The following is a 112,151-nucleotide window of genomic DNA, read 5'->3' as shown; positions in this document are numbered from 1 at the left end:
TGTTTGAAAAACAACCAAAGCTCGCTGCGTGAAGCAGCTCCTACCGCACGGTTTTACAGACTTTTTGTCGGAGGCGGTTCATCCGCCGAGCTCTTACTATAATGTTTGAAATACAACCAAAACTTGCTGCGTGAAGCAGCTCCTACCGCACGGTTTCACAGACCTTTTGTAGGAGGCGGTTTACCCGCCGAGCCTTTGCTTTTTTGAAGAGCAACCAAATCAAGGCTGGCTGCAATCATGCATCTCTTGGCAAGCCCTTTTCGATAATGCGGATGAGCCTGGCTTTTTTGCGCTCATGTTGCGCAGATTTGTGTTTTTGTTGCGCGATGGCCCAGTCAATATGTTCGATGACCATAGGGGGAGTACTTAGCCGCTTTTCTTCTAATGCGGCAATGATGGCCTCGTCATACTCTGCATTGCCTAAACCGACTGCCAAATTTCTTAGCCAACGCTCATGCCCTATGCGACGTATTGGACTACCTTCCGTATTTTTCAAAAAGGTAGCTTCATCCCAGGCGAATAACGTCAGCAACTGTTGATCTTTGAGTTTTTCTCGTGGCAGAAAATCGTTTTCTTCGGTTAGCTGACCATAACGATTCCATGGACATACCAACTGACAGTCATCGCATCCGTAGATCCGGTTACCGATTTTTTCTCTAAACACTTCCGGGATCGCGCCTTGAAGCTCAATGGTGAGATAAGAAATACAGCGTCTAGCATCAACTACATAGGGTTCAACTATGGCTCCAGTTGGGCATAAAGTGAGGCATGCTGTGCAGCGGCCACAGCCTTCTTCTTGGTTTGGTTTATCAATCGGAAGTGGAATATCAACGAAAAGTTCACCCAAGAAAAACCAAGAACCAGCTTGTTTATTGATTAACAAACTATTTTTTCCACGCCAACCCAAGCCAGCCTTTTCGGCTATTTGGCGTTCTAATACTGGGGCTGAGTCTACAAACGGCCTAAATCCGAGTGCACCAACTTCTTTTTCAATCTTTTGACCCAGTTGCTTCAACTTATTACGCATCACTTTGTGATAATCACGACCTAAGGCATAGCGAGAAATATAAGCCGTTGTTTTGTCGCCAAGTGCCCTTGCAAAACTTGCATCTGGAGGAAGGTAATTCATTTTTACTGAAATAATACGTTGGGTGCCAGGCACCAGCTCCGCTGGACGTGCTCGCTTCATACCATGGGCTGCCATATAGGCCATTTCACCATGATAGCCGGCATCTAACCAGCGCTGTAGTTGCGCTTCGTGTTGGCTTAAATCAATGTCGGTTATGCCAACTTCGGCAAAGCCAAGTGATTGGCCCCATTGCTTAATCTGTGCTGCAAGTTCACTATAATTGATATTATCGGTCGTCACGGGAAGAAATAATGGCTATTGAATACACTGACAATTTACCACAATTTGCTTATTCGGCCCAACAGGTACAGCAATATGAGGGCAAAGCAGCTGAGTTATCTGGCACAAACCTCAGTGCATTAATGCAGCGGGCGGGAAGTGCGGCATTTCAATTTATTGAAAATAACCACCCTAAATCTAGCCATATATTGGTCGTTACCGGAAAGGGGAATAATGCCGGGGATGGATTTATTGTTGCTGAGCGATGTCGGCAGGCTGGTTTTATGGTCGTCGTGCTAGTTTTATTTGCTCCTGAAAACCTTACTGGCGATGCTCAACAGGCGTTTTCTCAATATCAAGGCAAACTTGTGCGCTGCCTTGACGATATCGATACGGAGCAGTTTTCGGTGGTGGTAGATGCCGTGTTTGGTACGGGCTTTAGGGGCGTACTTCCTGAGCATGTAAGTCGTTGCTTTGATACGCTCAATGGCTTGCCTTTGGTGAGAATTGCGCTTGATGTACCAAGTGGTGTTAACGCCACAACTGGAGAGGTGGCAGCTTCCACATTGATTGCCACAACTACCGTCACATTTATTGCACTTAAACAAGGGCTACTTACTGGGTCAGCAAAGCGAATGGTTGGAGAGTTGCTACTGGCTGATTTAGGGGTATCAGAGGCTTTTAAGACATTAGTGACGGCAACATCAAGCTTTCTAAATCATCAAACTCTTATGGCGGCAAGACCACAACGTGCTGCCGACAGTTATAAAAACCAGCACGGTCATGTGCTACTTATTGGCGGAAATCGCGGTATGGCGGGAGCCATTCGACTTGCGGCTGAGGCGGCTTTACGCTCAGGCGCTGGCTTGGTGTCTGTGGCAACTCACCCCGACAATACAGTCTGCGTGTTACAAGGGCGTTACGAGTTAATGGTGCATGGCGTTAGTGATGGTGAGGCATTGCTACCATTGCTGAAAAAGGCAACGGTGGTCGTACTAGGACCCGGCCTTGGTCAAGATGATTGGGGGCAAGCCTTGTTTCAGCGGGTCATCAATACGGATATTCCTTTGGTGGTCGACGCTGATGGTCTCAATTGGCTTTCGCGAAATCCCGTCAAGCATGCCAATTGGGTATTAACGCCACATCTTGGTGAAGCAAAGCGGCTACTTCAACACTCAGACGCTGCCTTTAACGAAAGTAATCGCTTTGCTATGGCCACAGAAATTAGCCATCAATATAGCGCTGTGGTGGTATTGAAAGGTCCTGGAAGCTTGATCACTGATGGCGTCCGCACAAATATCAACCGTTCGGGCTCTGCAGCAATGGCTAGTGCTGGGATGGGGGATGTGTTATCTGGTATTATAGGCAGTTTCATCGCGCAAGGGATGGAAGCATTTGCTGCAACAAACCTAGCCGTGTATATTCATGGTTTAGCCGCACAGCGGGCCGCTCATGACGGTGAAAAAGGGATGTTGGCCACAGATTTATTCGAACATATTCGAGGTATTGTAGGGTGACGACAGGTCATATGAAATTCGATTTGGCAGACGAGCCAGCAACAGTTGCTATGGGGAATAAATTAGCCCAAGTTATTCGCGACGGCGCAGTGCTATTTTTACACGGTGATCTCGGGGCTGGCAAAACCACGTTAACGCGTGGCATAGTGCAAAGCTTGGGACATTCAGGTAAGGTAAAAAGTCCAACCTATACCTTAGTTGAACCTTATGAATTAGATGATGTCTCAATATATCATTTTGATTTGTATCGTTTAGGTTCGCCTGAGGAACTTGAATACATGGGGATCCGTGACTACTTTGCAAGTCATGCCATTTGTGTAGTTGAGTGGCCAGAAAAAGGTGAAGGGTTTATTCCAGAGCCAGATATAGACATCACCATGCAATATGCAGGCGAGGGCCGACAAATTGTGCTGGAGGCAAAGTCTAATCGTGGCGAGGCGTTATTAAAACAATTACAAGACTATGCTTAATCTGCCCACAAAAAGTTATATTTTTATTTTTATCTGCATGCTTGTTACTAGCATGCAGAGCCTTGCCCAAAACGCCATAGAAAGCGTTCGTGTTTGGCCCTCTCCAGAGAGCACGCGTATTGTTTTTGATATGAGCGATAAACCAGATTACAGCTATTTTGTGCTGAAAAATCCACTACGTTTGGTGATAGACCTTGAAAACACTAAGCAACAAAAGCGTTTTCCAAGTGTCCCAGATGAACATAGGGTGGTAAATAAAATCCGCCACAGTAAGCCCAAAAATAGTAAGTCTGCACGTATTGTGGTTGAATTAAGCCGCAGTGCAACGCCGAAAATTTTTGCCTTAGCGCCCACAGGCCCCTATAAAAATCGACTGGTGGTTGATTTATATGGCAAGCAAATGAGCGCGTATAGTGACAATAAAACCTCTGTTCCGCGCAAAACACTGGCACAAGATAGAGATATAGTAATCGCCATCGATGCTGGTCATGGTGGTGAAGACCCCGGCTCCATCGGGCCATCAGGGACGTACGAAAAGCTTGTTACTATCCAAATTGCTAAGCGTTTAGCACGCTTGGTAGATAGTCAACCGGGAATGAGTGCTAAGCTAATCCGCACCGGAGACTACTACCTTAAATTAAATACTCGAACTGCAAGAGCTAGAGAACGTAAAGCTGATTTTTTTGTTTCTATCCATGCGGATGCGTTTACTAGCCCGCAACCTAATGGCGCATCAGTTTGGGTGCTATCGCTGCGTAGAGCCAACTCTGAAATAGGTAAGTGGCTAGAAGACAAAGAAAAGCACTCACAGTTGTTAGGGGGAGCTGCGGATCTGATTAAAGACACGGCGAATGAAAAGTACCTAGCCAAAGCACTTCTTGATATGTCGATGGAACACTCGATGAAAACCGGGTTTCAGGTCGCAGAAGAAGTAGTAAAAGAATTGAAAAAAGTCGCTAAAATGCATAAGAGCCGTCCGCAAGCGGCAAACTTTGGTGTACTCAAGTCACCAGATATTCCTTCTATCTTGGTAGAAACGGGTTTTATTTCTAATCCGAAAGAAGAAAAGCTACTTACTTCTCCCCATTATCAAGAGCGTTTAGCTCGTGCGATTTTTAGCTCAATTAAGGGCTACTATGAGAAAAATCCACCGGATAACTCTTTATTTGCGCGGATGCAATCTAACAAGCCTGTGACGCACAAAGTAAAAAGTGGTGAATCTCTTAGCGTACTTGCGAGTCGCTATGGCATTACTGTGCGGGAGCTGAAAAAAGCCAATAACCTAAAAAACAACACCTTGTTTATAGGACAAGTGTTAACGATCCCTAAAGCGTAAACCATGACAATAGAAGTGCTACCAGCTCGGCTGGCCAACCAAATCGCCGCTGGTGAAGTGGTAGAACGTCCCGCTTCAGTGGTAAAGGAGCTGGTGGAAAACAGCATTGATGCAGGGGCGACCCGAATTCAAATTGACATTGAACGTGGCGGCCACAAGTTGATTCGTATTCGTGATAATGGCGGTGGTATTATTAAAGACGAGCTGATGCTTGCGCTTTCTCGCCATGCTACCAGTAAACTCAAAAGTTTGGATGACCTTGAATGCATTGCATCTCTTGGGTTTAGAGGTGAAGCGCTGGCTTCAATAAGCTCGGTTTCTCGACTCACATTGAGCTCCAAACCCAAAGCCCAAGAAACCGCTTGGCAAGCCTTTGCTGAAGGGCGAGATATGGCTGTGCAGATCCAGCCAACAGCGCACCCTGATGGCACAACAATTGAGGTTAAAGACCTATTTTTTAATACTCCAGCACGCAGAAAGTTTTTGCGCACCGAGAAGACCGAATTTAGCCATATTGACGAGCTTGTTAAGCGGATCGCGCTGAGTCGTTTTGATATTGCGATTACCCTTACTCACAATCAAAAAGTGGTCCGTCAGTATCGGCCGCGCACTCTAGAAAAAGGAGTGGAGAGGGTTGCCCAAGTCGGCGGTAAGGTCTTTTCACAGCAAGCCAGCTTTATTGACTCAGGTCATGAAGGGCTCCGGCTGTTTGGTTGGGTATTACCCGCAGGCGTTAGTAACTCGACCCAATATACCTATGTTAACGGTCGTATGATGCGAGATAAATTAATTCTCCATGCTATTCGCCAAGCATTCGATGAATCAATTGGGCATGAAGAACTCCCAGGGTTTGTGATTTATCTCGAGCTCGACCCCAGACAGGTGGATGTGAATGTTCACCCTGCAAAGCATGAGGTGCGCTTCCATCAGGCACGCTTGGTGCATGACTTTATTGTTCAAGCGATTAAACAGGTTGCAACGGAGCAAACGACGTTACCTTGTGAAAACGATAACAGCCCTTCACCGTTACCAAGCTCTGCGCCGCCTTTATTTACGCCGCAAGAGCAAATAGATGACGGCTACCATCAAAGCTATCGCTCAGCCTTACAATCAGTAGAGTCAGCCCCAAGACATGACGAAACAAGCCGATACACTGAAGGTGAAAGCAAAAAATCCAATGCAAGTAGCGGTTACAGCGGCCGTAGCGATGCCACCAGTAGCGGGAAAAAACAGGTAAACGTTAACCAGCTTTATCAAGGCTTGTCACACCAACAGATGCAACACTTTGACAGCGTAGCTGAGCCGTCACTATCAGCCAGTCAGCTAACCGCTCCACCCAGCACTGCCGCTAAATCCAGTTGGATGCTATTGCCACACGGTAAGGTGATGCTAGAACAAGATAAGCAGTTACTCTTTGGTGATTGTAAGCACGGACTTTTACCTTACTGGCAGATGCAGATTGAGCAAGATGGTACGTTGCAAGGCAAAGCGCTATTACTCCCAGTTCGAATTAAGTTGGATAAAAAAGCTTTAGAGGCGCTGCAACAACGGCAAACTTGGCTTGCGATTCTAGGTTTTACTATCGAAATATTCGATACGCATATTTTGGTTAAAAAGCTTCCAGTTTCCTTGTATAGCATTGATGTAGGCGAAATTTCAAAAGCCATGCTAGAGCCGAGTAGCGAAGCTGAGTTGCATACCTGGCTTGAATGGCTAGAGGCAACCACACCCAATACCTATTTTGAGAGTCAGCATTTTGATTTAGTTAAAGAAAAACTGCTTTCCAAGGCATCGTGTTTGGCTCGTATTCATAAACGTGCTGTTATAATCGACGGCCAAAAGTTGGTGAGTTTTCTCAGTTCGCAGTAATTAGTCGGTAAGTAGGTATTAATTACTATGCACAATCAGCTATAATACAAGATTAGTGCAGTTTATTAGTAGGTTAGATGTGAACAAGTTACCTGTCATTACCCTGATGGGGCCGACAGCCGCGGGTAAAACCGCGTTAGCCATTGAGTTATGCAAAACGCTTAATACCGAGATCATCAGTGTAGACTCAGCGTTAGTTTACAAAGGAATGGATATAGGTACTGCTAAACCAAGTGCGCAAGAGCAAGCCATGGCACCACATCACCTTATTGATATTATCGATCCTGCGCAAAGTTACTCGGTGGCAGAGTTTCGCTCCGACGCCATCAGGCTTATTGATGACTTTCATCAACGCGGAAAAGTGCCCGTTTTGGTTGGTGGTACTATGATGTACTTTAAAGGCTTAATTGATGGCCTTTCACCGTTACCAGAAGCTGACGCCGATATAAGGGCGGTACTTGAGCGAGAAGCTGAGCAGTTGGGCTGGCCCGCATTGCATCAGCAATTAAAAACGATAGACCCAGAAGCTGCGGCTAAAATTAGCGAAAATGATTCACAACGAATTAATCGCGCACTGGAAGTCTATCGTATAAGCGGTAAGACAATGACGGAATTACAGCAAAGTAAACAAGGTGCACTACCTTATCAGTTTCATCAGTTTGCGATTGCCCCAAGTGACCGAAAAGTCTTACATGAGCGAATAGAGAAAAGATTTAAAATAATGTTGGACGAAGGCTTTAAAAACGAAGTTTTGGCCTTATATCAACGAAAAGATTTACACCCTGATTTGCCGTCAATTCGCTGTGTCGGATATCGTCAAATGTGGGAGTATTTAGCTGGCGAGTGCGATTATGAAGAAATGGTTTTCAAAGGCGTCGCAGCGACCAGACAACTGGCGAAGCGGCAATTAACTTGGCTGAGGGGGTGGCAAGATGTGACTTGGCTTGACACCGATAGTCAAGAAAACTTGCAACGTGTTCTATCTTCGCTAAGCTAATAGTAGTTGTTAAATCAGCATGTTCTGATTAAATCAACGACCTGACATAATAACACCTAAAACGAAGGATAAGAAAATGGCAAAAGGCCAATCTTTACAAGACCCATTTTTAAATGTCTTGCGTCGTGAGCGCATTCCTGTGTCAATTTTTTTGGTAAATGGTATTAAATTACAAGGTAAGATCCAGTCATTTGACCAGTTTGTGATTTTACTCGAAAACACAGTAAACCAAATGGTTTATAAACATGCTATCTCCACAGTGGTTCCAGCTCGTGCGGTAAACTTCCAAAATGCAACAGGAAGTGATGCGGGCGACCAAAGTGAAGACGGTAATTATTAATTATAATTAGTAGGAGCTTAATGCTTGTTTGACCGTTATGAAGCCGGCGAACAGGCAGTCTTGGTTCATATAGAATTTCCTCACGAAGGCGATCGAGAAGATCTACGTGAATTGGAAATGCTAGTTTCTTCTGCTGGTGTTAGTAGTGTGGCGGTTGTGCAAGGCAGCCGTCAGGCACCACATGCAAAGTTGTTCGTCGGAACGGGTAAAGCTGAAGAAATCGCCGAGATTGTCAAAATCCACAACGCAGATGTCATCATATTTAACCACCAACTCAGTCCCTCACAAGAGCGCAACCTAGAGAGCGTTTGTAAGTGCAGAGTGTTAGATAGGACCACGCTGATCCTAGATATTTTTGCGCAAAGAGCCCGCACCCACGAAGGTAAATTGCAGGTTGAGCTTGCTCAATTGCGGCATATTTCTACGCGCTTAATTCGAGGCTGGACGCACTTAGAAAGGCAAAAAGGGGGGATTGGTTTACGTGGTCCTGGTGAAACCCAGCTAGAAACCGATAGACGATTACTTCGCGAGCGAATTAAGAGTATTCGTAAACGACTGGAGAAAGTAGCGGTTGTACGTGAACAAGGGCGACGAGCTAGAAGTCGAAATGAGATCCCAACCGTTTCTCTAGTTGGCTATACTAACGCTGGAAAGTCGACCCTGTTTAATAAGATCACGGATGCTGATGTCTATGCTGCGGACCAACTGTTTGCTACGTTAGACCCAACGCTTCGAAAAATAGAAATCGATGACGTAGGGCCTGTGATTTTAGCTGATACTGTAGGGTTTATTCGCCATTTACCGCATGATCTGGTTGCGGCATTTAAAGCGACATTAACAGAAACTCGTGAGGCGGATTTACAGCTACACGTGATCGATGTTGCAGATCCAAGAAGAAAAGAAAACATAGAGCAGGTACAATTGGTACTAGAGGAAATCGAAGCCAGTGACATTCCTCAGCTTTTGGTTTACAACAAAATTGATCTAATGGACGATGTAGCGCCTAGAATAGATAGAGACGACGAAGGAAAACCGATCCGAGTTTGGCTAAGTGCACACTCTGGAGCGGGAAATTCACTCTTATTTGACGCGATTAAAGAACTATTAGCTAAAACTATTTTCACCGCTGAGCTTGCGGTTCCCCCTGCGCTTGGCCGGTTGCGAGGGGCTTTATTTGAGCTCAACGCAGTGGATGAAAAAGGCTATGATGAGCAAGGTAATTGGCTTGTTTCGGTAAGAATGCCACAAATCGAATGGGAAAAGCTCAATAAGGAATTCGGGCAAAATCTTGATGATTTGGTCGTTGGTAGTTAAAAATCGTTAATTTCGAGCGTATTTTTATATGAGAGTCGCTCGATTTTTGTTAGATTTAACCTAATTCATTTAAATAACAATGGAGTATAGCTATGGCCTGGAACGAACCGGGTAATAATGGCAATGATAACGATCCGTGGAAGAACCGCGGAGGGCGGGATCAAGGCCCACCTGATCTAGATGAAGTATTCCGTAAATTTGGTAATAAATTCGGCGGTATTTTCGGCGGTAAACCGGGTAACGGTGGCAACGGCGGATTAGGCAGTGCTGGTTTCGTCTTTATATTGATTATTGCAGTCATCGTTTGGGCATTGAGCGGTATTTATACTGTGAAAGAAGCTGAGCGCGGAATTGTATTGCAATTTGGTAAATTCGATCGCATCGCAGAACCAGGCCTACGTTGGAAGGCAACGTTCATTGAGCGGGTTATTCCTGTAGATATTGAAGCTGTACGTTCACTTTCAGCTTCTGGTTTTATGCTGACTGAAGATGAAAATGTGGTGAGCGTAGAGTTTGAAGTTCAGTACCGTGTTATTGACCCAACGCTATACCGCTTTAGCGTGACAGACGCTGACCATAGCTTACAACAAGCGTTAGACAGTGCACTGCGTTACGTTGTGGGTCATTCTCGTATGGACCAAGTGTTGACTACTGGCCGTGAAGTTGTGCGCCAACGTACATGGGACGAGCTAAATAGCATTATTGAACCGTACAACTTAGGTTTGATCGTCACTGACGTTAACTTTAAAGACTCGCGCCCACCTGCTGAAGTTAAAGACGCATTTGATGATGCGATTGCAGCACAGGAAGATGAAGAGCGTTTCATTCGCGAAGCTGAAGCGTATGCAAGAGAAATTGAACCACGTGCGCGTGGTCAAGTAACTCGTATGACGCAAGAGGCTGAGGCATATCGTGAACGCATCATCCTTGAAGCACGAGGTGAAGTAGAGCGCTTTGAAAAGCTATTACCAGAGTACCAAGCTGCGAAAGAAGTGACGCGTAAGCGTTTATACATAGATGCTATGGAGCAGGTTTTAGGTCGTAGTTCAAAAGTGTTGGTTGATGTTGAAGGCGGCAATAACATGTTGTATCTGCCACTGGATAAGATCATGCAGTCACAAGGGAGCTCAACTTCTCCAGTACGCTTGCCAAGCCAAAGCGACATTGAACAGCTTCGCAGAACGATTGAAGGTAATCAGCAGCAAAATAGCTCTGTGAACTCAAGCAATGATAGATTTAATCGTGACAGATTTGGTAACGGGAGATAATGAACATGAAGAATTTTAGTCTCATTCTGTTAGTCACTGCCGTGATCATGTCTTTCTCAGGCATTTTCGTTGTAAACGAAGGCCAAAGAGCGATTGTATTACTATTTAGTAAGGTGCAAAAAGACGCAAATGGCGATGCGATGGTTTACGAACCGGGCCTGCACCTAAAGGTGCCGTTCTTTAGCCAAGTACGCAAGCTAGATGCACGTATCCAGACACTAGATGGTCAGCCAGACCGTTTCGTGACAAGTGAGAAAAAAGACCTTATCGTTGATTCGTATGTGAAATGGCGAGTGAAGGACTTTAGTTCTTACTACTTGCGAGCTCGTGGTGATAAGCAATATGCTGAAACGCTACTTAAGCAAAAGGTTAACAACGGACTTAGAACGAACTTTGGTTCTCGTACAATTAAAGAAATTGTATCTGGTGAGCGTAGCGAATTAATGGAAGAAGCACTAGTGCAAGCTTCTGAAAGCGCGACGGAGTTAGGTATTGAAGTACTTGATGTACGTGTTAAGCAAATCAACCTTCCTAACGAAGTGAGCAGTTCAATCTTCCAGCGTATGCGTGCTGAGCGTCAGGCGGTGGCGAAAGAGCACCGCTCTGAAGGTCAAGAAAAAGCGGAGAAGATCCGTGCAGATATTGACCGTCGCGTAACCGTAATGCTTGCGGATGCCGAGCGTAATGCACGTGCAGTACGTGGTGTTGGTGATGCAACAGCGGCAAATATTTACGCTAAAGCGTATAACAAAGACCCTGAGTTCTTTGGCTTTGTGCGTTCACTTGAAGCATACAAAAATACCTTTAAAGATAAGAATGACGTGATGGTGTTATCACCAGATAGTAAATTCTTTGATTATATGAAGGATGCAAAAGCTCAGTAATAATAATATCAGTTGCTTTTGAAAGCTTGATAAAACCCCGCGGCAGCGGGGTTTTTTATTGCCGCGACTTTATGTCGCAAAGCAAAATGGTAGCAGCGACTTTATGTCGCGAACAAACCATGAATAACAAAAAAAGCGGCCCGTAGGCCGCAGTTAGGAAGTGAACGTCTGTTAAAACACGTATTTTACAGAAAGCTGCAATCTGTCTAAGTCACCTTCAAGGCCGCTTTCCGTTTCGCGAGTGCCCATCTTATATTCTGCGCCAAAAGTCAGTTTTTTAACTGGTGAATAAAGCAGGTTGGCACTGTAACTCATGCTCGACTTTGTTGGGTCGCCAGTAATTGTGAGCAAATCACTTTCATTGTCAGCATTAAAAAATGAATATAAGAATGTAGAGCGGAGTTGATCGCTCCAATTATGCTGGTAGGCAATAAAGCCTGAGGTTGAATCAATTGCATGCAATGAATTGCCATCATAGACGGCCCCATTCGCAACATTTAAACCAATATAACGACCTAACCCCTGACCTTGCGTTAGCATAAACTTTAGATTGTTTTTACCGAAATTAACTCGGCCTGAGGCACTAACACCAAAAGAACTTTCAGACTCATCAGCCCCTGCGACTTTGTAAGTAATTTGACGTGCAAGTGCCGCGACCGCAAGGTGACCCCAATCGGCGTTATGCGTATAACGCGCTGTGAAATCAGGCATGCTAGCGTCATCGGTCACAACTCGGCCACTATCGGCTGTTGTAACCGTACTTTCTGGGTTCTCAATCGAAAACGACCAGTTGCCCGTGGTGTATTTTGCCATCGCTTGTCGAACAAATACGGTGCCTTCTGCCGGGCCAACAAAATCCAATGTTTCAGGTAGCGCACTGACATTCTGGAAGTTTGACCAAGCCTGTCCGAATAAAAAGCCTTTGTAGGTCACAAATGCTTGTCGAATACGCGGTGAGTAAGAGTTACTGACGCGCTCATTTCCCCCAGTTGAAGCAATAAAGTCGAGCTCAATTTTAGTTTTAATGCTACTGCCATCATCAAGCTTAGTATCGGTAGCTAAATTAAAGCGGGATTGGCGCGCATGCATATCAAAAACAGCATCGCTGTCGGTATTCACTCCCACCGGTGTAGTGCCTGGCACATAAAAGTCACGACCAATATTTTGTGCGCCTAAAGCGCCATCAGAAAAGTCACTCCAAATAGCATCAAGCTTGATGTAGCCACCATAATTTACTTTTGTATCGCCAATTTCGGCTGCTGTAGCAGGGAGCGCGCAGAGACTACTGATTGCAACTGCGAGCAGTTTTTTATTTATATTTTTCGTTGTCATATTCCAGTTCCTCAATAGCTGTGCTTTGCAGTTGGCACCAGCTGATATTCATTTAAATCACCACTAACTGTTGTTTAAGGTTGGTTTTTACTCAATTATCTATTGGTCTATTAGACTAAGGTGGCATACCCTTGAACTGCGCTGTTTAACAGGGGGGCGTAGGTTTAATACTTGCTCAATTTGAGGGAGTAAACCTGATACTAACCGCCTCAACATAGATCACTTGATTAAACTCATTGGTATAAATAAAAAGAATTTGAGTTGAAACTTTTACAATTGTGGCTGTTCTACAACTAAGGTCTAATACTTAAACACCCAAGGCTGGGTGATCCTTATGAAAAGCGTGTCTAGCAGACCTAGACCTCTAAATATAATGGAGATGACTATGTCACAGAGCATTTATCCAGTTCCTGAAAAAATCAAGAACGCAGCACTAATCAACGACGAGCAATACCAAGAACTATATCAAAAGTCGATTGATGACCCCGCAGAATTTTGGAAAGAGCACGGTCAACGTTTAGAATGGTTCAAGCCGTATAGCAAAGTTAAAAACACCTCATTCGATAAAGGTCATATCAATATCAAGTGGTATGAAGATGGTGTACTCAACGCCTCTTACAACTGTATCGATAGACACCTTGCCAAACATGCCGACAAAGTTGCGTTAATCTGGGAAGGGGACAACCCAGAGCATTCCGAACACATCACTTACCAACAACTGCACGACGAAGTTGCTAAATTGGCAAATGGCTTAAAGAGTCTAGGAGTACAAAAAGGCGACCGCGTCGCGATTTATATGCCTATGACGCCACAGGCGATTTATGCGATGCAAGCTTGTGCTAGAGTTGGTGCTATCCACTCTGTGGTATTTGGTGGCTTCTCTCCTTCCGCCATTGCAGATCGTATTAAAGACTCCGGTGCCAAAGTGGTCATCACGTCCGATGAAGGCCGTCGTGGTGGTAACAGTGTACCACTAAAGGCAAATGTGGATGAGGCGGTGGCACAAGCCGGCGTGACCACTATTGAGCATGTAGTGGTACACCAATTAACCGGTGGTGAAGTTGAGTGGAATGCCCATGATGTATGGTGGCATGAGCTTGTTGCTGATAAGCCCGCAGAATGTGAACCTGAAATGATGAACGCGGAAGACCCGCTTTTTATTCTCTATACTTCAGGCTCTACCGGTCAGCCGAAAGGCGTGGTTCATACTACCGGTGGTTATCTGGTGTATGCTTCAATGACCCACGAGTATGTATTTGACCTTCAAGAAGATGATATTTACTGGTGTAGTGCCGATGTTGGGTGGATCACAGGCCACAGTTACATTGCATATGGCCCGCTGGTAAATGGTTGTACACAAGTCGTTTTTGAAGGCGTACCAACCTATCCAACGTCTGGGCGTATGGGTGAAATTGTTGATAAACATGGCGTTACTATTTTGTATACCGCGCCTACTGCAATCCGTGCCTTAATGGCAAAAGGTGACGAGCCCACAGCAAGCTCTAAGCGCAATAGCTTACGTATTCTTGGCTCAGTAGGTGAACCTATTAATCCTGAAGCTTGGTCTTGGTACTACGAGCAGATTGGGAATAGCGATTGTCCGATTGTGGATACTTGGTGGCAAACTGAAACGGGCGGCATCATGATCACGCCTTTGCCGGGTGCAACGGCACTTAAGCCGGGCTCAGCTACTCGTCCATTTTTTGGTATTGCTCCAGCACTATTTGATGCTGAAGGCAACACGCTGGCTGGCGCGACCGAAGGTAATCTTGTCATTTTAGACAGTTGGCCGTCACAAGCTCGCACTGTGTATGGAGACCATGAGCGCTTTGAGCAGACCTATTTTTCAGCTTATCCTGGGGTCTATTTTACCGGCGATGGCTGTCGTCGCGATGAAGATGGTTATTACTGGATAACTGGTCGTGTAGATGACGTACTTAACGTTTCTGGTCACCGTCTTGGTACTGCTGAAATTGAAAGCGCGCTGGTTGCACATGAAGCCGTGGCGGAAGCCGCTGTAGTAGGCTATCCGCACGATATTAAAGGCCAAGGTATTTATGTCTATATCACTCCAAATGAAGGGGTAACAGTATCAGACGAGTTGACAAAAGAAGTAAGAAATTGGGTGCGTAAAGAGCTTAGCCCAATTGCGGCTCCTGATATGATCCAGTGGTCACCTGGCTTACCAAAAACACGTTCAGGTAAAATTATGCGTCGTATTTTGCGTAAGATTGCTGCCAACGAATATCAGCAGTTAGGAGACACGTCTACACTTGCCGATCCAAGTGTGGTTGATGAATTAATCGAGAATAGATTGAATCGTTAACTGAATAACTTGAATTGCGACCTAATATAAACATACTATAACGGCTGTTATCTTTACGATAACAGCGATTTTTTAGGAGCATAGCATGTATCAGTTTTTAATCGCGGATGATCATCCTCTATTTCGAGAGGCGCTTAAGGGGGCACTAAAAGCGCAGTTTGAAGGGCTAGAGGTATTCGAATCTGAAAACTTTGACACTACGCTCTCGGTCTTACAACAACAAGAAGAATTAGACTTACTCCTGCTCGATTTACATATGCCGGGCAATGGTGATTTATATGGGCTTATTCGGATCCGAGAGGATCATCCTAGCCTGCCTGTTGTTGTGGTTTCGGGAAGCGAAGATCTTTCTATCATTTCCAAGGTGATGGGATATGGCGCAATGGGATTTATTCCAAAAGCGGCGTCTGTTGAACAAATTACCGAAGCCATAGAGCAAGTACTTGAGGGCGAAATTTGGCTGCCTGAGGGCATGAAAGACAAAGTTGCTTCGCTTGAGGGCGAAGATAAAGCGCTAGCCCAACAAGTCGCTTCATTGACACCGCAGCAATATAAAGTGTTGCAGTACCTACACGAAGGATTATTGAATAAGCAAATCGCTTACGAATTAAATATTTCTGAGGCGACGGTGAAAGCACACATTACTGCTATTTTCAGAAAGCTGGGTGTATATAATCGCACTCAAGCAGTACTAATCGCTTCAAAACTACAACTAGAACCTATAGAAGCAAATGACTAGCGAGTGTTGCCGCTTGCAAGGCATCTGGCTTGCAAGCAGCACGACGCTAGCTTAACTCTTTAAAGGCTTCGCTTAGCCCTTCAATGGTGAGAGGATACATCCGGTTTTGCATTAATTGGTTTATCAGTTCAATAGAATGATAATACGGCCAATAACTTTGTGGCTGGGGGTTAAGCCAGGCTACCTTGCTAAAGTGATTGGTTAAGCGATTCAGCCAAGTTGCGCCAGCCTCTTGATTCCAGTGCTCTACGCTACCACCAGGATAGGTGATTTCATAAGGGCCCATGGTCGCATCTCCGACGAAGATCAGTCGATAGTCAGCGCCGTAGCGATTAATCAGTTGATAGGTGTCGAGTAATTCGCTGTCGCGACGTTGGTTATCTTGCCAAACTTGTTCGTAAACACAATTGTGAAAGTAAAAAAACTCAAGATGCTTAAATTCGCTGTGCGCTGCACTGAACAGTTGCTCACAAAGCTGGATATGGTCATCCATAGAGCCGCCAATATCAAACAGCATCAATACTTTTACTGAGTTATGTCGCTCTGGTGCCATTTTTACATCTAACATACCGCCTTGTCTTGCAGTAGCACGAATGGTCTCATTTAAATCGAGCTGATCGCTTGCTCCACTGCGTGCAAATTTACGCAATTGCTTAAGTGCTAATTTGATATTGCGGCTACTGATGTCGGTATTACTGTCGAGATTGCGATACTGCCGTTTATCCCACACTTTGACCGCTCTACGGTGGCGATTTCCGTCTTGGCCAATGCGGATCCCTTCAGGGTTGTAGCCATAAGCGCCAAAAGGAGAAGTCCCCCCCGTACCAACCCACTTATTACCACCGGCATGGCGTTTTTGTTGTTCTGCCAAGCGCGACTTTAATGTCTCAAGGAGTTTATCGAGTCCACCCATGGCCTTGAGTTTGGCCTTTTCTTCTTCTGAGAGCGATTTTTCAAACTCTTTACGCAGCCAATCAGCGGGCAGTTGTTGCTGCTGTAATTGGGAGAAGAGATCAATAGATTCTATTCCTTCAAAATAATCCGCAAACGCTCGGTCGAATTTATCGAACAAGGTTTCATCTTTGACGAAAATTGTTTTTGCCAAAAAGTAAAAGCTGTCCAGATCGGCAAAGCACACTTCTTTATCAAGTGCCTCTAAACAATCGAGTAATTCGCGCAGACTTGCCTTTATTCCATAACGCCTTAGTGTCAGTACAAAATCGATGAGCATGATCAGCGGCGGCTCATAAAGGCGAGTTTCTCAACCAAAGAAACGTCTTGCTCGTTTTTAAGTAGTGCACCAAACAACGGCATTAGGCCACCTTGGTTAGATTTGTCATGCAGCGCGTCAGGGGAAATATCTTCCGCAAGTAGTAGTTTTAACCAATCGAGTAATTCACTCGTGCTTGGTTTTTTCTTTAAGTTTGGTGTTTCACGTAATTGGAAAAAGCTTTCGAGTGCGCGTTGTACCAAACTCGCTTTAATATGTGGAAAGTGTACATCCACGATCTGCTGCATTTCTTCTTTGGTCGGGAAGTCGATATAGTGGAAAAAGCAACGACGTAAAAATGCGTCTGGGAGTTCTTTTTCATTGTTAGAGGTAATAATTACAATTGGGCGAACTTTGGCTTTTACTTGCTCGTTGGTTTCGTAAACATGAAACTCCATTTTATCAAGTTCTAACAGCAGATCATTAGGAAACTCAATATCTGCTTTATCGATCTCGTCGATTAGTAAAACGGGGCGTTGTTCTGCGGTGAATGCCTGCCACAGCTTACCTTTGATGATGTAATTACCCACATCATTAACGCGCGGATCGCCAAGTTGGCTATCGCGTAAACGCGAAACCGCATCATATTCGTATAGACCTTGCTGTGCTTTCGTGGTCGACTTAATGTGCCATTGAATAAGCTCAGTGTTTAAGCTCTTGGCTAGCTCCTCGGCCAATAAGGTTTTACCTGTACCTGGCTCACCTTTGATTAATAGTGGTTTTTCTAAAACAATGGCCGCATTGACGGCCTGTTGTAGCGCTGAGGTAGCAATATACTGATCAGTACCTTTAAACATAGTTCAACTTCTTGTGGTCAGATGAGATAGGCTCATCTTGCCACAATCAGCTTTTCGCTGCCAACCCTGCTTCTGGTTCGATCAAGCTAAAGCGGGGCACTGATCTACCCTCGACGACCACTTCTTCTAAAAACATCTCTAGGGGGCGAACCCAAAAGCTCATATCGCCATACAAAGTTTGATACACCACTTGCTGCTCTTGTGTTTCACTGTGTGTTGCTAATGCATGCACGCGGTAAAGTTTTCCTTTGTAGTGGCGGTAAATGCCTGGTGTGATATCCACTAATTTCAAGCTCCAAAAATAAAAGCCGTACGAGACGGGCTGAAATGTTATAATCCGTGCCATTAAGACTGAAGGTGTTTAAAGATGAATTATATTGCGCTGGACGATTATAAGAAAGCTTGGGTTTTCAAGCATAAAGATCTTCCAATTGAAGCATCCGACTTGGCGTTGATCAAGCCAATGACAGCGGCTCGCGCTGCGGTACTGTGGAGTACTATGGTCAGTAATGAGAAAGACCATCCCGACTTTTTCGATAAAAATGATTGGGTAGGAAAGGCTGAGTCGTGGCAAGAGGCGCTCAACTGGGAGCAGCCATGGGAAGCGGGTGAAGCGTTTCCTGAGGTGATTGAGCAGTTCCTTGATTGGCAGGACAACACTACGGTTTACTTTTGCCTTTCTCGAGATGATGTGATTGAAACGCGGTTTGACGTGTTTAAACGTTGTTGGCAAAACTTTATGTTTTTAACAGACGGGAGTTTTTTAATAGGCAAAAAACGCAGCTCGGTTGTACAATTTATGGCTGAGGGGCAAGCTAAATTAGGAACCAAACCTTAGGGCTTATTGAACCAACCGCTTTGCTTTGATTTGACACATGGCTAGTGTATAAAGGATGTACACCAGTCTACAAAAGTAGATTGTACTGATAGGAGGCGTTTTGGAGCAGCAGCAAAATACAATCTGGTATGACGAAGCATCGCGCCTGATGTTTGCAGAGCTTGTGAATGTATTTTATGCCAGAGAGTTACCTAAGCTTGCTGAATTATCCGATCATCAACGCCTTCAGCGTTTGTTAAACAGCTTGCCGTATTATGTTGAGCGAGCTGCCACGCACATCATTCAAGGTGAAGTACCACTTGAGTTAGATAGCTTTAATGGGTGTTGGTTAGCAAAACAACGGCCACAACCAAAAAGTGATAAAGCGGCAAACACAGCGTTTTTTACTAACAAGGTTAGTGTGGGTTTAGTGGTTCCGGTGCTTTATGCAGAATTAACAGGCACCACAGTGCGATTAGACAGCGTAGATCAAGTCACCGATGCCGGTAAGCTCCATTGTAATCAATTTGGTTGGTTTAGTGTTAGCGGTGATAGTTTAGCGTCAAGCAACTCGCAATCTATGCAATTGTTAAAGCCAACCAAGGCTTTGATGGTGGCGGCTTGTTGTGGTCATATGTGGCATTATGGCAGAGCAACTGCACCACGCAGGCTGACATTAAGAGAAATGCTATTAGCCAGTGCAATTAATTGGTCACAAGTACAAAAAACAAAGAAGAGTCAGTAACTAGAAAACGGCTCAACAGTAGAAGTTTGGAATAAACGATGCGATTTTTTCAGTTAGCGCTGTTGGTTTTAGCGCTATTTATTCAATATAGACTGTGGTTTGGTCACAATGGCGTGGAGGACTACACGCGGATCAAATCTGTGGTTAAATCGCACCAAGAAACCAATGCCAACCTCAGTAAGCGAAATAAACTATTAAAAGCGGATATCGAAGATCTTAAACTCGGCCTTGAAGGGGTTGAGGAGCGTGCTCGTCACGAACTTGGCATGATTAAGCCGGGCGAAACGTTTATCCGTGTATTACCTAAAGTACCTCATGAAAAAAAACGATAAACTTGCAGTCGTCATCCCCGCAGCTGGGGTTGGCAGTCGTATGCAGGCGCAAATGCCTAAGCAATACATTCCATTATTAGGCAAACCGATTTTAGTCCATACATTGCAAAAGCTAGCCGGACTAGATTGTGTGGACCAGTTTATGGTGGCCGTGTCCAAAGAGGATGGTTACTTTTCTACGCACTTGCTACCGGATAGTCGCTTTAGCCACTGCGAGGGAGGCCAAGAGCGGGCCGACTCAGTGCTGTTGGCTTTACAAGCACTTGCACCAAGTCAACCTGATTGGGTTTTAGTGCATGATGCCGCACGTCCATTAGTGGCACTTGACGATATTCGCCGTTTAATTGAGCAGTGTGTTAATCAGGGACAAGGTGGCATACTGGCAGCAAAAGTCAAAGACACCATCAAACGTGGTGAAGCTCAAGTTCAAGAAACTGTGCCTAGAGCCTCTCTATGGCAGGCATTTACACCACAAATGTTTAAGTATGAAGAGTTACTGACAGCACTTGAACTGGGCTTATCTCAAGGCGCAAATATCACGGATGAAGCCTCTGCGATGGAGCTACAGAATAAGCCGGTGCAACTGATAGCCGCGCGTACTGATAACCTAAAGATCACGACGCCTGAGGATTTGCCTCTCGCTGAGTTTATAATTCAACAACAAGGTAAACAGCATGATTAGAATTGGCCATGGATTTGATGTTCATAAATTTGGTGGAACCGGACCACTGACGATTTGTGGGGAGAAAATTCCTTACGAGCAAGGCTTTATTGCACATTCAGATGGTGACGTTGCTATTCATGCTTTGTGTGACGCTTTGCTAGGTGCATTAGCACTTGGAGATATAGGTAAACACTTTCCAGACACGGCAAGCGAGTTCGAAAACATCGACAGTCGTATTTTACTGCGTCGTGTGATGGAGCAAGTTAACACGCTGGGCTATAAAATTGGCAATGTTGATGTGACGATTGTTGCTCAAGCCCCCAAAATGCGACCGCACATTGATGCAATGCGAAGCAATATAGCCGCTGACTGTGAGGCGCAGCTCGACCAGATTAACGTGAAAGCAACTACCACTGAAAAGCTGGGGTTTGAGGGCCGTAAGGAAGGCATTTCAAGCCATGCTGTGGTACTACTGGTAAAAGCATGAAGACTTTAAATTACCTCTATGGCAAGCCGCTCTCTGACGCCGATTTTAAATCACAACCCGAAGACTTTCGGGTTGAAGAAGTCTTAGACATCCCATTTACTGGTGAAGGTGAGCATGTTTGCCTACAAATTGTTAAGAAAGGTGAAAATACCGCATACGTTGCTAAAAAATTAGCGGAGTTTGCTCAACTCCCACCACGTGAGGTGAGTTATGCGGGTATTAAAGACAGACATGGCGTATGTACACAATGGTTTAGTGTACCTGTACCAATTAAAAAGCCTTTAGATTTTAGTGCATTAAATAGCGATTCTATTTTTGTCATTCAGCAAGTAAGACACAATCGGAAGCTCAAAACAGGGTGTCATAAAGGCAACCGCTTTACCATTACACTGCGTAACGTGACAGCCCCGTTGGATATTTTGTCTCGTATCAACGCGGTACGCCAAGGAGTTCCGAATTATTTTGGTGAACAACGCTTTGGCCATGATGGTCACAATCTTGATATGGCACAGCGGTTGTTTGACGGTGAAAAGATCCGTGATAAAAAGCTCAGGGGACTTGTGCTATCGGCCGCTCGATCGCACTTATTTAACGAAGTGGTGAGTCATCGTGTTGCCGAGCATGGCTTGGCGACTACGTGGCATCGAGAAATATTTTTGCTAAACGGCAGTAATGCTTTTTTTGAATCAGATATTGATTGTGAACTAATAGAACGTTTGTTGGATGGTGATATTCTGCTTTCGGCACCTTTGGTGGGTAAAGGTGAAAAAGGCTTGTTACCGCAAGAGCGAGAGTGGCTGACTCCATTTGCTAAATGGCATGAGGGGCTCGCAGAGTTTGGGATGAAGAACGAGCGTAGAGCACTCAGGTTGATACCACAAGCTCTTAAAGTAAGCATGGCTGATGAAAGTACGATAACGCTTGAATTTAGCTTACCGAAAGGTACTTTTGCAACGGCGTTACTCAGAGAGCTAGTTAATCACCATGACGCTAGCAAAAAGTAACCTAACAGCAATGACCTAGTCATTGCTTAACAAGAATAAAGAGGTGAAAAATGAAGATCCTATTAAGTAATGATGATGGCGTTCACGCTAAAGGCATTGCTATCTTGTATCAAGCTTTATCACAAATTGCAGATGTTACTGTAATTGGCCCAGACCGAAATTGCAGTGGTGCAAGTAACTCTTTGACGCTATTGAATCCTCTTCGAGCAACGACTCTTGAGAATGGATTTATTTCAGTGAATGGCACACCAACAGACTGTGTTCATTTAGGGGTGAGCAAACTAAGTGATGAACTGCCGGACTTGGTGGTTGCTGGCATCAATAATGGCGCTAATCTTGGCGATGATACGCTATATTCAGGTACGGTTGCAGCCGCGACCGAAGGAAGACATTTAGGGCTTCCTGCCATTGCCGTGTCATTATGCTCTAAAAATGAAGCCCACTATGAAACAGCGGCTCACGTTACAGTGGAGATAATTCGAAAGCTAGCTAATCACCCGCTGCCAAAAGACCAAATTATTAATATTAATGTACCGGATATCCCACTGAATGAATTAAAGGGGATGAAGGTAACGCGCCTAGGCGCACGGCATAAAGCGGATACCATGACGGAGCAAATTGACCCATGGGGCAGAAGTGTATATTGGTACGGCACATTAGGGCACGAAAGCGATGCAGGAGAGGGCACCGATTTTCATGCAGTGAATAATGGCTATGCTGCCATTACCCCGTTAAAAGTAGACATGACTGCACACGAAAGTTTAGATGCAGTGGCGAGTTGGTTATCGTAAGAGGCGAATGTGCTGAACAATTATCAGGGCAGTGCCAATGCGCTGGTGGAACTGCTAAAACAGCAAGGCGTAGAAGATGAATTAGTGCTCAAAGCGATTGCTGGCACTCCGAGACATTTGTTCGTCGATGAAGTACTAAAGCATAAATCCTATGAAAATACGGCATTACCTATTGGTCAGGGGCAAACGATATCGCAGCCTTTTATCGTCGCAAAAATGACAGAAGTTTTGCTGCAGGTGGGAGTGAAGGGCAGTGTGCTTGAAGTTGGTACTGGCTCCGGTTATCAAACAGCCATTCTTGCACAAGTGTTTGAGCAGGTGTTTAGTGTCGAACGGATCAAGTCGCTACAGTGGCAAGCCAGAAGAAGACTGCACTTATTAGACTTATACAATGTCACTATGAAGCACGGGGATGGTTGGAAAGGTTGGACTTCAAAAGCCCCATTTGCAGGCATTATTGTGACGGCTGCCGCACAATCGGTTCCTGATGAGTTGTTAGCGCAGTTACAAGATGGCGGCGCGATGGTCATTCCGATAGGGGTCGAGGAGCAAACTTTGACCTTATTTGTTAAACAAGGTGATCAGTATATACGCCATGCACTTGCTCCGGTGCGCTTTGTTCCTTTGGTTGCAGGTGAAGTGGGTTAGGGGCTAACTAGTTCAACGATCTTTATAACAAGCTGTAAAAGACAATGTAGGCGGTTCAGCATGGATGCGAAAAGTAGGATATTACTCAGCAACTTCATAAAATATCTCTATTTTTTCCAGTAAAATATGAAAACTAAGCAAATTTAAGTTAGATTAATATGAAAGTAGTCTTTAGTAGCGCTGGAAAATACCACGAATGAGCAAGCTTAGGGTCATCATATCGGTTTGTTTAAGCGGTTTGCTTGTTGCATGTTCGTCAAATCATACCCCTGCGCCAGTTACTACTTTGTACTCTGGTAAGACCACCTCGACACATAAAATTAATATAAAAGGAAGTCGTTACAAAGTTAAAAAAGGTGATACTTTATTTGCAATTGCATTTAGTGCTAACAAAGATGTCAGAACTCTTGCGAAAATCAATAAAATTAAGCCTCCGTACACGATCTACCCAAATCAGATTATCCACTTACAATATCCCAGAAATAAAAACAAAAAGAACATAAAATACACGAAAGTAAACCACAAGTCTCAGTCTTTAAAACAAAAAAGTAACAAAACCCAGAAAAAAGAGCTTGATAAGCCAAAACAACGAGAGTATGTTCAAAGACAAGCCACACAAAAATCTACTAGTACCAAGGCTTTGTATAATAATAAGGTACTATGGAAATGGCCAGCTGAAGGCAAAGTTACTCGTCGATTTTCTATCAAGGAAAATGGTTATAAGGGGTTAGAAATCTCTAATAAGCCGGGTACTTCAGTGCGGGCTGCTGCTGGCGGTGTAGTTGTGTATGCAGGGAGCGCGTTACGTGGGTATGGCAATTTAATCATTCTGAAACATACAGATGATTATCTAAGCGCATACGCCCACAACGCTAAGTTACTCGTCAGAGAACAGCAAAAAGTTAAAGTTGGGGAAAAAATTGCCGAAATGGGTAGTACAGACGCTGCTAAAACGGCACTGAGGTTTGAAATCCGTTTTAAAGGTCAAGCTGTCAACCCGGCAAAATACTTGCCATAAAGTAATGTGAGTACATCGATTGGTTCGAGTACCCTTACTTTTATTCGCTTGGGGAGAATACTTATGGCTCACACTACAAAATTACCTACGAAATCAACTCCAGAATTAGACAAGTTCGAAGACGATAATATCGACGAACCGAAAGACGAATTGCTAGAAAATCTCGATGATGAAGAAGAAGTTTTTGCCAAAGATGAAGCGGTTAAAAACTTAGATGCCACGCAACTCTATTTAGGTGAAATTGGATTTTCCCCACTGCTTAGCGCAGAAGAAGAAGTGTATTTTGCGCGTAAAGCATTAAGAGGCTGCGAAGCTTCTCGTAAACGGATGATAGAGAGCAACCTGAGATTAGTTGTTAAAATTGCACGACGTTATAATAACCGAGGCCTGGCATTACTCGACTTAATCGAAGAAGGGAATTTAGGCTTGATCCGTGCAGTAGAGAAGTTTGATCCAGAACGTGGTTTTAGATTTTCAACTTACGCAACGTGGTGGATCCGTCAAACCATAGAGCGGGCTATCATGAATCAAACCCGCACGATTCGTTTGCCTATCCACGTCGTGAAAGAACTCAACGTTTATCTGCGTACTGCACGTGAACTGACCCAAAAATTGGATCACGAGCCTACCGCAGAAGAAATTGCTGAATGTCTCGACAAGCCTGTTGAAGAAGTCAGTAAAATGCTGCGTTTGAATGAAAAAATCACTTCGGTTGATACACCCATTGGCGGTGAAAACGACAAGGCCTTGCTCGACATTATTGCCGATGAAAAAGGCGGTGGCCCTGAAACTGAAGTGCAGAGCAATGATATCAACAAACACATTGTTGATTGGCTTGGCGAACTCAATCCAAAACAGCGTGAGGTATTAGCAAGACGTTTTGGTTTACTTGGCTATGAGCCACTACGCTTGAGGATGTTGGTCGTGAAATTGGGCTAACGAGAGAACGTGTAAGGCAAATTCAGGTTGAAGCGCTGAGACGTTTAAAAGATATCTTACAACATGAAGGGCTGAGTACAGACAGCCTGTTTGAGCAACAGTGATACGTTAGTTAGTTAACCTGAGCTTCGGATAATTAATGCCTTTCTAGCAGCCAGTTTTAGCGCTAACGGCGTTGAATTCACTTCCAATAGCCAGCTATTGGTGCGTAAATTCGCCTGGTTATCCCCAAAACTCTCTGGCTAGACAAGAAAATTAGTTAATGTGAACTTAAAAACAATGAGTTAGCTCATTTCTTATCCAAACCTCAGGTTAGTTAATAAAAAAGCCGCGATATGCGGCTTTTTTTGATCTTATGAGCAAGATGGAAAGCGATTACAAGCTTTCAATCTTCGCTTTTTGCTCAAGCAGCTTCGCCTTTGCATCGCTAAACTCAGCTAATTTGGCTTTTTCTTTGGCCAATACCGCTTCAGGTGCGTTACTTACAAACTTTTCGTTTGCTAGCTTCTTCTCAACCTGAGCTAAGCCTTTTTCTGCTTTTTCAAGCTGCTTAGCAATACGTGCAAGTTCTGCTTCAACATCAATTAACCCAGCCATTGGGATCATGATCTCAAGGTCGCCGATAAATGCAGTAGCACAAGCCGGAGCGTCTTCTTTGTTAGCAAGTAAGTCAACCGTCTCTAGCTTGGCAAGTGCACTTAAGAAAGCTTGGTTTTCTTCTAGACGACGTTTGTCGTCATCGCTGGCACCTGTCAGTAGCACGTTCAATGGTTTGCTTGGACTAATGTCCATTTCACCACGAATGTTACGAATAGCAATAATAAATTGCTTCACCCACTCAAGGTCAGCCATTGCTTGTGCATCTACTTGGCTTTCATCAAACTCAGGGAACGCTTCAAGCATAATCGTCTTCGCTTCGACACCAGCAATTGGTGCTACACGTTGCCAGATTGTCTCTGTGATATAAGGCATCAGTGGATGCATTAAGCGCAATAAGCCTTCCAACACAGTGATAAGTGTATGGCGCGTACCGCGTTGCTGAGCCTCATTACCTTTAAATAGAATTGGCTTGGTCAGCTCTAGATACCAGTCACAGAATTGGTTCCAAGTGAACTCATAAATGGTGTTTGCCGCCAGGTCAAAGCGATAGTTATCCAAGTGCTCAGAGAACACCTTAACGGTATTTTGGAATTGGCCTAAAATCCAACGATCAGCAAGAGAGTAGACTTTTTCGTTATCGTTGAAGCCACAGTCTTGTTCTTCTGTGTTCATCAATACATAACGGCTGGCGTTCCAAAGCTTGTTACAGAAATTACGGTAACCTTCAAGGCGGTTCATATCCCAGTTGATATCACGACCCGTTGAAGCCATAGCTGCAAGGGTGAAACGCAACGCATCAGTACCGTGTGCTTCAATGCCATCAGTGAATGTTTTACGGGTATTCTTCTCGATTTTAGCAGCAAGCTGCGGCTGCATCATATTGCCAGTACGTTTAGTCACTAGGCTCTCAAGATCGATACCATCTATCATATCTAGTGGGTCTAACACGTTACCTTTAGACTTGGACATCTTATCGCCATTTTCATCGCGAATAAGACCAGTCACATAAACCGTCTTAAATGGAACTTGTGGCTTGCCATTTTCGTCTTTGATGAAATGCATGGTCATCATGATCATGCGAGCAACCCAGAAGAAGATAATATCAAAGCCAGTAACTAAGGTATCTGAAGGGTGGAACACCTTGAGATCTTCAGTGTTCTCTGGCCAACCTAAGGTTGAGAAAGTCCACAGAGCAGAAGAGAACCAAGTATCTAACACGTCTTCATCTTGTGTTAGTGTTACGCTTGCGTCGAGGTTGTGGTTTTGACGTACTTCGGCTTCGTCGCGGCCAACATACACATTCCCTTCGTTGTCGTACCATGCAGGGATCCTGTGACCCCACCAAAGCTGACGTGAAATACACCAGTCTTGGACATCACGCATCCACGAGAAATACATGTTCTCGTATTGCTTAGGAACAAACTGAATATCACCATCTTCTACGGCTTTTACTGCAGGCTCAGCAAGCGGTGCAACGCGAACATACCATTGATCGGTTAGTAGTGGTTCAATCACCACGCCAGAGCGGTCGCCGTAAGGTACAGTTAGACTGTGGTCATCGATTTTCTCGAGTAGACCAAGTTGCTCAAACTCGTCGACGACTTGCTTACGCGCATCGAAGCGATCAAGGCCGTGGAAACGCTCAGGAATTGGTGCATCCATCGCCTCAAGTGGTTTACCATCAAAAGTAAAACATTCACCCGTATTTAGAACCGCTGCATCTTTGTTGAATACGTTGATCATTGGCAGCTCATGGCGCTTACCAACTTCGTTATCATTAAAGTCATGAGCAGGTGTGATTTTTACGCAGCCTGTGCCTTTTTCCATATCAGCATGTTCATCGGCAACAATAGGAATGCGACGGTTTACGATAGGAAGCAGGATCTCTTTACCAATTAGATCTTGGTAACGTTCATCATCTGGGTTTACCGCGACACCTGTATCACCAAGCATGGTTTCTGGACGAGTGGTTGCAACAATGATGTAGTCTTTGCCATCTTTGGTGGTTACACCATCCGCAAGCGGGTAACGCAAGTTCCACATGTGGCCTTGTTTATCTTTGTTTTCAACTTCCAAATCAGAAATTGCAGTATGTAATTTAGGATCCCAGTTTACGAGGCGTTTGCCACGATAGATAAGATCATCTTGGTACAGGCGAACAAAGACTTCTTTTACCGCTTCAGACAAACCGTCATCCATGGTAAAACGTTCTCTATCCCAATCTACAGAAGCACCAAGACGGCGGAGCTGTTTGGTGATAGTGCCACCGGATTGATTTTTCCATTCCCAGATCTTATTGATGAATTCATCACGGCCCAAGTCATGGCGTGATTTGCCTTCTTCAGCTGCTAGTTTACGCTCAACAACCATCTGAGTTGCAATACCTGCGTGGTCAGTACCTACTTGCCAAAGCGTGTTTTTACCCTTCATACGCTGGTAGCGGATCAACGTGTCCATGATAGTGTCTTGGAACGCGTGGCCCATGTGTAGACTACCTGTGACATTCGGCGGTGGGATCATAATTGAATATGCGTCACCATTGCCTGATGGCTTAAAGTAGCCATTTGACTCCCAGTCTTGATACAAAGACTGCTCAATATCTTGTGGATTGTAGGTTTTATCCATTACACAGAACCCTAAAAATGCTATTTCTCAATGTCTTCAGTGGAAATTGTTGCACCAAGTGCACGAAGGTGCTTAAAGCGCTCCCGCGCGGCTTGCTTGGCACTGGCTTCTACAGGCACAAAATCGATGACCTGTTCAAAGCGACGAATAAAGTCAGGGACGACCCGGGATAAGTTGATTAACACCGAGCGACGAGCGGCAGGAGGCATAGAGCCTATCTCCACCGGTGCGCCGCCTTTAGGGCCTTCGCCTTGTAAGTTGTGGGGCACAAACCTATCTGCGTCAAAACACCACAGGTGCTCATCAAACAGATGAGCATCGTCAGCATTGTCAACGTTGACAAAAATACGGTGTCCAGCTTGATATAAGCTTGCCGCAGTTTGTGCTGCCAGATCAAAATGAGCCGGAACGCTAATCCCCGGCTCATCGTCTTGTTTTAACACGTAAAAGCGCGCTTTGATAGTCATAATAGTAATACCAGTTGCGAGGAGTGTTATGGTCTGCCACATGCTCCACAGCTGCCCAATTTCAGTGTGCTTATCACTGTGATTGAGTCGACTAAGAAAGTGATACCAATTAACTTGATTAAACTAAATTAGTATCAGTATGCGCGGCTTAGTTTAAAACTAAATATGGCGCGACTTAAATGCACATAAATAAGCCTGTATTCTGCCATATAAAGGCACCACCATCAATCAAGATACCGGATAAGCTGAATAAAATATGGCAAGGGATGGAGAGAATTTGCTTGGGAGGTTTAATCGCTTGGTAGCCGCGAGTAGACGCGGGATAGAGTCGCGGGGTAAACCCGCTGCTACGGTTTGGGTTAACCTTGTGTAGCAGCGACTTTATGTCGCGACTTAGGTTATTAAGTCTCGCGACCTCGACGGTTAGTCTTGCTGTGCGTCTGTGATATCAGCACGGTTAAGCAGGTATTGCATTAACATTGGTACTGGGCGGCCTGTTGCACCTTTGTTTTTGCCACTGCGCCAAGCAGTACCTGCGATATCTAAGTGGGCCCAGTTATACTTTTTAGTAAACTTAGACAAGAAGCAAGCAGCTGTAATGGTGCCAGCTGCACGGCCACCTAGATTGGTGAAGTCAGCAAATGGGCTCTCTAGTTGCTCTTGATAGTCATCCCAAAGCGGTAACTGCCATGCTCTGTCGCCACTTTGCTCCGACGCTTTTAACAAATCATGAGCCAGTGGGTTATGATTTGATAATAGCCCTGTGGCATGGCTGCCAAGTGCAACAATACAAGCACCTGTGAGCGTTGCAACATCGACAACTGTCTCAGGCTCGAACGCCTCAACATAAGTAAGCGCGTCACATAACACAAGACGGCCTTCTGCGTCTGTATTAAGCACCTCAACAGTTTGCCCCGACATGGTAGTTAAAATATCACCTGGGCGGTAAGCGTCTCCGCCAGGCATATTTTCACAGCCGGCTAATACGCCAATCACGTTAAGTGGCAGTTGCATTTGTACTACAGCGCGCATTAAACCAAGCACACCCGCAGCACCACCCATATCGTATTTCATCTCATCCATGGCTTCGCCAGGCTTGATTGAAATACCGCCAGAGTCAAAGGTTAGCCCTTTACCAACGAATACAATGGGCGCTTGGCCTTCGTCACCACCATTGTAGTGGATCACCGACATCACCGATTCATTACGGCTTCCACGGCCTACAGCAAGGTAAGAGTGCATACCTAGCTCTTCCATTTCCTGTTCGCCAACGAGGTTAACGGTAACGTTGTCAAAGTTTTCGGCAAGTTGTTGAGCTTGCTCACCTAAATAGCGAGGATTGCAGATGTTTGGTGGCATGTTGGCAACGTCTTTACAAACTTTACTACCGGCAGCAATAGCCAAGCCGTGCTCAATGGCGCTTTCACCAATGGTTAGCTCACGGCGCGTTGGTACGTTGAACACAATCTTACGAAGTGGGCGTCTTGCTTCGCTCTTTTTACTTTTTAATTGATTAAAGGTGTACAAACAATCTTGCGTGGTTTCTACGGCTTGACGAACTTTCCAATAGGTATCGCGACCTTTAACGTGCTGTTCGGTTAAGAAGCATACGGCTTCCATTGAGCCTGTTTCGTTTAAGGTATTGATGGTTTTTGAGATAATTTGTTTATATTGTTTATCGTCTAACTCTCTTTCCTTACCACAGCCAACTAATAAAACACGTTCGCTTAATACGTTTGGTACATGGTGCAGTAGCAACACTTGTCCTGGTTTGCCTTCAAGGTCACCACGTCTGAGTAAGTTTGAGATATAGCCTTCGCTTATTTTATCCAGCTGTTCACCGATTGGTGAGAGACGGCGTGGCTCGTATACACCAACAACAATACATGCGCTGCGCTGTTTCTCTGGACTACCACTTTTAACGCTGAATTCCATTGCGACTCCTGAGTCTTTGTCATGTCTTTTTGAACTTTTGATGCCAACACACTTTCCTACATTAAAGTCATGAATATGCTTTAACCTTAGGTAGGATATTCTGGCGCATTGACATATAATAAAGTGACTAAAATAATCAGTTTACTCAATTTTTCCCACTATTCCAGTGAAACGAGACGTTTTATAGGGACGAACATTGCTTATTTTCCGCTATTTAACGGGTGAAGTACTAAAATCTCAGATTGCGGTTTTTCTCACCTTAATGACAATTTTTTTGTCACAAAAGTTTGTACTCATTCTGAGCTCTGCGTCTGAAGGGAGTATACCGGGTAAGTTAGTGCTTGCTATGCTTGCATTAAAATTGCCACAGCTTGCCGGTTATATTTTACCTCTCAGCCTTTTTCTTGGGATCATTCTGGCCTACAGTCGTATTTATGCTGACAGTGAAATGACCGTGCTCAGGGCTTGCGGCGTAAGTGAATGGTATGTCGTTAGGGTGACGCTCGTCTCTAGTGTTTGTTTTGCCTTACTTGCCGCTTGTGTAAGTATGTACATTGCTCCGTGGGCGAGTGAAAAAGAATATCAGCTGAAAGAGCAGGCCGATGCAGAGTCTGGTCTGTCGACTTTAAGGGCGGGTCGATTTCAGCAAACAGGTAACGAAAAAGCCGTGGTGTTTGTTCATGGGATCAGTGAGCAAGGCAGGGAGCTTGATAAAGTGTTTGTAGCGCAGCTGCCAGAGCAAGACTCAAATCAGGCCGCACGATTAGTTTACGCCCAAAAAGGGGAAGTGATTGAACTAGATAGTGGTGAGCAGCAGCTCCTGCTTCACGAAGGCAAACGCTATGAAACCGACGGGTTTAGTCAAGCCTTGAATCGCACCGAGTTTGGCACTTACCAAGTCCAAATTAAAGAACAAGAAATTGAACATCAGCGCCGAAAGCTTGAAGCGATCCCAAGTTTACAGTTATTAGAAATGGATACGCCAGAATCCAGAGCCCAGTTTCAGCTGAGGTTGTCTGTGCCAATCTCTATTTTACTACTTACTTTACTCGCTGTGCCATTGAGCGTGGTAAATCCAAGACAAGGTAAATTTGCTAAGTTAGTACCAGCCATTACTTTGTACTTAGGTTATTTCATTTTGCTCAATGCCGGTAAATTTTTACTTGCCGAAGAAAAAGTGCCAGCTTCCGTGGGACTTTGGTGGATCCATTTAAGTGTCTTGTTTATCGGCGTTTATTTGATTGCGAAAGGTAGGCCTTTTGGTGTGTGGGTCCGTTCTATATTTATGAAACGGGAGACGGCAGCATGATGAAAACACTCGATTGGTATTTAGGCCGCAGCATCTTGCAAACCACCGGTTTTGCACTATTGGTGTTTGTGGGGATCAATACACTCATTAAATTTATTGAGCAGTTGCGCTCTGTTGGTCGTGGTAGCTATGACCTACTAGGCGCGATGCTTTACACCATTTACAGCATGCCAAGCGATGTCGTGGTGTTTTTCCCAATGGCTGCCTTGATTGGCGGCTTAATTGGTCTTGGAGCATTGGCCTCAAGTAGTGAGCTCATTGTTATGCAGGCGGCGGGATGGTCGCGCTTACAAATTATTATGTCGGTGATGAAAACCGCTGTGGTGCTGGCGCTGTTGATGATGGCGCTAGGAGAATGGGGCGCACCAAAAGCAGAGCAAACAGCAAAAAGGCTCAAAAACGAGGCTATATATGGTGGTGAGGTCTACAGCGCACAGCGTGGGGTTTGGGCTAAAGATGGTAGCAATTTTATTAACATCGGCAATGTAGAAAAAAGCGGCAAACTCAAAGATATCGCCATTTATTACTTTGATGATACGTTAACCCTTGCGAAAATTGTAAGAGCGCAATCGGCGCAGGGGGCTGCTAATGGTTGGCAACTTCAAGACGTCGAAGAGGTACTGATTGGTCAGGAGCAAATTACCACTCATTATTCTAAGTCAATGTTATATGAATCAGAGTTAAGTGAAGATAGATTGGGTGTGGTGTCTGTTGAGCCCGATGCATTGTCTTTTACAGGCCTTTGGTCTTTCTTGGCGTATTTAAAGCAAAATGAACAGGACTCTAGTAGCTACGAGCTAGCGCTGTGGCGCAAGGTGATGCAACCAATGACAATTGGTGTGATGTTGTTAGTGGCCCTTTCATTTATTTTTGGGCCGCTCAGAACGGTAAGTATGGGAGCTCGAATTATTATGGGGGTGGTCACAGGTCTGGCATTTCATTTGAGTAATGAAATTTTTGGTCCCATCGTCATGGTATATCAAGTGCCGCCAGTTGTCGGGGCGCTGATGCCGAGTTTATTGTTTATCGGGTTGGCGATACATCTATTAAAAAAACAAAATTAATGCTAATTCGCTCCCTCAAATTGAGCAGGTATTAATGCGGATTGGTATAACCTTTTGAAGGCCTATTAGCTATAAATATAGGCCTTCATATGAGGCCTATATCTTTTTGCATGCAGAATAACGATTGTTACTGAGCGAAAACTCAGTCCAAGCTGTTGTATACCTTTTTGTTTTCTTCTTTACTTAATACGATAACCTCCGTACCGCAGAGTAAATCTTGTAGCGATCTTTTCTTCTTAAAGTCGACAAGGACAAGTAGGTTTCCAAGGCCCAGTAAGGCACATAAGCTTCGTGAGATTGCTTTAGGCCAAGTTAATAGCTGACCATTCGGTGTTTGCACTTTTAAACGCCACGCTCGCATACCAATAGTTTGGCCGCTCTTAGTCCAAAAATAAGCAAAAAACAGCACAGATACCACAATGAGTAGAACAGTTCGCACTGTGTATAAAATAGGGTCCGCTTGGATTAAGGCGGATACATCTTCATGCTCACCCAAAGAAAGAACATCAAATGAAATTAATCCATTCACAACCAGCAGAAACACAACGGTAGTAAGCATTGCGAACGCGATGACGACTAAACTGTCGTAAATAAGCGAAGCCAAGCGACGAGTGAAAGTCGCAGGGGCGAAATTAGACATATCAACTCTCATAATTACAAGATTGCGGTGTATTTTACACATAAACCGATAAAACGTTTACTGAATTACGTTAAGCGATGGATAAGCAACACCTTGTCGCTGTCGTTTTAACAACAATAAAGTGAGCTTTTGAGGGGAATTTAGTGCCTTGTGCGCAAATAACAAGCAGTTAACCCATGATTGCAAAAAAATTACTTGCCGTTCTGCATCGCCTTTGTATAATGCAAAGCATAGAGACGAGGGCATATAACAAAAAGCCTGAGCTCAAAGTGGTTTTTCTTTATTTTCTCTTGTTTTAGAAGATGAAAGAAAAATTATGCCAGTGTGATGGAATTGGTAGACATGACGGATTCAAAATCCGTTGCCTTCGGGCGTGGCGGTTCAAGTCCGCCCACTGGTACCACTTTTTATAACCCTAACCGTTTGGTTGGGGTTTTTTTATGTCTAGAGTTTGTGAGTTAGGAATATCTTGAGTTTGTGGAGTCGGACTTGGACGCCACGCAGGTGGCGCTAATACAGGTTAAGAGTCCGCCCACTGGTACCACTTTTTACAACCCTTGCTTTTTAGCAGGGGTTTTTTTATGTCTAGAGTTTTCTGCTACCAATAATCTACTTAGGCTTTGCTAGCAAGCAACGCATGGTCAATTCTACTTTGGGGGGTTTTGCAACCAAATACAGTTTCATCATGAGCAAAACTGGCGGTTTTCGGTAAATTACCTATGCTTTTGTAATTAATCTGGTTTATTGTAAATCTTAATTGTAGGCTTTTTTAGGTATGAGAGGCGATGAAGGTCACCGTAGAAAAACGAACAGTAATGCTTTTGTCGCTGTTTACAATCGTGTTTTGGAGTTTAACTTTTTATGCGGTAAAGCTGATCTCCCACTCGATTGTAGTACAAGAGAGCAGTGAAAGAATTGAAACGGTAAGGTCTAACATTTCGCTTGTTCGGGCAAAAATCGAAAATGCCATTTTTATGGATACCTATCTGGCAGAAAGCTTAGCGACCTTTGTAACAATCGACCCCAAATTTACGGTCGAGAACTGGCCGCAAGTTGTTTCCAAAGTGGTTGAGAAATCTACACTTATCCGTCATGTGGGGCTTGCACCCAATAATATTATTAGTCATGTTTATCCTGTTGAAGGAAATCGGGCTGCGATTGGTTTTGATTTTCGTACTAACCCTGAACAGTTCAGAACCGTAGAGCTTGCGAGAACCTCTAAGCAGGTGTTTATTGCTGGCCCTTTACAGTTAGTGCAAGGAGGGGAAGCCTTGATAGCAAGGTTTCCGGTGTTTTCAGATTACCCAAAAAATGAGAGCTACTGGGGCGCGATTAGTGTTGTTTTAGATTATCAGAAGCTACTTGAATACAGTGGGGTGGAAGAGCTTGAAAACGTAAACATAGCTATTCGAGGTCGAGATGGCCTAGCAGCCCAAGGAGACGTATTTTTTGGTACAAACACACTATTTGATTCACCAGATTTAGCCATTCCTATTAAGTTACCTTCTGGGGGGTGGCAACTTGGGGCACAATATCAAATTGATGAAAGTGTATATACAGAGTCTAAACAACAAGCGCAGGTTTTGGTGTTTACGGTTGCCTTGGTATTATTTTTGTCATTATTAATATTGTATCGTGCTTATCATTTAGCGCACACCGCATCGCTACAGGATGATCTAACCAAATTACCTAACCGTCGATACGCAATTCGGCAACTCAACACCTTGTTGGGCCGCTCGGAGCTCCCCTCGTTTGTTTTACTAAACCTTGATCTTAATAACTTTAAACAGGTGAATGATAAGTTTGGCCACGAGGTAGGGGATAAGCTATTGCTTCATGTTACTTCTATTTTAATGAACTCTGTTCGTGTTTATGACTTCATTGCCCGTTTAGGGGGGGATGAGTTTATTATTATTTTGCATCGAGTCCCGGAAGAAGCACAAGTAAAAACGATTATTCAAAATATCAAACACCAGATAGCTCAACGACCGCTGCAAGTTAATCGGCACTCAATCGCTATTTCGGCAAGTATTGGTTATGCCTTTCCTAAGTCAAGTCAACAGAGCGTGTCTGAACTGATGGCTCGGGCAGATCATAGCATGTATTACGATAAGAGTTTGACTCAACGCAAAATTAGTGAGGTATTGGAGACAGAACAATAAAACTAATCAGTTCTGTACTAAGCTTTAATAAAGCAAAGTAGTGGGGGGGATACCGTGCAGCTAAAACAGTCCGTTCTATTTTTTAAAATCGCTGCGCTTACATCCGCATCGGTGATTATTTTAACGAGTTGGTTTTTGTATTATGAAGTGAGTCAAACTGCTCAGTTAACCGCTCAACTTGAGCATGTGCAAACGTCTTTGCAACGTACCATGGATCAAGAAGAGTACCTGCTTATTCGAGCCAAAAAGGAATACGCATCAACCATTCCTCAGCTCAAATATAGCTATCAAGACAGCTTTAGCAACCTGTTAAATTTACTAGCTCATCAGGAGCAATTATTACCTTTATTGCTACAGCTAGATGATCTCTCCAAGTCATACTTCGCTAAACTGGAGGAGCTAGTTCGCCTTTATGAGCAGTTAGGGTATGACGAAAACTCAGGTGTGTATGGTGAGTTTAGGCGCAGTGCTCATGCGCTGCAAAATCGTGTTTCTGGCGAGGCTAACTTGCCGCTAGAAGTGGTGGTGTTAGAGCTTCGCCGCAGAGAAAAAGATTTTTTACTTAGAGCTGACATCAGCTATCTGAAGTTGCATGAACAGTTGAGTAAGCAGGCCCAACAACTTATCGCTGAAAGCGCTATGGATGAAGAGGTAAGTAATCTACTGGAGCGTTATCAAGCAGGGTTTGCTAACTATGTGGCGATTTTAAAAAAGTTAGGCTTGAACGATGGTGAGGGCGTACGCGCAGAGCTATTCACCGAAAAGCAAAAGCTAAGAAGCCAATTCGAGTTAGTGTCTGTGCGGACTCAAGCACAGGCCCAAACACGTAAAGAAAATATCATTTTGTATGGCCTCACCCTTATTGTGTTGATGAATATTGCCGTTTTAATGCTGCTTAGCTACCAAAATAGCAAGGTAACGCGGCATATTTTGGCGATTAATAAAGTGTTGGTGAAAGTTGCAAAGCTAGAGGATTTTAGCTTGCGAGTTGGCATACAAGGTAATGATGAGATTGCTCAAATTGGACATCAGCTTGATGATTTGTTGGCATTTATTGAAACCCTGTTGGCACGTCTTAGTGCTGCGCAGCAACGCTTGATCGAAGAAGCAAAAATGGCCAGCTTGGGTAATATGGTCAGTGGGTTTGCGCACGAATTGAATACACCTCTTGGGGTTGCGATCACCAGTCAATCACACCTGAAAGAGCAAGTGGCAACGCTAAAATCTCAACTTGAGCTTGGCAAGTTACAAAGGCAAACGTTAACTACCTTAATCACTGAAGCAGAAGCTGCGCTGTATTTGTTAGAAAATAACCTGCATCGCACTGCCTCTTTAGTGGATGATTTTAAGCTAGTTGCTGTGAATCGGGAGTTTGAGGAGCAAAGTGCATTTAACCTTAAGAACTTGGTCAAGAATGTATTTGATTGCTATCAGTCTGAGCTCACGCAGGACGCGTATTCAATTGAGCTGGAGATCCCTGATAACCTTGAGCTGATCAGTTACCCGTCGGTATTTAGTCAGGTAGTTGGCTACTGTATCAATAACTGTATCAAGCATGCAAAGGTTGACGGGAAGAAGTTAAATATTGTTGTATCGACAGTACTTATCAATGATTATATTCACTTCTATTTCAAAGATGATGGTGCAGGAATAGATAAAGAGCTTTTGCCTGTTATTTTCGAGCCATTTGTGACCTCTAAACGGTTCTCAGGCGGAACGGGGCTTGGCTTAAGCATAGTGTATAACTTAGTCACACAAAAGTTAAAAGGAGAGGTAAAAATGCAAAGCCCAGCCCATGGTGGAGCATGTTTACATATTATTTTGACCGGAACGGAATTTATGTTTGCACCAGAGTGAGGCATGAAATAAAAAAGCCAGCATTATTGCTCATGCTGGCTTTTATTAAACGAATAGAGGCTAAATGGTTTTAGCTCTTTTTGCTCGCAACCCACTCATCTACAAATGATTCAAGCACATTTAATGGAACTGGACCATTTTTCAGTACTACGTCGTGGAATTCACGAATATCAAACTTGCTACCAAGCTCTTTCTTAGCCGCTTCGCGAAGTTCTAAGATCTTCAACATACCTACTTTATAAGCAGTTGCTTGTGAAGGCATAACGATGTGGCGCTCTACCATCTTCACGGCATCTGACTTGGCATTAGGTGTGTTATTAACGTAGTAATCAATACCTTCTTGGCGCGTCCACTTCATTGCGTGGATCCCTGTATCTACAACCAAGCGACATGCTCGCCATAGTTCCATTGCCAAGCGACCGAAATCTGAGTAAGGGTCTTCATATAACCCCATTTCTTTTGGTACAAGCTCTGAATATAAACCCCAGCCTTCGATATATGCTGTGTAGCCGCCAAACTTGCGGAACTTAGGCATATCCTCAAGCTCTTGAGCAATCGCGATCTGCATGTGGTGGCCTGGAATACCTTCGTGATAAGCCAGAGCTTCCATTTGGTAAGTTGGCATGGCTTCCATATCGTAAAGGTTGGCATAGTAAACACCAGGGCGAGAACCATCAGGAGCTGGTTGTTGGTAGAAAGCTTTACCAGCAGATTTCTCGCGGAATGCTTCAACGCGTTTTACTATCATGTCTGCTTTTGGTTTAACGATAAATAGCTCATCCAAACGTGACTTCATATTATCGATCATCGCTTTGGCTTCGGCTAAATATTGCGCCTTACCCGCTTCCGTATTAGGGAGGTAGAATTGTTTGTCGGTTTTCATGAATTCCATAAAGGCATTTAAATCACCTTTAAAGCCGACCTTGTCTTTAATTGCGCGCATTTCGTCATGAATACGTGCCACTTCTGACAAGCCAATTTCGTGGATCTCTTCTGCACTTAGCGCTGTGGTTGTCGTGCGAGCTAGGGCGTTGTTGTAGAACCTTTCACCATCAGGAAATTTCCATGCACCGTCACGGTTATCTGCTTTTTTCTCAAGCTTATGTAGGTAGCCAATCAACTTGTTATAGGCTGGTTTTACCGCACTTGTTAATGCTTCTGTTGCTTCGCTAATCAAGGCGGACTTTTCATCTTCACTGATCTCAAGTTTTGCTACTTTACGTTTGAAGTCAGCCAGTAAAGTCGAGTCATCACCTGCTGCGAACGGTGCACCCTTGATGATGTTTTCACTTGACTCAATAACATGAGGGAACACGAATTTTGGTGCAATAATGCCTCTGTCTGCACGTTCTTTTAAATCGACGATAAGCTGATCAAATACAGTCGGTACGCCGTTCAAACGTGAAATGTATGCCTTCGCATCTTTAACATCTGTAATTTGGTGTTGGTTGATCAAAAATGCAGGCACCATAGAGTGTGTACCATACATCTGATTGACTGGGTAAGAGTGGTAACGCCACTTAAAGTCAGCAATTGTGTTTTCTAAACCTTGTTTGAATAGGTCGTAGCTCACTTTTGTGTTGGCATCTAGCTTACTGCGGTCAATTGCATTTAGCGCCGCCAGATCTTGCTTTGTTAATTCAAGATCTTCAAGTTGGCGCGCTTCACTGCCGTCATCCCACTTATCGTAGTCTTTTTTGATACCCATATAAGTTTGGTAAATTGGGCTACGCATTACACCACGTGTAAACGAGGCTTCAAAAAGTGCATTTGCCTTTTCTACTTCACTTTGTACTACTTGTTGTTCAGCCTTTGGCGCAGGCGTTGGGGAGTGTGTGGTTTGTTGACAGCCAGCAAAAAGCGCGACGCTTACCGCTGCTGCTAAAATGGTTAATTTACGCATTTTATACCCTTTTATTATATGTTGCCGAATGGCGGTTTTGATGCGGGTTATTAGTGAATAACACCCGCATAATTTTTATATCTTATTAAACGAATAACTCTAGCAGATCGTTGAGGTATCGGTGGCCTTTATTTGTAACTTGCCATGAACTTTCAGTCTCCTCAAGCAGCCCTTTGCTTTTCGCAGTGTCAACTTGTGTTGTGATAGCACTTAGTTCAAGGCCTGTGTAGTCAACAAACTGCTGTTTTGACGCAGGAGCTTTTAATCTAAACACATTCATAAAGAACTCAAATGGTCTGTCGTCGCTGTCAACGTTCCACTGTTCGTACAAATAAGGTTTACTTAAATCCATATAGCCACGAGGGTGCTTTACTTTTACCGTTCTTAGAATTTGCTGTTGCTCGGGCAAGGTTACTTTGCCATGTGCGCCACAGCCTATGCCGATATAATCACCAAACTGCCAATAATTCAAGTTGTGCTGACATTGGAATCCAGCTTTTGCATACCCTGAAATTTCATACTGCTGATAGCCATGTTCTGCAAGTAGTGCCTGACCTCGCTCTTGAATTTCCCATAATGTTTCATCTTCAGGTAACACAGGAGGTTTAGAGGCAAACTGTGTATTAGGCTCAATGGTTAACTGATACCAAGAAAGGTGGGGTGGGGCCATTGCGATGGCTTTTTCTAAATCGCTTAAGGCATCATCAACCGTTTGGTTTGGCAAACCATGCATCAAATCTAGGTTAAAACTGTTTAACCCAGCGTGATGGGCCTCTTGTGCGGCGTTTAGTGCTTCTTGTTCACCATGAATACGGCCTAGCTGAGAGAGCTTATCTTGCTGTAAGCTTTGGACACCAATAGAGATCCGATTAATGCCTGCGCTAACATAATGTTTAAAGCGGTCTGTTTCAACCGTACCTGGGTTGGCTTCCAACGTGATTTCAATGTTGTCTTCAAAGCCAATCAGAGATTCAATTTCACCTAATAAATAACGATAGGCTTCACCTGATAACAGGCTAGGGGTGCCACCACCGATAAAAATACTGCTCAGTTTTCGGCCTTGTACATAAGGTAGGTCGGCCTGAATATCATGGAGTAAATGTTGAATATATTCCGTTTCGGGAATATCGCCTTTTTTTCCGTGACTATTAAAATCACAATACGGGCATTTTTGCACGCACCAAGGTACGTGCACATAAAGACTTAATGGAGGTAGTTTCACGCGAGGCCTTGAAAGTGACTGACGAGTTGTTTAAGTGCCTGTCCTCTATGACTGATTGCGTTTTTCTCTTCCTTGGTTAGCTCTGCTGATGTGCAGTCTAACCCGCTTACTTTAAAGATAGGGTCGTAACCAAAACCTTCTCTACCTTGCTGTGTTTTGGTGATTTCACCTTCCCAACTTGCCTGACAAATGATCGGTGTTGGGTCATCAGCATGGCGCATATAAACTAAAACACACCAAAAACGTGCGCTACGCTGCGGTTGTTCACCGAGCTCTGCTAGCAAGTGATCAATATTGCTTTGGTCGCTAGCATTGATACCAGAAAAGCGCGCAGAATACACACCCGGTGCACCATTTAAAGCGTCGACCTCAAGGCCCGAGTCATCGGCAATGGCAGGAAGGCCTGAGACTTTAGCCGCATGACGCGCCTTTATAATGGCATTTTCTACAAAGGTAGTGCCAGTTTCCGCAACTTCAGGTACGTTAAAATCGCTTTGTGGTAATACCTCGATGTCATGCTGGCTTAGCATTGCGCTGAGCTCTTTGACTTTACCTTGGTTACCGGTGGCAAGAACCACTTTATTTGCCATATTTCTTTACTCTACATAAAACTTTTGTGAGAAGGTGAGTTTGCGAGTTTGCTTACCTTCGCTGATCTCAATGTTGAAGCGAAAGATATCTTCGTCGTCATAATCTAACTGTGCAAGATAATATATTGCTTCACCTTCAACTACTTCTTTAAAATCTAGTTGTACGATTTTTCCTAATAGGTTTTTCGCACTCCCCACTACTCGTGCTTTAACAGCAGGTTTTCCGGGTTTGTCAGCCAACACAGAAATATTCACGATGGCTTTGTTGCCACTTCTGGTTAAGCCATAGGCTTTTGCAATGGTCGGTTGTACAAAGGTAGAAGGGAAAGCGATGTAATGCACTTCCCACGGACCTAAGTCTTTAAATTGACCCCCTTGATCATCCGCCGCAAAAACACTAGGTGCAAGCACCATCATCAAGGCTATGATAAATGTTCTCATAAACTGCTCCTATCTTAGTAAATCCATCATCAGGATCTGCAAAAACTGCATGCCAATAATGAGCACTAGAATCGACAGATCTAGTCCACCTAGAGGCGGGATAACTTTACGGATAGGTCTGAGCATTGGCTCTGTTAGTTGCTCAAATACGGCTGCTACAGGGTTATAGCCTTGTGCAACCCAGCTCAGAATGGCGCGGATGATCAGGATCCAAAATACCAAGCTAAATGCTTCTTTTACTACGGTAATAGCACCGCCAATCAAGGCGCCTAAGGCATCGAAATAGCCACCGAATAATGCCATCAGCGTTGCCATTTTGGCAAAGCCAATAATGAATGCCAGCACCAATGAGGCAAGATCTAAACCGCCTACGCCTGGAATGATTTTTCTTAGCGGGTTCACGGCAAAAGAGGTTGCTTTAACAACGGCTTGGCTCAGCGGGTTATAAAAGTCCGCTTTGACAAGTTGTAACCAGAATCGTAGTAATACGACCATTAAAAATAGATCAAATACGATCCCGACTAAAAATTGCATGGCATTCATTGGTCACCTTTAGATTTCTTTTTCCATTGCTTCAGCGCGCGCGATACATGCATCCATCGCGTCCGCTACGGTTTTTGGTAATTGCTGTTCTTTTAAATGCTCAACGGCTGCGTGAGTCGTGCCACCTTTAGAGGTAACATTTGCGCGTAGTTGGGCAATACTAATATCTGGTTGAGAAAGCGCCATTTCAGCTGCACCTAGGGCGGTTTGCTGCACTAACTTTCTTGCTTCTTCAGTACTAAAACCTAAGGCTCTCGCTTTTTCTTCAATGGCTTCCATAAACAAGAAAAAGTAAGCTGGAGAAGAGCCAGTTACTGCAATAACGTCATTAATTTTTGACTCATTATCAAGCCATAAGGCGATGCCGGTAGATGAGAATACTTGCTCAACATAGTCTTTTTCTTCGTCACTGATGTCGACGCCATACAGGCCCGATACGCCTCTACCTAGCAAAGATGGTGTGTTTGGCATACAGCGCACCATTTTAACTGGTTGGCCGAGCATTTCTCTTAAGCGGGCAACGGTAATACCAGCAGCCACAGAAATAAACAGTTTTTCACTAATATCAATATCAGCGTCTTGGAAAGTTTTACATAGTTCGGCCATCATTTGTGGCTTTACAGATAATACAATCACGTCGGCTGCAGCAACAGCTTCTAGGTTATCTTGTGTTGTTCTTACCGATAATTGTTCTGCGACTTTGGCAAGCTTCTCTGCATTGCGGTTGGTGGCGATAATTGACTGCGCGTCAAAGCCACTTTTGATCATGCCACCGATAATGGCATAGCTCATGTTTCCCGTTCCAATAAATGCAATTGTCTTGTTTGACATTGTGTTATTCACCTCATTGTCGTTTGCCAAAAATATCAGTACCAATGCGAACCATAGTGGAACCAGCCGCAATGGCTGTTTCTAAATCACCGCTCATTCCCATCGATAAGGTATCTAGCTGTTGATATTGGTCCTTTAGTCTATCAAAGCAAGCGCGCATTTGCTGGAAATATTGTAATTGCTTTTGTTTATCATCGGTTTGTTCGGTGATAGTCATTAATCCGCGAAGCTCTAATTGCCGACAATCATGGATAAACTGGGCGAGGTTATCAACCTCATCGGGATGACAGCCTGACTTATTATCGTCACCGCTAATATTGACTTGTAGCAGGACTTTTAATGGTTTTAGGTTAGTAGGCCTTTGTTCATTGAGGCGGCGGGCGATTTTTTCTCTGTCTACACTTTGCACCCAATGAAAGTTTTCAGCAACCAGGCGTGATTTGTTGGACTGGATAGGGCCAATAAAGTGCCATTCTAGCGCTTTGTTCTCTTTAAAATAAGCAACTTTATCAACTGCTTCTTGTACATAAGACTCACCGAATTGGGTTTGGCCTGCGGCAATGGCAGCTTCAATATCGGCAACAGGTTTGGTTTTAGAAACCGCAAGTAATTGTACTGTTTCGTTGAATTGACAGTTTTGCTTGGCTTTTTCTATCCTGCCGTAGGCGTTATCTAAGCGTTCTGCTATTGTAACCATATAGTATTAGTGCTCATTGTGGAGTTATAAATGGATATTACAGAATTATTGGCTTTTAGTGTTCAACACAAAGCATCTGACTTACACCTATCATCAGGTGTTTCCCCCATGATCCGTGTTGACGGGGACGTACGTCGGGTCAATATCCCGCCGTTAGAAGCAAAAGACGTCAGCAGCCTCATCTACGATATTATGAATGATAATCAACGTCGTGACTATGAGCAAAATCTTGAGGTGGATTTTTCATTTGAAGTGCCAAATTTAGCGCGCTTTCGTGTTAACGCCTTTAATTCAAACCGTGGACCTGCCGCTGTTTTCCGAACTATTCCAAATCAGGTGCTGAGCTTAGATGACCTGGGTGCGCCAGATATTTTTACCAAGATTTCTGATAACCCTCGTGGCCTAGTGTTAGTGACAGGCCCTACAGGCTCTGGTAAATCAACCACGCTTGCAGCTATGGTAGATTATATTAATAACAACAAACATCACCATATTTTAACCATTGAAGATCCCATTGAATTTGTCCACGATAACAAGCAAAGCCTGATTAACCAACGTGAAGTGCACAGAGATACCCATAGCTTTAATGCCGCGCTAAGAAGTGCACTACGTGAAGACCCTGACGTTATTTTAGTTGGGGAGTTACGTGACCTTGAGACCATTCGCTTAGCACTTACTGCAGCGGAAACGGGGCACTTAGTATTTGGTACTTTGCATACCACCTCAGCGCCTAAAACCATAGACCGTATTGTGGATGTATTCCCCGGTGAAGAAAAAGACATGGTGCGCTCGATGCTGTCAGAGTCGCTGCAAGCGGTTATATCGCAAACACTGGTGAAAAAAGTAGGTGGTGGGCGAATAGCAGCGCATGAAATCATGCTGGGGATCCCTGCAATTCGCAACCTGATCCGTGAAGATAAAATTGCACAGATGTACTCAGCCATTCAAACTGGGGCGATGCACGGTATGCAAACCATGGATCAATGCCTTACAAACCTGTTAAACCGTGGCTTGATCACACAGCAAGATGCCCGTGCAAAAGCCCATGATAAAAACCAATTTAATAGCGGCTATTAAGTAGTGGTGCAGTGATGAATATAGAACCGTTTTTACAAACTATGGCTGATCAGCAAGCCTCTGATTTATTCGTTTCGGCCGGGCTTGCGGTGAGCGCTAAAATTGATGGTGAGCTCAGAGCGCTGAGTGAAGAAAGCTTAGACGCGGAGCAATCGCTCAATCTGGTCACTTCGATTATGAGTGACAAACAAAAGCAAGAGTTTTTTGATACCAAAGAATGTAACTTTGCGATAGCAAACGACATCGGTCGTTTTCGGGTCTCGGCATTTTGGCAAAGAGATTGTGCGGGCATGGTCATTCGTCGCATTGTTACCGTAATTCCTGACGTCAATGAGTTGGGATTACCATCGGTATTGACCGATGTCATTATGTCTAAACGTGGTTTGGTTTTATTTGTTGGTGGTACGGGTACGGGTAAGTCAACTTCGCTTGCAGCACTGCTTGGCTACCGTAATCGCAACCAACGTGGTCACATCTTAACGATTGAAGACCCGATTGAATTTGTACACCAACACCAAAAAAGCATTATTACTCAACGTGAAGTAGGCATTGACACCGACAGTTTCGAATCTGCGCTGAAAAGCTCTTTGCGCCAAGCGCCAGATGTAATTTTAATTGGTGAAATTCGCTCGCAAGAAACCATGGAGTATGCACTGAGCTTTGCTGAAACGGGGCATTTATGTGTCGCAACCCTTCATGCTAATAACGCCAACCAAGCAATCGACCGTATCATGCACTTAGTGCCAAAAGAAAAGCACGATAAACTTAAATACGACTTGGCGTTAAACCTGCGTGCTATTGTGGCGCAACAACTCGTGCCTTCTGCAAAAGGCGAAGGCCGCGAAGCTGCCATCGAGGTGTTACTGAACTCGCCTTTAGTGTCTGAACTTATTAAAAAAGGAGATATTGGCTCAATTAAAGAAGCGATGGCCAAATCGAAAAACATGGGCATGCAAACCTTTGACCAAGCACTGTTTGATCTCTACAAGCAGCAACGCATCAACTATGCCGATGCGCTGCACCATGCTGATTCGGCAAATGACCTACGCTTGATGATTAAGTTGCAAAATAACGATCAGAAGGGCGCTGGGTTCTTGCAGGGAGTTACGGTTGATGGTTTGGACACCAAAAACTAACTACAGCTTTTTTATTGCTGTTTGGCTGTTTTGCTTCACTAGCGTAACGAGCGCTAGTGAAGCTATTAATGTTTTTATTCGAGACGATGTATTAGCAGATTATCAACGTTTCGTGGGTGAGCGTGAGGTTACCAGCATCAGCGATTTCAGCGGGCAATATTTACGCCGTGATGTTGTGGATATGGTGATTGCTCAGCAAGCACTAAAAATAGGTGGGTTTGATAGAGAGTTTACTTTTTCTCCCGGATTTGTGAGCTTTCGAGAATCTAACCTGTTAGAAAAAGGCGAGCAGCTGTTGCATTTCGATAGCTATTGGCTCGCTGACTTGGTTGATAAAGGCCGTTTGCTTTTTATTAGTGCTCCTGTTATCAAAAAAGGGCAGTACTATGCTGGTATTTTCCATGGACCAAACAACCTTGCCGTCAAGCAGCTAAAAGACCCTGCTGAATTAAAGCAATTCACCGCAGTTTCCAGTCCTAAATGGCGCACAGATTGGCAAACGTTAACGTCGCTGTCACTGAAGCAGCTATTTGCTGAGCCTGAGTGGATTTCGCAAGCGCGCATGGTGACTAAAGGATGGGTCGATTTTATGTTGATGCCGTTAATTCCGAATCTGGATAATCACTTTGTACTGTCAGAAGTCGACTTAGTAGCAAACAAGCATTTAATTGTATTACTTAACGATAGTCGACATTTTGCTGTTTCTAAATTACACCCTGAAGGCGAGCGCGCATTTGCAGCATTGCAAAAAGGCCTTGGAATATTGCGGGCACAAGGTCATATTACCAAAGCATATGAGCAAGCGGGGTTAATACCTGATTTAACCAAATATCAAGTGGTCAACCCTGCTAAGTAAACACCAGCTATTTACTGTGTGCTTCGTGTTGTGTGTCTATCCAGTCGATTATGGTTTCAAGCGACCCTGGGGCGAAATGTGCTTTTTTTATCGAAAAAAGTGCATTAAAGGGCAATTCTGTTATTAATAAGCTGTGTGCTGCATTGGTCACTGTAATTTGTGTCAGGCTTGCGTGAGGTTGTTTTGAGTTCGCAAACGCGCGTGCAAATTCAGCTTGGCTGTGTTCAATATCGACATGCAGATCACTATCTCCAAACAGCGCAAGCATGGGTAGGTTAAGCTGACTAAACCCTTCAGCTACGTCGGCGTCGATGTTTTTTCTAACAAAGTTAAAGCGTGCTTCCTCTTTTATCGGGTCTGACATAAAAGGGTCTTGATGTAAGGGGGCTGAAAGATAGTGGTCGTAGCCTGCCTTTATTAGCTGATATTCTTTTTCACTTAGCTGCTGGATGCGTGCAATGGCGGCTTGATCATTCATGTCAATCTGTTTAGCTTCTACCAAGCGTATCCACATAGTGTATTGACTTTGAGACAGCCAGTTAGCAGCACCTCCAATAAGCACCATATAACTGATTTGTGGCTCGTCGTGCAAGTTGGCAAATACCCAGCTTGCTTGACTAAAGCCCATTAAACCAAGTTGACTGTGTTGATAACCGGCATCACGGAGATAGCGTATCGCATCTTTTACTTCTATGGCCCTGTCATTCATCGACTGTGATAGCCAGCTCCCTTGTGACTCACCAACCCCCGGCTTATCCCAAGAAAAAGTGGCAATATTCTTTTCGGCTAATAATTGAATGATAGGGAGATAAAAGCCTTTAGCGGTGCTATCCATGGCACCGTCACCGTGGACAAAAATAACAATAGGGTCGGACGCGGTATGCTGCTTGGGTTTATAAAACCGTCCAAACAGCTGCTGGTTGGCGGAATCAAAGGTATGAGTGGTGTAGTGGGGTTCGTTGTGTTCTGGTTGATTATTGCAGGCGGATAATACAAAAGCTAAAAAACAAAAGCATAATATGGCGAATAGATTGTGTTGCATCATCATGAGTTGTTTCCTTAACAAATAGATTCACTAGCACTATAAACCGCTTCCATGTTAGAAACAGTGAATAGTCGTTACAATGACATGTGAGGGTTAAATATGTTTTCATTTCAAAGCGCAGAGCAATCTGTTGCTCTATTTTGGGTTTGGTCCTAACTTGAATTTTGTGTTGATGGTTTAGGTGGTTTTGGGTACATTGGTCTTTTAAATATAGATTATTAAAAAGGACTCTTGTTAAGATGAAAAAGTTTATTGCACTAGCTGCGTTGGCCTTTTCTTTAAGTGCGAATGCGGCGTGGTTGAATAGCACGGCCGAAGTTGAAGATTTGGTCACTTACCCTGGTAATACGATACTATTTAAACTTAAAAATAATAATGGCACGAATATTTCGGCTTGTAGTAATAAAGAATATTTTGCTATTTCCAGTACTTACCCCGAAGAAGCTAGAGCGCGTTTATACAGTACGTTACTGGCAGCCACTATCTCTAAAACGCCCGTAACTATATCGTATAGTGATACAGGTAATTGTGAAGCTTGGGGAAACTCGCCAAGCGTTTATAGAAGAGTTACTCGCCTTACCTTGTAATTATTATTGGGAGGTGAATGTAGCTACTTGAGCGTTCTGCTGTGAATTTTTAGCTACATAAAAGGGAGGTTGTAAAATTGTATTTTATAGACTTCCCTATATTCATTTTATTTCAATAGCCGGCTTTTGTAGGCCTTCATATTGCGTGCACTATGCCCACATTGCTTCAAAATAGCTTTCTAGAATGATACAGGCAGACATGCCGTCAACCTTTCCTTTCGCAAGATTCTTGTAACCACCTTGTTCAAACAGGCGCGCTCGTGCATCGGTCGTGGTTAAGCGTTCGTCTTGCGTTTCTACTGGCAGGCGGAAGTGATTATGCAGACGATTGGCAAACTTCTTAGCCCTAAATGTTAGGTCTTGATTTGTACCATCCATATTGAGCGGTAGGCCGACTACTAATAAATTGGGTTGCCACTCGTTGATAAAAACGGCAATGTCGTCCCAGTTTGGAATGCCATCATTGGCTTTCACCGCGCCTAAGCTTGATGCTGTAGCGGTTATTTCTTGGCCAATAGCCAGACCGATGCTTTTGGTTCCAAAGTCAAAGCCCATAACACAGCGTTTGCCTTTTTCAGTTTTTTCTTTTTTGTTGTCCATGAATACTTCGTTTATTAACCCGAGCTTGGGGTAGAAGGTTAGTTTATGCGTGGCCTGCTTGTGAGCTTAATTGAGCCACGTCAATACCAAGCATTTGTACAGCCTTCTCCCAACGCTTTTCCGGTGGAGTGTTGAAAATGATTTCAGGGTCGGCCTCTACCACTAGCCAAGTATTTTCCTTTAGCTCTTTTTCTAGCTGACCGCTTACCCAACCTGCATAACCTAAGGTGATAATAAACCCTTCAGGGGAGTGCGAGGAGGTTAGCGACGCTAGCACATCTTTTGAGGTGGTGATCATAATGTCTGAGCTAAGCTCTTGACTGGAGGCATAGCCTAACTTTGGCGTGTGCAACACGAACCCTCTGTCAGTGTGAACAGGGCCTCCTGCATAAATATTGACTTTAGCCGCTTGGCTAGATTTGTCGTTATCAATATCAATTTGATCAAGCAATTCGCCTACAGTGATATCGATAGGGTGATTAACCACCAACCCCATCGCCCCATCTTCATTGTGTTCACAAAGATAGGTTACCGTATGATTGAAAAAAGGGTCGTCCATGCTAGGCATTGCCACTAAAAAATGGTTAGCGAGTGATTTCATAACCTGACCCCCTTAATGGTTAATTTTTAGTATGGTCGAGTTTTCGCTCGATCGCATCATAAAACTTGTCCATAATTGAAATGTCATAGGCCGCTTCAATTTCTTTAACGCAAGTGGGCGCCGTGACATTGATTTCAGTGAGCTTGTCGCCAATGATATCAAGTCCAACAAAAATAAGCCCTTTTTCTCTTAATGTTGGTGCAATTGCTTCGGCTATTTGGCGATCTGAATCGCTAATAGGTCTGGCTTCACCACGGCCTCCCGCGGCCAGATTACCGCGCGTTTCTCCCCCTTGAGGAATACGAGCTAAGCAATACGGCATAACTTCTCCATCAACAACCAAGACACGTTTGTCACCATCTTTAATTGCTGGGATATAATTTTGCGCCATGGCGTAACGTGAGCCGTGCTCGGTGAGTGTTTCGCAAATAACTCCAATATTGGCATCATCTTGCTTGACTCTAAAAATAGAAGCACCACCCATACCATCTAATGGTTTGAGAATAATATCACCATGTTTGGCAAGGAAGGCTCGAATTTGCTGTTGGCTACGGGTGACCAATGTATCTGGTGTGTGTTCACTAAACCATGCGGTAAATAGCTTTTCATTGGCATCACGTAAACTTTGTGGTTTGTTGACAATGAGGCTGCCAGCAAGCTCTGCGCGTTCGAGAATGTAAGTGGCATAAATATATTCGGTATCAAACGGCGGATCTTTTCGCATTAGGATAACATCAAGGTCGCCCAAGTCGATTTCTTGTTTTTCCTCTAGCTCATACCAATGAGCCGTGTCGTCAAATACCTGTGCCTTCGCCGCGGTTGCTTTGGCAACGCCTTGATACAAGAACAGATCATTCATTTCCATATAGTACAATTCATAACCGCGCTGCTGTGCTGCCAGCATCATCGCGAATCCCGTGTCTTTTTTAATATTAAAGCCACTGATTGGATCGGAAATGATCCCTAATTTAATTGTCATAGACGTTCCCATTGAGCATACCGGTTGTAATCATGATATGGGGGTTGCTCTGTGTATTTAAAGTGCTAAATCGCCAAATTGTAGTTGCAGTGCGCTTAATACCGTTAATGCCGCTGTTTCTGTTCTGAGCACGCGAGGGCCCAAACGCACATCTATAAAGCCTTGCTCCGTTGTTGCTGCGAGTTCTTCATCGGTAAACCCTCCTTCTGGACCTACTAAAAAGCGGATCCCAGATTGAGTGTAAGGGAGGGTTTTGATGGAGTGCTCTGCACGTGGATGGAGGGTGACTTTAAGCTCGTCACTTTGTTGTGCGAGCCACTGAGCAAGTTCCATCGGCGGGTGGATCACTGTCACCGTGTTACGCCCTGATTGTTCTGCGGCAGCAATGGCTATCTTTTGCCATTGTTGATGTTTTTTAGCTAAGCGCTCACCACTCAATTTAACGCCGCAGCGGGTGGTAAATAAGGGCGTAATCTCACTGACACCAAGTTCAACCGACTTTTGAATGGTAAAGTCCATTTTATCACCGCGAGAAATGCCTTGGCCGAGATGAATGTGAAGGGGAGACTCTACGTCTTTATCTTCAAATGCTTCAGGAATGGCTACGACTTTCTTTTTTCCAACTTCGCTAAGTTGACACAGGTACTCACCACCTTGACCGTTAAACAGGCTAACTTTGTCTTTGGTTGTCATTCTCAGTACGCGGCCTATGTGACCTGCTGCATCATCATCCAGCGCAACTGGCACACCAATTTCTAGCGGTGAATCTTGATAAATATGTGGAATACGCATAATTCAAATATAAAGTGACTATTGTTGGCAATGGTAAGCGCTCGCGCGGTGTTAGTCTAGGTTACTTTTGCTTTACCGCACAGTAAGCCGGTGAGTTTGGCGAGCAACAAGTCTGGGTCTGACAGTCCAGCCGTTTCGGGGTGGCAGGATAAATGGTTGATAGTGGCCTGTGAGCGCAATAAGTCCACCTGAAACCCTTGTGGTGATTGCTCGATCAAAAAACGATGTGGGTGCAGTGAGTCAAAGATAAAACGCTGCTCTTCGCTTGCAAGGTGATAGTCAAGCGAGTAAAGCAGTATTGCGTTGATATTATGATGGCGGTGGAGATAACTGGCGAGCTCAGAGACGCTGATTTCGTTATCAAAATCACAGTAGCAGTAGTCTTTAATTTGTTCGTTGAACATCATTTTAAGCATTTGTTTGGTGTTGTCGCCAGCAATAATAATGTTGCTGGCGCCTGTTGTGCGTATGTTTTGTAAATGCTCGACCAGTTCTAGGCTAAAATCCCAATTGCTATCTACCAGCAGAAATCCATCACTCAGAGCATTCATGCAATATTGCGTTACACCGAAAACAGGTTAATAAGTAAATAGCCCATAGAGCAGAAAACCGCAAACTCTAGGCATGCAATCCCGACATTATCCTGATGGTCTACTTCTAGGCCAATATTGACCTTTGGCAGCGATAAATGCAGCAGCACATAACTGCCAATGTAAAGAAATAACCACATAACCCCACAATGCAGCACAATAGAAAATAGGTTTTCGACGACTTTTGCTCCGTGATATGGCGCACTGTGCAGTCCTGCATACATAGCTAATGCAAGGCCTATTGTTTTTCCAGCGTAGCGAATACCAATAGAGGTGTTTCTAAGATTAAAGTTCTGCTGTAAAGACGCTCCTTGATTGAACTTAGCAAAGCGACTTTCTCGGATTTTGCTATCTAGCGTAAACAAAAGCTGTAAAAGCATAAAGCCAAGCGCTACTACCAGTAGGTCGCTCCACCCTTTGGGATGTACCCAGTGGTATAACCCCAGCACCAGAATCGTATTTCCAAGCAACATGCCAGAATCTACCATAGCGGCGCAAATGTTTTGCTTTAAAATCGCCTCTTCCTCGTCAAATTGATACAGAATCCATTTGCGATGCACCCATTGTCCTAAATAGACAAATGCGATCACTAAGCCAACATGTAAGGCCACTTGTAATGGGTAAGTTTGTGCTTTCACAACGCCCAAATCATTGAATAGATAAGCCACGCATACACATAGCATAGTCACTTGGCTGGCATAGCTGATCCCGAGTGCAAAATTGTCGCGTTGTGCTAACTCCTCGTCGAGTAAATTGTTGGCACTACGCTGGATGAGGAGGCGCAGTAAAATGGTGAGTGCACAGACGATAACAAAGCAAATCAAAATCGCTAAAAAATTGATATTGTTTAAAGACAAATAACTCATACTCGGTGTAAGGTTGTGTTTTAGATAGAGTTACTATAACACTGCTCACTCAGAGAGCCAGTTAACCGTGGAGTTTTTTATGTCGGAATTGTTTGCTCAAACCGGGCTGAATACGCTTGCCCAAGCGCGTTACCAAGAGATTTATGGTGATGCTCCGATGGAACCTAAAATTGCACAATTACTGGCGCTGAGCGATTTTGCTCACCGTATCTTGTCGCGGTTTCCTGAGTGGGGAGCTTGGTTACTAGATGAGACGCAGATGCAAAAGCGTGACTGCCCAGATGTATTTGATTTTTCATCGGTACTTGCTGATGAAAAGCAAGCATTTGCGCAATTACGTCATTATCGTTTGAAGTATTGGCTTAAAGTAATGTGGCTAGATTTAATCGCAGATAATGAGATTGATGACAGTATTGAGTATATTTCAGCACTTTCTGATACGCTAATTTCGAACGCCTACCAATGGGCTTATTTAAGTACAGAAGCACAATCTGGCTCGCCAAAAGATGAAGCGGGCAACCCGTTACCTATGACGATTTTAGGAATGGGTAAGCTTGGAGGTAAAGAGCTTAATTTTTCCTCAGATATTGACTTGATATTTGCCTATCCTCGCAGTATTGCGACTTCGGGAGGGCGCAGAAGCATTGAATCTCAGGTGTTTTATACTCGGGTTGCCCAAAAGTTGATAGCAGCTTTAAACCAAGTAACCATAGATGGTCAAGTGTTTAGGGTCGATATGCGTTTGCGGCCCTTTGGTGATAGTGGCCCTTTGGTAATGAGCTATGCAGCGATGGAAGATTATTATCAAGACCAAGGTCGGGAGTGGGAACGTTATGCCATGCTCAAGGCTCGCCCAATCGGAGAGCCTTCCGTTTATTGGCAAGAGTTTTATGAGTTGATCCGACCATTTGTGTATCGTCGCTACATCGACTTTTCAGTGATCGATTCGCTACGAAAAATGAAACATATGATAGCCCAAGAAGTGAGACGCAAAGGCCTTACAAACAATATCAAGCTCGGGGCTGGTGGTATTCGTGAGGTTGAGTTTATTGTACAGGCGTTGCAACTTATTCGTGGTGGCCGTGAACTTCCGTTGCAAACTCCATCCTTGTTAACTGCGCTGGAGCAACTTGAAGCTCTAGAGATTATCCCCCAAGAGGTAAAAAATACCTTGCACGATAACTACTTAGTGCTAAGAAAAGTTGAGCAATACTTGCAAGCGTTTGATGATAAACAAACGCAAACGTTACCAGATAATACGACTGACTGCTCGCGCTTAAGCTACTTATTGCGTTGTGATGACTACCAGGGCGTTGATAAGTACCTAAATCGGGTGATGGAGAATATTCGCGCTGAGTTTAGCCAAGTGATTGGTGATCCTCCTGAGGAAGAATTAGAGGAAGATGATAGCGCAGCATATGCCTGGCAAACGGGTGAAATTGCTCAGCTTGGTGACTGCAAAGCGCAGCCGTGTTTCGACCGGTGGCAATCTGATCTTGCAGAGTTTAAGCAAGGGCTAAGTAAAAAGCAGGCAGGAACTCGAGGTCGAGATATTTTAGATAAATTAATGCCTGCGCTACTACGTGAGTTGAGCAAGCAGAATATGGAACCTGCACTTGCTCGGGTGCTTGGTGTGATCAATAAAGTTGTCTCACGTACGGCTTATTTGGAGCTACTTTACGAGAATAATGGTGCATTAACACAACTCATCAAGCTGTGTTGTCACAGCGCTTGGATAGCTGAGCATATTGCTAAGTACCCTATACTGCTTGATGAGCTGATTGACCCACAGACTCTATACAAACCTTTGCCGCTCAGCGCCTATAAGAGTGAGATTCAACAAGCGTTCTTACGTATTGACGCGCAAGATGTGGAAATGCAAATGGAGGCGCTGCGACAATTTAAGCAAACCCACCAGCTAAAGGTCGCCGCAGCCGACGCCACAGGGGTGTTGGATATAATGAAAGTCAGCGATCATTTAACCGCATTAGCAGAGGCAATTATTGCAAAAGCCGTGGATATCGCTTGGGGTCATATGGTGGAGCGTTACGGTGCGCCAGAAGGCGCTACGATTGCAGAGAAAGGGTTTGCAGTTATAGCCTATGGTAAAGCGGGAGGCTATGAACTAGGTTATAACTCTGACCTCGATTTAGTGTTTGTGCACAATCGCGATGGCGAAAGTCATACGGTCGGCGATAAGTCGATTTCATCAAGACAGTTTTATATGAAGCTAGCCCAACGGTTAATGCACCTTTTTAACACTAAAACATTGTCGGGCACCCTGTATGAATTAGATACACGACTTCGTCCTGAAGGTAACTCTGGCCTACTGGCAATCAATCTTGAGAGTTTTTACCAATATCAATGTGAGCAAGCTTGGACTTGGGAGCATCAAGCGTTAGTCAGGGCGCGTATGGTACTTGGTGAAGAAAACATGTATACACGGTTTAATGAAATCCGCCATGCTGTTTTGACGCAACAGCGTGATAGCGCCAAGTTAGCACAGGAAGTGCGTAAAATGCGTGAAAAAATGCGCCAGCACCTTAATCAAGATAACGACCATCAGTTCGATTTAAAGCAAGGTATTGGTGGTATGACAGACATTGAATTTATTAGTCAATATATCGTATTAAAACATAGTCATACCTATCCTCAGTTGTGTACTTATCCAGATAATATTCGCATTCTAGAGCAGGCTAGGGCGGTTGCTATGATCGATGAAAGTGAAATGGACACATTGATCTCAGCGTATTGCCAATTTAGAGATAGGTATCATTTTAACAGCTTGAATCAGCTTGGAAGAACGGTTGAGCGCCTGGAGTTTGACCAGTACGCTCAACAGGTGAGCCAAGTTTGGCAGAGGCTATTAGGTTAACCTGCCAGCTTGCGACAATTTTCTCGAACATACAGCGGTGGATTTTCCGTGATCACCGCTGCTCGCTCGCGAGGGCAGAAAAAGGTATATACCTGAAACTCAAAGTCGTCGTTGATTGCCGTACCGACTTGGTAAAGCGCGGTGACAAAGTCCGTATCGAGGCGGAAGTGGTATTTCACCACATAGTCCCGCTCTAAATACCAAAATAGCTCTATCCCTTCTGCTTTTGCTTGCTGTGATAGCACGTCTTTTAAGGTGTCTCCGGTTTCAAAGCGTCTGGGTTGCTTTTCTCCTGTCCACCTTGAGTTAGATGGTTTTACTGCTAACGCACGTTGCGCTAGCGCATCATCCAAAGGAAAAGTGGGTTTTCCTAGGGTGATCACATACTTTTCGCGATCGGTATCGCGGTTACTTATTCTATTTCTAAAACTTTCGTAAAATTGCGACAGACCTTGCGCGGCGACGTTGGTGGTTTCTTTAAAGTTCATGCTTTTTGAGGCACCAAAAAGAAAATAGTAGGCAGCCCAAATAAGCAACACCCCAAGAGAAAGGTGTTTCGTCCAAAACCAAATTGACGATAATTTATTTTTTTTCTTCCTAGCCATTTCAAACTACTCCAAGCCTCTAATAAAGCGAAGGTGCCTTTTCGTCTGGGCGCGTTTTAAAGCGTCGATGAACCCACATGTATTGATCAGGTGCACAGCTAATTGCTTGCTCCATTCTTTCGTTGACGCGAGTAACATCAGCAAGATCGTTGCCACTTGGAAACGCCTCCATAGCAGGCTGTATATCTAGATGATACATCCCTTTACTGTCTCTCGTACAGTGTAAGCTTAAAGTATCAGCATTCTTGCTTGCTGAAAATAATAAAGTACCAGTAGTTGATGCTGCATCAGGAACGGCAAAAAAGGGGGCGAATTCGCAGCGCTTACGGCCATAATCTTGATCTGGTAGATAGTAACACACGCGTTTGCTAGCTAAGGTTTTTAGTAAGCCTTTTACGTCACGTTTCGTGACTAAGTATTCATTTGAACGCAAGCGACCACGAGTCATAAAAAACTCCATCAGAGCATTGTTATGCGGTCGGTAAAAGCCTACTCCTTGCGTCTTTGTGCCTAGTACTCGACCAATCATTTCCAAGTGCAACATATGCGGCACTAATAATAAAACGCCTTTGTTCTGCTTTTGTGCAGCGTCAATATGTTCTAAACCATTAATAGAGCCAACTACTCTGTTTACTCGCCACTCAGGCCACCACCATGCCATACCGGTTTCAAGCGTTGCGATGCCGGTATTTTCCATATTTTTAAGTAACATAGCTTTGTGCTCGGCTTCGCTGAGGTGTGGAAAGCACAGTTTTAAATTTACATCCGCAATATGACGACGTCGCTTCATATATTTATGCACCAAACGACCCAGCCCTCTTCCCATTGCAAACTGCCATTTTTGCGGCAGCCACGAAATAATGTAAAGAAAGAAGACACCTAGCCAAGTTAGCCAATATTTAGGTGCCAAAAATGACCATTTAAAAGGTGAATGTGTAACCAAAGTAATGTACCTAAGACTCTAATGGAGGGGCTAGTTTAGCGATATCGATGTAAAAATACAAAAGCCAGCAAAAGCTGGCTTTTTCTAAGTTATGTATCGCAGCGCTTAGTCTGCAATCAAGCCTTGGTTAATGGCTTCAAGATCGGCGCGCGATAATGTGCCCGCGGCTTGCTTTAAGCGAAGCGATGACAACACATAACGATAGCGAATATCTGCTAGATTACGTTTTGCGTTATACAGATTTTGTGTGCTTACTAGTACGTCAACAATAGTACGAGTACCCACATCAAAACCAGCTTCAGTTGCTTGCAACGCGCTTTCTGCAGAAACAACTGCTTGCTCTAGTGCGCGGTAGGTGGCAACGTCAGACACAACTTGGTTATATGAGGTGATAACAGAGCGGGTCATGTTACGCATCGCAGCTTCCATATCTTCACTACTTGCAACAAAGTTTGCACGTGCTTGATCGGTTGCCGCAACGGTTCTACCACCTGAGTAAATTGGCACGTCTAGGGTGAGTGAAACAGACGTTTCGTCACCGCGTGGAGCGTGCTGTCTACCTGTGGTATCAGCCAGTGAGTCACTGTAAGTTGCATTTAGGTTTAATGTTGGGTAGTGGCCAGCATTCGCTAAATCAATTTGGTCTTTCGCGATGTCTACAGCAGACTTTGCTACTTGCAGGTCTAAGTTTTTGTCTTTTGCAACTTCGATAAAATCAGTAGGAGCCTGAGTTGGTTTTACCGTTGAAAAAGTCTCAGTATTTAACTTATCCAGCTTCGCGTGATATTTACCTGTGATGGTACGTAAAGTTTCACGTGCGGTTTCAACCGTATTGCCCGCGATAATTTCGTCTGCTACGGCACGGTCATACTGTGCTCTGGCTTCATGCACATCAGTGATTGCCGTAAGGCCCACTTCGTAGCGCTGTTTTGTTTGCTCTAACTGACGCTCGATAGCACGTTTTTCTGCTTGCACAAACTCGAGGCTGTCTAGTGCACTCAACACATTAAAATAACCCTCGGCAATACGTACAATCAGAGATTGTTTTTGTTGCTCATATTGAGTTACCGCTTGCATTGCACGCTTCTCGGCAATAGATAAGCTCTGCCAAGTCGACATATCAAAGATAGTTTGGTTAAGCGTCACCGAGCGACTAAACGTGTCTCTGTCTGACTCCATCAGGGTATAACCCGTAGCGTCATTTTGTGTGCTTGGTGCACCCTCAGAGTTAACGTCTGAATAGCTCATTCTAAAACCAAGTTGCGGTAGTAATACCCCTAGTGCTTGGTCTTGCGCATATTTTTGCGCATCAGCCTGTGCTTTTGCTTTTAATACGGTAGGATCGTTAGCCGTTGCAATGTCGTATACTTGCAGTAGGTCTTCCGCGTGGGACAGGCTGCTTGAAAGTGCGCACGACAAACCAACAACTAAAGATAGTAGAGTTTTTTTCATTTTTCGCTCAGTCCTTAGACAATTTTTATACTGTCAGCATGTTACCCTGTTTTTGCAGCCCAATTAAAGACTAAATGCGTAAAACATCGCCAACAAGTGTAACAGAATATAATAAATACCACTGGGGTATTGTAATGTGGAAAAAGTTAAAGGTAAACGACTTCGTTTACTTATTCAGATATGACCCTACTATAAGGTCGATTGGTTAGCTTTTAAACCGTAGCTGTTAAAAAATACAGGATTATTTTATGAAACCTTTGAGTCAGTTTAATAAAGGCGACGTCAATGTTTCTTCTATAGAAACAATCTTCGATGGTTTTTTTACTATTCACAAGTATCAGTTTACTCATGCATTGTTTGAAGGTGGAGTCTCACAAACGGTAACCAGAGAGATTTTGGAGCGAGGTCACGCAGTCGCCATCCTGCCTTATGACCCCGTCACAGAGCATGTATTACTTATTGAGCAAATTCGAATAGGGGCAATGGCGTCGAAAAATACCCCTTGGCTATTGGAATGTATTGCTGGCATGGCCGAAGGCTGTGAGGATTATGAATTTGTCGCCCGAAAAGAAGCAAAAGAAGAAGCGGGTCTTGATCTAGATGAGCTAATTTACATGCGCTCTTACTTATCGAGCCCAGGGGGCACAACTGAGCGCTTATATTTGTATTTGGCGCTTGCGGATTTGTCTGAGGCCGGTGGTGTTTTTGGTCTAGATGAGGAGCATGAAGACATCAAAGTGCATGTGATGCCACTTGATGAGGCGTTAGCCCGTTTGGATAATGAGGAAATCGATAACGCTGCCACCGTTATTAGTCTACAATGGTTGGCATTAAATAAAGCGCGGATCTCAAAAGCAGTTTAGGAGTCGTATTTTTGTCACAAGTGCTGAGTTCAAAGCAGTATATTCAATCGCTGCCTCGCTATATTACCCTATGCGAGCGCAATTATTTGCGTGCGCTGAAGTTGCTGCCAGAAGAAGCGATTGGAGAGCGTCGGGTGATAGATCTTGCGTCGGCTCGATACTGCTTAAGTGTTGAAGGGGTGAGCAAATACACCACCGACATTCGTATTGAACAAATGGCCACGGTAAGCACTCACTTACCGCATTTCTCCTTGTCTGTTCGTTTATATCATGATGCAAAAGTGGCTGAAGTCATTCACCGTGATTATCACCGTCGGATCAAACCATCTTATGGTTATCCCAACCCAGATATGCACCAAAAAGACGAAAAGTATCAAATTAATGCGTTTTTAGCAGACTGGCTGATGGTGTGTTTGGAAAAGGGCCGAGTGCATTTAAATTGGGATGTAAATAATGGCCTGGTTTGATGCTGAATTGAGAGTCGAGAAGTCGCAAATTCGCATTGCTCACTTTACCGATAGCCACTTATTTGCTGATCAAACCGGAGAATATTTTGGTGTAAACACCGCTTTAAACTTCGAACGGACGTTAGCTGCAATGGCACAAGAAGAATTCGATTTTGTGGTATTTGGCGGTGATTTAACGCAGGATCATAGTGCTGAGTCTTATCAGCTTTTTGCCCGTTTAGTTGCACAAAGCCCGTTGCAGTGCCCTGTACTGTGGGTGCCAGGTAACCATGACGATGTGTCGTTGCTTGAGGAGATCAGCTGCGGGCAAATTTTTTGTCACAAGCGCGTTTGTGGTCCGTTTGGGCAAGTCCTGTTGGTGAACTCCAAAAGCGAGACTCCGGCTGGGTGGTGCAATGAAGAGCATATGGCTGAGTTGGCACATCATCTCAATCGTAAGACCATTGTGTTTGCCCATCACCACCCTAAACCCATTGACGGTTATTTAGATAAGCATATGCTTGAGAATGGCCCAAAACTACTAAACACACTCGTCGATACAAATCAGGTTGTTGGACTGTTTCATGGTCATGTGCACCATGAATATCAACAACGTTTTCGAGCTCTGCCTGTTTTTGCAACCCCAGCTACCTCAATTCAATTTGAGAAATACACGGTTGATTGGCAACAGCGCGACTTGGGTCCAGCTTATCGACAAATTAGCTTCACTGAGCATGGAATAGAAACAGAGGTAAGATGGCTCGAAAGGTAGTTTATATTCACGGCTTCAACAGCTCAGAATTATCATACAAAGCAACGGCATTTGGCGAATATATGTCTGATAAAGCCACGCCTTACCTTGTGCCTAGGCTCCATTTTGACCCGCGAGTCGCCATGGCACAGTTGGATAGCGTCATTGATTCTGATACTGTGTTATTAGGTAGCTCGTTAGGCGGTTACTACGCCACCTACTTTTCACAACATAAGGGCTGTAAAGCGGTGCTGATAAACCCAGCAGTTAGGCCTTTTTCACTATTAAACGACTACCTTGGACCACAATACAATCCCTATCAGGATTGTCATTATGAGTTGTCGCAAGCACATATCGCAGCATTAAGGTCGTGCTATGTGGAGCAGCTTACTAGTCCAGAAAACTTGCTGTTATTGCAACAAACAGGCGATGAGGTGCTGCCTTTTGAACAAGCCGTGCGTTATTATAGCCACTGTCGTCAGATTATAGAGTTTGGTGGGGATCATAGCTTTGTCGAGTTTTCACGCTATTTTGCTACCATCGCCAAATTTTTAAATATCAGAACTTAAAATCTATGCACAAACCGCTGCGTAAAACGTCATGTTGTGCATATACTAGCGGATAAAAAGATAACTAGAACTAGCCTATGAGTCAGCAAAACTATAATGCCGAAGCTATTGAGGTACTCAATGGTTTAGAGCCCGTTAAGCGCCGCCCTGGCATGTATACCGATACCACACGACCGAATCACTTAGGTCAAGAGGTTATCGATAACAGTGTCGATGAGGCCTTAGCCGGACATGCCACCAAAATCGACGTGATCCTCCACGAAGATAACTCTTTTGAGGTGATCGATGACGGTCGAGGAATGCCGGTGGATATCCACCTGAAGAGGGAGTGCCGGGAGTTGAATTGATCCTGACCAAGCTTCACGCTGGTGGTAAGTTTTCTAACAAAAATTATCAATTCTCCGGTGGTCTTCACGGGGTGGGGATATCAGTTGTAAATGCGTTATCGACTCGAGTAGAGATTACCGTTAAACGTGATGCTCAAGTATACGAAATGGCATTTGAACATGGTGATAAAGTCGAAGATTTAAGAGTGACCGGAAGTGTTGGTAAACGCAATACCGGTACTTCTGTACACTTTTGGCCAGATGCTAGTTATTTTGATTCAGCTAATTTTTCACTAACAAAACTCAACCACTTATTAAAAGCCAAGGCTGTATTGTGCCCAGGGCTGCGTATTCGTTTTGTAAATAAACAAACAAAGGAAACGCAAGAGTGGCACTATGAGGCTGGGTTAGAAGATTATTTAAAAGACAGTGCTGAAGGCTATGAAGTGCTGCCAAAGTCTCCTTTTACTGGAAGCTTTAGCGGATCTACAGAAGGCGTAGATTGGGCGCTGCATTGGTTACCTGAGGGTGGTGAGTCCATCGCAGAGAGCTATGTAAACTTAATTCCTACCGCACAAGGCGGAACTCATGTGAATGGCTTGCGTCAAGGCTTGCTGGAAGCCATGCGTGAGTTTTGTGAATTTAGAAACTTGATCCCGCGTGGTGTTAAGCTAACACCAGATGATGTGTGGGATCGCTGTAGTTATGTTTTATCGGTCAAAATGCAAGACCCACAATTTGCCGGTCAAACCAAAGAAAAACTGTCATCTCGCTCTTGTGCTACGTTTGTTTCAGGCATCGTTAAAGACGCCTTTAGTTTATGGCTAAACGAGCATACAGAAACCGCAGAATTACTTGCTGAGCTGTGTATCAGTAATGCGCAAAAACGTTTACGCGCCGCGAAGAAAGTAGTCCGTAAGAAAGTAACCTCGGGCCCAGCCTTACCGGGCAAATTAACCGACTGCTCTGGTAGCGAAACAGAGCGCTCTGAAATCTTCTTGGTGGAAGGGGACTCGGCGGGTGGCTCGGCAAAACAAGCTCGAGATCGCGAGTTTCAAGCTATTATGCCGCTTAGAGGTAAAATCCTTAACACTTGGGAAGTAGAGTCTGGACAGATTTTAGCGTCTCAGGAAGTACATGATATTTCAGTGGCGCTGGGTATCGACCCTGATTCTGAAGACTTATCTGGTTTGCGCTACGGCAAAGTGTGTATTCTTGCGGATGCGGACTCCGACGGACTTCATATTGCAACTTTGTTGTGTGCGTTATTTGTAAAGCATTTCCCTGAGCTGATTCGCAAGGGCCATGTATTTGTTGCCATGCCTCCGCTATTTCGTATTGATGTTGGTAAAGAGGTTTACTATGCCCTTGATGAAGATGAGAAAAAGGGCATTTTAGACCGCATTGAAGCGGAGAAAAAGCGCGGCAAAGTGAATGTACAGCGATTTAAAGGTCTGGGTGAAATGAACCCAATGCAATTACGCGAAACCACCATGGATCCAAATACGAGACGGTTAGTACAGCTGACATTGGACGAGCCTGAGCAGACGCTTGAAATGATGGACATGCTATTAGCTAAAAAGCGCTCTGGTGACCGTAAAGTTTGGCTTGAGCAGCACGGAGATAAGGCCGAGGTTTAATATGAAAAAACAAAATAAACTGACCACATTAACCACCGCACTTGCCGCAGCACTGTTAAGCTCGCATGCGTTGGCTAATGATATTCTTTCACGCCTTTCAGTACCGACAGGGTATGAGCTAAGCTACTTTGCTAAAGACGTTGAGAACGCCAGACAAATGGCCGTTGGCAAAGATCGCACTGTTTATGTTGGCTCTCGCAAAGCGGGCAAAGTGCATGCACTCATTGATAATAATCGTGATGGCGTAGCCGATAAAAAAATCTTAGTGGCAGATGGGCTTAATATGCCCTCTGGTATCGCGTTAAAGGACGGCGACTTATATGTTGCCGAAGTTGAACGTATTGTGCGTTTTAAGCAGATCGCGAAAAACCTTAAAGCACCAGTAAAAGAAGTGGTGTTTGATGATTTACCAGACAAACGTCACCACGGCTGGAAATATCTCACCGTATCGCCTGAAGGTGAACTTATCATTCCTGTCGGCGTACCTTGTAATATTTGTGCCGAAGACCCTAAATTTGGTCGTATATTCTCGCTTAATCTGCAAACCAAACAGCTGTCGACTATTGCCAAAGGTGTTCGTAACTCTGTGGGGTTTGATTACCACCCAGTGACTGGCAAATTATGGTTCAGTGACAATGGTCGCGACATGATGGGAGATGATATTCCACCGTGTGAAATCAATCGCGTAGATGAAGTTGGCCAGCATTTTGGCTTCCCATACGTACACGGTGGTAGTGTACTTGACCCTGAATTTGGCGAAGGTAAGTCAGTGACTGACTACACCATGCCTGCACTTGCGCTGCAAGCACACGTTGCGCCGTTAGGGATCCACTTCTATCGTGGTGAGCAATTTCCAAAAGCGATGAAACATCAACTGTTTGTTGCCGAGCATGGTTCATGGAACCGCAGCAAAAAAGTGGGTTATCGCGTGATGCTTGCTAATGTAGAAAATGGCAAAATTACCAGCTATGAGCCTTTCCTTACCGGCTTTATGGAAAACGAAACCACTTATGGTCGTCCCGCTGCAGTCGCTGAGCTTAGCGATGGTAGCCTACTCGTTTCCGATGATTACGCCAATGCAATTTATCGCATCAGCTACAACAACAAGTAAGGTGTAACATGACAGATCCTCAAGCCTTGTCGTTGCAGGGCATTGAACAACTTGCAATGGGCCGTTTTACTGAAGACGCCTATTTGAATTATTCCATGTACGTGATCATGGACAGGGCATTACCACACATTGGTGACGGCCTGAAGCCAGTACAGCGTCGTATTGTTTATGCGATGAGTGAATTGGGCTTATCTGCTCAAGCAAAATATAAAAAATCTGCCCGTACCGTCGGTGATGTACTCGGTAAATACCACCCCCACGGTGATAGCGCTTGTTACGAAGCGATGGTACTGATGGCGCAGCCTTTCTCATACCGCTATCCACTGGTAGATGGTCAAGGTAACTGGGGGGCAGCGGACGACCCTAAGTCATTTGCTGCAATGCGTTATACCGAAGCACGGTTATCTAAGTTCTCCGAAGTACTATTGAAAGAGCTTGGTCAGGGCACGGTAGATTGGACCGCTAACTTTGACGGTACTTTAGATGAACCTAAGGTATTGCCTGCACGTTTACCGCATATCTTATTGAATGGCGTGACGGGTATTGCTGTTGGTATGGCAACCGATATTCCACCACACAATGTCCGCGAAGTCGCAGAAGCCTGTTGTTTGCTATTGGATAAGCCAAAAACTGAACTAGAAGAAATTCTAGACTTAGTTAAAGCACCAGATTATCCAACCGATGCGGAAATTATTACGCCGCAGGAAGAAATCAAAAAATTGTACACCACAGGCCGTGGCTCAATCAAAATGCGTGCGGTATACACCGAAGAGCAAGGGGAAGTGGTGATCACTGCATTGCCACACCAGTGTTCAGGCGCCAAGGTACTAGAGCAAATCGCCGCCCAGATGACGTCGAAAAAGCTTCCGATGGTGGCGGACTTACGTGATGAATCGGATCACGAAAACCCGACCCGAATCGTCATTGTACCGCGCTCAAACCGAGTTAAAGTCGAGCCTTTGATGGCACACTTATTTGCCACCACGGATCTTGAAAAGAACTATCGTGTAAATCTGAATATGATCGGCCTAGATGGTCGCCCGCAAGTGAAAGATTTACGCCAGATTTTATCTGAGTGGTTAATATTCCGTCGTGAAACGGTGCGCAGACGTTTGCAGTATCGCTTAGACAAAGTCCTTGCTCGTTTGCATATTCTTGAAGGTTTGATGATTGCGTTTTTGAACATTGATGAAGTCATCGAAATCATTCGCAATGAAGACAAACCGAAAGAAGAGTTAATGTCACGTTTTGGCCTTTCTGATAAGCAGGCCGAAGCGATCTTAGACCTAAAACTACGCCATCTTGCGAAACTTGAAGAAATGAAGATCCGAGGCGAGCAGGATGAGCTAGAAAAAGAGCGTGATGGACTGGAAAAAACCTTGGGCTCTGAGCGTCGCATGTCGACACTGATGAAAAAGGAAATTCAAGAAGCGGCTGAACTTTATGGGGATGATAGACGCTCTCCTGTGGTTGAGCGCGGTGAAGCCAAAGCGCTAAGTGAAAAAGATCTTATTCCATCTGAATCTGTCACTGTGGTGTTATCTGAAAAGGGCTGGGCGCGAGTTGCTAAAGGCCATGATATTGACGCCGAAGGCTTAAACTATCGTTCTGGAGACAGTTATAAAGCCTCAGCCAAAGGGAAAAGCAATCAGCCAGCGGTGTTCTTAGATACTTCGGGGCGCGCCTTTGCTACCGATGCCCATAGTTTACCTTCAGCTAGAAGCCAAGGCGAACCGATGACGGGTCGCTTTAATTTAGGGCCTGGGTGTAATTTTGAGCATGTGGTCATGGGGGAGGAAAAAGCAACCTACTTAATGGCAACCGATGGCGGCTACGGCTTTATCAGCGAGTTCGTTGATATGGTTAGTAAGAATAAAAATGGTAAAGCATTTGTAAGCGTACCAAAAGGCGCGCATTTGATGGCGCCAATTCAGGTATTCGATGTTGCCACTGATATGTGTATGGCAATTTCAAGCGAAGGGAGAATGTTGCTATTCCCATTACGTGACCTACCTAAGTTGGGTAAAGGGAAGGGGAACAAGATTATCTCTATACCTAGTGCCAAGGTACAAAGTCGTGAGGAATATGTCAAAGTGCTGGCTGTGGTGCCAGAAGGAGTGTCTGTTACCCTACATGCTGGCAAGCGCAAGCTTACGCTTAAGCCAAGTGACTTAGAGCACTATTATGGTGAGCGTGGACGCAGAGGTAATAAGTTACCTCGGGGATTACAGCGTGTTGATAGCTATGAATTAGAGCACAGTGGTATTGAAGCTCCTCAAGGTGATGAAGCCAGTGTAGACACAGAAGAGTAACCAAACTAGGCCGCTCCCCGCGGCCTTATTTTTGTAATCAACAACCCTTAAAAACATCGCGAGATAAACTCGCTCCCACCTAGTAGGAGCCGGTTCATCCGGCGAGCTTTTTTCAAACATCGCGAGGTTAACTCGCTCCCACCTGGTAGGAGCTGGTTCATCCAGCGAGCTTTTTCAAACATCGCGAGATAAACTCGCTCCCACCTGGTAGGAGCTGGTTCACCCAGCGAGCTCTAGCTTTGAGCGCAGCCCCTAAATCAAAAAATGAAAATAAAAAGACATTTATGTTGCAGCATTTTGCCGTGCTTTACGTTAAAATATTCGGTTATACCAATTACACAAGTTTCTATCGTATACGAATAACGGGAATTGGTATCAATTGGCAGCAGTTGCTGCTTGTCACCATCACACGGGCTTCCTAACGGGGTATTTATGTCAGATAAGTGCTATATCACAGCGCAACAATTGCTAGAAGATTCATTTCGCTTAGCCGCTAAAGTTTATGAAGACGGGTTCAGACCTGACTTTATTATCGGTATTTGGCGTGGTGGTGCGCCAATTGGTATCGCAGTTCAGGAATACTACGACTATAAAGGTATAGAGACCGATCATATCGCGGTACGCACCTCTTCTTACTACGGTATTGGTAAACAATCGAAAGAAATTAAAGTACACGGCTTGCACTACATCATTGAGAATGCCAATGCAGACGACTCTTTATTGATTGTCGATGATGTATTTGATTCGGGTCGCAGTATTTTCGCGTTGAAAGAAAAGCTCGAAGAGCTAATGCGCTTGAACCTGCCTCGCGATATTCGTGTTGCTTGTCCATATTACAAGCCAGCAAACAAAAAAGTACCAATGACGCCAGATTACTTTATTCATGAGTCTGACGAGTGGTTGGTGTTCCCTCATGAACTATCTGGTTTAACTCCAGACGAGTTAGTGGAAGGGAAGTCAGATCTTGCGAATATTAAACACTTATTTGCAAAATGATCTAATTGACCTCAGGTTAATCAGTACTTAAGGGCGAGAAATTACTCGCCCTAGTTATTCCAACCGCAAAAAATTAAGCTTGCGCAAAACTATCCACAAAGTCTTCAAGCGCATCAATATTGACTGGCTTCAACCCTTCATTGCTACGAACAATCAAGCCTTTCTCTACCAGTTCACTGACTACTCGGCGGTAAGCTCGCTCTGTGGTTGCAAATCGTTCTGCTTCAGCACTGACCGTTGAATAGGCCCGCAGTAAGGTCGGGTTTGAGTTTTCCGCACGGAGTAGGCAATCTTTTGCGATGTTGTAACTGAGCGGTAACAACAGTTTGTCCAAGTTGATTTTTTGGTTTTCGGTAAACTTTGCAGCAATAGTTTGTGCGGTATACAGGCTCAGCTCTGGCTGCTCAAGTAATAATTTACGCCAATACTTGAGCTCAATGAGGTGATAAGTCACATCATTCAAACAAGTCACCGTATAAATGCAAGGCTGATTGTTTAGTGCCTCAATTTCCCCAATTAGGGTATTGTTACAATCGAGCTGGCCGAGTAACAAACGGCGGCCATTACCGACATCATAACTAAAAGACACAGTACCGCTGGTGACCAAAATGAGCTTGCTTAGCGGCTCATCTTGGTGGATCAAGACTTCTTTTTTACTGTGTTGAAAACTATTACCAGCAAAAGCAAGTAACTGTTCGACCAAATTGGTTGAAAAATGATATTGAAACATCTAGATGGCTCTTCGGACAAATGTCCTATTTATTAAACTATAATGAAGTTAGCATGAATTTTTCAGTTTTACGCTAACTCACACCGTTTAAGTAGTATCGCTTTTATCTCACCGCTGTGGCGAAGAATTTAATAAACGATATTACCATTAAACCCCCACTTCCCGTGTTAGAGCTAATTTATTGGTGCTAATTTCTAGGGGCTTGTGGGTTAGCCTTTTTATTCTGCACGACACGTAAATTCGAGCATAAACTATATGCTAACGCAACTTAGGGGAGAGGACAAATGAGTTGGGAATATTTAGGCTATTTAGCCTCTGCTTTTTTGGTCGTATCTTTGATGATGAGCGATGTAACTAAGTTGCGCTGGTTTAATTTAATGGGCTGTATTTGTTTTACCGCTTATGGCGCGTTAATTCAAGCATGGCCGGTGGCATTAACGAATGGTTTATTGGCACTCGTTAATACCTACCACTTGGTTAAATTACAAAAAAATTAACGCTGGTATTTTAATTCACCGGCAATCCAAGTTTGCTCAACTTGAATATCATCAATTTTATCTTCTGCGACCGTAAAATAATCTTGGTCGATTAAGATAAAGTCAGCCCATTTACCTTGCTCTAGGCTTCCTAGTTTATATTCCTGAAATGCAGCATAGGCAGCATCTAGGGTAAATGCTTGTAGTGCTTGCTCCCTCGTTAGCTTTTCAGCTGAGCGCCAGCCATCTTTTGGTAGATCATGGTGATCTTGTCTGGTGATGGCCGCATGTAGGCCATGGAAGGGGTTAGCAAGCTCTACCGGAAAGTCTGAACCCGCAGCCACTTTACTGCCCTGCTTTAAAAATGTTTGCCAGGCATAAGCGCCGCTAAGTTGTTTCTGGTCTAGGCGCTTTTCAGCCATGTGCATATCGGATGTCGCATGAACGGGTTGCATAGAGGGAATAATATCCAAAGTCTTAAAACGGGGAATATCCTCTGGATGGACAATTTGCGCGTGCTCAATACGGTTTCTTAATAGTCTGCCACCTGCTTTTTTAAAGACATTTTGATAGGCATCTAGCACAATGCGATTCGCTCTGTCGCCAATAGCATGTGTATGTGCGCTGTAGCCATGGCGAATACTTTGAGTGATTAGTGACTCAAGGGTAGCCTGATCTTCCAACATCAGCCCCTTATGGCCTTTGCGGTCATGATAGTCTCGGATAAGGGCGGCACCTCGACTACCTAGCGCACCATCTGCATAGATTTTAACACTGCGGATAGAAAGTTGATCGTGAGTATCTTTAATGACGCCAGCATCTAGCATGTCGTCAAGGTTGGGCGAGCTTGCGCTGAGCATCGCGTATATGCGCAGGGGCATAGTGCGTTCCTTAGCCCGTGCTTGGTAAACTTGCCACGTGGTATGGTCAATACCGGCATCGTGAGTTGAAGTGATCCCCAAACTTAGTAAATGTGCACCGGCTTTGTCTAGTGCGTAATTCACTTGTTTGGGTGATTGTGTCGGAACGTGAGCGCGGATCAGTTCTTCGGCTTTGTCGATAAAAATACCGCTTGGAGTGGCGTTACTTAGCGTAATGATTTCACCACCTTCAGGTGTCTGTGTTGCGTTAGAGATGTTGGCAAGCGCCATTGCTTTTGAGTTTACCCAAATGGCGTGGCCGTCTACTCGAGTGAGCATGACGGGCTTATCTTTAACATATTTATCGAGATCCGCTGCGGTTGGGAACTGCCCGCCAGGCCATAAGGTTTGATCCCACCCGCGACCAATTATCCAGTCACCTTGATGGTTTTTTGCGTAGCTGCTTAGTCGCTCTCCTACCTCTGCAATGCTTTTGCTACCGCGCACATCGAGCGTAAGTAAATTATTGCCCAATCCAATGACGTGACCATGTGCATCAATTAATCCAGGTAGCAGGGTTTTTCCTTCACCGTCAATTTTGCTGGCATTAGGGTAGCGGGTACTTAAATCTTTCGAGCTTGTTTTGACCACTTTGCCATCTTTGATAACCAAAGAAGAAAAGCGCTCAATGTGTTGTGATTTGGTTGGGGTATAGCCATTAACATTGTGTATTAATGTTACTTGAGCCGCTGATGAGAGGCTAAAAGTGGCCAAAAGTGCGAGGAATGTTTTTTTCATTATAATGTCCTTCACTGAAAGTGTTTATTCAGCATAATCATCTATCTCACTAAAGCCAAGCCTTTGAGTTGAGCGTATACTTGAGCTTTAAAGATTAGGAGTATTCACTTGAAATTATTTGTGGTTTATCTCGGTGGTCGTATTCAAGGGTGTCACATTGAAATGCATGATGTGCGGTTTGTTGCAGCAAATTCGATTGAGGAAGCTTATCCCAAATTGAAACAGCAATGGGTTGGCGATAAAAATTCAGTGCACATGGACAGTTATACCATCATTGAGCACGCTGATGGCTATGCGGTTGAGTTAACAGAGGACGCGGTGCAGCAATCAGAGCGCTTGTATTTTGTTAACTTAGGTGGATACAAGCCAGATAGCCTCGCAGAAGCACATGATTTCGGGCTATTTGTGGCAACGAGTGCTGAACAAGCAAAAACGAAAGCAAAAGCATATTTGCTCAACGGATTTAGCCATATTCATAAAGATGACTTGCATGATGTGGACGATTGCTTTGCGATTGATTTATTTGATCAACAGCTAAACATCAAACTCACTCACAGTGGTCAATCAACCCCGCTTACGCCCTTGTGGTTTGGTTATCACCCATTATAACTAATCGAACGGTGTGAAACGCTAGCCTTCGTTGTTTTCGTCGTTATCCGCTTTAATGGCGATTTTAATCGCGACAAGCACCACAGCGAACATAACAAAGGGAAGGGCAGCCAAAGAATACTCTACTAGGTGGCTGTCTTTATAACTGGGTTGCAAAATAAAGTGGCCACCAACACACATCAAGATCACTACAAAAAGCAGTGGCAGCATCATAATCTCTTTGTTCTTTTTGTGTTTTTTCATTCTGAACTCAGCTAATTGTTTTCATATTGAATGACGATTACTCTCTCACACAAAAGGTAAAAAAGTGTTGATCGAAATCAGTGCGGCTAATTATACCGATTTGCTCTGGGTTAGAAATAAAATTCACATATTTATCGCTTTGGGGCGCTTAAACTCCGTGGTATAACGAGGTTCTATTGCGGTTAAATTCATCAACAAGCCATGACCAAAAAGAATAAACAAACCTTAGTTATCAAGCTCGGAACCAGTGTTTTGACAGCTGGCAGTCAGACGTTAAATAAGCCTAGACTGGTTGAGCTGGTAAGACAATGCGTGACCCTTCGTAAGGCTGGACATCGGGTAATTATAGTTTCCAGCGGGGCCGTTGCCGCGGGTCGTGGGGTGTTAAAGCAAGCTGTCGGCCATTCATTGGCAGAAAAGCAAATGTTAGCAGCCATTGGTCAAGGGCAGTTAATCCACTTATGGCAGTCATTATTTGGGATCTATGATGTTAATGTGGCGCAAATGCTGCTTACTCGTGCTGATCTTGAGCACCGCGAGCGTTACCTTACTGCTCGGGATATGCTAACAAAGCTGTTAGAACATCAAGTTGTCCCAATTATTAATGAGAATGATGCTGTGGCGACGGCAGAAATCAAGGTGGGCGATAACGATAATCTCTCTGCTTACGTGGCGATTTTAGCAAATGCCGATAAATTAGTATTACTGACCGATCAGCATGGTTTATTTACCGCCGATCCAAGAGCAAACCCAGAGGCACAGTTAATAGAAGAAGTTACCCAGATTAATGATGAACTTAGGGCTTTGGCAGGTGGTAGTGGCACCCAGCTTGGCACGGGTGGTATGGCGACTAAGTTGCAAGCCGCTGAGATTGCTCAGCGTGCAGGTGTTGATGTGGTTATTGCTAAAGGCTGCGAATATGACATTTTACCTCAAGTATTAACCCAAACCGCCCCAAGTACCACGTTTTTGAAGTTTGACGCACCAGTCGGTGGACGCAAGCGTTGGCTATTGTCTGGGCCAAAATCATCGGGGAAAATTATTTGTGATAACGGTGCCATCAATGCGGTGTGTAATCAAGGCGCTAGTCTGTTAGCCAAAGGGATCGTCGCCGTTGAAGGGCAATTCCAGCGGGGGGAACTGGTACAAGTATTTTGCCAACGAGGTAAGCTGCAAGCGCAGGGACTTACCAGTTTAGATAATCAGGCATTGAGTTTGGTGTTGGGCTGCCATAGTAATGAGTTTACCCAGCGCCTAGGCTTTGCAACCGAAGAAGAGATCATACACCGCGATAATATGGTGGTGTTGCAGCCGCAGGGGTTAAAAGAAGCGTAAAACAAATACCTTGTAGCTCACTGTAAATTCAGAGACTTGTTCTACACTTAGCGATAGTTGATTCAATAAAGAGGCTTTGGATGTCCATCAGCTATTCGCCATGTGGTCACGAACTCACGCTCCAACTCTTGGCGCAAAAGAGTGAGTTGGCATTAATGCAGGCGCTTGAGCGCGTTATTTCTGATATTTGTGCTGAGCATTATGCGTTTTATTTTAGTAAGAGCCTCAGCGAAGAAGAAATCCCAAAATCCACCTTTGTGAGTCATGAGGATTTTTGTGTGGCGATCGACTCTGTGGCTTCTATCGTCGATAAAATTTCACAAATTCAAGATGAGAAACACTTAATCCAATATCGAGGGGACAGTGTTATCCCCTTTTATCATCAAGCCCAGCTGGTGGGTTTTTTATATATTCAGAGCCAGATTAATTTCACGCGAGCAACGTTAATAAAGCACTTACTTAATGTGTTTTCACATCAAATGGCAACGTTATATTTCGCTCGGATTGACCCGCTTTCTGAGTTGCTCAATCGCCAAACCTTTGACGAAAAAGTGATGGAAATAACCAACGGTGATGGCTTTACGGTGTGTCGAGAAGAGGATAATCGTACTTGGTATTTGGGGATGGTGGATATCGATCATTTTAAACAGGTGAATGATAATTTTGGCCATGTTATTGGTGATGAAGTTATTTTATTAGTGGCACAAAAAATAAAGGCTAACTTCCGAGCCGAAGACTATGTGTTCCGTTATGGCGGGGAGGAGTTTGCGATATTATTTCAAAGTCATGATCATGACTCGGCACATGTAGCATTGGAGCGTCTCAGAGAAAGCATTGCAACTAGCCGTTTCCCACAAGTTGAACAGGTGTCTGTCAGTATTGGTTTTACAGAAGTGGTTGATGCACTACAGGTGTCAGAGCAAGTACATAAAGCAGACTTAGCACTATATGAATCAAAAGAAAATGGTCGCAACCGGGTGACCAATTACTTGGCATTGGGATTATCGGAGTCACAGTACCAGTGCGCTGAAATTGAGTTGTTTTAATGCGGGATTATATATAGCGTTCAAAGATTATGCTAAACTCCCGAACCTTATTTATTCGGTCTATTTTTTAGCAAATTTTAGCGAAAGGTTTGGGAAAGGTTATGCAATTTGTGAGATGGTTTTTAGGACGTCTAATTTTACTTTTTGATTTTATTTTTACCCCACGCAGTAAAAAGCGTGCCGCTGAGCAGCAGCAAAAGTTAGATGCGATGACAGCAAACTTATCTTTATATCAGTTTAAGGCTTGTCCATTTTGTGTCAAAGTGCGTCGCGCGGCCAAACGTGAGGGTTTAAAGCTAGAAACTCGAGATGCCAAAAACGACGAACAGTACCGCCAAGAATTACTAGAGCAAGGTGGCAAACTAAAAGTGCCTTGTTTGCGCATTGAAGCGCAAAATGATGTGACTTGGTTATATGAGTCCAATGATATTGTTGCCTACTTGGAAAAGCTGGAAAAAGCAGCTTAAATCGCGCACCTCACTTTGCGCCAATCGGGGGCTATGCTAGCATAGCCCCATCAATCGACTAATCCATTTTTAAGAGAATTTTGATGACTATCCGTACTCGTGTCGCACCCTCTCCAACGGGTGATCCGCATTTAGGAACGGCTTATATTGCCTTATTCAACTATTGTTTTGCGAAGCAGCAAGGCGGTGAATTTGTTCTACGTATTGAAGATACCGATCAGGTTCGTAGTACCATTGAATCTGAGCAAGCCATCATGGACAGCCTACGCTGGTTAGGCCTTGACTGGGATCATGGTCCGGATGTGGGTGGCGAGTTTGGTCCATACCGTCAGTCTGAACGTTCAGATCTTTACAAAAAGTTTGCGCACCAGCTAGTTGATGAAGGTAAAGCATTCTATTGTTTTGCAACGGCTGAAGAACTAGACCAAATGCGTGAAGAACAGATGGCGGAAGGCTTGCGTCCTAAATATGATGGTCGTGGTTTACACTTGTCTGAAGAAGAAGTAAAAGCAAACCTTGAAGCGGGCAAACCTTACGTTATTCGCATGAAAATCCCAGAAGAAGGCACGTTTAAGTTTAATGACTATTTACGTGGTGAAATCGAGATCCCATGGGAAAACGTAGACATGCAAGTATTGTTGAAAGCTGACGGCTTTCCGACTTACTTCCTGGCAAACGTAGTCGACGACCACCATATGGAGATCAGCCACATCTTCCGTGGTGAAGAGTGGATAAACTCAGCGCCTAAGCTATTAAAGCTATATGAAGATTTTGGCTGGGAAGCGCCAGTGCTTGGTCACCTGCCGCTACTTCGTAACCCAGATAAATCTAAGTTGTCAAAGCGTAAAAATCCAACGTCGATTAACTACTATAAAGAAATGGGCTTTTTACCAGAAGCACTACTTAACTACCTTGGCCGCATGGGTTGGTCAATGCCAGACGAGCGTGAAAAGTTCACTTTGGCAGAGATGATAGAACACTTTGATATGAAGCGTGTATCACTCGGTGGGCCAATTTTCGATATCGATAAACTGAACTGGTTAAATGGCCTTTGGATCCGCGAAAATCTAACCGATGCTGAGCTTATTCAGCGTTTTGTTGATTGGAAGCTTAACGGTGACATGCTAGCGCGTGTACTACCAGAAGCTAAAGCGCGTATTAATACGCTGTCGGACTTAGTGGGCCTAGCGGGTCACTTTGTTGGCGGTATTCCTGAGTATGATCCTACCCTACTCACAGCTGGTAAAGCGGATGAAGAAGTGATCCGCCAAGCGCTTCAGTTCTTTATTTGGGAATTAGAAAAGCTACGTACTTGGAACAAGTCTGAGATCTTCGCTATTGCAAAAGCTGTTGCTACGCACCACGAATTAAAGATCAAAGAGTTTTTAGAGCCGATCTTCGTTGCTATTACAGGCAAAACATCATCGACTTCAGTTGTGGATGCGATGGAAGTATTGGGATCTGATCTGTCTCGTGCACGTTTAAGAGTCGCACTAGAGCATATTGGTGTGTCTAAAAAGCAAGCGAAAAAGCTTGAAAAGGCCTACCGTGAGTATCCGTCTATTGCGTAATCGCAGGACTGCATTGCAAAAAAAGCCGCTTTTTTAGCGGCTTTTTTATTGCAAGATATCGAGAGCCTGACTAAGTTGCTGTATTTGCTCCATACTCAAGCCTGCTTTAGACACCATTTTGGCAGGGATACAAGCGCAGGATTGTTCCAGTGCTCTACCAGTTTGGGTTAAATAGATAAAGGTCTGCCTTTCGTCGTCAGAGTTTTTCTTTCTGTTAACGAGCCCATGCTGCTCCAATCGGTTAAGCAGTGGTGTGAGAGTGTTGCTGTTGAGCTTGGCACGCTCACCGATTTCCTTAATTGGTTGTCCGTCTTGCTCCCATAAGATCAGCAGCACAATATATTGCGGATAGGTTAAACCAACCTCTTTAAGTATCGGCTGGTAAAGCCGTGTGACTTGCCGAGAAGCAGCATACAGCTTAAAGCAGATTTGTTGGTCGAGGTTAAGTTGAGGATTGGATTTGCTCATTTAACTTAGTAGCTTTTCGATATCTTTAGAGATTTGTTCAGGCTTAGTTATTGGTGCATAACGTTTTACAGGATTGCCTTGCCTATCAAACAAAAACTTAGTGAAGTTCCACTTAATTTTATTACCAAATAAGCCGGGCAGCGCAGATTTAAGATATTGATAAAGTGGGTGTGCGTTTTCACCGTTAACTTCGATCTTCTCCATCATCTGAAAATCCACGCCATAATTTATCAGGCAGCCAGTTTGTATTTGCTTAGCGTCACCTGGTTCTTGCTTACCGAACTGGTTGCAAGGAAAACCCATTATCACTAAACCTTGGTCTGCATATTGCTGATGAAGCTTTTGCAATCCCTCGTATTGTGGGGTTAAGCCACATTCACTGGCAGTATTAACGATGAGTACAACTTTTCCAGTTAACTCTTTGAAGTTAAAAGTGTTGCCTTGCAGAGTGTGAGCGTCGAATTGATAGAGTTGTGTCATTGATATCTCGCTAAATTTAATCGTGTGCGATTTAATTTAGCGTAAGGAAACACCAGATGCAAATGCTAGCTATTGCATTAAGTAACCTAAGCTTCGGATAATTAATGCCTTTCTCGCAGCGAGTTTTAGCGCTAACTGCGTTGAATTCACATCCCAAGCTATTGATGCGAAAATTCACCTTTCCTATAAAGATGTAGTCACCAGTGCAGTAGCAAGACGCGAACGCGGAGTTATCTCCAAAACTCTCTGGCTAGATAAGGAAATAATTTAATTTGATTTTAAAAACAGTGAGCTAGCTCATTTCTATCCAAACCTCAGGTTAAGTAGTCGTCTAAGTGTATTTTACGGGGGAGTGTGTTTGTACTTAGCGCTCAGCATTGCCAGTCTTCGTGTGATTAAGTCATGATCTTGTTTGGGTAAGTATTTTAGGTGGGTTGTTAAATAGCTATTGCTTGAATAAAGCGAGCGGATCAGTTGATTTGCTTGTTCTATAAACACTTTAGTTTCTTTGGTATGGCTACAAGCAATATGGCCCTCAAGGTGAGGCAGGTTGTTTGCCAGCGGTAGCGAGCCAATTAAATGCGCCTTCTCTTGAGGAAAGCTATTTTGAAAAATGGCTGGATAAGCCAGTATGAAGTCCACTTTGCCAGCGCTAAACTGTTTGATGATAGTATCTTCAGAAGTTTTGTAAGGCCGAGTGGCAACATTCTGTGGCTCAAGCAGAGCCAGTGCTGAGTCTATGGTGTTGCCATATGATTTACCAATTTCTTTGATAATCGTGGCATTGGGGTAATAAGCCATTAAACTTGAGAGTGACTTTAGTTTCCCCATTTTATTGATCAGGCTAGCGTCAATGGGGGTACGCTGTTTGTAGTAGTAAAGCCGGTGACTTGGATACAAGTGAATGGGAATGGTGAACAGAAAAGCTTGTTGCCGAGAAGGTGTCTTAAGGCGAGATACGGCACAAACGGGCTTTTCACTCGCAAGTAACTGGTTAAGCTTGGCCGGTGTGACAATTTTAAAATCAAAATAGTCTCGGCCAAACTGATTTAATAGTAGGTTGTTAGTGTCTGACTCTAAGCTGTTGGCTTGCTTGGTAAATAGTCGCTCTGCGTCGGCGGGCTCATTAGAGACAAGCAGAATCTTAGCCTCGCAATTTACGCCCAATAATACTAGCAACAGCAACAAACTTCTCATAATTGCCCACCGATATTAAATCCACTCATGTTTACTATAGAAGCTGAGCTCGGAATAACAACTTGTTCTCTGGCCGTGATCACTTCGAAGGCTGCGTAAAATTTATTTACACTCCTTTGTTATTGATGCGTCGGTTGGTATTACGAACACTCGCTTTTGGTGCGTAATTGGGGAGCAAAACGCTGTTCTATATCAACAAAAATTGTCATTCGGTCTTAAGTCTTTGTACTGCGATTTAGAACCTGTCATCATTACCGGGTTTTTTATCTAAGGGGCAAATAGATTATGACCAAAGTGTGGGATGGATTTATTCGTGGTTTTCACTGGCTACTCGTGGCTGGACTCGTAACCTTATACATCACCGGTGAAGAGGGCATGATGGATCTTCACTTTATTACGGGATATTTGTTGCTAGCTCTGATGGCAGCAAGGCTAGTTTGGGGCGTTATTGGCAGTCAAACAGCAAAAATTAGTGCCTTATTTCATTCCCCAAAAGCCATTTTGGCGGCCATTAAATCAAAACAAAGCCATGTTGGACATAACCCAGCAGGCAGTTTAATGGTACTGCTATTTTTTGTGTTGATTATTGTCCAGCTCGTTTCGGGCCTGATGACTACCGATGATATTTTAGTTGAAGGGCCGCTAGCACAGTATGTTTCTTATGATATGGTTGAGTTGGCAGGTGACATTCACCATAGCAATGTCGAGTTGCTAATTGCGGCAATTGTTTTGCACATCGTCGCAATCGTAGTTTATCGCTTAAAGGGCCAAAATTTAGTAAAAACTCTACTAACTGGGAAGCAAGAACATGCCGTGAGTACGCCTGCGATGAAATCAGGGTTGCTAGCTTACGTTATTTTTATTGCTTTATCTGTCTTACTGTTGCTGACTTGGGGAGCTGAGCCGCTTCAGAGCTTGCTGTAATATCCATTAACAGATTATCTATAACAGATATGACCTCTATTGCTAAAAATTCTGGTAACATAGCGCAGTTTTATTAGAGAGGTTAGAGAAAAGTAGCGATGTTAGAACCGTATTATCAACAACAAGCAAACCAAATTACTATCACCAGAGAGCAAGGAAGTTTGTTTGCAAAAGGGGTCGCTGACGACTACAACCCACTACACGACATCGATGCCAAGAAGTTTTGTGTACCAGGGGATCTACTTTTCTCATTAGTGTTAAAGCATTACGGCTTAAGCGAAAATATGGAATTTAGCTTCGTGGGCATGGTTGACGAAACAACCACGCTCACGTTACCACAAGGCGCAGCACAATTTGATATCACCGCGAATGATAAAGTGATGTTATCGGTGTCGCGCTCTGGTGAAACCAGCACGTGCGCAACGCTAATTAATAGCTTAACAAGAAACTACGTCGAATTCTCTGGCACCACTTTTCCACATGTGATCATTCCATTAATGGGTGAACAAGATGTGATGATTAATCCTGCCAGACCTATGGTTATCTATGAGTCGATGGCGATTCATATGGATGATATTTCGGTTTCTGAAGTCACACTCGAAGCCGCCAAACCTGAGTTTAGTTATGAAGGTAAGCGTGGCAAAATCAATCTTCGTTTTAATTTGCTCTCGAATGGTAAAAAAGTCGGTTATGGTGAAAAGCACATGTTAGTGTCTGGGATCCGCGAATACTGCCAGCAAACCGTTGATGACCTCATTGCTTACTATAACGATAGAAAAGTGGCCTTAAAGCCGTAGAAACAGATATGTTTATGCACGTTGGGGTGTATTTCAGCGTGCTTACCAACAGATTTTTTGTAAACTAATTCAACTCTCCATCGTCTTATATACAAACTCACTACACATTACTCAATTTACTATCAAGCGTTGTACTTCGAGTCGCAACGACCTGAGCGTTTAATTTAAGTGGAAAAGTATGTATTCAATTCACCCTCTCTGGCAGCAATTCCCCTGTGGCGATAAAACGTCTCTACAAGGCATGGAGTTAGCCGCTTACTATAACCAGCATCTCAACAAGACGGTGCGCTTTAAGCTCATCGCTAAAGAAGACTTACCACTATTTTGCCAATGGATGAGCAATCCTAGAGTTGCCCATTTCTGGCAGCAGGCATGGTCGGAAGAAAAACAGTGGCAATATCTTACAGAGCGATTAGAAGATAATTTTAGCTTGCCGCTCGTCGTGTATTTTGATGACAAGCCTTTTGGTTATGTTGAAGTATATTGGGCTGAGTTAGACAAGTTATGTGGCTACTATCAATGGCAACCGCGAGACAGAGGCATTCATTTGCTGGTGGGGGAATCGTCTTGCCGAGGCCCTGAAAATTTTCGCGTCTGGATGACAAGTTTGAGCCACTTAATTTACTTAGCAGACCCACAAACACAACGTATTGTATTGGAACCTCGCCATGATAATGAAAGGTTGCTAACTCGAATGGCAGAGCTTGGCTATCACAGTCAATTTGAATTTGACTTTCCTCACAAGCGTGCAACATTAGTGATGGCCGACAGACACTCGTTTTATCAAGATATTTTTCCTCAGTACGACTAGTAGACGCGTAAACTACCAGATTAGCGCGTTTTATGACGCCGTGCTTTGACGTGATGCATATGATGCTTGTGTTTCGGGCAATCATGGCAGTAACTGCCATCTTCTCTTTGGTGAAGGAGACAGCATTCTGGGCGCAGCTGGTAGTGACCGTTTTTGTCATGACAAGTTATTGTTTTAAACTTAAGCGGATTATTGAGTTGCGCTATGTTATCAGCATGGTTCAGTATTTGACGGTCCGTTACTAGGGTTGGATGTGGACCTACAATCTGCACAATGGTCTCAAACAGATCATTTAATCTATAAAAACAGTTGCTCCACAGTGTGCGCTTTTTTACTCCAAATTGCTCCTGTAAGCAATCGTGTAAAGGTGACAAGTGGTCGAATAGTAAGCCTCGATAGCGACTATCTGTATTATCCATTAAACACTCAGAACCTTGGCTTGGTAATAAAATACGCATGTGTTTAGGTTCATAACTAAGCTCATGCAACTGTAGAGGTAATGAGATCTTCAGCAATGATTGACTAACGATAATGCTAGGGAAAATACTGAGCGTGTAATGCATATGCCAAACCGAAGCCTGAGCTCTCGGCCTCATAACCCCCTGTTGGCGGCTAAAATGAGTAACATGGTCAACAAAATGCGCTGATGTAATGAATTCAGCAAAATCTAGCGTTGGGTGCGACGATTGCAGGCTGACTCCCCGTGCGTAGGCCTGATACGGTTGCTTAAAAAAAGGGGTCAAGTTTGGCAGCATAAAACAAGGGCTAAGACTTTTTTAGGATTAGTAATGATGACGACACAGAGTCTTATTTCTTTAGTGATTTATGACCCTCCAGTTGTGCTGCTGCTATAAATTAATCATCAAGCATAAAAAAAACACGCTTAGTTTCGTCAATATCAGAGTGTGATGGTGCTACCTAACTCACGGAGTGCCATGAAACTTTATATTCGGCTTTGGAACTAGGCTATAAATGCAAGAACGTAATAATCAAATATCGCTACAAAGTACCGCCACGCGCATTTTACAAGAACTGGTCGAAGCGCCCTCTGTAACGCCTTGTGATTCAGGACTGATCATAACGATGGCGCGGTATCTCGAAGAATTAGGTTTCGAAACAACCTGGTTTGAAGTAAATGGCGTCCGTAATTTAATCGCTAAACAGTGTTTTTCTGAGGGGCCTAGTTTCGCATTTTCGGGCCATGTGGATGTTGTTCCTGCTGAAAAAGCGCATTGGCATACAGATCCGTTCAAGGCCACAGTCGTGGACGAGGTTATCTACGGTCGAGGCGTATCTGATATGAAAGGGGGGATCGCGGCAATGTTGAGTGCCACTCGGGTGCTGTTATCCTCGGCAGAAAAACTAAAAGGGACTTTTTATTGGTTACTTACTTCTGATGAAGAGGGAGAAGCAGAATATGGCACTAAGCAGATTGTGGAGCGGCTTGGTGAAGCGGGAGTTACCATTGATGCATGCCTTGTTGGAGAGCCAACCTCCCACACTAGAGTCGGGGATGTGATCCGAAATGGCCGTAGAGGCTCCATTTCTGGCGCTATAAAAATTGCTGGTAAAGCCGGTCACGTTGCTTATCCAGAGCAAACGGTTAATGCTGCGCATATTGCAGGAAAAGTGGTCGCTATATTATGTGACTTAGCATGGTCAAAAGACCAACCTGATGTCAAAACTACGCTCCAAGTGACAGGTGTGACAACCACGACTGACGTCGATAATATTGTGCCAGAGGCTTGCCAAGTCAATTTTAATGTTCGGTATAGTCATGGTTATTGCAACCAAGAAATCATCGCAATGATTGAACGTAGCCTTGCAAGCTTTAAGGATAATCTAAGTGTTGATTGGTCAAGAGCCTGTAACCCATATTACACCAGTGCAGACACCGAACACGCATTTCTGAATTTAGTCGAAGATGCAATTGTGCAATGCACCGCAAGGTATCCCATCGTTAATACTGCCGGTGGCACATCAGATGGTCGCTTCTTTGCCAACGGACATACCCAAATCATTGAATGCGGCGTGAAGAATGACACCATACATCAGGCTAATGAGTGCTTACCTATTAATGACTTAATAAAAATTGAGCAAATCTACCTGACAATACTCCACTCTTTTTTTAAGGATGATAATGACCCTAGTTAAGCCATTCACTTATCACCTAAGCCTCAGCAGTGCCTGGGTAAGGGGACAAATTCAGGTTTTTTTTAGGCTTTATGTAAACAACTTTACCAATAAGTCGTCTGGTAAGTATCAGACTCAGTTATTGAATTATGAGGAAATCGCGTGCTTGGGTATTTAATTCGTCAATCTAAATGGCTTTTATGTGCAGCTGTGGTCACGAGTGCTATTTGCGGAGTATGTGCTGTATTGTTACTGACCCAAATTAATAGTGTTTTAAATTCATCAGTACAAGAAGCTAACCATTATATTAGTATTTTTGTTGGTCTAGTCGTGGCGGTGCTATTGTTTCAGGTCGTTGCTTCGACCTTGTTTGAGCGACTGAGTCAACAAGCACATGCTGTGCTTAGAAGACATATTTCTGAAAAAGTGATTCAGGCGGACTACCGTCAACTTGAAGAGGTGGGAGCTGCTAAAGTGCAATCGGCCTTATCTGAGCACTGCTTAAAAGTGGCTGAATTTTTTGTGCGCTTACCCGTGATTGTTGTCAACGGTATCATAGTGATTGGTTGTATGGCTTACATTGCATGGTTATCTTGGCATGTTTTTGTTATGGCGTTGGTTGTGTTGGGACTTGGATCTGTGGGCTACCATCTTGTTCACCTCAAAGCCATAGGGTATTTAAACCGCGCAGCAAAAGAACAAGATCGTCTATTTGGACATTTTAGTGCTCTAGTTGATGGGGCGAAAGAGTTACGCTTACATGCAAACAAGAGACAAAGATTTGCCGATACAGTACTGGGAGGCTCTATTGAAACTGTGCGCAAGCAACGCACTGTTGGGATGTCAGTATTTGTTATTTCCACCGCATGGGGGAATTTTTTAATTTATGCATTTATCGGCGCGGTATTGTTTGTATTGGTTGCAGACTCCCCTGAGCGAACCCAAATATTGACCGGCTTTGCATTGGTGTTTATTTATATGATTGCTCCATTAGAGAACTTATTAAAAGCGCTTCCCGCAGCAAATATTGCTAAAGCATCCGCGGCCCGAATTGAAGCTGTTACCCAGCATCTTACTGACAGTGATAACCCGCCGCAACTGCCGAATGCTCCTTCGTCTTACCAGCAGCTAGAATTAATCGGACTGACGCATCAATTTTATCACGAGCCTTCAGATGACTTATTTACATTAGGCCCAATAGATTTATCGTTTAAACCTGGTGAAATTGTCTTTTTAGTCGGCGGAAATGGGAGTGGAAAAACGACATTAGCAAAAATGTTAGTCGGGCTATACAAAAGTAATACTGGGCAATTGCGACTGGATGGGCAAGCTATCCATGCTGAAAACCTAGATGAATATAGACAGCTATTCTCCGCTATCTTCTCTGATTTTTACTTGTTTGAAGACTTGCTAGATATTCCTTCCGCTGAATTGGATGCTGCGGCAAACGAACTACTAGAGAAATTGCAACTTAACCGTAAAGTGCACGTGGCCAATGGGGCTTTCTCTACCCGAGCCTTGTCACAAGGTCAACGAAAGCGATTGGCGATGGTTGTGGCGCACTTGGAGCAGCGTCCATTTTTAGTATTTGATGAGTGGGCAGCAGATCAAGACCCTATTTTTAAGGAAGTATTTTACCGGCAGTTACTTCCTGAGCTTAAAGCGCAGGGTAAAACACTACTGGTAATCTCCCATGACGATAAGTATTTTGATTGTGCCGATCGCTTATTACGTATGGAGCATGGTCAACTTTATCAAGGTAATGAGGCTGCTGCATAGTTAGTTCAGGCGCTAAGCCTTGCTTTTGCCTTGTCAGTAATAAATAAATTTAATGTTTATGCTCGGAATAACAATACCTCCAGAGTAACTTGTTGTTCCGAGCTTAGGTTAATCATATCTAAGACCTACTTGACGTAATACCTACCCAACTTATTACCTGCTTATTTTGAGAATGAAAACCTAACGCTAACTGCATTAAAAATTTAAATACAGTGGCATTTTTCCTTAAACAATTCTTATTTCGCATCGTCTACAGAGGCAATATCACAAACTTATTGGTTTTTAGCATCGGTATAGCACGGCTATTGAGCCAATGTGTACTTGCTATTGACGTTTGCACTGAATTAGAGCCGATTGTTAAGGCGCAGAGCCATACTTATTAGGAGAGATCATGTCTGTAAGCTGTTTTGACCGTGAAGATGAAATTTTTATCGTACTCATTAATCAAGAAGAACAATATTCAATTTGGCCGAATTGGAAAGAAGTACCCGCTGGCTGGCAAGCTGTTGCTGGAGTTCAAGGCAGTAAGGCGGATGTTCAACGTTACATTAACGAGCATTGGACTGACATGCGTCCAGCTTCGTTGCGTCAGTGGATGGCAGAGCATGACTATGCGCACCAAGGTGACTTGTGAGTAGGCCTCGCATCAAATTTTAGAAGCGAATCCAATGTAGTAAGCGCTAGATAGCGAGTAATTATCCGAAGCTCAGATAATTGAGTTGCGAGCCCACATTAATAAATAGAGGTAGAGCTGCATAATGCAACACAAGCCATTACAACTAAACCCATATTTCACGGGGAATAAACCCACAAGCATGGTTGAACACTTACAGCATCTTGCGCAATTACAAGCGGATAAAACTGCATTAGTGGTGGTAAGTGAAAAGCATGGAGAATTGCATGAAAGCGCACTCAGCTATGGTGAATTAGATAAGCAAAGCAAATGCTTAGCAGCTGAATTGCAGCAACATTGTCGCTCTGGTGATCGCGTGTTGCTCATGTTGGATAATAATGAGCACTACGTGATCAGCTTCTTCGCATGTCTATATGCGGGGTTGACTGCTGTGCCATTATTTGTCCCGGAATCATCGCGCTCCCAACATATTCAGCGAGTCGTCGGAATTGGTATTAACTGCCAAGCAACAGCGATTCTAGCGCACTCTGAAGATAGAGAACTCGTAGAGTTAGCCGAACAAGAAATGTCAGAATCAGGGCTAACGGGTTCCAGCTTGTTATTTGTAGATCAATTGCGTGAGCAAGACGAAACCTCTTGGCAAGCATGTGCACCAGAGCCGCAAGAATTGGCGTTTTTGCAATATACCTCAGGCTCAACCGCTGCACCAAAAGGCGTAATGGTTAGTCATGGCAATTTGATCGCGAATGAAATTGCCATTAGTGAAGGGTGTGGGATGTTGGCTAATGAGGTCGTGGTGTCTTGGTTACCGCTCTATCATGATATGGGGCTAATGGCAGGATTGCTGCTACCAATATTCAATGGCTCTAAGTGTGTGTTGATGTCTCCTCGTTATTTCATCGAGAAACCAATTCGTTGGTTACAAGCGATTTCTAGACACAAAGGGACGATTAGTGGCGGACCTGACTTTGGTTATCGTTTGTGTGTCGAAAGAATAAGACCAAGCGCGATGGCTGAGCTTGATTTATCTTCTTGGCTTATTGCATTTAGTGGTGCAGAACCAGTAAGAGTTGATACGCTCGATAGCTTTTTTGAACGCACAAAGCTGGCAGGTTTTAACCCACAATCTATTTACCCTTGTTATGGTCTAGCCGAAGCAACCCTATTTGTTACCGGGCCACAAAGACAAGCCGGATTGGTGGTAAAGTCACTATCAATGGCCTCGCTTGCACGCGGGATCGCTCAGGAAAGCGAGCGTGGCATTAAACAAGTCGCGTGCGGTGTTCCAGTTTCAGAGCATATCGTCCGTATTACAGATCCGCAAACTAATGCTGAAATTCCGGAAGGACAGGTTGGTGAAATCTGGGTATCGGGGCCGAGTATTACCTTGGGTTATTGGCAAAACGCAGAGGCTACGGCTGAGACCTTCGTTGAACATGAGGGGCTGCGCTGGTTATGCACCGGTGACTTGGGCGTATTGCAAGACGGTCAATTGTATATCGTAGGTCGGATCAAAGACGTCATCATCTCTCATGGACGAAATATTTACCCACAAGATATTGAGAAAATCATTGAAGTCGAGTTTGAGTATGCACGTAAAGGTCGTATTGCGGTATTTGCGGCTACTGATAACAACATCGAAGGGGTGGGCGTTGCACTAGAAATTGCACGCAAGGTTCAGCGTCAAGTAAGTCCCACGGTATTAGTTGAGCGGTTAAAGGAAGTGGTTGCTGAGTTTTGTGACGAGGCGGTAACTGGCGTGCTAATGATGCAGCCCGCAAGCTTACCGAAAACTTCCAGCGGTAAGTTGCAGCGACGCGCCTGCAAGATGATGTGGGAAGAGGCCGCAGCACAGACTCTGGATGGTGAGTTACCAGAGCAAGAGTGTGACAAGGCGTATGCCATTTATGCACATAATCGTTTGGTCCGAGGTAGTGAATTGGCGGCGGCTTTGTTGCCTGAACCCTTATCTGAGCACGAGCAAAAATTATCGAGTATTTGGCAGCACATCCTAAAAGTGGAAGGTCATTTTGGTCGAGAGGCACACTTTCTAGCACAGGGTGGGAACTCACTTAAAGCAGTACAGCTTATTCATGCCATAGAGCAGCAATGGCAAGTAACGTTTGACACCAAAACGCTATTTCATTGCCTGCGCTTAGGAGAGCAGGCCGATGCTATCTTAGCTGCTGCAAAAAGTCAGTCGAGTACATCTCCAAGTGTGCTGTCAGCTCACCAGATCACAGCACAACAGTTTGCGCCTGAGCAGGCTGTCCCGATGTCTCATGCACAAACTAGATTATGGTTCCTATGGCAGCTCGAGCCGCAAAGCAGTGCTTATAATATTGGTGCCCGCATTAGCTTACACCAAAATATTGATCCTGAGCGCATGCAGCAGGCCTTTAATACATTGGTGAGCCAGCATGAGGCATTACGTACGCGGTTTGGTTCAGATGAGCAAGGAAAGGCGGTGCAATATGTTTCTCAAGATGGCAGCTGGCCAATGCAAGAAATTGATTTGAGCGCGTACTCTTTGCAACAGCGCGAAGTAGTGTTAGCTGAACAGGTCTCTAAAATAGCTGAGCAAGGGTTTGACTTGCGTGCTGGTAACCTAGCAAGGGCTGCTTTAATTCACTTAGGAGACTCGGGCTATCAGCTGGTTATTGTGATGCATCACATCATTGCCGATGGGGTATCGATGCAAATCCTGCTAGACCAACTCGCACATATATATTTAACTCATGCAAGCGTTGAAGCACCTCGTAAACCTGCAATTACATATCGAGACTTTGCGATATGGCAAAGAGAGTATCTTTGCTCAGAAAAAGCGCAAGCGCAATTAGCATGGTGGCAAGCTTTACTCGCAAGTGATGAACAACCTATTTTACAGTTGTGTACAGACTTCCCTCGAATTAACAAAGCACAGTCACTAAAAAAAGGTGCACAACCACAAGGCGAAAATTACAGCTTAGTATTGCCCGGGCAGCTGGTAAGAAAGCTTCGTCGCCAAGCGGCACAGCAAAATGCCAGCTTGTTTATGGTGATGCTAGCCAGCTTTCATGTATTGCTCTATCGGTTTACCGGTCAGCAGGATATTCGTGTAGGAATCCCCGTTGCTAATCGTCACTTACCACAGCTAAAAGACCTGGTAGGCTTTTTGGTTAACACGCATGTTATCCCGGCTAAGTTAAACGGTAAATCTTCGTTATTAGAGATCGTTGAGCAAGTTAAAATGGCGATACTAGGTGCGCAAGCAAACCAGGATGTCCCCTTTGAACTTCTTGTGGAGGCGATTGCTTCAGAACGCAGTGTTGATACACATCCACTTTTTCAGGTGATGTTTAGTCATACAGAGCATGATACAAGGGCTTGGCAATCATTAACAAGCGCAACCGATAACACTTGGAAGTCACTGGAAGTTGCACCGCAATTTGACTTAACACTCGAAACGTATGAGTTAGAAAATGATCAAGTTGCCTTAGAATTTGTTTATCCAACCACACTATTTTTACCTCAAACCATTGCTCGTATGGCCGAACAATATGTGAGCTTACTTCATGTGATGGTTGAAGCTGCGCAGACAACATTGGCACAGCTCTCAATACAACCCAAAGCAGAACGAGAGTGGTTACAACAAATTGGACAAGGGCAAGGTGTGACAGTCAGTGAGTTAGCGGTGCCTCAGCTGTTTGAGCAGCAAGTGCTAAGTACACCAGATGCCCCCGCGCTTATTTTTAATACCCAAACCATCAGTTATGCCGAGTTAAATCAACGAGCAAACCAATTAGCGCATTATCTGCTAAGTCAGGGGATCAGGGCGGAAGATCGTATCGGTATGGCTCTTGATCGAGGGGTTGAAATGTATATTGCCCTATTTGCAATCTGGAAAGCGGGAGCGGCATACGTGCCTCTGGATCCGTCTTACCCTAAGGATAGGTTGGTTCATATGGTTAGCGACAGTGAAGTGAAGCTGGTGTTGACCAATGAAGTACTCATTTCTCACATTCCCGCAACTGAACATAAAGTGGAAGTCGTTGCCTACGAGCAGTTGAAGTTAAGCAATTTTGCAATGACTAATCCTGCGGTTGTGTTACACCGCGAACAGTTAGCTTATGTGATTTATACCTCGGGCTCAACGGGATTACCAAAAGGGGTTGCGGTCCCTCATGGTGCGCTCTCTATGCATATTCAAAACATGGCTGATGTATACGGAGTAGACAATCGACATCGGGAGTTGCAATTCTTTTCAATTAACTTTGATGCCGCAGGCGAGCAGTGGATGACACCCCTAATAAAAGGAGGCGCTTTGGTGATAGTGAGCAAAGCGCAGCTGAGTGTCGAAGCGGTTAGGGAAGTGATTCAGTCACATCAGGTGACTGCGTTACACTTACCTCCAGCCTACTTACGTCTGTTGACACCGCACTTAAGCGACTGCAAGCAGATTCGTACTTGTATCGTTGGTGGTGAAGAGTTTAGCCGTACCGACTATCAAGATGCTCACCGAGCGTTTTCGGCCCCACGGATTGTTAACGCTTACGGTCCAACAGAAACCATCATTACTCCAACAGCTTGGTTAAGCTTGGCTCATGAGATGCATGATGTCAGTACCGTACCAATTGGCAAGCCAATTGGCGCACGTGAGGCGTACATTTTAGATGCTGATCTAAATCCTGTACCACAAGGCGCAAGTGGCGAACTTTTCATTGGCGGCTATGGTGTTGCTCGTGGTTATTTGGGCCGTCCAGCGTTGACTGCTGAGCGCTTTGTTGCCAATCCGTTTGGTCAACATGGTGGCACTTTGTACCGAACTGGCGATTTAGCACGTTGGAATCAGGAAGGAGAGTTAGAGTATTTAGGACGAATAGACCATCAGGTGAAAATCCGTGGCTTCCGTATAGAGCTAGGTGAGGTTGAAGCCCAGTTAATGGCGCTGCCGCAAATAAATGAAGCGGTGGTATTAGCAAAGGATAAACATGGTCAGCATGGTCATTGTGGTACGCATTTGGTGGCCTATGTTGGTGCGCAATCTAACTCTCACGGTGTGCTGCCAAGTGCTCAAATGCTTAAACAGAGCCTGCTGCAAAAACTACCAGATTACATGGTACCGAGTTGTATAACCGTGACCGCAAATCTGCCTGTTACTGCCAACGGTAAAATAGATCGTCATAACCTTCCTGAGCCCACTTGGGGGACTGGTGACAGTCATCAAGCGCCTACAGGTGGTTTGGCGAAAAAAGTCGCCTCCATCTGGTCTGATGTACTGGGTATCGACAATGCGCGAATAGGTTTACACGACAACTTCTTCGATTTAGGGGGGCATTCTTTATTGTTCGGTCAAATGCAGCTGTGTCTAGAAGCTGAATTTAACTGCAAACTAACGATGTTGGACCTGTTCCATATGACCACAGTAAGTGCCATGACAACTTACTTTGAACAACGCACACCAGAAGGCGCAGCGCAAGCACAGCAAGCAGTAGCTAAAGAAATGAAAAAAGCATCGGCGCGCGGTCAGCGTCAGCGCCAAGCCTTCTTGAAAAAAACACGCACAAAATTGGAAAGCTAAGCATGACTACAGAAACTTATTCAAGCACAGATATTGCCATTGTGGGTCTAGCAGGTCGCTTCCCCGGCGCAGAGAATGTAGACGCGTTATGGGAAAATTTAAAAAATGGGGTCGAGTCAATCCAAGCGTTCACAGAGGAAGAGTTACGTAACCTTGGTGTACCTGAAGAAATGATAGCGGACCCTAATTTTGTTCCCCGCTGTGCCGTACTCCCCGATCAGGACAAATTTGATGCGTCATTTTTCGGTTATTCTCCGCGCGAAGCGGAGGAGCTGGACCCTCAGCAACGTCTGTTTTTAGAAACTGCCTGGCAGGCGCTTGAAAATGCGGGGTATAACAGTGAAAAGTGTGAATTCCCAATAGGGGTTTACGGTGGCTGTGGAGTTAATACCTATTTAATCGCTAATTTAATGCAAAGCGGTCGTTTTAGTGATCTCAGTGATATATCTCAGCTGCAAGCATTGATGAATGGTAACAATAAAGACGCGATGACCATGACGTTAGCTTACAAGCTGAACTTAAAAGGTCCTGCTGTGACCGTGCAAACTGCTTGCTCAACATCACTAGCTGCGGTGCATATGGCAACTCGGTCATTACTAAACTATGAGTCTGATATGACACTGGCAGGCGGTTCATGGCTAAACTTTTTGCATCAAGGGGGCTATATCTATCAGCCAGGGGCTATTTTGTCCTCGGATGGTCATTGCCGCCCATTTGATGCTGATTCGCAAGGAACGGTAATTGGATCGGGCTCAGGGGTGGTTGTATTAAAGCGTTTAGAAGATGCAATGGCCGATGGAGATACGGTTTACGCAGTCATCAAAGGTTCAGCGATGAACAATGACGGTAATACTAAAGCTGGCTACACCGCCCCAAGCGTGGATGGACAGGCTGAAGTTATTGCCGCAGCACTAGAAATGGCAGATACGCCAGCGGATACCATAGGCTATGTTGAAGCCCATGGTACGGGCACCATTATCGGCGATCCCATTGAAATAGCTGCGCTCACCCGAGCTTACCGGGCAGATACTAATAACAAACAATATTGTGCTGTGGGCTCGGTAAAATCTAATGTGGGACACCTCGATGCAGCTGCTGGTGTTACTGGGCTGATAAAAGCAGCGCTGAGTGTTAAACACGGACAAATCCCACCAAGCCTGCACTATAAGCAAGCCAATCCGGAAATTGATTTTGCTAACAGCCCGTTTTATGTCGCTGACAAGCTACTCCCTTGGTCAAATGAAGCCGGTCCCCGCCGTGCAGGAGTGAGTTCATTTGGTATTGGTGGCACCAATGTACATGTGGTGCTTGAGGAGCCGCCGGTTCAAAATGCGACGCCATCGCAGCGCAATTGGCAAATATTACCCCTGTCAGGGCACACGAATACGGCACTGAAGAGTCGTCGTGAGCAGCTAGCAACTTGGTTCAAGCAAGCGGACAAGCAATCACTTTGGCAAGACAGTGCTTATACTTTGCAAGTTGGTAGGAAAGGTCTAACCCATCGTGCCGTAGTGGTGGCACAAAATAGTGAACAGGCTAGCGCTGCTTTGGGCGATGATGCTAGTAAACTAAGAGTGCAAGGGCAGTTAACTACTTCAGGTGACAGACCTGTTGTCTTTATGTTTCCGGGACAAGGGTCGCAGCATATTAATATGGCCCGTACGCTATACGAGTCAGAAAAGGTATTCAAAGATGCTTTTGATCGCTGCAGAGAGGGCTTATTAGCCCATGTTGGCCAAGATATTAAAGACCTTATTTTTGTTGATGAAGCGGACGTTGAGCACGGTGCGACGCAACTAAAACAAACCTCAGTCACTCAGCCAGTATTATTTGCTGTAGAATATGCGCTCGCACAGCAGTGGTTGGCGTGGGGAGTGAAGCCTAGTGCCATGATTGGTCACAGCATAGGTGAATACGTTGCAGCTTGTATTGCAGGCGTATTTAGTCTAGAAGATGCGCTATATCTGGTCGCCAAGCGGGGCGAGTTTATTCAGGCACAAGCACCGGGCTGCATGCTATCGGTGGCGCTCTCAGAAGCCGCCTTAGCTCCTTATCTCGATACCGACAATCTTGAGTATAGAGTAGAGCTTGCCGCAGTAAATAGCCCTGAAAATTGTGTTGTTTCAGGTGCAGAGCAAGCGATCGAGGCGCTATCAAATACACTTACCGAACACGGGGTAGTTGTGCAGCCATTACATGTCTCGCATGCGTTCCATTCGTCCTTGGTAAGTGATGCTGGCGATCAACTGGGTAAGTTGATTGCACAGGTTCAGCGAAACGTCCCAAGCATTCCATTTGTATCAAATGTAACAGGCACTTGGATAACCGACCAACAAGCGACTGATCCTCAATATTGGGCGCAGCATTTAGCACAAGGGGTGCGCTTTAGCCAAGGTCTTCGCACTATCGTCAATCTTGACAATCCAGCGTCAGAAAATGGCTTAGAGCAAACCGTGTTACTCGAAGTGGGACCAAGTAATATGCTAAGTCAACTTGCCGGACGGGATGCAGAAGTAAAAGCTCAAACGAGTATTGTCGCTTCGTTACCACATCCAAGAAAAGCGCAAGAGACAGAGCGACACTTTGCCTTAGCCGTGGGGCGTTTATGGGTTGAAGGTGTAGAGATTGATTGGGATGCTTTGTACGAGCAAACACCTCATCGCGTAGCGCTACCTGTTTATCCATTTGAGCGAAAACGTTTTTGGATTGAAGCCGATGCGAACATTGTGGCACAAAACAACCATCATCCTTTGGCACCAAAACCCATTGAACACTGGTGTTACATCCCTTCATATAAACGCTCAGTACCTGATTTAACCCAACCGCTTGAATTGGGTTGTACTCTATTGTTTGAAACTAAGCACACTGCCTGTGATCAGCTCCTTGATAAGCTGTGTACACAGACTAACAAGGTGGTTCGCGTAGAGTTGGGTCTTGAGTTTCAGCAAAAATCTAATCATGAATTTGTGATCCGTGCGGCACAGTTGAGCGACTATCAACAACTGCTCGCTGCTGTTAATCAAGCTTTTGGCCCTGTTACCCACATCTTTCATCTGTGGAGTTTAGTTGCGGATGACGTAAACCTTGTTCAACAGCAGGGCATGATGAGTTTATTGACGCTCGCTCAAGCGCTTGAATCACAACAGCTAGGTCTACCAGTAAACTTGAGTGTGGTGACCCAAAGGTTGGCCGATGTGTCGGGCAATGATGAGATATTACCTGCTCAGGCTATGTTGCTGGGGCCGTGTAAAGTAATCCCACAAGAGTTTCCACACATGCAATGTCAACTGGTGGATTTTGGCACACGACTTTATGGTGATTGGATCGATTGGTTATTAGCAGAACAGCATGCGGAGGCGGGTGAAGTAGTCGCTTATCGATCTTATCATCGCTGGGTAATGGACTTTGAAGTGACGCCTAAGCCTAAACAACAAGAAGCGGTTTATCGTCAAGGTGGGGTGTATTTGATCACCGGTGGTTTGGGTGGCGTTGGCTTGGTAATGGCTGAACATTTAGCGGAGCACTACCAAGCTAAACTAATCTTACTTGGTCGCAGTACACCTTCAGAAACACAGCTACAAAAATTAGCACAATTGGAATCTTTTGGTGCACAGGTACTAGTTAAACAGGCGGATGTCGCGAACTTTGAACAAATGGCTGAGGTTGTCGCACAAGCACACCAGCAGTTTGGGCAAATAAATGGGGTGATCCATGCTGCTGGTAGCGGTGCTACATCCTTGATTAGCTCGACGGGCTCTGACTTTGTGGAGCAGATGTTTGCTGCCAAAGTTGTGGGTACGCAACATTTGTTGTCTTTATTTAGCGAGCAGCCACTGGACTTTATGGTGTTGTGTTCATCGCTTGCCAGTATTGCTGGTGGTTTGTCTAAAGCTGCTTATGCCGCAGCTAATGCCTACCTAGATGGGACCGCGCAGCAATATGCTCAGCGGTTTGCACAAACTGGTGGATATCCGGTCTTGGCGGTTAACTGGGATAGTTGGCGAGAGGTAGGCATGGCGGGTGATATGGATATGCCTGATGGAGTTGGTATCGCGCCTCAACAAGGGATTGAAATAATGGAGCGCATTCTCAGTGCGCCAGTATTACCACAAGTTGCTGTATCAACACTCGATCTTCCTGCTCGATTGGAAGCCACAAAAGGTAACTTATTAGATGCAGACTTAGCGGTAGCAGAGGCTAAACCTCGCCATGTTGGTTATGAGCGCCCTGAGTTGTCAACGCCCTATGTGGCACCTGAGGATGATTTGCAAACAGGCATTGAAGAAGTGTGGCGTGCCATGTTGGGAATAGAGCAAATAGGTATTCACGACAACTTATTTGAGCTAGGCGGCGACTCTTTAATGGGAGTGCAAATGATGTCGCAATTGAGTAATAAGTTTTCGGTCACCTTGTCACCGGCTTCCTTTTTCAAAGATCCAACTATTTTGGGGGTTGCTCGGGTGATAGAGGAAACCTTGATGCAAGAGCTACGGCAGGAGCTGATCGAAGAGTTGGCTGAGGGAGCAAATTAAGCATGTCGATCAATGCATTATTGGCAGCGCGAAAAGGCAACATGACGCTGGCGCAAAAAAAAGCCATGCTTAAACAACTTGAAGATAAGCAGCTAGTACAGTCGAGTGCGCCTGTAATTAAAAAACTGGGCAAACTCCAAGCGCCGTTATCGGCGGCGCAACAAAGGCTATGGTTTGAGTGGTTGATCAACCCCGAAAATACCGCCTACCATCTCGGTGGGGGGATGTGTTTAAGTGGCCATCTAGACAAACATGCTCTTCGTGCAAGTCTTGATCATTTAGTCGAGCGTCATGCGGGGCTACGCACCCAATTTGTTGAGGGTGAAGGAGCAAAACCTGAGCAAGTGATACTACCGACAATGAGCTTACCGCTGGAGGTAGTGGAGCTAAGCCAATTAGCTGCGGATGTCGCCACGCTACAAAACAACGATACAGAACTGAGCCTAGAGCAAGCTCAAGAGCAGGTTTACAAAGCAAGGTTAGAGCGTTTTGCAGCAAGGCCTTTTAATTTACGTTCAGGCCCATTAATGCGAATGCAGTGGTTACAGTTTTCTCCACAGCAGCATGTACTATTGGTGGTGATCCACCATATCATCAGCGATGCATGGTCGAAGAGCTTGATCATTAAAGATTTCGTCGAGTTTTATCAAAAAGCGAGTCTTGCTCAAGCCATCACTCATGACGCAAATCGACTAGATTATACTGACTTTGCTCAGTGGCAAAATGATTGGCTTAATAGCGATGCCGAGCAAGTACAGCAGCAGTGGCAGTTTTGGCAGCCGCGACTCACAGGGTCATTGCCAGTGGTTGAGCTTGGTGTGACGCACCAAACAAGCAAAGCATCTCGAGCGGATCAACTCGTCAGTCAGTTACCCTACCAGTTGGCAGAACAAGTGATGCAATTTGCTCGTGAACAAGGAGTATCTCTATTCGCTGTGTTATTGAGTGGGTATCAGGCCTTACTGCACAGATACACAGGGGAAGATGAGCTGATAACAGCGGTTCCAGTGGCTAATCGCAATCAGTTTGGCAGCCATAATGTGGTTGGTTTTTTTGTCAATGTGCAGCTTATGCACTTGTCTGTTTGTGGTGAGTTAACGCTACAGCAGCTGCTGAGTAACTGTGCACAGCAGGCATTAGCAATCCAAGCGCATCAAGATATTCCCATCGACTCATTAATGAAACGCTTCCAACCTAACTTGCAGGGCACAACGCCTTATCAAGTGATGTTCAATCACCTAAAAGATAGCAGCAGTGGCTTAGCACAATTGCATGGCGTTTCGTTGACCAATTATTTTAGTTTGACTCAAGGAGTCATGTGCGACCTCGCGCTAGATTCAACAGAGCTAAGTGATGGTGGCGTGCAATTGCAATGGACTTATGATGGCAATAAACTTTCAGCGGAATGGATCTCCACCTTTAATGAGCAATATCAGTCACTTCTGCGTACTTTTTGTCAAGCTCCACAGACTCAAATTCGCGATCTTTCACTGATGAGTGCTGAACGGAAAAAGGCTTTAGCGGTGCTTGAATCTGGCGGTAAAACATCAGCAAACTTACTTAGCGTGCCTCAAGCATTTGCGCTTCAAGCACAGAAAACCCCTGACGCGATTGCGTTAAGGTTTACGGGCGAGTTTGTCACCTATGCAGAATTACAGCAACGGGTAAATCAATTAGCACAGTATTTGGTGGCACAAAATATAAGCCATGAGTCAAAAGTGGCATTGCTATTTGAGCGTAGCATTGAGATGGTGGTGGCAATGCTGGCTACGCTTCAAGCGGGCGCGGCTTACGTACCAATCGAGCCTCAACTGCCCGAGGCACGCTTACACTATATTATTGAACAAAGTGCCTGTGCATGTATCTTGAGTCATGCTCCTGTAAAAGCGCAGCTGGCAGAGAGTATCTGCGCTCAAGTAACATGGCTTGAGCACTTAGAGTTAAGCGCTTATCCAACCACAACCCCCGATGTGACAATCCATTTAGATAACCTAGCTTATGTGATTTATACCTCGGGCTCGACGGGGAAGCCTAAAGGAGTTGCTTGTGTGCATCGTGGGGTCGCTAATCGCTTGGCTTGGGGGCAAACTCGCTACCAGCTTCAAGGTAACGATAGGGTTTTGCAAAAAACGCCATTTGGCTTTGATGTTTCTATTTGGGAGTTTTTCTGGCCGTTAACGCAAGGCGCAAGCCTAGTGTTAGCAGGTCCAGAGCAACACAAAGAACCGACACAAATTCGTCAACTTATTGAATCTGAAGGTGTGACGGTTTGTCACTTTGTCCCCTCCATGTTGCAAGCATTTATGACGGGGATAAGCAGCTCACGCGAAGCGCTGGGTGGAAAAACCTTATGCCCAAGTTTACGGCAAGTATTTACGAGCGGTGAAAAGCTAACCCAGCAAACCCAGCAGCAGTTTTTTAACTATTTTGAACAGACTGCACTGCACAACCTTTATGGACCGACAGAAACAGCGATAGAGGTTACAAGCTGGCAGTGCCACCAGCAAGATGACGTAATTCCAATTGGTAAACCTATCTCTGGCGTACAAGCTTATGTATTGGATAGCGCACTCAATCCAGTGCCGATAGGTGTAGCAGGAGAGCTATATCTTGCCGGTGAATGCTTGGCGCGCGGTTACTTATCTAGACCGGATCTTAGTGCCGATCGTTTTGTCGCGAATCCATTTGCCGATAGCAGCAGCCAAGGCACGAGAATGTATCGCACTGGCGACAAGGTAGTTTGGAATGAGGAAGGTCAACTTGAGTTTTTAGGTCGCTTAGATCAGCAAGTGAAGATCCGTGGTTTGCGGATTGAATTGGGCGAAATAGAGAGCCAACTAAGGCAATTAGCAAATGTAGTTGATGCTGCGGTGTTAGTGAAAAGTAGTGTTGGTGGCGAGCAATTAGTGGCATATGTAGTTTTGGCAAATGACACTCAATTTGAGCCTGATACGCTTAACACCCAACTCACTGCTCGGTTACCGCAATATATGATCCCCAGTGTGTTTGTGCAGCTCGAAAAGTTGCCGCTCACCGTTAACGGTAAGTTAGACCGTAAAGCTTTACCTGAGCCATCGTTACAGCAATTTTCAACGTTTGCGGCACCACAAGGTGAAATTGAAAGTGGACTGGCCAAGATATGGCAGCAGGTGCTGCAGCTTGAAAAAGTCGGACGTGACGATAATTTTTTTGCACTTGGCGGACATTCTTTACTTGCGGTGGAAACCCTGAGCCAAATCCAAGCACAATTTGGCGTAGACATTGCTGTGCGGGACGCCTTTGCAAGTCCAGTGCTTAAAGACTTAGCCGCAATTATTTCAGCACAAACAAACCCGGAGCAAGAAGGTGCCTTGCTCGACTTAGAAGCATTTATGGAGAACCTATAATGAGCAGTGAGGTCATCCAACGCATTGCTGAGCGCTTTCACCAGTTACCTCAAGAAAAACGTCAGTTGGTATATCAAAAGGTGCAAGCTGATGGGCTGAACATGCGTCAGTTTCCTGTTTTACCGTTTCATCACTCAGCTGAGGCAGCTGAGCTGTCTTATGCACAGCAACGTCAATGGTTTTTATGGCATTTAGACCCAGACAGCGCAGCGTATCATATCTCAGGGGGCTTACAGCTCGAAGGTGAGGTAAACCTGAGGGCGTTGACTCGTGCCTTTCAGCTATTAATCGCTCGTCACTGTGCACTTCGTACGCAATTTGTACAAGTTGACACTGAGGTAAAGCAGCAGGTGCTACCAATCGAAATTGCCAATGATTTTCAGGTAGAGGTAGGTGCGGGTGATAACATTGATGCGGTGCGTCAGCAATGGTTAAACACACCGTTTAATCTAACCCAAGGCAACTTAATTCGCGTGGGGTTACTCACGCTTGCACCAAACCAATATCAACTGGTGGTGGTATTGCATCATATTATTGCCGATGGTGGTTCATTACAGATTTTAGTGGGAGAATTTGCTGCGCTGTATAGTCAATTGCTTAGCGCTGAAATCGCACCAGGGGATTTATCGAGCCAGCTGGCTCAATCAGCGCTACCGACACTGAATATTACCTACGGTGATTACGCCAAATGGCAAAAGGACTGGATGACAGCGGGGGAGCTTGAGCGTCAGCTAGAGTATTGGCAGCAAAAGCTTGGTGACGAACAGCCTGTGCTACAGCTAAAGGTGGATAATGGTTTAGCCCAAAACTCAGAGCAAGGTAGTGCTCGCGGTGCATCACACGTATGGCAATTACCACAGAACTTAACGCAACAGCTTGGTACTTTTGCCACCAGCCAGCAGGTTTCTCATTACATGGTATTGCTGACGGCATTTCAGATATTGCTACAACGATATACTGGGATGGAGCAGATCCGTGTCGGTACGCCAATCGCTAACCGGCAACGAGCTGAAGTCGCTAATTTGGTTGGCTTGTTCGTCAACACCCAAGTGCAAGATAACCGCTTTGACAGTCGCACTTCATTGCAACAGGCGTTAGCTAAAGTGAAGGCTTCCACACTTGAAGCACACGAGTATCAAGATTTACCTTTTGAGCAATTGGTTGAAGCCCTGCAGCCCGAGCGAAGTAGCGAGGTGCATCCGTTATTTCAGATATTGTTTAACTATCAATTTGGTGATTTAAGCCAATTACAACAGTTGCCAGGGCTCAAAGTCGGTGAATTGCCTGCAACCACAGGAGAAGTGCAGTTTGAGTTAGTGTTAGATGTTCTTGAAAACCGAACCGGCGCTTGCTTTTTGACCTTTACTTACGATCAAAAAGCCATCTCCACACGACGCATCGTTCGTATGAGTCAGCACTTTGAGCGGGTGCTGACTGCATTGATCACAGAACCGACTATTGCCATCGGTGATATTAACTTGCTCGATGATAGCGAAACGCAGCAATGGCAGCATTTGGGACTGAATCAGCAACTTGAAGACACAACTCCAGTCCAACAAAAATTTAGCCGTTTGGCTGACATCCAGCCAGAAGCTGTGGCAGCGGTATTTGCAGATTTAACGTTGAGCTATCGACAATTGGATGAACGTTCAAACCAGCTTGCACAGCACCTTCAAAACCTGAATATTGGTCATGAAGATAGAGTCGGTGTGGCGCTAAAGCGGAGCATGGACACAATAGTCACGTTATTGGGCGTCTTAAAAACCGGCGCTGCATTTGTGCCCTTGGACCAAGATTATCCGGCTGAGCGACTGGCTTATATCGCAGATAATAGCCAGCTCACCGCCATTGTCACTCACCCTGATGCGCAGTCTAAATTAACCCAGGTGCTGCAAGATACTCAGCACACGGACAATTTAACCTCAGTACCTGTTGTCAACTTAGCGCAAATACCATGGCAAACACTGTCCAATCAAGCGCTAGAAGTGGTTATTCATCCTGAGCAATTGGCCTACATGATTTATACTTCCGGCTCCACAGGTCGCCCAAAGGGGGTTGCGGTCAGCCATCGTGCACTGAGTAACTGCATGGCATGGATGGCAAGACAGTATTCTCCACAACCGAAAGAAGCGGTTTTGCACAAAGCCGCTTTTGGGTTTGACGTGTCTTGCTGGGAGATTTTCTTCCCTCTGAGTGAAGGGATGTCGGTGGTGGTTGCAAAACCTGGTGACCAACGCGATCCTATCGAGCTGAAGCGCCTAATTCAGCATCATCAGGTGGCAATTACCTCATTTCCACCTGCTTTATTGCAGGCCTTTATCGAGCTACCTGATGTGGCTGAGTGCACCTCGCTGCGGCATATCATGTGTGGCGGTGAAGCCGTGCCTGCTGAGTTATTCCGTGATACCTACCTGGCACTGCCTGATGTTGTGATGAACAACCTGTATGGACCCACAGAAACCACAATTCATGTAACCCACTGGCCTTTTATTAACGACAATAGAAGTTTGGCTCCTATTGGCCAAGGTATTTCACAAACCCATACCTATATTTTAGATACTAGTTTAAACCCCGTGCCTGAAGGTGTGACCGGAGAGTTATACATAGGAGGCATACAACTGGCCAGAGGATACTTTGCTCGACCAGATTTGACCGCGGAACGCTTTGTTGCAGACAGCGTGTTAGGTAATGGCCAGCGGATGTACCGCACAGGCGATTTGGCGCGATGGAATCAAAATGGTGAGATAGAATACCTTGGTCGTAGTGATGACCAAATACAGATCCGAGGGTTTCGTATTGAGCTGGGTGAAATTGCCGAGCAGTTAAGGCGCTTACCTCAAGTGCGTGAAGCCAAAGTCTTAGTTAAACAGTTGGCTACAGGAGATAGGTTGGTCGCGTATGTAACAGGTAATATTCAAGACGAGCAGCAATTAGCTCAAGCGCTTGGTGAAAGCATTCCGGATTACATGATGCCCAATGCGTTTGTAGTGTTAGATAAAATGCCACTGACCGCGAACGGAAAGGTAGACAGCAAAGCTTTACCTCAACCGCAGTGGGCAAAAGCGCAAGAATACAGCGCACCGATAGGTGAGGCTGAAACCTTGGTTGCCGATCTATGGGCTGACCTACTAGGTATGGAGCGAGTGGGCAGAGATGACAATTTCTTCTCGTTAGGTGGACACTCACTGTTAGCGATTAAGTTGGTAGAACGCGCCCGCAAAGCTGGCTGGCAAGCACAAGTGAAAACTTTATTCAGTCAACCTGTGCTTAAAAACTTCGCAGCTGCCCTTAAGCCCCACCGCCAGGATACGGCGTTAGAGGTTGCCTGGTCTGGGATTGCTACGGATACCACCACTATCACTAGCGATATGCTGCCATTGGTACAGCTGGATAACAACCAGATAGCCAAAGTCGTCGAGCAAGTAGACGGAGGGGCACAAAACATCCAAGATATTTATCCGCTGGCGCCGCTGCAGACGGGCATTTTATTCCACCATACTTTGCAAGAAAAAGGCGATGCTTACATTACGCCTAACCTATTACGTTTTGAAAGCCGTGCACAGTTGATTGCATTCATCGATGCGCTTAACCTTGTTATTGCCCGTCATGATATTCTGCGGACAGCCATCTTTTGGCAGGGTCTGCCCGAGCCTGTGCAAGTTGTGCAGCGTCAGGCCAAAGTTGAAATCAAATGGTTAGATTATGCCTGTGACGCGCCACTAGTTGTTGATGAGGCAGGCTTAACTGAAGCTGCAAGACGTTTAAATGAAGCCGTAGACCCAACCCACTTTAGGCTAAACACACAGTGTGCACCTTTAATTGCCGCCATCGCTATTGCCGAAATGCAAGGCGAGACGTGCTGGTTGCAACTGCCGAGCCATCATTTAGTGATGGACCACACCAGCTTAGAAGTACTTGTCGAAGAAGTGCAGATGATTTTAGCAGGTAATGCCGCGCTACTGCCAGAGCCTGTACCATTTAGACGTTTTGTGGCGCTAGCGCAGCAAAACCCAGAGGCCGAAGCGGAGCAAACTACGTTCTTTAGTGAATTATTAGGGGACATAGAAACGCCAACCGCGCCATTTGGATTGTTAGATATTAAGGGCACAGGTGAGGACATTCTAACGCATGAAACTGCCGTGCCTGATGCATTGGCAGCGCAAGTGCGCCACCTTGCCATAAAACAAAACACCAGTGCCGCGGCGATATTCCACCTAGCTTGGGCGATGGTGCTACAAAAACTGACCGGATTAAATGATCCGGTGTTTGGCACGGTGATGTTTGGCCGCTCACAAGGTGGAGAAGGCGCCGATAGGGCTGTTGGCATGTTTATCAATACATTGCCGATCCGTTTTCGATTGCGCCAAGCAGATCTTAAATCAGGGTTGCAGCAAGCGCAGCAGCTGTTAACTGCACTTATTAGCCATGAAAGTGCGAGCTTATCCAAAGCACAATCTTGCAGCAACGTAGCGAAAGGAACGCCGCTGTTTTCGACGCTGTTGAATTATCGCTATAGCCCAAATGCGCACAAACATGGTGATTCGAAAAAGCTCTATGTAACCGAAGACGGCTGGCAAGTGTTTGGCGGTGAGGAACGCACCAATTACCCTATAGGAATTTCTATTGACGATGCTGGCGATGGCTTTAACATCGTGGCGCAAACATTACCAAGTGTGGAACCTGCACAATTGTGTGGCTATTTACTGAATGCTTTGACTCAGCTTGTTGCAGAGCGGGCACTAAAACAGCTAGGTGACTGGCAAGCGTTGACTGACAATGCGTGGCAAACACAGCGCTTGTGGAGCGAAAACACCACCAAAGAGAACACTCAACAAACGGTTTATCGCTTATTTGAAGCACAGGTACAAAAACAGCCTGGCGCCATCGCCGTGACATTTAAAAACAGTCATGTGAGTTACGCTGAGCTTAACCAACAAGCAAACCAGCTGGCGCATTATTTACAATCACAAGGTGTGGGTATAGAGAGCCGAGTCGCTGTGGGCATGTGGCGTAGTGTTGAAACCGTGATAAGTCTGTTGGCAATCATGAAAGTAGGTGCCTCGTACGTACCACTAGATTTAGATTATCCAGCGGAGCGTTTGCAATATATTGTGGCATCTAGTGGCGTACAGTTGTTATTGACTCATGCCGAAGGGGTAGATGCGCTGCCGCCATTCCCTGAGCAGATCACGCAGTGTGTTTGGCAACAGATAGACTTAACGCCATACAGCCAAGATAATCTCATTGTCGATGCTCACCCTGAGCAGCTAGCTTATGTGATTTATACCTCTGGCTCGACGGGACGACCGAAAGGCGTGGCTATTAGTCACCGCTCACTGGTTAGCTGTATGCAGTGGATGCAGCGCGAGTATCAACTTACACGGGAAGATGCGGTGTTACATAAGGCGCCGTTTGGCTTTGATGTGTCTTGTTGGGAGCTATTTTTCCCACTGAGTCAAGGCGGCCGCATTGTGGTATCTGAACCCGGAGATCATAAAGATCCAGACAAGCTAATTGCACTTATAAAAGCGCAAAAAGTAACAACAGCGAGCTTTGTACCAACAATGTTACAAGCTTTCATTGAGCAAACTAACCCCAATGAAGAGAACCATTTACGTAACATTATGGTAGGAGGAGAGGCTGCGCCACCGGAACTTCGTCAACGTATGTTCGCCGCGCTGCCAAATGCCAAGGTGCATAATTTATATGGCCCAACAGAAACCACAATTCATGTGACCAACTGGGAGTTTACGCAAGCACCACGAACCACAATTCCAATCGGTCGTGCTATCTCAAACACCAGTTGTTATGTACTCGATGAATACTTGACGCCGGTTCCTCAAGGGGTAGTAGGTGAGCTATATTTAGGTGGAGTAGGGTTGAGCCGGGGTTATCTTAACCGCCCTGACTTAACCGCAGAGCGATTTGTTGCCGATCCGATATCCGCATCAGGTGGTCGCCTTTACCGTACCGGTGATTTGGTGCGTTGGAATAAAGAAGGGCTGATTGAATATATGGGTCGACTTGATCACCAAGTTAAGATCCGAGGCCTACGTATTGAGCTTGAAGAGATTGAAGCTCAGCTTGCAAGTATTAGCGGTATTCAAAAAGCCGTTGTATTGGCAAAGCCTTCGCCGTCAGGCGAGCGTTTAGTCGGCTATGTGCAGTCTCAACAAGTACAGTCAAGTGATGAGCTAAAAAGCATCTTAGCTAAAGTCTTACCTGACTATATGGTGCCAAACAGCATTTTGAGTCTTGAGCGTTTGCCACTTAGCCCAAATGGAAAAATTGACCGCGACGCATTACCGGAACCGGTCTGGCAAGATAGCGGAGAGTTTGTTGCCCCAATAAACGACATGGAGCAAAGTGTGGCGCAAGTCTGGTCTGAGGTTTTAGGAATCCATAATATCAGTCGTTTTGCTAATTTCTTTACGCTGGGTGGTGATTCTATCGCGTGTCTAAAAGTGGTGTCATTGATGCGCCAACGTGGTTTTGAAATGGCGGTAAAACACATGTTTGAAACTGCGGATCTGAGCCAGTTAGCCTTGCAGTTGACTGAGTTGCAAGGCGCTACAGGCTCTGGAAATACACTTTGTAGCGAGCCTATTATCGCACTGAATCAAAAATCAGCCGCTGCAAGTGCGCTATTTTGCTTACATGATGGTTTTGGTAAAGTGCTGGACTACACCACTTTGGCAAGGCATCTCGATGGCAAGTGTACGGTGTACGGGCTGACTTATCAGCCTGATTCTTTAACCGGGCAAGCTGCTGATTTATCTGCGCTGGTGGCATCGCATCTAAGCGAAATTCGCAAAGTGCAAGCTCGCGGACCTTACCGTTTATGTGGTTGGTCTTTAGGTGGCGTATTGGCGCACGCTATTGCCGCTGAGTTAGAACAACAAGGTGAGCAGGTAGAGCAGCTGCTTTTACTTGACCCTTACTCGCCACCTAATGCAAGTGCACAGCGCTCAACACCGGCAGAGCAAATAGGCCCAATGACGCAGCTACAAACCTTCTTCAGTTTGTTACTGAGCGAAGAAAGTGGGTCTGCCTTGTTACAAGACGTTGAAATACAAAGTACGTTAGCTGAATGTTCTGCTCAACAGCAGATATCAAGTGATGACATTCAAAAGTTGATGCAGCAAGTGTTTGAGCACCCAAGGACGGAGTTTATGACGGGTTACGGACAGTTAACGGTTCAAGACTTATACCATTTATATCTGGCCTTCCAACCGCTATTCTTGGCTGCTGTCAATATTGAGACGCTGCCTGTATACACCGGTAAGGTTGAACTATTTTGGATGAAAGGTCGAGAGCAAGCGCACAAAGCATGGTGGTACGAATGGTTGAATAGCCAAAGTGTTTCGTCTCACGACTTGGATGTTGGGCACTTCGCGGTGGTTAAAGAGCGCACCGTATTAGAGCGTGTCTAGCTAAGTTTAAAAATAAAGCGGCTGTAAGCCGCTTTATTTTTATCTTTAGGTTTGTCTTTTGCAAATAAAAACGGCGCTGAGTAGCACCGTTTTTATGGGAATTAATTTAATTGCTATTACTTACCATTGGTAAGTTGCAGTTAAAGCAATGTTTCGACGATTGCCATAGGAGCATGATGTCGCGCCACATGAAGCGATAACCTTTTTGTCAGTTAGGTTACGTACGTTCAATGCAAAGCGCCATTGTGCTAGGTCATAGCTTGCCATGGCATCAAATAGGGTATAACCCTCTACTGTTTTAGGGGCTTTTTCACCAGTACCTTTGTTACTGCCTGTGTAGCGTGCTCCTAAGCCAATAGTAAAGTTATCTGTAAGCTGGTAGTCACCCCAAATATTTAGCTGGTGTTCGGATACGGCTTTATCTTGTTTACCTATCTCCTCAGCGATCCCACTTTTGGTGACTTCAGCTTTAGGAATAAATGCATATGAAGCCGTTAAGTTCATTTTGTCAGTTGGCTGGACAAATGCATCAAACTCTACACCACGCACTACCACGGCACCTGTTTGCTTGTAGCCTGCAGGCTCGCTTGTCCATACCCATTGTGTAAAGTCACTACGCTCAATCTCGAATACCGCAGCACTGTAGCTTGAAGTGGAGTCTTTAGGCTGATAGCGCAGACCAGTTTCATATTGTTTGCCAGTTTCAGGTGAGAAAGGGCGTGCTGTTGCGGGATCAACATTGGTTGTTGGGGCAAAAGATTCCGAATAGCTAAAGTATGGAGCTAATCCATTGTCCGCCAAGTATACAACCCCAGCACGGGCACTAAACTCACTATCGGTGCGTACAGAAGTCGGGTCAACTTGACCTTCAAGTGTTTCGTTCTTTAACTTTGCTTCATCCCAACGACCTGCCAAAGAAATGATGATTTTTTCATTGATCTTAATTTGATCTTGAATGTAAACACCAAACTGCTCTAGTTTTGAAACCCCTTTAATATTGGGTTCAGGTTGCAGTACTTCTGAGCCATAGGTTGGATTAAAGACATCAAGATCGGCCAATACCCCACCATATCGTGCTCTTACTTCGATTTCGGTGTCTTGATAGTCGGCTCCAATCAGTATGGTATGTTCAACGTTGCCGAGCGTAATGTTACCAATTAAATGTGTATCGATAGTTGCGCCGGTTACTTTTTCTTTACTAGATAGCGGAGTACGGGCTAAGTAACGGAAGTTTTCTGGTGCGCTTGGGTTTTCAGGATTTTTCTGAGCCCATTTACCCCAAATAACACCATAGTCAACATCGAACTCGGCATAGCGTCCGTGTTGTTTGATTTGCCAATTATCATTGAAGTGATATTCGCCTTTATAACCGACTACCCACTGTTCTTGATTGTAACGGTTGAAGTCGGGCTCGCCAATTAGGGTTGAAAATGGAATTTGGCCATTAGGGTTTGGTAAGATGGTTCCTGTAGTAGGGTATGCATGCCAAGCTGCACCAGATTCAATGTCATAGTATTGCGAGTAGAAGGTGATTTTGCCTTGGCTGTTTGGTTGCCAAGTCATTGATAGTGCGAGGTAGTCGCGATCGTTTTCTAATGGCTTTGTGCTCAAATCAGACTTTTTGGTGAGGCCTGTAACGCGATATAAGTATTCGCTGTCATCATCAATTGGGCCAGACATATCCAACGCGAATTGCTTTAGGCCATTATTACCAAGCTTTAGCTGTAGTTCATTTTGTGAAAATGGTGTTGGCAGCTTACTGACTAGGTTTACCACACCACCAGGACCATTTTGACCGTAAAGTACAGAAGCTGGGCCTTTCAAGATTTCTATTCGCTCCATGCCATAGCTTTCGGTTTGCCATAAGCCCCAGTTACCACTGTTGCGGATCTGCAAGCCATCTTGATAAAAGCCCGGCGCGTAAGCGTCGAAACCACGAATGTATAACCAATCATATTGCGGTAAATCACCCCACGGCGCAGTATTCACACCAGCGGTATAAGATAGCGCTTCAGTGACTCGCGTGGCACCAATTGCTTCAATCTTGTCTGCAGTAACCACATTGATGGTTTGTGGCACTTCGATGATGGCAACATCGATTTTTGAACCGGTTGCACTTCGGCGGGCGTTATATCCTTCAACCGGACCGGTTGCTGTTTCCTGATCAGCGTCAGCACTTACCGTAACCGCTTTTAACTTACTCGGTGAATTATCTTCTGCGTATGCGGTTGAAACCAGCGTTAACCCCATAATTGCAGCAGCAATTGGTGATAGAGTTAGCCGTTGGCTTGAGCGTTGTTGTTTCACAAAGACTCCTTATTATTTTTGAGAAGCAGATTGGTTTTTATAATGAAGTGATTGACTCAAGCACCTATCAATCACTAGGTTAAATCCGACGTTAATCGATTAGTGCTACGTTGTCGGTTATGTCAGGTGTTGAAGTGGACTTCAATTGCTTCAATACCTCACCGATTTCTTGGCTACGTACTGCCAAAATAGATAACAAGGTGTCGCTTAATCCATGAGAGCTTTCACAGGCGCCTTGCAAGAAAATATTAGGCTTAAAGTTTTCCGTACTTTGAATGCGATAATCTCGTCCTACACTGAAATCTCCTAGGTACTGAGATAAGGGGGCGAGCAAGGTTTTATGTTGATCTCGCACATAGCCCGTTGCCAATACTACGGCATCGTAGGTACATACTTTAGTGTCGCCTGTTTTGCGGTTTGTTAGCGTTAAATGGACACCGTTTTCGTCCGCATCAACTGCTGCGACTTCCGTGCTTGAAAGAAAGCGGTGGCGATAGTGGCTACGTACTTTTTGTTCGTAAAATACGCCGTAAATTTGTTCAATAAGCGGTAAGTCAGGGCAGGCGTAATTCGTCTGACGATATTCTTTTAAGAAGGCTTCGCGCTCGATATCTGATTTAGAGAAAACCTTATCGGTATATTCTGCGTTGAAGATTTCATTGACAAATGGACTATCATCCGATGGTTTAATAGAGTTTGCACGAATAACAAAGTCGACTTGATTGTCATCTGCACGACCGTGCAAATCCATAAATATTTCGGCTGCACTTTGGCCTGCACCAATGACGGCAATTTTCTTAGCCGTTTTATTTGCTTCAATAGCCACTTTGTAATCATTACTGTGGAATACTCGGTTATCGCCAGCTAGCTTTCTAAATTGTTTAGGTATATATCCACCACCGCCAATGCTGACGACTAAGTTCTCTGTCTCAACTACTTTTTCCTTTCCATCAACATCTCTAGAGTGCACTTGTAATGCAACAACGTGATCATTTTCTAAAATCGGTTGAACATCAAATGCGGTTTCGCCATAGTTAGTTTGGTCTTTAAAGTGCGAAGCAGCCCAAGCTAGATAATCGTTAAACTCATGGCGGCTTGGGAAAAATGTTTGCAGGTTAATAAAATCTGCAAGACGATTTTTTTGGTGTAAATAATTAATAAAAGTGAACTCACTTTTAGGGTTTCGAATCGTGACTAAATCTTTTAAAAAAGATATTTGCATGTGGGTGTTTTCAAGCATCATATTTTTATGCCATGAAAACTCAGGCTGACGTTCCATGAATAAAGTATGTTTTGTCCAGTCAGTTAAACCTTGTTCACGAAGTGAGATTGCCAGTGCAATATTGGAAGGTCCAAATCCAATACCGACTAAAGAAAAGCGAGATGGGGTGTTCATACTTAATCCTCACAGTTACAGCTAGCTACTGTTATTTGTCGTAGAGCCTAGCCGGATGTCACAGAGCGGCAGGCCACTATTCATTGTCAGAAGCTCAACTAAAAATCATGTTTTGGAATAGACGACCGGCACTTTATTTTATTTAAATATTTATGAAATTAATTCGTATTCACTCTTAGTGGGCTTTTGCTATGCCTTGTTATGGAGAAAAAGCGTTTAACATTGCTAGCGTCAGATTGAATTCCTGCAATTGCGCCTATATCGAGTTAAATTGATAGCACGCTAGGGCGGCGACACACAAATGTGTGCCGCAATCAGTGTTAGTCTGTTAAGTAGGGCGACGAAGTACTATTCCGTCTGGGTAACAAAATTCAATGAGTTAACTCCTGATTTTTGTGCCATAGCCATCACTTTAACAACGTTTTCATAAGGGACTTTAGCCGCACCTTGCAACTGAATTGGTGGTTGAGGAGACTGCATCGCTACCTCTGCTAGTTTCTGCTCCAGTTGGGCTAATGTAACACTTTGGTGTTGCCATTGAATGTCGCCATTAGCCTGCACAATGACATCAATGCTATCGGGAACGACCTCTGAGCTGGTTTCTTGCTGCGCCGCTTTAGGCAGCTCAACTTCGATAGATTGCGTAATAACAGGCATGGTGATAATAAAGATGATCAATAATACCAACATGACATCCACAAGGGGCGTCATGTTGATTTCTGCCATGACTTCATCATCGTCTTCAAACCCTTGACCAAAAGCCATTATTTTCCTCCTACGGACTTAAATATAGGGCGTTTTGAGTTTGCGCTTGGTGCCGAACCCATTAGTAGAAATGCATGTAGCTCATGAGCAAAGTGGTTTAATCTGCTAGCGATGCGCTTATTTCCACGCGTGAGTGCGTTATAGCCCAACACGGCTGGGATTGCGACGGCAAGGCCAAATGCTGTCATGATCAACGCCTCACCCACAGGACCTGCGACCTTATCTATGCTTGCTTGGCCGCTCACACCAATGCTAATTAGCGCATGGTAAATTCCCCAGACAGTTCCGAACAAGCCGATAAATGGTGCCGTCGCACCGATCGATGCGAGGATCGCTAAATTGCTTTGTAGTTCTGATTTGCTTTCATCGATTGAGGTGCGCAAGCTGGCTGTTAACCACTCAGCAATGGGTAAGTTGCCATGTAAGTCTTCTTTATGTTGCTCATGGTGAGCTTTAGCATGCATACCTTCATGTACAAGTGCGCTAAAAGGGGTGTCTTGGCCTGATGGGGTTTCTAATAGTTTTATTCCAGATTGCACATCTTGGGCATGCCAGAATTGCTTTGATCCAGCCAGAGGCTGTTTTAGTCGATATAGCTTTATACCTTTAACGAGTATGACGCACCAAGTTGCGATAGACATAAACAGTAGACTAAACGCTACTGCTTTGATGATGATATCGCTTTGTGCCCACATGGCTGCGATTCCGTATGGGTTCTCCATGACTGTTCCTTAATTTATTAATTTAATGCAAAATTGACAGGCTGTAGATACCAATAGCCAATAGCCTGTCCGTCTTGAGTTGCTGGCTGGTATTGCCAGTGTTTAACCGTTGCTCTGGCGGACTGATCAAGTCGGCTATGGCCACTTGATTCATGTATTTCTATTTCAGAAACACTGCCGTCTGCCTCAATATAAATTTTCAATAAGACAGTCCCTTGCTCTTTAAACTTACGGGATAGCCTTGGATAAATAGGGTCAGGGTTACTCAGAGCATTAGCATCGCTCATATGTGGTAGTACTAACCCAGGCGGTAAACTAGGATCTTGAGGAGCCTCAGATGTTGCTGGTGTCTGATTGGTGTTGTTTTCTTTTGAGCTATCAGCACTTGACTGAACTACTGGTTCAGGCTCTATCACTGGTTCAGGCTCTACAACTGGTTCAGGCTCTACAACTGGTTCAGGCTCTACAACTGGTTCAGGCTCTACAACTGGCTCAGGCTCTACAACTGGCTCAGGCTCTACAACTGGCTCAGGCTC

The 112,151-nt window shown here is 44.7% G+C and carries 90 protein-coding genes, 1 tRNA gene and 2 pseudogenes; 55 read left to right on the top strand and 38 right to left on the bottom strand.

Annotated features, from left to right (window positions below; translation table 11 throughout):
* Positions 1–235: 235 nt before the first annotated feature.
* A complete protein-coding gene (gene queG, locus CEX98_RS00470) occupies positions 236–1,369 on the bottom strand; it encodes a tRNA epoxyqueuosine(34) reductase QueG (protein ID WP_099640181.1) in 1,134 nt (377 codons plus the stop codon).
* Positions 1,370–1,380: 11 nt separating this feature from the next.
* Between queG and CEX98_RS00465 the strand changes: the two genes are divergently transcribed.
* From CEX98_RS00465 to hflC, 9 genes are all read left to right on the top strand, one after another.
* Positions 1,381–2,865, top strand: coding sequence for an NAD(P)H-hydrate dehydratase (locus CEX98_RS00465; protein ID WP_099640180.1), 1,485 nt, complete (start codon positions 1,381–1,383; stop codon positions 2,863–2,865).
* Positions 2,862–3,335 carry a tRNA (adenosine(37)-N6)-threonylcarbamoyltransferase complex ATPase subunit type 1 TsaE gene (tsaE, locus tag CEX98_RS00460; protein ID WP_099640179.1) on the top strand — a complete coding sequence of 158 codons (474 nt, stop codon included), beginning with the start codon at positions 2,862–2,864 and terminating at the stop codon, positions 3,333–3,335. Before CEX98_RS00465 ends, tsaE begins: the two co-directional genes overlap by 4 nt.
* 52 nt (positions 3,336–3,387) lie before the next feature.
* A complete protein-coding gene (locus tag CEX98_RS00455; protein ID WP_425334966.1) occupies positions 3,388–4,671 on the top strand; it encodes an N-acetylmuramoyl-L-alanine amidase in 1,284 nt (427 codons plus the stop codon).
* Positions 4,672–4,674: 3 nt separating this feature from the next.
* Entirely contained in the window at positions 4,675–6,540 is a 1,866-nt protein-coding gene (gene mutL / locus CEX98_RS00450; protein ID WP_099640177.1) for a DNA mismatch repair endonuclease MutL, read from the top strand.
* 106 nt (positions 6,541–6,646) lie between these two features.
* Entirely contained in the window at positions 6,647–7,537 is an 891-nt protein-coding gene (gene miaA, locus CEX98_RS00445; protein ID WP_242441577.1) for a tRNA (adenosine(37)-N6)-dimethylallyltransferase MiaA, read from the top strand.
* Between the two features lie 76 nt (positions 7,538–7,613).
* Positions 7,614–7,877: an RNA chaperone Hfq gene (hfq, locus tag CEX98_RS00440; protein WP_099640175.1), complete on the top strand. Its 264-nt coding sequence runs from the start codon at positions 7,614–7,616 to the stop codon at positions 7,875–7,877.
* 24 nt (positions 7,878–7,901) lie between these two features.
* Complete coding sequence (hflX, locus tag CEX98_RS00435; protein WP_099640174.1) at positions 7,902–9,191, top strand: ribosome rescue GTPase HflX; 1,290 nt, start codon at positions 7,902–7,904, stop codon at positions 9,189–9,191.
* A gap of 92 nt (positions 9,192–9,283) precedes the next feature.
* A complete protein-coding gene (gene hflK / locus CEX98_RS00430) occupies positions 9,284–10,459 on the top strand; it encodes an FtsH protease activity modulator HflK (protein ID WP_099640173.1) in 1,176 nt (391 codons plus the stop codon).
* A 5-nt stretch (positions 10,460–10,464) separates the two neighbouring features.
* Positions 10,465–11,343 (top strand): protease modulator HflC, encoded by an 879-nt coding sequence (gene hflC, locus CEX98_RS00425; RefSeq protein WP_099640184.1) that lies wholly within the window; start codon positions 10,465–10,467, stop codon positions 11,341–11,343.
* A gap of 171 nt (positions 11,344–11,514) precedes the next feature.
* Here the strand turns inward: hflC and CEX98_RS00420 are convergent, their stop codons facing one another.
* Positions 11,515–12,675, bottom strand: coding sequence for a DcaP family trimeric outer membrane transporter (locus CEX98_RS00420; protein ID WP_099640172.1), 1,161 nt, complete (start codon positions 12,673–12,675; stop codon positions 11,515–11,517).
* Positions 12,676–13,060: 385 nt separating this feature from the next.
* Between CEX98_RS00420 and acs the strand changes: the two genes are divergently transcribed.
* Together acs and CEX98_RS00410 are read left to right on the top strand one after the other, a co-directional pair.
* Entirely contained in the window at positions 13,061–15,001 is a 1,941-nt protein-coding gene (acs, locus tag CEX98_RS00415) for an acetate--CoA ligase (protein ID WP_099640171.1), read from the top strand.
* An 85-nt stretch (positions 15,002–15,086) separates the two neighbouring features.
* Positions 15,087–15,740, top strand: a complete 654-nt coding sequence (locus CEX98_RS00410) for a response regulator transcription factor (protein ID WP_099640170.1) — start codon at positions 15,087–15,089, stop codon at positions 15,738–15,740.
* A gap of 46 nt (positions 15,741–15,786) precedes the next feature.
* Here CEX98_RS00410 and CEX98_RS00405 read toward each other — a convergent pair whose 3' ends face one another.
* Genes CEX98_RS00405 through CEX98_RS00395 form a run of 3 tightly spaced genes read right to left on the bottom strand, consistent with a single transcriptional unit; the run spans position 15,787 to position 18,090 of the window.
* On the bottom strand, positions 15,787–16,971 hold the full coding sequence (locus CEX98_RS00405) for a vWA domain-containing protein (protein WP_099640169.1): 1,185 nt from the start codon (positions 16,969–16,971) through the stop codon (positions 15,787–15,789).
* Between the two features lie 2 nt (positions 16,972–16,973).
* Complete coding sequence (locus tag CEX98_RS00400) at positions 16,974–17,807, bottom strand: AAA family ATPase (RefSeq protein ID WP_099640168.1); 834 nt, start codon at positions 17,805–17,807, stop codon at positions 16,974–16,976.
* Positions 17,808–17,853: 46 nt separating this feature from the next.
* Entirely contained in the window at positions 17,854–18,090 is a 237-nt protein-coding gene (locus CEX98_RS00395; RefSeq protein ID WP_099640167.1) for a DUF1653 domain-containing protein, read from the bottom strand.
* Positions 18,091–18,174: 84 nt separating this feature from the next.
* Here CEX98_RS00395 and CEX98_RS00390 point away from each other — a divergent pair, with 84 nt between their 5' ends.
* The 10 genes and pseudogenes from CEX98_RS00390 to rpoS all read left to right on the top strand — a co-directional run bounded on the left by CEX98_RS00390 (position 18,175) and on the right by rpoS (position 25,356).
* Positions 18,175–18,645 (top strand): DUF2947 domain-containing protein, encoded by a 471-nt coding sequence (locus tag CEX98_RS00390; protein WP_099640166.1) that lies wholly within the window; start codon positions 18,175–18,177, stop codon positions 18,643–18,645.
* A 100-nt stretch (positions 18,646–18,745) separates the two neighbouring features.
* On the top strand, positions 18,746–19,369 hold the full coding sequence (locus CEX98_RS00385; RefSeq protein ID WP_099640165.1) for a hypothetical protein: 624 nt from the start codon (positions 18,746–18,748) through the stop codon (positions 19,367–19,369).
* A 38-nt stretch (positions 19,370–19,407) separates the two neighbouring features.
* Positions 19,408–19,701, top strand: a complete 294-nt coding sequence (gene ftsB, locus CEX98_RS00380; protein ID WP_010605642.1) for a cell division protein FtsB — start codon at positions 19,408–19,410, stop codon at positions 19,699–19,701.
* Positions 19,685–20,383: a 2-C-methyl-D-erythritol 4-phosphate cytidylyltransferase gene (gene ispD / locus CEX98_RS00375; RefSeq protein WP_099640164.1), complete on the top strand. Its 699-nt coding sequence runs from the start codon at positions 19,685–19,687 to the stop codon at positions 20,381–20,383. Before ftsB ends, ispD begins: the two co-directional genes overlap by 17 nt.
* Positions 20,376–20,852, top strand: coding sequence for a 2-C-methyl-D-erythritol 2,4-cyclodiphosphate synthase (gene ispF / locus CEX98_RS00370; protein ID WP_099640163.1), 477 nt, complete (start codon positions 20,376–20,378; stop codon positions 20,850–20,852). The genes ispD and ispF overlap by 8 nt, the downstream gene beginning before the upstream one ends.
* On the top strand, positions 20,849–21,856 hold the full coding sequence (gene truD, locus CEX98_RS00365) for a tRNA pseudouridine(13) synthase TruD (protein ID WP_099640162.1): 1,008 nt from the start codon (positions 20,849–20,851) through the stop codon (positions 21,854–21,856). The genes ispF and truD overlap by 4 nt, the downstream gene beginning before the upstream one ends.
* Positions 21,857–21,906: 50 nt before the next feature.
* A complete protein-coding gene (gene surE, locus CEX98_RS00360; protein WP_099640161.1) occupies positions 21,907–22,647 on the top strand; it encodes a 5'/3'-nucleotidase SurE in 741 nt (246 codons plus the stop codon).
* A gap of 9 nt (positions 22,648–22,656) precedes the next feature.
* Positions 22,657–23,295: a protein-L-isoaspartate(D-aspartate) O-methyltransferase gene (locus CEX98_RS00355; protein ID WP_099640160.1), complete on the top strand. Its 639-nt coding sequence runs from the start codon at positions 22,657–22,659 to the stop codon at positions 23,293–23,295.
* A 196-nt stretch (positions 23,296–23,491) separates the two neighbouring features.
* On the top strand, positions 23,492–24,313 hold the full coding sequence (locus tag CEX98_RS00350) for a peptidoglycan DD-metalloendopeptidase family protein (protein ID WP_099640159.1): 822 nt from the start codon (positions 23,492–23,494) through the stop codon (positions 24,311–24,313).
* A 63-nt stretch (positions 24,314–24,376) separates the two neighbouring features.
* Positions 24,377–25,356 (top strand): annotated as a pseudogene (gene rpoS, locus CEX98_RS00345) (RNA polymerase sigma factor RpoS).
* Positions 25,357–25,627: 271 nt separating this feature from the next.
* On the opposite strand, the gene CEX98_RS00340 reads toward rpoS, so the two are convergent.
* The 3 genes from CEX98_RS00340 to pepA form a co-directional block, all read right to left on the bottom strand.
* On the bottom strand, positions 25,628–28,477 hold the full coding sequence (locus CEX98_RS00340; protein WP_099640158.1) for a valine--tRNA ligase: 2,850 nt from the start codon (positions 28,475–28,477) through the stop codon (positions 25,628–25,630).
* A 20-nt stretch (positions 28,478–28,497) separates the two neighbouring features.
* Positions 28,498–28,944: a DNA polymerase III subunit chi gene (locus CEX98_RS00335; protein ID WP_099640183.1), complete on the bottom strand. Its 447-nt coding sequence runs from the start codon at positions 28,942–28,944 to the stop codon at positions 28,498–28,500.
* Positions 28,945–29,367: 423 nt separating this feature from the next.
* On the bottom strand, positions 29,368–30,879 hold the full coding sequence (gene pepA / locus CEX98_RS00330) for a leucyl aminopeptidase (RefSeq protein WP_099640157.1): 1,512 nt from the start codon (positions 30,877–30,879) through the stop codon (positions 29,368–29,370).
* A 196-nt stretch (positions 30,880–31,075) separates the two neighbouring features.
* On the opposite strand from pepA, the gene lptF reads away from it, so the two are divergent.
* Together lptF and lptG are read left to right on the top strand one after the other, a co-directional pair.
* Positions 31,076–32,188 carry an LPS export ABC transporter permease LptF gene (gene lptF, locus CEX98_RS00325; RefSeq protein WP_099640156.1) on the top strand — a complete coding sequence of 371 codons (1,113 nt, stop codon included), beginning with the start codon at positions 31,076–31,078 and terminating at the stop codon, positions 32,186–32,188.
* Positions 32,185–33,252: an LPS export ABC transporter permease LptG gene (gene lptG, locus CEX98_RS00320; protein ID WP_099640155.1), complete on the top strand. Its 1,068-nt coding sequence runs from the start codon at positions 32,185–32,187 to the stop codon at positions 33,250–33,252. Before lptF ends, lptG begins: the two co-directional genes overlap by 4 nt.
* Before the next feature lie 142 nt (positions 33,253–33,394).
* On the opposite strand, the gene CEX98_RS00315 is transcribed toward lptG, so the two are convergent.
* Positions 33,395–33,892: an RDD family protein gene (locus CEX98_RS00315; RefSeq protein WP_099640154.1), complete on the bottom strand. Its 498-nt coding sequence runs from the start codon at positions 33,890–33,892 to the stop codon at positions 33,395–33,397.
* A gap of 318 nt (positions 33,893–34,210) precedes the next feature.
* Between CEX98_RS00315 and CEX98_RS00310 the strand changes: the two genes are divergently transcribed.
* The 3 genes from CEX98_RS00310 to CEX98_RS00300 all read left to right on the top strand — a co-directional run bounded on the left by CEX98_RS00310 (position 34,211) and on the right by CEX98_RS00300 (position 37,911).
* Positions 34,211–34,295, top strand: a tRNA-Leu gene (locus CEX98_RS00310).
* Between the two features lie 382 nt (positions 34,296–34,677).
* Positions 34,678–36,054 carry a diguanylate cyclase domain-containing protein gene (locus tag CEX98_RS00305; protein WP_099640153.1) on the top strand — a complete coding sequence of 459 codons (1,377 nt, stop codon included), beginning with the start codon at positions 34,678–34,680 and terminating at the stop codon, positions 36,052–36,054.
* A 54-nt stretch (positions 36,055–36,108) separates the two neighbouring features.
* Positions 36,109–37,911 carry a sensor histidine kinase gene (locus tag CEX98_RS00300; RefSeq protein WP_099640152.1) on the top strand — a complete coding sequence of 601 codons (1,803 nt, stop codon included), beginning with the start codon at positions 36,109–36,111 and terminating at the stop codon, positions 37,909–37,911.
* Between the two features lie 70 nt (positions 37,912–37,981).
* Here the strand turns inward: CEX98_RS00300 and CEX98_RS00295 are convergent, their stop codons facing one another.
* The 7 genes from CEX98_RS00295 to CEX98_RS00265 form a co-directional block, all read right to left on the bottom strand.
* On the bottom strand, positions 37,982–39,814 hold the full coding sequence (locus tag CEX98_RS00295; protein ID WP_099640151.1) for a DUF885 domain-containing protein: 1,833 nt from the start codon (positions 39,812–39,814) through the stop codon (positions 37,982–37,984).
* 85 nt (positions 39,815–39,899) lie between these two features.
* The gene (gene hemW, locus CEX98_RS00290; RefSeq protein WP_099640150.1) at positions 39,900–41,036 is read right to left on the bottom strand and encodes a radical SAM family heme chaperone HemW; all 1,137 of its coding nucleotides are present in this window, start codon (positions 41,034–41,036) and stop codon (positions 39,900–39,902) included.
* Complete coding sequence (locus CEX98_RS00285) at positions 41,033–41,626, bottom strand: XTP/dITP diphosphatase (RefSeq protein WP_099640149.1); 594 nt, start codon at positions 41,624–41,626, stop codon at positions 41,033–41,035. The genes hemW and CEX98_RS00285 overlap by 4 nt, the downstream gene beginning before the upstream one ends.
* A 6-nt stretch (positions 41,627–41,632) precedes the next feature.
* Positions 41,633–42,067, bottom strand: a complete 435-nt coding sequence (locus CEX98_RS00280; RefSeq protein WP_099640148.1) for a DUF4426 domain-containing protein — start codon at positions 42,065–42,067, stop codon at positions 41,633–41,635.
* A 9-nt stretch (positions 42,068–42,076) separates the two neighbouring features.
* Positions 42,077–42,610 (bottom strand): YggT family protein, encoded by a 534-nt coding sequence (locus CEX98_RS00275; protein ID WP_010379021.1) that lies wholly within the window; start codon positions 42,608–42,610, stop codon positions 42,077–42,079.
* A 9-nt stretch (positions 42,611–42,619) separates the two neighbouring features.
* Positions 42,620–43,441 (bottom strand): pyrroline-5-carboxylate reductase, encoded by an 822-nt coding sequence (proC, locus tag CEX98_RS00270; RefSeq protein ID WP_099640147.1) that lies wholly within the window; start codon positions 43,439–43,441, stop codon positions 42,620–42,622.
* 13 nt (positions 43,442–43,454) lie between these two features.
* Entirely contained in the window at positions 43,455–44,138 is a 684-nt protein-coding gene (locus tag CEX98_RS00265) for a YggS family pyridoxal phosphate-dependent enzyme (protein WP_099640146.1), read from the bottom strand.
* Between the two features lie 30 nt (positions 44,139–44,168).
* On the opposite strand from CEX98_RS00265, the gene CEX98_RS00260 reads away from it, so the two are divergent.
* The 3 genes from CEX98_RS00260 to CEX98_RS00250 are packed head-to-tail and all read left to right on the top strand — an operon-like array spanning position 44,169 to position 47,207.
* Positions 44,169–45,215, top strand: coding sequence for a type IV pilus twitching motility protein PilT (locus CEX98_RS00260; RefSeq protein WP_010379026.1), 1,047 nt, complete (start codon positions 44,169–44,171; stop codon positions 45,213–45,215).
* A gap of 14 nt (positions 45,216–45,229) precedes the next feature.
* On the top strand, positions 45,230–46,351 hold the full coding sequence (locus tag CEX98_RS00255; protein WP_099640145.1) for a PilT/PilU family type 4a pilus ATPase: 1,122 nt from the start codon (positions 45,230–45,232) through the stop codon (positions 46,349–46,351).
* A complete protein-coding gene (locus tag CEX98_RS00250) occupies positions 46,329–47,207 on the top strand; it encodes a hypothetical protein (RefSeq protein WP_242441576.1) in 879 nt (292 codons plus the stop codon). Before CEX98_RS00255 ends, CEX98_RS00250 begins: the two co-directional genes overlap by 23 nt.
* 7 nt (positions 47,208–47,214) lie before the next feature.
* Here the strand turns inward: CEX98_RS00250 and CEX98_RS00245 are convergent, their stop codons facing one another.
* Complete coding sequence (locus CEX98_RS00245; RefSeq protein WP_099640144.1) at positions 47,215–48,255, bottom strand: alpha/beta hydrolase family protein; 1,041 nt, start codon at positions 48,253–48,255, stop codon at positions 47,215–47,217.
* Between the two features lie 236 nt (positions 48,256–48,491).
* Here CEX98_RS00245 and CEX98_RS00240 point away from each other — a divergent pair, with 236 nt between their 5' ends.
* Positions 48,492–48,839 carry a hypothetical protein gene (locus CEX98_RS00240; RefSeq protein WP_099640143.1) on the top strand — a complete coding sequence of 116 codons (348 nt, stop codon included), beginning with the start codon at positions 48,492–48,494 and terminating at the stop codon, positions 48,837–48,839.
* Positions 48,840–48,989: 150 nt separating this feature from the next.
* Here CEX98_RS00240 and ruvX read toward each other — a convergent pair whose 3' ends face one another.
* From ruvX to CEX98_RS00210, 6 genes are read right to left on the bottom strand one after another with little or no spacing between them, the layout of a single operon-like run.
* Entirely contained in the window at positions 48,990–49,439 is a 450-nt protein-coding gene (gene ruvX / locus CEX98_RS00235; protein ID WP_099640142.1) for a Holliday junction resolvase RuvX, read from the bottom strand.
* A gap of 43 nt (positions 49,440–49,482) precedes the next feature.
* Positions 49,483–50,040 (bottom strand): YqgE/AlgH family protein, encoded by a 558-nt coding sequence (locus tag CEX98_RS00230; RefSeq protein ID WP_099640141.1) that lies wholly within the window; start codon positions 50,038–50,040, stop codon positions 49,483–49,485.
* A 19-nt stretch (positions 50,041–50,059) separates the two neighbouring features.
* Positions 50,060–51,019, bottom strand: a complete 960-nt coding sequence (gene gshB / locus CEX98_RS00225) for a glutathione synthase (protein ID WP_099640140.1) — start codon at positions 51,017–51,019, stop codon at positions 50,060–50,062.
* A 57-nt stretch (positions 51,020–51,076) separates the two neighbouring features.
* Positions 51,077–51,811, bottom strand: coding sequence for a 16S rRNA (uracil(1498)-N(3))-methyltransferase (gene rsmE, locus CEX98_RS00220; protein WP_099640139.1), 735 nt, complete (start codon positions 51,809–51,811; stop codon positions 51,077–51,079).
* 56 nt (positions 51,812–51,867) lie between these two features.
* Positions 51,868–52,362: a hypothetical protein gene (locus CEX98_RS00215; protein WP_099640138.1), complete on the bottom strand. Its 495-nt coding sequence runs from the start codon at positions 52,360–52,362 to the stop codon at positions 51,868–51,870.
* Positions 52,363–52,373: 11 nt separating this feature from the next.
* Positions 52,374–53,267, bottom strand: a complete 894-nt coding sequence (locus CEX98_RS00210) for a hypothetical protein (protein WP_099640137.1) — start codon at positions 53,265–53,267, stop codon at positions 52,374–52,376.
* A 79-nt stretch (positions 53,268–53,346) separates the two neighbouring features.
* On the opposite strand from CEX98_RS00210, the gene glnE reads away from it, so the two are divergent.
* The gene (gene glnE / locus CEX98_RS00205) at positions 53,347–56,142 is read left to right on the top strand and encodes a bifunctional [glutamate--ammonia ligase]-adenylyl-L-tyrosine phosphorylase/[glutamate--ammonia-ligase] adenylyltransferase (RefSeq protein ID WP_099640136.1); all 2,796 of its coding nucleotides are present in this window, start codon (positions 53,347–53,349) and stop codon (positions 56,140–56,142) included.
* On the opposite strand, the gene CEX98_RS00200 is transcribed toward glnE, so the two are convergent.
* From CEX98_RS00200 to tolC, 3 genes are all read right to left on the bottom strand, one after another.
* Positions 56,139–56,747 (bottom strand): TcpQ domain-containing protein, encoded by a 609-nt coding sequence (locus tag CEX98_RS00200; protein ID WP_099640135.1) that lies wholly within the window; start codon positions 56,745–56,747, stop codon positions 56,139–56,141. The genes glnE and CEX98_RS00200 overlap by 4 nt on opposite strands.
* A 19-nt stretch (positions 56,748–56,766) precedes the next feature.
* On the bottom strand, positions 56,767–57,690 hold the full coding sequence (gene lpxL, locus CEX98_RS00195) for an LpxL/LpxP family Kdo(2)-lipid IV(A) lauroyl/palmitoleoyl acyltransferase (protein ID WP_099640134.1): 924 nt from the start codon (positions 57,688–57,690) through the stop codon (positions 56,767–56,769).
* A gap of 105 nt (positions 57,691–57,795) precedes the next feature.
* Positions 57,796–59,142 (bottom strand): outer membrane channel protein TolC, encoded by a 1,347-nt coding sequence (tolC, locus tag CEX98_RS00190; RefSeq protein ID WP_099640133.1) that lies wholly within the window; start codon positions 59,140–59,142, stop codon positions 57,796–57,798.
* A 248-nt stretch (positions 59,143–59,390) separates the two neighbouring features.
* Here tolC and CEX98_RS00185 point away from each other — a divergent pair, with 248 nt between their 5' ends.
* The 8 genes and pseudogenes from CEX98_RS00185 (at position 59,391) to CEX98_RS00150 (ending at position 68,156) form a co-directional block, all read left to right on the top strand.
* Complete coding sequence (locus CEX98_RS00185) at positions 59,391–60,005, top strand: NUDIX domain-containing protein (RefSeq protein WP_099640132.1); 615 nt, start codon at positions 59,391–59,393, stop codon at positions 60,003–60,005.
* A gap of 11 nt (positions 60,006–60,016) precedes the next feature.
* Positions 60,017–60,472, top strand: a complete 456-nt coding sequence (locus tag CEX98_RS00180; protein WP_099640131.1) for a DUF1249 domain-containing protein — start codon at positions 60,017–60,019, stop codon at positions 60,470–60,472.
* Positions 60,459–61,223, top strand: a complete 765-nt coding sequence (locus CEX98_RS00175; RefSeq protein WP_099640130.1) for a metallophosphoesterase — start codon at positions 60,459–60,461, stop codon at positions 61,221–61,223. The genes CEX98_RS00180 and CEX98_RS00175 overlap by 14 nt, the downstream gene beginning before the upstream one ends.
* Positions 61,208–61,771: a YqiA/YcfP family alpha/beta fold hydrolase gene (locus tag CEX98_RS00170; RefSeq protein ID WP_099640129.1), complete on the top strand. Its 564-nt coding sequence runs from the start codon at positions 61,208–61,210 to the stop codon at positions 61,769–61,771. The genes CEX98_RS00175 and CEX98_RS00170 overlap by 16 nt, the downstream gene beginning before the upstream one ends.
* Positions 61,772–61,848: 77 nt before the next feature.
* A pseudogene (parE, locus tag CEX98_RS00165) lies at positions 61,849–63,737 on the top strand (DNA topoisomerase IV subunit B).
* A gap of 1 nt (position 63,738) precedes the next feature.
* Positions 63,739–64,848, top strand: a complete 1,110-nt coding sequence (locus CEX98_RS00160) for a PQQ-dependent sugar dehydrogenase (RefSeq protein WP_099640128.1) — start codon at positions 63,739–63,741, stop codon at positions 64,846–64,848.
* 8 nt (positions 64,849–64,856) lie between these two features.
* A complete protein-coding gene (parC, locus tag CEX98_RS00155; protein ID WP_099640127.1) occupies positions 64,857–67,160 on the top strand; it encodes a DNA topoisomerase IV subunit A in 2,304 nt (767 codons plus the stop codon).
* Positions 67,161–67,592: 432 nt separating this feature from the next.
* Complete coding sequence (locus CEX98_RS00150) at positions 67,593–68,156, top strand: phosphoribosyltransferase (protein ID WP_099640126.1); 564 nt, start codon at positions 67,593–67,595, stop codon at positions 68,154–68,156.
* A gap of 73 nt (positions 68,157–68,229) precedes the next feature.
* Here CEX98_RS00150 and CEX98_RS00145 read toward each other — a convergent pair whose 3' ends face one another.
* The gene (locus CEX98_RS00145) at positions 68,230–68,886 is read right to left on the bottom strand and encodes a Crp/Fnr family transcriptional regulator (RefSeq protein WP_099640125.1); all 657 of its coding nucleotides are present in this window, start codon (positions 68,884–68,886) and stop codon (positions 68,230–68,232) included.
* A 284-nt stretch (positions 68,887–69,170) separates the two neighbouring features.
* Between CEX98_RS00145 and CEX98_RS00140 the strand changes: the two genes are divergently transcribed.
* Positions 69,171–69,383 carry a YgjV family protein gene (locus CEX98_RS00140; protein ID WP_099640124.1) on the top strand — a complete coding sequence of 71 codons (213 nt, stop codon included), beginning with the start codon at positions 69,171–69,173 and terminating at the stop codon, positions 69,381–69,383.
* Here the strand turns inward: CEX98_RS00140 and CEX98_RS00135 are convergent.
* A complete protein-coding gene (locus CEX98_RS00135; protein WP_099640123.1) occupies positions 69,380–71,020 on the bottom strand; it encodes an amidohydrolase in 1,641 nt (546 codons plus the stop codon). The two genes, CEX98_RS00140 and CEX98_RS00135, sit on opposite strands and share 4 nt — an antisense overlap.
* A 108-nt stretch (positions 71,021–71,128) precedes the next feature.
* On the opposite strand from CEX98_RS00135, the gene CEX98_RS00130 reads away from it, so the two are divergent.
* Positions 71,129–71,629, top strand: coding sequence for a DUF1543 domain-containing protein (locus CEX98_RS00130; RefSeq protein ID WP_099640122.1), 501 nt, complete (start codon positions 71,129–71,131; stop codon positions 71,627–71,629).
* A gap of 21 nt (positions 71,630–71,650) precedes the next feature.
* Here CEX98_RS00130 and CEX98_RS00125 read toward each other — a convergent pair whose 3' ends face one another.
* On the bottom strand, positions 71,651–71,872 hold the full coding sequence (locus CEX98_RS00125; RefSeq protein ID WP_099640121.1) for a hypothetical protein: 222 nt from the start codon (positions 71,870–71,872) through the stop codon (positions 71,651–71,653).
* A gap of 201 nt (positions 71,873–72,073) precedes the next feature.
* On the opposite strand from CEX98_RS00125, the gene proB reads away from it, so the two are divergent.
* The 4 genes from proB to gltX all read left to right on the top strand — a co-directional run bounded on the left by proB (position 72,074) and on the right by gltX (position 76,291).
* Entirely contained in the window at positions 72,074–73,207 is a 1,134-nt protein-coding gene (gene proB / locus CEX98_RS00120) for a glutamate 5-kinase (protein WP_099640120.1), read from the top strand.
* 80 nt (positions 73,208–73,287) lie between these two features.
* The gene (locus CEX98_RS00115) at positions 73,288–74,253 is read left to right on the top strand and encodes a GGDEF domain-containing protein (RefSeq protein ID WP_099640119.1); all 966 of its coding nucleotides are present in this window, start codon (positions 73,288–73,290) and stop codon (positions 74,251–74,253) included.
* A 101-nt stretch (positions 74,254–74,354) separates the two neighbouring features.
* Entirely contained in the window at positions 74,355–74,720 is a 366-nt protein-coding gene (locus CEX98_RS00110; protein ID WP_099640118.1) for a glutaredoxin family protein, read from the top strand.
* An 83-nt stretch (positions 74,721–74,803) separates the two neighbouring features.
* The gene (gene gltX / locus CEX98_RS00105) at positions 74,804–76,291 is read left to right on the top strand and encodes a glutamate--tRNA ligase (protein ID WP_099640117.1); all 1,488 of its coding nucleotides are present in this window, start codon (positions 74,804–74,806) and stop codon (positions 76,289–76,291) included.
* Positions 76,292–76,336: 45 nt separating this feature from the next.
* On the opposite strand, the gene CEX98_RS00100 is transcribed toward gltX, so the two are convergent.
* The 3 genes from CEX98_RS00100 to CEX98_RS00090 form a co-directional block, all read right to left on the bottom strand.
* Positions 76,337–76,759 carry a MarR family winged helix-turn-helix transcriptional regulator gene (locus tag CEX98_RS00100; RefSeq protein WP_099640116.1) on the bottom strand — a complete coding sequence of 141 codons (423 nt, stop codon included), beginning with the start codon at positions 76,757–76,759 and terminating at the stop codon, positions 76,337–76,339.
* Complete coding sequence (locus CEX98_RS00095) at positions 76,760–77,239, bottom strand: glutathione peroxidase (RefSeq protein ID WP_099640115.1); 480 nt, start codon at positions 77,237–77,239, stop codon at positions 76,760–76,762. It abuts the gene before it with no gap.
* A 342-nt stretch (positions 77,240–77,581) separates the two neighbouring features.
* Positions 77,582–78,436 (bottom strand): transporter substrate-binding domain-containing protein, encoded by an 855-nt coding sequence (locus CEX98_RS00090; RefSeq protein WP_099640114.1) that lies wholly within the window; start codon positions 78,434–78,436, stop codon positions 77,582–77,584.
* A gap of 285 nt (positions 78,437–78,721) precedes the next feature.
* On the opposite strand from CEX98_RS00090, the gene CEX98_RS00085 reads away from it, so the two are divergent.
* From CEX98_RS00085 to CEX98_RS00075, 3 genes are all read left to right on the top strand, one after another.
* Entirely contained in the window at positions 78,722–79,360 is a 639-nt protein-coding gene (locus tag CEX98_RS00085) for a cytochrome b/b6 domain-containing protein (RefSeq protein ID WP_099640113.1), read from the top strand.
* A gap of 98 nt (positions 79,361–79,458) precedes the next feature.
* Entirely contained in the window at positions 79,459–80,157 is a 699-nt protein-coding gene (locus tag CEX98_RS00080) for a DUF3581 family protein (RefSeq protein WP_099640112.1), read from the top strand.
* A gap of 178 nt (positions 80,158–80,335) precedes the next feature.
* On the top strand, positions 80,336–80,968 hold the full coding sequence (locus tag CEX98_RS00075; RefSeq protein WP_099640111.1) for a GNAT family N-acetyltransferase: 633 nt from the start codon (positions 80,336–80,338) through the stop codon (positions 80,966–80,968).
* Between the two features lie 20 nt (positions 80,969–80,988).
* Here CEX98_RS00075 and fhuF read toward each other — a convergent pair whose 3' ends face one another.
* The gene (gene fhuF / locus CEX98_RS00070; RefSeq protein WP_172439695.1) at positions 80,989–81,711 is read right to left on the bottom strand and encodes a siderophore-iron reductase FhuF; all 723 of its coding nucleotides are present in this window, start codon (positions 81,709–81,711) and stop codon (positions 80,989–80,991) included.
* A gap of 229 nt (positions 81,712–81,940) precedes the next feature.
* On the opposite strand from fhuF, the gene dapE reads away from it, so the two are divergent.
* The 7 genes from dapE (at position 81,941) to CEX98_RS00035 (ending at position 106,425) form a co-directional block, all read left to right on the top strand.
* The gene (dapE, locus tag CEX98_RS00065) at positions 81,941–83,122 is read left to right on the top strand and encodes a succinyl-diaminopimelate desuccinylase (RefSeq protein WP_099640109.1); all 1,182 of its coding nucleotides are present in this window, start codon (positions 81,941–81,943) and stop codon (positions 83,120–83,122) included.
* A 141-nt stretch (positions 83,123–83,263) separates the two neighbouring features.
* A complete protein-coding gene (locus CEX98_RS00060) occupies positions 83,264–84,880 on the top strand; it encodes a cyclic peptide export ABC transporter (protein WP_099640108.1) in 1,617 nt (538 codons plus the stop codon).
* Between the two features lie 391 nt (positions 84,881–85,271).
* On the top strand, positions 85,272–85,514 hold the full coding sequence (locus tag CEX98_RS00055; protein WP_099640107.1) for an MbtH family protein: 243 nt from the start codon (positions 85,272–85,274) through the stop codon (positions 85,512–85,514).
* A gap of 124 nt (positions 85,515–85,638) precedes the next feature.
* A complete protein-coding gene (locus CEX98_RS00050) occupies positions 85,639–91,074 on the top strand; it encodes a non-ribosomal peptide synthetase (RefSeq protein ID WP_099640106.1) in 5,436 nt (1,811 codons plus the stop codon).
* Positions 91,075–91,076: 2 nt separating this feature from the next.
* Entirely contained in the window at positions 91,077–95,606 is a 4,530-nt protein-coding gene (locus CEX98_RS00045) for an SDR family NAD(P)-dependent oxidoreductase (RefSeq protein ID WP_099640105.1), read from the top strand.
* 2 nt (positions 95,607–95,608) lie between these two features.
* On the top strand, positions 95,609–98,992 hold the full coding sequence (locus CEX98_RS00040) for a non-ribosomal peptide synthetase (protein WP_099640104.1): 3,384 nt from the start codon (positions 95,609–95,611) through the stop codon (positions 98,990–98,992).
* Positions 98,992–106,425, top strand: coding sequence for a non-ribosomal peptide synthetase (locus CEX98_RS00035; protein WP_099640103.1), 7,434 nt, complete (start codon positions 98,992–98,994; stop codon positions 106,423–106,425). The genes CEX98_RS00040 and CEX98_RS00035 overlap by 1 nt, the downstream gene beginning before the upstream one ends.
* A 120-nt stretch (positions 106,426–106,545) precedes the next feature.
* On the opposite strand, the gene CEX98_RS00030 is transcribed toward CEX98_RS00035, so the two are convergent.
* The 5 genes from CEX98_RS00030 to CEX98_RS22745 form a co-directional block, all read right to left on the bottom strand.
* Entirely contained in the window at positions 106,546–108,732 is a 2,187-nt protein-coding gene (locus CEX98_RS00030) for a TonB-dependent siderophore receptor (protein ID WP_099640102.1), read from the bottom strand.
* 91 nt (positions 108,733–108,823) lie between these two features.
* Entirely contained in the window at positions 108,824–110,128 is a 1,305-nt protein-coding gene (locus CEX98_RS00025) for a lysine N(6)-hydroxylase/L-ornithine N(5)-oxygenase family protein (RefSeq protein ID WP_099640101.1), read from the bottom strand.
* Between the two features lie 348 nt (positions 110,129–110,476).
* A complete protein-coding gene (locus CEX98_RS00020; RefSeq protein ID WP_099640100.1) occupies positions 110,477–110,893 on the bottom strand; it encodes an ExbD/TolR family protein in 417 nt (138 codons plus the stop codon).
* The gene (locus tag CEX98_RS00015; RefSeq protein ID WP_099640099.1) at positions 110,893–111,615 is read right to left on the bottom strand and encodes a MotA/TolQ/ExbB proton channel family protein; all 723 of its coding nucleotides are present in this window, start codon (positions 111,613–111,615) and stop codon (positions 110,893–110,895) included. The genes CEX98_RS00020 and CEX98_RS00015 overlap by 1 nt, the downstream gene beginning before the upstream one ends.
* Before the next feature lie 17 nt (positions 111,616–111,632).
* Positions 111,633–112,151 (bottom strand): energy transducer TonB (locus CEX98_RS22745; RefSeq protein ID WP_143484306.1); only part of this gene is annotated, 519 nt, incomplete at its 5' end.

The organism is Pseudoalteromonas piscicida (assembly GCF_002744175.1).
Classification (GTDB): domain Bacteria; phylum Pseudomonadota; class Gammaproteobacteria; order Enterobacterales; family Alteromonadaceae; genus Pseudoalteromonas; species Pseudoalteromonas piscicida_B.
This window is presented reverse-complemented; position numbering and strand designations above follow the sequence as displayed.

Coding starts and splice junctions, on each gene's coding strand:
- CEX98_RS00455 (WP_425334966.1), top strand. CDS start 3,388: ATGCAGAGCCTTGCCCAAAACGCCATAGAAAGCGTTCGTGTTTGGCCC.
- gshB (WP_099640140.1), bottom strand. CDS start 51,019: ATGACAATTAAATTAGGGATCATTTCCGATCCAATCAGTGGCTTTAAT.
- hflK (WP_099640173.1), top strand. CDS start 9,284: ATGGCCTGGAACGAACCGGGTAATAATGGCAATGATAACGATCCGTGG.
- miaA (WP_242441577.1), top strand. CDS start 6,647: ATGGGGCCGACAGCCGCGGGTAAAACCGCGTTAGCCATTGAGTTATGC.
- CEX98_RS00390 (WP_099640166.1), top strand. CDS start 18,175: ATGAATTATATTGCGCTGGACGATTATAAGAAAGCTTGGGTTTTCAAG.
- CEX98_RS00200 (WP_099640135.1), bottom strand. CDS start 56,747: ATGGCTAGGAAGAAAAAAAATAAATTATCGTCAATTTGGTTTTGGACG.
- proB (WP_099640120.1), top strand. CDS start 72,074: ATGACCAAAAAGAATAAACAAACCTTAGTTATCAAGCTCGGAACCAGT.
- CEX98_RS00295 (WP_099640151.1), bottom strand. CDS start 39,814: ATGCGTAAATTAACCATTTTAGCAGCAGCGGTAAGCGTCGCGCTTTTT.
- hfq (WP_099640175.1), top strand. CDS start 7,614: ATGGCAAAAGGCCAATCTTTACAAGACCCATTTTTAAATGTCTTGCGT.
- CEX98_RS00265 (WP_099640146.1), bottom strand. CDS start 44,138: ATGGTTACAATAGCAGAACGCTTAGATAACGCCTACGGCAGGATAGAA.
- CEX98_RS00245 (WP_099640144.1), bottom strand. CDS start 48,255: ATGATGATGCAACACAATCTATTCGCCATATTATGCTTTTGTTTTTTA.
- CEX98_RS00285 (WP_099640149.1), bottom strand. CDS start 41,626: ATGGCAAATAAAGTGGTTCTTGCCACCGGTAACCAAGGTAAAGTCAAA.
- ispF (WP_099640163.1), top strand. CDS start 20,376: ATGATTAGAATTGGCCATGGATTTGATGTTCATAAATTTGGTGGAACC.
- CEX98_RS00215 (WP_099640138.1), bottom strand. CDS start 52,362: ATGAATGCTCTGAGTGATGGATTTCTGCTGGTAGATAGCAATTGGGAT.
- CEX98_RS00015 (WP_099640099.1), bottom strand. CDS start 111,615: ATGGAGAACCCATACGGAATCGCAGCCATGTGGGCACAAAGCGATATC.
- ispD (WP_099640164.1), top strand. CDS start 19,685: ATGAAAAAAAACGATAAACTTGCAGTCGTCATCCCCGCAGCTGGGGTT.
- CEX98_RS00255 (WP_099640145.1), top strand. CDS start 45,230: ATGAATATAGAACCGTTTTTACAAACTATGGCTGATCAGCAAGCCTCT.
- ruvX (WP_099640142.1), bottom strand. CDS start 49,439: ATGGACAACAAAAAAGAAAAAACTGAAAAAGGCAAACGCTGTGTTATG.
- CEX98_RS00210 (WP_099640137.1), bottom strand. CDS start 53,267: ATGAGTTATTTGTCTTTAAACAATATCAATTTTTTAGCGATTTTGATT.
- CEX98_RS00335 (WP_099640183.1), bottom strand. CDS start 28,944: ATGACTATCAAAGCGCGCTTTTACGTGTTAAAACAAGACGATGAGCCG.
- CEX98_RS00465 (WP_099640180.1), top strand. CDS start 1,381: ATGGCTATTGAATACACTGACAATTTACCACAATTTGCTTATTCGGCC.
- CEX98_RS00240 (WP_099640143.1), top strand. CDS start 48,492: ATGAAAAAGTTTATTGCACTAGCTGCGTTGGCCTTTTCTTTAAGTGCG.
- CEX98_RS00045 (WP_099640105.1), top strand. CDS start 91,077: ATGACTACAGAAACTTATTCAAGCACAGATATTGCCATTGTGGGTCTA.
- pepA (WP_099640157.1), bottom strand. CDS start 30,879: ATGGAATTCAGCGTTAAAAGTGGTAGTCCAGAGAAACAGCGCAGCGCA.
- CEX98_RS00075 (WP_099640111.1), top strand. CDS start 80,336: ATGTATTCAATTCACCCTCTCTGGCAGCAATTCCCCTGTGGCGATAAA.
- CEX98_RS00410 (WP_099640170.1), top strand. CDS start 15,087: ATGTATCAGTTTTTAATCGCGGATGATCATCCTCTATTTCGAGAGGCG.
- CEX98_RS00175 (WP_099640130.1), top strand. CDS start 60,459: ATGGCCTGGTTTGATGCTGAATTGAGAGTCGAGAAGTCGCAAATTCGC.
- CEX98_RS00280 (WP_099640148.1), bottom strand. CDS start 42,067: ATGAGAACATTTATCATAGCCTTGATGATGGTGCTTGCACCTAGTGTT.
- acs (WP_099640171.1), top strand. CDS start 13,061: ATGTCACAGAGCATTTATCCAGTTCCTGAAAAAATCAAGAACGCAGCA.
- CEX98_RS00305 (WP_099640153.1), top strand. CDS start 34,678: ATGAAGGTCACCGTAGAAAAACGAACAGTAATGCTTTTGTCGCTGTTT.
- CEX98_RS00055 (WP_099640107.1), top strand. CDS start 85,272: ATGTCTGTAAGCTGTTTTGACCGTGAAGATGAAATTTTTATCGTACTC.
- CEX98_RS00260 (WP_010379026.1), top strand. CDS start 44,169: ATGGATATTACAGAATTATTGGCTTTTAGTGTTCAACACAAAGCATCT.
- rsmE (WP_099640139.1), bottom strand. CDS start 51,811: ATGCGTATTCCACATATTTATCAAGATTCACCGCTAGAAATTGGTGTG.
- CEX98_RS00095 (WP_099640115.1), bottom strand. CDS start 77,239: ATGACACAACTCTATCAATTCGACGCTCACACTCTGCAAGGCAACACT.
- mutL (WP_099640177.1), top strand. CDS start 4,675: ATGACAATAGAAGTGCTACCAGCTCGGCTGGCCAACCAAATCGCCGCT.
- CEX98_RS00405 (WP_099640169.1), bottom strand. CDS start 16,971: ATGCTCATCGATTTTGTACTGACACTAAGGCGTTATGGAATAAAGGCA.
- tolC (WP_099640133.1), bottom strand. CDS start 59,142: ATGAAAAAAACTCTACTATCTTTAGTTGTTGGTTTGTCGTGCGCACTT.
- CEX98_RS00170 (WP_099640129.1), top strand. CDS start 61,208: ATGGCTCGAAAGGTAGTTTATATTCACGGCTTCAACAGCTCAGAATTA.
- hflC (WP_099640184.1), top strand. CDS start 10,465: ATGAAGAATTTTAGTCTCATTCTGTTAGTCACTGCCGTGATCATGTCT.
- proC (WP_099640147.1), bottom strand. CDS start 43,441: ATGTCAAACAAGACAATTGCATTTATTGGAACGGGAAACATGAGCTAT.
- ftsB (WP_010605642.1), top strand. CDS start 19,408: ATGCGATTTTTTCAGTTAGCGCTGTTGGTTTTAGCGCTATTTATTCAA.
- CEX98_RS00140 (WP_099640124.1), top strand. CDS start 69,171: ATGAGTTGGGAATATTTAGGCTATTTAGCCTCTGCTTTTTTGGTCGTA.
- CEX98_RS00035 (WP_099640103.1), top strand. CDS start 98,992: ATGAGCAGTGAGGTCATCCAACGCATTGCTGAGCGCTTTCACCAGTTA.
- CEX98_RS00025 (WP_099640101.1), bottom strand. CDS start 110,128: ATGAACACCCCATCTCGCTTTTCTTTAGTCGGTATTGGATTTGGACCT.
- CEX98_RS00110 (WP_099640118.1), top strand. CDS start 74,355: ATGCAATTTGTGAGATGGTTTTTAGGACGTCTAATTTTACTTTTTGAT.
- CEX98_RS00315 (WP_099640154.1), bottom strand. CDS start 33,892: ATGTCTAATTTCGCCCCTGCGACTTTCACTCGTCGCTTGGCTTCGCTT.
- CEX98_RS00420 (WP_099640172.1), bottom strand. CDS start 12,675: ATGACAACGAAAAATATAAATAAAAAACTGCTCGCAGTTGCAATCAGT.
- surE (WP_099640161.1), top strand. CDS start 21,907: ATGAAGATCCTATTAAGTAATGATGATGGCGTTCACGCTAAAGGCATT.
- CEX98_RS00350 (WP_099640159.1), top strand. CDS start 23,492: ATGAGCAAGCTTAGGGTCATCATATCGGTTTGTTTAAGCGGTTTGCTT.
- CEX98_RS00160 (WP_099640128.1), top strand. CDS start 63,739: ATGAAAAAACAAAATAAACTGACCACATTAACCACCGCACTTGCCGCA.
- CEX98_RS00400 (WP_099640168.1), bottom strand. CDS start 17,807: ATGTTTAAAGGTACTGATCAGTATATTGCTACCTCAGCGCTACAACAG.
- CEX98_RS00275 (WP_010379021.1), bottom strand. CDS start 42,610: ATGAATGCCATGCAATTTTTAGTCGGGATCGTATTTGATCTATTTTTA.
- CEX98_RS00085 (WP_099640113.1), top strand. CDS start 78,722: ATGACCAAAGTGTGGGATGGATTTATTCGTGGTTTTCACTGGCTACTC.
- lptG (WP_099640155.1), top strand. CDS start 32,185: ATGATGAAAACACTCGATTGGTATTTAGGCCGCAGCATCTTGCAAACC.
- CEX98_RS00090 (WP_099640114.1), bottom strand. CDS start 78,436: ATGAGAAGTTTGTTGCTGTTGCTAGTATTATTGGGCGTAAATTGCGAG.
- CEX98_RS00145 (WP_099640125.1), bottom strand. CDS start 68,886: ATGTTTCAATATCATTTTTCAACCAATTTGGTCGAACAGTTACTTGCT.
- CEX98_RS00250 (WP_242441576.1), top strand. CDS start 46,329: ATGGTTTGGACACCAAAAACTAACTACAGCTTTTTTATTGCTGTTTGG.
- CEX98_RS00230 (WP_099640141.1), bottom strand. CDS start 50,040: ATGAAATCACTCGCTAACCATTTTTTAGTGGCAATGCCTAGCATGGAC.
- CEX98_RS00100 (WP_099640116.1), bottom strand. CDS start 76,759: ATGAGCAAATCCAATCCTCAACTTAACCTCGACCAACAAATCTGCTTT.
- CEX98_RS00185 (WP_099640132.1), top strand. CDS start 59,391: ATGAAACCTTTGAGTCAGTTTAATAAAGGCGACGTCAATGTTTCTTCT.
- parC (WP_099640127.1), top strand. CDS start 64,857: ATGACAGATCCTCAAGCCTTGTCGTTGCAGGGCATTGAACAACTTGCA.
- dapE (WP_099640109.1), top strand. CDS start 81,941: ATGCAAGAACGTAATAATCAAATATCGCTACAAAGTACCGCCACGCGC.
- CEX98_RS00150 (WP_099640126.1), top strand. CDS start 67,593: ATGTCAGATAAGTGCTATATCACAGCGCAACAATTGCTAGAAGATTCA.
- CEX98_RS00340 (WP_099640158.1), bottom strand. CDS start 28,477: ATGGATAAAACCTACAATCCACAAGATATTGAGCAGTCTTTGTATCAA.
- CEX98_RS00125 (WP_099640121.1), bottom strand. CDS start 71,872: ATGAAAAAACACAAAAAGAACAAAGAGATTATGATGCTGCCACTGCTT.
- gltX (WP_099640117.1), top strand. CDS start 74,804: ATGACTATCCGTACTCGTGTCGCACCCTCTCCAACGGGTGATCCGCAT.
- glnE (WP_099640136.1), top strand. CDS start 53,347: ATGTCGGAATTGTTTGCTCAAACCGGGCTGAATACGCTTGCCCAAGCG.
- truD (WP_099640162.1), top strand. CDS start 20,849: ATGAAGACTTTAAATTACCTCTATGGCAAGCCGCTCTCTGACGCCGAT.
- CEX98_RS00135 (WP_099640123.1), bottom strand. CDS start 71,020: ATGAAAAAAACATTCCTCGCACTTTTGGCCACTTTTAGCCTCTCATCA.
- CEX98_RS00040 (WP_099640104.1), top strand. CDS start 95,609: ATGTCGATCAATGCATTATTGGCAGCGCGAAAAGGCAACATGACGCTG.
- CEX98_RS00020 (WP_099640100.1), bottom strand. CDS start 110,893: ATGGCTTTTGGTCAAGGGTTTGAAGACGATGATGAAGTCATGGCAGAA.
- CEX98_RS00050 (WP_099640106.1), top strand. CDS start 85,639: ATGCAACACAAGCCATTACAACTAAACCCATATTTCACGGGGAATAAA.
- CEX98_RS00115 (WP_099640119.1), top strand. CDS start 73,288: ATGTCCATCAGCTATTCGCCATGTGGTCACGAACTCACGCTCCAACTC.
- CEX98_RS00080 (WP_099640112.1), top strand. CDS start 79,459: ATGTTAGAACCGTATTATCAACAACAAGCAAACCAAATTACTATCACC.